The sequence below is a fragment of the Domibacillus enclensis genome, from assembly GCF_900156125.1.
In the GTDB taxonomy this organism is placed as follows: Bacteria; Bacillota; Bacilli; order Bacillales; family Domibacillaceae; genus Domibacillus; species Domibacillus enclensis.
The window spans coordinates 1-115343 of record NZ_FTLX01000007.1 but is presented as its reverse complement, the minus strand read 5'-3'; the positions used below and the strand labels follow the sequence as shown (position 1 = coordinate 115343).

Here is a 115343-nt window from a genome sequence, read left to right as displayed (position 1 = left end):
TGTCAAGCTCACGTCCAAGTGAGATTACCCATAGTCTGGTGGATGCAGATCCGGACAAACAGCTTGCTAATGAATTAGTGGAAGAAAACACAGAGTTCGCTGTGATCGACCCAACAGTGCCGCTGGATTCAGCTACAGCCAACGAACGCGGCACAGAGCTTGAGAAAATCATGGTCGATGCGACGATCAAATACATTATGGGTGAAATGGACGATGCCGGCTTTAAAGAGTCCATCGAAAAATGGCGTTCATCAGGCGGCGACCAGATTGTGAAAGAATATGCTGAGGCCTACAAAGCGTCCAAGTAAATTTGGCGCAATAACCTCTAGTTTGGCGCAATAATTCCAGATACGGCGCAATTAAATCAAATACGGCGCAATAATCTCTTTATTGCGCCGTAATCGCTGGAATTGCGCCAACATTAAAGCTTCGGAAGGATGGGGAAAGTGGAGATCCAAACAGCAGCCATGATTCAAAATCCTATATTAAAAGGATTCAATCCCGATCCTTGTATCGTTCGGGCAAAGGATGATTATTACATTGTGACCTCAACATTCGAGTGGTATCCGGGCATTCCGGTGTACCATTCGCGTGATTTAGTGCACTGGCGCTACGTGACAAGCATTTTAACAGACCATGTGCAGTTTCAAGGAAATCCGGATTCGGCCGGCGTATGGGCACCGGCGTTAAGCTTCCATAATGGCTTGTTTTATCTCGTTTATACGGATGTGAAACGAAGCAAATACCCATTTAAAGATGCCCATAACTATGTAAGAACAGCAGAGGCGATTACAGGTCCGTGGTCAGAGCCGGTCTTTTTAAACAGCGGTAATTTTGACCCGTCGCTGTTTCATGATGAGGACGGGCGAAAGTGGTTTTTAAATGTTCATTGGGATTACCGGATAAACGGCCGAAACAAGTCGGCGGGCATTGTCATGCAGGAATACAGCGGGCAGGAGCAGAAACTGACTGGCCCGATTCATCACATTTTTGACGGCACCGATTTACGGAAAACAGAAGCGCCGCATCTTTATAAGCACGAAGGCTATTATTATTTGGTCACAGCAGAAGGCGGCACGGGGAAAACGCATGCGGTTACAGTTGCCAGAGCCAAAAACATCACCGGTCCGTATGAAGTGGACCCGCAAAATCCGATGATGACCTCGGCGCATGATGAATCATTGCCGCTGCAAAAAGCCGGTCATGGAAGCGTTGTGGAGACACAGAATGGCGAGTTGTATATGGCGCATTTGTGCAGCCGTCCCGTTGGAGGAAAATATTCGATCCTGGGACGGGAAACGGCTATGCAGAAGGTGCACTGGACAGACGATGGCTGGCTCCGGCTCACGTCTGGCGGCTATGAAGCACAGCTGGAAGTGGAAGCACCGGATTTGCCGCTGCATCCGTTTGAGTCGGATGATCTTGAACGGGACGAGTTCGATGGACCCTCCTTGCATTGGACGTGGAATACACTCCGGGCGGCACCGGATGAGTCGTGGTGCTCGCTTTCAAAGCGACCGGGTTTCCTGAGAATTCACGGCGGTGAATCGCTTCATTCTCTTCATTCGCAGCACTTAATCGCCCGGCGCCAGCAGCATATTCACTGTGAAGCCGAAACGGCAGTCGAATTTAATCCGGAATCGTTTTTGCAGATGGCCGGTCTTGTGCTTTATTACAATACAGACAATTACGTGTATTTCTTTCTTTCTCATGACGAAGAAGCGGGCAAATCGCTGCATGTGATCAAAAGTGTATGGGGCGAATTTGAAAAGGTGGACGTCTGCATGCCAGTTGAAGAAAAAAGCGTCCGCTTAAAAGCAGTGATCCAGGGTGACCTGGTCACGTTTTTATATGCAGAAGGGGATGGGGACTGGAAAGAGGCATTGACGCCAGTCAGCATCGCCCATTTATCGGATGAAGGAAATGGATTTACCGGCAATTTTATCGGGCTGTGTGTGCAGGATATGCGGGGAACAAGCCAGTTTGCCGATTTTGATTATTTTTCATATAAGGAGATGACCTGAGACATGACGACAGCGATTCAAACAGCGAATTGGGCGCAAAAAATGACGGATTCAACGATGGCGCGCCGTCCGCTTTTATCAGATGGTGTGCAAAATGACAAGTGGTCCTACGATTACGGAGTTGTGCTGAAGGGGATCGAGCTTGTCTGGAGAAAAACGGGCGATCCGAAGTATCTCGCGTATATGAAGGAAAACATGGACGCGTTTGTCGATGAAGAAGGCGGCATTCGCCATTATGAAAAAGAAAGCTTTAACATCGATCACATTAACAACGGCAAGGTGCTCCTGACGCTTTACAAAGAATCAAAGGAGCAAAAGTACAAAAAAGCCGCTGACCGTTTGCGCCAGCAGCTGGCTGAGCATCCCCGCACTTCGGAACAAGTATTTTGGCATAAAAAGGTATACCCGTACCAGATCTGGCTCGACGGCTTGTATATGGGCTCGCCTTTTTACGCGGAATATGTAAAAGAATTCGGCGATCAATCCGAATTTGACGATATTACAAAGCAGTTCATTCTTTGTGTGAAAAACACAAAAGATCCAGAAACCGGCTTGCTGTATCACGCATTTGATGAGAAAAAAGTACAGCCGTGGTGTGATCCGGAAACCGGTCTGTCGAAAAACTTCTGGGGGCGTTCCATGGGCTGGTTTGTGATGGGGCTTGTCGATGTGCTGGGTATTTTGCCGGAAGACCACCCGGACCGTCCACAGCTGGTCACGATTTTAACGGAAACGCTGGAGGTGCTGAAGAACGTGCAGGATCAAAACAGCGGTGTCTGGTATCAGGTGCTCGATCAGCCGGACCGAAAAGGAAACTATTTAGAAGCTTCGGCCTCGTGCATGATTGTCTATGCAATGGCTAAAGGCGTCCGGCTCGGTATGTTGAAGGAAGAATGGATGGAAACAGCCCAAAAAGCATATGAAGGCATCATTGCTGAGTTTATTACCGTGACGGCAGAAGGACACGTGAATTTAAACAAAAACTGCCAGGTAGCGGGTCTGGGTGGTCCTGACGGCCGGGACGGCACATTTGAGTATTACATTAGCGAGCCGATTATCACGAATGATTTAAAAGGAGTAGGTGCGTTTATTTTAGCAGCGGCAGAAATGGAGGAGCAGCAATCGTGAATACAGCACAAGCGTCATCTGCTGTGTCGATTACTCATTTCGGTGCAGTAGGAAATGGTAAAACGATGAACACTGAAGCGATTGCCGGAGCGATTCAGGCATGTGTGGAAAGGGGCGGCGGCACTGTTTCTGTGCCAGCCGGCCGTTTCTTAACCGGAGCAGTCATCTTAAAAAGCGATATTAACCTTCATCTGGAAGCCGGCGCGGTTTTGCTGTTCAGCACCGATCCGGCTGATTATCCTGTTGTTCATTCGCGCTGGGAAGGAGTCAACCGGGATGTATACGCCTCGTGTATTTATGCGGAAGGAGCGGAAAATATCTCGATCACCGGCCAGGGCACACTGGACGGCCAGGGACAGCCATGGTGGGAGCTGTTCAGACGAAAAGAAAATGACTATCCGCGCCCGAAGCTTGTCAGCTTTGACCGGTGCAGCCGCGTGCTGATTTCCGGCGTAAAGATGATTGATTCACCAAGCTGGACTGTGAATCCGATCCGCTGCGAGAATGTGACCATTCATGCCATTTCCATCGTCAACCCGAGCGATTCTCCGAATACAGACGGAATTGATCCTGAATCGTGCCGCAATGTACGGATCTCCGACTGCCATATTGATGTCGGAGATGATTGTATTGCCATTAAATCCGGTACAGAAGATTCTCCGGAGCGCATTCCGTGTGAGAACATTACTATTACAAACTGCACCATGATCCACGGGCACGGCGGTGTCGTGCTCGGCAGTGAGATGAGCGGGGATATCCGCAACGTCACCGTGAGCAATTGCGTGTTCGAAGGAACAGACCGGGGCATCCGGCTGAAGTCAAGACGCGGACGCGGCGGGGTTGTAGAAGACATCCGGGTCAGCAATATTGTGATGAAAAAAGTCATTTGTCCGTTTATTGTGAATGCCTACTATTTCTGCGGTCCGCGCGGCAAGGAAAAGTACGTGTGGGATAAAGCGTCCTATCCTGTAACGGAAGAAACACCTGCCTTCCGCCGCATCCATTTTTCCAATATTACTGCCCGCGAGGTGAGCGCAGCGGCCGGTTTTCTTTACGGGCTGCCGGAAATGTATGTGGAAGAGGTGACGTTTAGCGACGTGTCGATAGCGATGGCAGAGGACGCCGAGCCGGGTATGCCGGCGATGATGTCGCAGCTTGAACCGATGAAGCAGCACGGCTTTTACTGCGGCAATGTAAAAGACATTCAGTTTAACCGTGTGTCAGTCAGCGGTCACGACGGTCCTGCCTTTTACGTAGAAAATGGCCAGGACGTTGAATTCCATCAGTGCAAAGTCAAAAATGCACAGTCGAATGACCCGATGGTCGTGGAAACGCATGGCGAATGAGCAAAAACGCCAGCAGCTCTATCAGCTGCTCGGTGATTTGCCGGAGCGCCATCATCTGTCCGTCACAAGGCTGAAGGAAGAGGAAAAGGAGTCTTATATTCTCGAAACGCTTTTGATGGAAATCAACGGCTCCGAAAAAGTACCGGCTTATTTTGTCCGCCCTAAAAAAACAGATCAAAAACGGCCGGCTGTTTTATTTAATCACTCGCACGGCGGACAATACGACAGAGGCAAAAAGGAATTAATTGAAAGCAGCGCCTACCTTCAGCAGCCCTCCTTTGCCGAGGAGCTGACCCGTCTTGGCTACAGCGTTCTGTGCATGGATATGTGGGCATTTGGTGAACGGCAGGGCAAAAAGGAAAGTGAGCTTTTTAAAGAAATGCTTTGGAACGGCCAGGTCATGTGGGGCATGATGCTCTACGACAGCATGCGCGGCCTTGATTATTTAGCTTCCAGAGAGGATGTAGACGAATCACGAATCGCTACGGTCGGCATGAGCATGGGCGGGCTGATGTCATGGTGGCTGTCCGCGCTGGATGAACGCGTGAAGGTATGCATTGATATCGCGGGGCAGGTGGAGGCACAAGCGCTAATCCGTCAGCGGGGTCTGGATCATCACGGATTTTATTCCTACGTACCGGGCTTGCTGAAGCAGTTTCAAACAGCGGATATTCAGTCGCTTATTGCGCCGCGCCCTCATTTAAGCCTGGTCGGTGATCAAGACCGGATGACGCCGTTTGAAGGCCTTGCCACCATCGATCAGTCGCTCACGAACGTTTACACACAAGCAGGAAAGCCGGATCACTGGAAAATGAGCCGCTTTTCCTGTGGCCACATTGAAACAGCCGGCATGAGAAGCGAGCTGTGTACATTTTTGCAAACCCATTTGTAGGAGGCGGATTACGTGATTGTCGCAAAAGATGGAAGTGGTACCTTTACAACCATTCAGGAAGCTTTGGACAGCATTCCCGAAGCAAATACCGAACCCGTCACCATTCATATTAAAGACGGCACATATAAAGAAAAATTGGTCATTGATAAGCCTTTTGTTTCACTCGTCGGTACGTCGGCAGAACGAGTGACGATCACATACGATGATTATGCACGAAAGCGGCTCCCGAACGGGGAAGAAATGCGGACGTTTGCTTCCTACAGCGTATTTATTGGAGCGGACCGGTTCACTGCGGAAAACATTACGTTTGAAAACAATGCCGGCTGCGGAAAAGTGGTCGGCCAGGCAGTCGCTGTTTATGCGGAGGGAACCGGAGTCGAATTTCATCAGTGCCGGTTTTTAGGCAGACAGGATACGCTGTTCACCGGACCGCTCCCGCCAAAGCCGATTGAAGGCAGCACCTTTGGCGGTCCGGGAGAAGGCAAGGAGCGAAAGGCGTGCACGCTTTATTTCCACAGCTGTTACTTGGAAGGTGACATTGACTTTATTTTCGGCTCAGCGACAGCGGTGTTTCACTCGTGCGAAATCTTCAGCATGGACCGCGACGAAAACCCGAACGGCTTTGTGACAGCCGCGTCCACGCCTGAAGGACAGCCGTTCGGCTATGTGTTTATTGACTGCCGCTTAACGAGCAAGGCGGCACCGGAAACGGTTTATTTAGGAAGACCGTGGCGCGATTATGCCAAAACGGTGTTTATCAATTGCTGGATGGACCGACATATTAAAAAAGAAGGCTGGCATAACTGGGATAAGCCGCATGCAGAAAAGATGGTCTACTACGCCGAGTATAGAAGCAGCGGCCCCGGAGGAAGGATGGATAGCCGGGTAAAGTGGGCCCATATTCTCTCGGAGAAGGAAGCTGAAACGTATACAGTCGAGCGTATCCTTCAAGCGGCCAAACAGGCGGTCACAGATTAATCAAACAGGAGTACGTAAAAAAAGCAGCCGCAAGCGGGCTGCTTTTTTCCATGACGTAATCGTTAAGCTGATCTTTTAATCGTTTCATGATCTTCTTTGCTGAAAAATTGATCAAGAGCCAAAAAAGAACTGCCTGTTAATGCAAGAGAAGCTGACATGGCAAGGAGCGCAAGATCCAGTTCATAACCAGCCGACTGGCCATTTCCGATAAAGCCTGCCGCAAGCTTCACCTTGAAGATGGCTCCGACCATGACAAGAGCTAAAATGGCAGAAAAAACACGAGTGCCAATGCCTAAAATAAGCGCCAACCCTCCTGCTGTTTCAATAAAAGCGACCGCATAAGCAAGCATTCCTGGAAGGCCGATGCTGTCAAACCAGCCTGCCGTGTTGGCGATACCTCCTTGAAATTTCACCACGCCATGAACGAAAAAGGTAATACCTAGCACAAGGCGAAGAATAAAAGCACTCCATTCTGTGTAACGATTCATATTCATTTCCTCCTCTTTTCTCTAATATGAATAAAAGTTTATTATAAGATAACAATTTTCAAGGTAGAACGTCAAGTGTTTTTTTGTTAATATGTAATTAAGTTTTCTAATAGTAAACAAAGGGGAGACGTTTTTATGGACATTGGATCAACTATTCGAGCCATTCGGAACAGAAAAAACATGACGATCGCCCAAATGAGTGAAGGAACCGGTTTATCAAAAGGGTTTATTAGCAACATGGAGAATAATAATACGTCGCCGTCTATTCAATCGCTGCAGGCAGTGGCACAGTTTCTCGCCATTCCTCTGCCGTATTTGCTTTTGGAAAAAGAGCAGCGGATGCGGGTTGTCCGAAAACAGGAGCGGCAATATACATCGTACTCAAAGGAGAAAATTAAGGTGGAGCACCTGACGTCCAAGGGAGGACTGACCATGCAGCGGGTGGAATTTCCACCTGGCGCGGCAACAGGAGACTCTTCCCATGCCCACGAAGGAGAAGAATGTCACCTTGTCCTGCAAGGAACGATTTTAGCGGAACAGGGAGAAGATTCGGTTGTGTTAGAGGAAGGTGATGCCTTCAGCTGGAATGCCTGCGTGCCTCATCTCGTTCGGAATATTGGAGAAGGAACCGCCATTGTACTCATTGCTATTTATACGGGCGGAGAGTCTGCAGATATTCTTTAGGAGCATAAAAAAGCTGTCTCAATGAAAAATGAGACAGCTTTTTTTGATGTGACGTGTTTGGCTATGGTGATATGGGCGTTTGTCATAAAAAGAAAAAAACAGCCGGGGCAGTAATGCCGCCGGCTGTTTTCTCGCGTTATTGGACAGCTTTTTCAGATGTTAAATCAATATGTCCTTCTCCCCAGGCGCACATCGCATCTAAAATCGGACGAAGTGACCATCCATATTCAGTTAATGAATACACGACCTTCGGCGGTACCTGCTCAAACACCGTTCGGTTCACAACACCATCCGATTCAAGCTCACGCAGCTGCTGTGTGAGCATTTTTTGCGTAATACCGGGCATGAGCCTTTTCAGTTCACTTGTGCGTTTTTCACCTTTAATCAAATGGCACATAATAACGACTTTCCATTTTCCTCCGATGACATCAAGTGTCGCTTCAACAGGAATATTGTAAGCCACGCTGTTTTCCTCCTTATAGGCACTGAAAAGTACCTGCATTACTTTAAAGTGCGTACTTCTCTTTTTGTTTAAGTGCTCTCATAATAGCATACACAGGAATGAAACAAAAGATCATAAAGGATGGTAGGTACTAAAAAGTGCCTATGGTTTGAAAAGAAGCGTACGTTTATTTTGGTCACTACTATCCACCATGATCTTACAGAAAACGGCAGGGCCCGCCGCTTTACACTTTAAGGAGGAAATAGATAACATGAACGATATACCTTATGCGGCTTCTCAACAGAAGACCGCTTCGAAAAATCATACACTTGCTTTATGGGCACTGGCAATCAGTGCATTTGGAATCGGGACAACAGAATTTGTTCCAGTTGGTCTGCTTGCCGCTATCGCAGATGACTTAAATATTGGTATTACGTTGGCCGGGCTGTTAATAAGCGGCTATGCGATCGGCGTTGCAGTCGGTGCACCTGTACTGACTGCTTTGACAAACCGGATAAGCCGGAAAGCACTGCTTATGTCATTAATGGTCGTTTTCATTGCAGGGAATATAACCGCTGCTACAGCTTCTTCATTTGAAATTTTGCTGATAGCCCGCTTTATCACGGCATTTTCACATGGTGTCTTTTTCTCCATTGGCGCGACGATTGCCGTCCAGCTCGTACCTCCGCATAAAAAAGCGAGTGCGATTGCGTTAATGTTTACCGGCTTGACCGTTGCAACCGTAACAGGAGTTCCACTCGGCACGTTTATTGGCCAGTCATTCGGCTGGAGAGCAACATTCTGGGGCGTAGCGCTGCTTGGCGTCATCGCGATTGCGGCCAGTGCATGGTTAATTCCTAAAAATTTAAAACAGCCGCCGCCAGCCAAATTTACAGATATGTACCGCCTTATAACAAACAAGCACATTTTGATGGGACTTGCGATTACAGCTCTAGGCTACGGTGGCACATTCGTGGCATTCACCTTCTTAACACCGATATTACAGGACGTAACAGGATTAAAGCCGGGTATGGTCAGTATTGTGCTGCTTGTATATGGAGTGGCTGTGGCAATCGGGAACGAAGCGGGAGGCCGGCTCGCCAACCATAGCCCGGTCCGTGCACTGTTTTGGATGTTTATCGCGCAAGCCGCCATTTTAGTGATGATGTCCTTTATGATTCCTTTTAAAATTGCCGGACTGATCGGTGTAATCTTAATGGGTCTGCTTGCTTTCATGAATGTGCCCGGCCTTCAGTTTTATGTCGTGCAGCTGGCTGAAAAATATGTGCCATCGGCGGTTGATGTGGCGTCCGCATTAAATATTGCTGCTTTTAATATTGGCATCGCCGTGGGGGCAACAATCGGCGGCCTTGTTGTGGATACGATTGGGCTTGTTCATACTCCGTGGATTGGCGGTGTGATGGTGGCACTGGCCGTGTTGTTAACAGGGGTTTCGTTGAAAATGGAAAAAAGATAAAGGGCATCACATCCAAGGTTTTTCACCAGCATAAAAACCCAGCTCCGGCTTTGACCGTGGCTGGGTTTTTGATTATCCGTATGTTTTTTCCAGCTGGTGCAGCTTTTTGTCCAAAATAAAATTTCCAAAAGGAATAAAGGCGACGACAACCGCCAAAATCGGCCAAATCAGATTCCAGCGCGTTTTTAACGTGACATAGGCGATAATGATGCAGTACGTCACAAAAAGAGCACCGTGAATAGACCCGACGAGTGAGACGGCTTCCGGAATATCGAACCAGTATTTCATCGGCATCGCAATAAACAGGAGAACAAGCAAGGAAATGCCTTCAAAATAACCGGCGAAGCGCAGCTTGCCGACAGTTGTTTTTAACATAAGTGCCTCCAATATCGAATGATTGTTTCTTTAAAGATAGCGGATACAGACCTGAATTTCACCTTTTTTACGCTCTGTTCAAGAGATTGTCATTCTTTTGTTAGAAAAAGATTGTTTAAATGAGGAAATTCATGTATTCTTTTAATTAATAATGATAATTATTATCAATTAAAAGGGGGATGACCATGCCTGAGCAGGATATATATGACGTGACGATTATTGGCGGAGGACCAGCAGGCTTGTACGCTGCTTTTTACAGCGGACTGAGAGGGTTAAAAACGAAAGTAATTGAGTATCAGCCGAAGCTGGGTGGTAAAGTGCATGTATATCCGGAAAAGCTGATCTGGGACATTGGTGCATTAACGCCAACGACAGGTGAGCAGCTGATCAAGCAGCTTGTGCAGCAGGCAATGACATTCCACCCAACTGTCGTTTTAAATGAAAAAGTAGATAAAATCAATAAAAATGAAGCAGGCTTGTTTGAACTGGAGACGGCTTCAAATGAGGTGCACCTGTCCAAAACGGTCATCACCGCAGTGGGCAGCGGTATTCTGAACCCGCAAAAGCTGCCGATTGAAGGAGCGGAGCGGTTTGAGGTCACCAATTTACATTATGTCGTGCAGTCCCTGCAGAAGTTCAAGGGGAAAACGGTGGTGATTTCCGGCGGCGGCAATTCTGCTGTGGACTGGGCGAATGAATTGTCGCTCGTGGCAGAAAAGGTATACGTTGTTTGCCGTGGGGACGAGTTTAAAGGCCATGAAGCGCAGGTGCAGCAGCTGATGGACAGCTCAGCCATCTGCTTGAAAAATGAAGCCATTACAAAATTGATCGCTTCACCGGATGGTACGCAGATTAGCCAGGTTGAGCTGACAAACAGCAAAACGCTGGAAAAAACCATTTTAGCGGCAGATGAAGTGATTATTAATCATGGCTTTGACCGTGACTCGGCTCTTTTGCAAAACAGCACAGAATTAAATGTTGAATTAGAAGATGACTTTTATGTTTCCAGCCGGCCATCGGGCGAGTCCTCTGTGCCGGGACTGTTTGCGGCAGGGGACGTCTTAAAGCACGAAGGCAAGCTTCACTTAATAGCAGGAGCCTTTGTGGACGCAGCCAATGCCGTAAACCGGGCAAAGCAGTTTATCGATCCGGATTCCAGAAGCAGCGCCATGGTTTCTTCGCATAACGATGTCTTTAAAGAAAAAAACAAAGACATTATGCAAAAAATGATCCGTTAAATATACTATGAACACCCCAGCGTTCGACGTTGGGGTGTTTTTTTGTTAAATGGCTGGTATTTCGAGAGGAAACCAGATGTCTATATTTCATCAATCAAATGGTTGTTTGAATGTAAGTGTTTGGTGTATGATAAAAACAGAAAAACAATCGCACGTTCAAATGATTATTTGAATATAAATAAGGTAATCAATAAGAAAGGAATGAGGGAAATGGGGCATTCTCATTCGCACGATCATGGTCATCATCACCACGGAAGCAGCAATAAAACGGCGTTGAAATGGGCGTTCTTTTTGATTACGTTCTTTATGGTAGTCGAGGTGATTGGCGGAGTATTAACCAACAGCCTGGCGCTGCTTTCAGATGCGGGGCACATGTTAAGTGATTCTGCTGCGCTCGGTCTCAGCTACGTGGCGATAACGATTGGCCAGAGAGCGGCATCCAGCAAGAAAACCTTTGGCTATAAGCGCTTTGAGATACTGGCTGCTTTTATTAACGGCCTCACGCTGATGGCCATTTCACTTTATATTTTTTTTGAAGCGTATCAGCGGTTAATGGACCCGCCGGAGGTCGTCAGCACAGGAATGCTGGTTATTTCTTCGCTCGGTCTGGTTGTGAATATTGCGGCTGCCTTTATCCTAATGAAGGGCGACAAGGATGAGAATTTAAATGTTCGGAGCGCCTTTTTGCATGTGCTGGGTGATATGCTTGGATCTGTCGGTGCAATTGGAGCGGCCCTGCTGATTTTATTTTTCGGGTGGTATATGGCCGATCCGATTGCCAGTATCATTGTGGCCGTTTTAATTATTATCAGCGGCTTTCGGGTAACGAGGGATTCCTTTCATATTTTAATGGAGGGAGCACCGATTCATCTGGATACGCAGGAGGTCAAAGACAAATTGCTGTCACTGGAAGAGGTGAAGCAAGTCCATGATTTGCACGTCTGGTCGATTACATCCGATTTTCCGGCGGTCAGCTGCCATTTAGTTGTAGACAACGAAGAGAATGATCAGCTCGTTCTTTCCAGGGCAAAAAAGCTGCTGCACGACGAATTTGAGCTGCATCATGTGACGATTCAAATTGATAAAGAAGGAACAACGGGCTGTGAATCATGTAACTAAGAAAGAGTGAGATAAATGCTTTATTCAATGTGGCTGTTTTTGCTGGCGGGACTGGCTGAAATCGGCGGTGGTTATTTAATCTGGCTTTGGCTGAGAGAAGGCAAGCCGTTTACGTGGGGGATTGCAGGCGGTGTGGCGCTTGTCTTGTATGGCATCATCGCGACGTTGCAGACATTCCCATCATTTGGACGTGTATATGCGGCGTATGGCGGCGTTTTTATTGTATTGTCCGTTTTGTGGGGATGGGGCGTTGACAAAAAAACGCCTGATTTGTATGACTGGGCCGGAGCAGCCATTTGCATCATTGGCGTGGCTGTTATGCTTTTTGCGCCTCGTCATTAAAAAAAGCCGGGAACTCCCGGCTTTTTTTGTTGATTACGCAGCCATTTTCCGGCATGCTTCTGCACATGCAAAGCACGCTTCCGCGCATTTTTGACAGTGATCGTGGTTGTGCTGTTTGCATTCGTTGCCGCACGCTTCGCAAATATCCGCACAAAGCGCACAAATCTCGGCCATAAAAGGACTGTTGCGCTGCATCGATTGCACGGCCAATGTGCAAATGTCTGCGCATTCGCGGTCCAGCCGGATGCAGCCTGCCATCATGTTCACATCGTCTTCTTGCAGGCACTGGTCAAAGCATGTGTTGCACGCGTCTAAACAGTCAAGACAAGCTTGAATACAATCGTGAATATTTTGATTCACAAAAACGCCTCCTTCATGGAAATAAATCTTCGTTACTACTTTATCCGTCCAATTTTATTTTAAACACAAAAAACAAATCAATTTATTTACATACAATAGGGGGGTATGGTAAATTAAAAACAGGGAGGCGGATGCAATGGACGAAATGGAACTCCACGCTTGCGGCACACTGTCTGACCGAAAAAGCCATCACTCAGAAGCGACAAAGAAAAATTTAGTGACGCGGCTGAACCGAGTAGAAGGACAAATTCGCGGCATTAAAGGATTAATTGAAAAAGATGTATACTGTGATGATATTATTACCCAGATTTCCGCGACGCAATCCGCGCTGAACAGCGTCGCCAAACTATTGCTTGAAGGCCACCTGAAAAGCTGTGTGGTCGAACGTATTCAAGAAGGCGATGAAGAAATCGTCGATGAGCTGCTGACAACCATTCAGCGCTTAATGAAAAAATAACGAAGGGAAGCGATACAGATGGAACAAACAACATTACACGTACAGGGAATGTCATGCGGGCATTGTGTCAAAGCGGTTGAAGGAAGCGTCGGCAAGCTTGAAGGCGTGCAGACAGTCAAGGTTCATTTGGAGGAAAACCAAGTGGATGTCGCATATGACAAGGAAAAAGTGACATTGGATCAAATTAAAGAAACGATTGATGATCAAGGATACGACGTCGTTTAATGGACCGGATTGTACTTAGATCGACCGGATTCGAGGAGTGGATGACCGGAAAAAGAAGAATCCGGTCATCTTACAGCCCATTCCAGTCGGTCGGCCATTTTTCCGGCCAACCAGGAGCATTCTCATGAATAGCTCCTTCTTTTATCAAAAAAATATACCCTATGTAGGTATGGAGGGTTTAACATGAAGGAAACGAATATGCAGATTAGCGGCATGACGTGTGCGGCCTGTGCAACCCGGATTGAAAAAGGGCTGAACAAGCTGGAGGGTGTGGAACAGGCTTCTGTAAACCTGGCGCTTGAGCGGTCCAACGTCACATTTGATCCAGCCAAAATAAGCGAAGCGGACTTGCGGGAAGAGGTGGAAGCGCTCGGCTACGGTGTCGTGTCGGAAAAAAATGAATTTACGATTACCGGCATGACATGCGCCGCCTGCTCAACCCGGATTGAAAAAGGCCTGAACCGGCTGGAGGGTGTGGAGAATGCCAGTGTGAACCTGGCGCTTGAACGTGCAACCGTTGAATATAATCCATCGGTGCTGACACCGGCAGATATTATGAAAAAAGTGGATTCTCTCGGCTACGGAGCTGAGTTAAAAGAAGAAGCATCAGTTGATTACCGGGAAAAAGAAATGAAAAAGCAAAAAGCGAAGTTTACAATTTCCGCTTTATTGTCGCTTCCGCTTTTATGGGCGATGGTGGGACACTTTGACTTTACATCCGGTTTATACGTGCCGGAGCTGTTTATGAATCCTTGGTTTCAGCTGGCACTCGCAACGCCTGTTCAGTTTATTATCGGAAGCCAGTTTTACAGTGGTGCCTACAAAGCGTTGAAAAACGGCAGTGCTAATATGGATGTCCTCGTCGCACTTGGCACGTCCGCTGCTTATTTTTACAGCTTGTATTTATCTGTTCAATCGCTCGATCATGGCGGTCATGCCACCGAGCTTTATTACGAAACGAGCGCTATTTTAATTACGCTCATTTTGCTCGGAAAGCTGTTTGAAGCAAAAGCAAAGGGCCGTTCATCGGAAGCGATTAAAAAATTAATGGGTCTGCAGGCAAAAACAGCCACGATCGAACGCGATGGCCAGGAGATGGACATTCCATTGGAGCAGGTGGTCGAAGGGGACATTGTTCATGTGCGGCCCGGAGAGAAAATACCCGTTGACGGGGTTGTCCTAGAGGGACAGTCAGCGGTTGATGAATCGATGCTGACAGGGGAAAGCCTGCCGGTTGATAAAAAACCGGATGATGACGTCATCGGTGCGACAATTAATAAAAATGGGTTTTTAAAGCTAAAGGCAACGAAGGTAGGCCGCGATACCGCGCTTGCGCACATTATTAAAACAGTTGAAGAAGCGCAAGGGTCCAAGGCGCCGATCCAGCGGCTCGCTGACCAAATTTCCGGTATTTTTGTGCCGATTGTGGTTGGGATTGCCATTGTCACATTTTTAATCTGGTTTTTCGCTGTAGACCCGGGGAATTTTGCCGGTGCGCTGGAAAAAACGATTGCCGTCCTTGTCATTGCTTGCCCGTGTGCCCTTGGGCTGGCGACACCGACGTCCATTATGGCGGGGTCCGGCCGTGCTGCGGAGTATGGGATTTTGTTTAAAGGCGGAGAACATTTAGAAACAGCCCATAAAATAGATACGATTGTCCTGGATAAAACAGGGACGGTCACCAACGGAACACCGGTGCTTACGGATGTGCTCAGCTACGAGCTCAAAGAAGAAGAATTTTTAGCTTACGCTGGCGCAGCAGAAAAGCAATCTGAACATCCGCTGGCAGAAGCAATCGTGAACGGCATCAATGAAAAAGGAATCACGCTGAAGAAAAGCAGTTCATTTGAAGCAATTCCAGGCTACGGCATCCGTTCAATCGTAGAGGGAAAGGAAGTGCTCGCCGGCACACGCAAGCTGATGCAGCAGCAGAACATTGAGTTGCCGGGAGTGGAAGAGCAGCTGTTGGCCCTTGAAAAGCAAGGGAAAACAGCCATGATGATTGCGATTGACAGCCAGTTTGCAGGCATCATCGCCGTCGCCGATACAGTGAAGGATACATCAAAAGAAGCGGTTGCCCGTTTAAAGGACATGGGTCTTCATGTGATCATGATGACAGGCGATAATGAAGAAACCGCGCAGGCGATTGCTCGCGAGGTCGGAATTGAGCAAGTGATTGCAGAAGTGCTGCCGGAAGGAAAAACGGAAGAAGTGAGGAAGCTTCAGGAGCAGGGCAAGTATGTAGCGATGGTCGGCGACGGCATTAACGACGCCCCGGCACTGGCGACTGCTCATATCGGTATGGCGATCGGCACTGGCACCGATGTAGCCATGGAAGCAGCAGATATTACACTGATTCGCGGCAACTTAACGAGCATTGCCGATGCCATTTATATGAGCAAAATGACGATTCGCAATGTGAAGCAAAACTTATTCTGGGCGTTTGGCTACAACACAATGGGCATCCCAATCGCCGCACTTGGCTTTCTTGCGCCGTGGCTTGCCGGTGCAGCGATGGCTTTCAGCTCCGTATCCGTTGTATTAAACGCATTGCGGCTGCAGCGGGTGAAGCTTTGAAGAAAAGAATAGTGACCGGCAGGATGAATTTACCGGTCACGTTCTTCACTAAATAGAAACTCTTTAACCGTATTTCTTCGGCTAATCACTCAACAATGCTATAATAAAACTATTATGAAAGCGCCACAAAATAAAAAATAACGTCTTTCTAGGAGGTAAAATGTCAACGCTGCGAATGATTACTGGAATTTGGCGAAAGCATGAAGAAACGAAGGAAAACCCGAAAGAGCCAGAGCTGAAAACACGCTATTACCGTAAAAGCAGAGAAGCCCTTATGAATGACATTAAAAAGATTGTGCAGGACGGCAAGCTGGGCGGCTGGGTGTTAAAGAATGAAGATGTGGAACGCGGCGAAATCATGCTGGCTAAAGGATCGGCCAGTATGGTCATCACCATTTACAAGCTGACACCGATGCGCTCTGCGATCGATGTGTACTGTGCTAAAGATGGGCCGATCGGCGATTTAGGCAGCAGCTACCGATCGATTTTGGAATTTTTCAACGCGCTTCGTACAGAAGCAGAGCCGGAGTCTTAAGACTTCGGCTTTTTTCAATGGTTGCGATTAACACAAAGAAAGCGTTACAATATATGAAATCAGTTTCACAAAAAGAGGTGCAGCTTATGGCAACGATTATGGACGTAGCGAAATTATCCGGCTTGTCCAAAACAACCGTCTCGCGTGTGATTAATAACCATGCCTACGTATCCGAGGAAAAACGCATGCTTGTGCTGAAGGCGATGGAGGAGCTGGATTATTACCCGAATCCGGCAGCTAGAAGGCTTCGCGGACAGCTGACCACGACAATAGGTGTCATCATTCCGAAAATTACAAATCCGTTTTTTGCTTATTTAGTTGACGCAATCGAGCAAACCGCTTATGAAAAAGGCTACCAGGTCATGATTTTTCAAAGCAATGAAGACCCGGTGAAGGAGCTGTCTTTTTTAAGCCTGCTGAAAACAAAGCAGGTGGATGGCATCATTATGACGGCGATTGAAAATGAGTGGGAAAAGATCGAGCCTTTTTTAGCGTACGGTCCGATTGTGCTGTGTAATGAATACATGAATGAGCCCGCTGTGCCGGTCATCAAGATGGACCAATTTAAAGGAACGTACATGGGCGTGAAGCACTTGATTGAAAGAGGACACCAAAAAATCGCATATTGCACAGGCGGTCTTTTTGCGGAGGAAGGAAAGGACCGGGACCGCAACCGGGGCTATCAAAAAGCACTGGAGGAAGCGGGAATCACAGTGAATCCAAATTGGGTTTTTGTTGATCGCCATACGATTGAAGATGGAAAGCAAGTGCTGAAAAAGATAATGAAAATGGAAAACAGACCGACAGCGGTTTTCACCGGAAGTGATGAAATTGCGGCCGGTATGATGGCAGAAGCAACAGAGCTGGGAATAAGGATTCCAGAAGAGATCGCGATTATTGGCTTTGATGACCAGCCGCTGGCAGCACTCCTGACACCAAAGCTGACAACAGTCAGGCAGCCAGTTGATCAAATGGGCCAGAAAGCGGCTGAAGTGATCATTGAGCAGCTACAGGATGAGACCGTTGCGATCTGCCAGTATGAACTGCCGATTGAAGTCATCATCAGGCATTCCACCTGAACATTGCGGGATAAACCTCGCAATTTTTTTAAAAAAGTATTGAAACCGTTACCATAAACATTTATACTAGTCGTAACGGAAAAGAAATAAAAGTGACAGGTGAAGAGCCTGCTTTTTTTATACTGGTTTATGGTATCGTTACCACATCTTCACATAGGAGGCGCATAGATGATCAAACAAGCGGTAAAACAATCCATCTCCAGCGATAGGAAGTGGTGGGAGCAGTCTGTTGTGTATCAAGTGTATCCGAAAAGCTTTTATGATTCGGACCACGACGGGGTTGGAGATCTTCAAGGGGTGATTCAAAAGCTGGATTACCTGCAGGAGCTTGGCATCGACGTGATCTGGCTGAGTCCTGTGTATTCGTCGCCCATGGATGACAACGGCTATGACATTTCCGATTATCAGGGAATTGCCGAAGAATTTGGCACGATGGCCGATATGGACGAGCTGATCGCTCAAGCAAGCAAGCGCGGCATTAAGCTGATTATGGATTTAGTGGTAAATCATACGTCCGACGAGCATGTGTGGTTTGCCCAGTCGAAAACGGATAAAAATCATCCGCAGCGCGACTGGTATATATGGCAGGACGGCATCGGCACCGGACCGCCGAACAGCTGGCAGTCCGTTTTTGGCGGCTCCTGCTGGGAATACGAGCCGGTGACAGGGCAGTATTACATGCACACCTTTTCGAAAAAACAGCCCGACTTAAACTGGGAAAATCCGCAGCTTCGGCAAGCCGTTTACCAGATGATTGACTGGTGGATTGCAAAAGGCATTGCCGGATTCCGGGTGGATGCCATCACGTTTATTAAAAAATCGTTTGATGCAGCCGGTCAGGAAACAGGAATTGTGAAAGCAAATCAATGTGGTATCGATACCATGCTGAAGGAGCTAAGCGAGCAGTCGTTCCGGAAGCACGATTTACTGACGGTTGCCGAGGCACCAGGAGTATCACTTGATCAGTTATCGTCTTACGTAGGAACAGACGGGTACTTCAGCATGCTGTTTGAATTTGACCACATTGACCTTGACCTTGCAGAGGATGGGCGCTGGTACAAGCCGAAGAAGTGGAGCCTGCACGATTTTAAAGAAGCCATTTCCGGCAGCCAGACGCTTTTTAACGAGCAGGGGTGGGGTGCGCTTTACTTGGAAAACCATGATCAGCCGCGTTCATTGAACAAGTTTATTGAACCGGCAGGCATCGGTCCAATGTCTGCGAAAATGCTCGCGGCAGTTTACTTTTTGCTGAAGGGAACGCCCTTTATTTATCAGGGACAGGAGCTTGGCATGACGAATACATCATTTCAGTCAGTCGATGAGTTCAACGATCTGGCGTCGATCGATCAGTACGAAGCGGCTTTAAAAGAAGGATTTGACGAAAAAGAAGCGTTGAGAGCCGTCGGAAACCGCAGCCGTGATAATGCACGGACGCCGATGCAATGGAGCCGGGCCGAAAACGGCGGTTTTTCAACTGGACAGCCGTGGCTTCCCTCTAACAGCAATTATCAAATCGTCAATGCTGAAAATAGACAGGACCCGGATTCTGTTTTCTCCTTTTACAAGCAATTGATCAACTTGCGGAAAAACAGTGAATACACCGAGCTGCTAACGTACGGCCAATATGAAGAAGTGCTCGGCAGCCACCCGGATGTGATGGCGTATATTCGCCGCAATGAGGACAAAGCGGTCGCTGTACTGGCGAACTTCAAAAACAAAGAAGTTGAAATCGATTTTCCTTACCAGGTGAAAAAAGTTATTTTAACAAACAGCTCTGAGACAGCTGTAGAGCATACACTTCAGCCATACGAATGCTTTGTGCTTGAATTAACGAATTAAAAAGGGGAAATGAACATGTGGAATAAAAAATCATGGGTACTTTCATCTGCACTGCTTTTAGGCCTTGCCGGCTGTTCAACGAGTCCATCTGATGAAAGCGGTTCGTCAAACGATGAAGCAAGCGGGGACCAGGTAGCGGTCAACATTTATCAAGGGAAAGTGGAATTTAAAGAGCAGTTTGAAGAACTGGCAGCCGCTTATGAAGCAGAAAACCCGGATGTAAATATTAGTGTCGAAACGGTCGGCGGAGGCAGTGACTATGCGGGAACGCTGAAAGCAAAATTTGCATCAGGGGATGAGCCGACCATCTACACAATTGCCGGACAGGTGGATATCGACCAATACAGTGAACGCCTTGCGGATTTAAGCGACACTGAAGCAGCGGGTCTTGCACTTGAAGGAACGCTGGACGGTGTAACAAAGGATGAAAAAGTATTAGGGATGCCCGTGAATCTAGAAGGGTACGGATTGATTTACAACAAAAAGGTGTTTGAAGAAGCAGGCGTTGATGCAGGAGCAATTCAAACGATGGCTGATTTAAGAGCAGCGGCGGAAGCGATTGATTCGAAAAAGGACGATCTTGGCCTTGATGCGGTTTTTGCGCTGGCCGCCAAAGAAAAATGGGTGCCGGGCAATCATGGCTCTAACGTATTTTTAGCGCCGGAGTTTAACAATGATCCTTTCGTGACGTATGAAGCAAAGGAAGTGGCATTTGAGTACGGAGCTGAGTTTAAGGAATACTTGGATTTGCAAAATGAATATTCTGTTCAGCCGGTCAACAACCTGGATTACTCACAGCAGGTAGAGGAGCTGTTTTCAACAGGCCGCGTTGCCATCATCCAGCAGGGCAACTGGATTTATCCAACGGTTGAAGGGATGGACCCTGAGTTAGCTGAATCAGGCATTGGCATTATGCCGATTCCGGTAAACGGAGAAGTGAACATGCCAGTTGGTGTGCCGAGTTACTATGCGGTCAATCAAAAAGCGGACGAAGAACAGCAGCAGGCCGCAAAAGATTTCATTGATTGGATGTATACATCAGATACGGGAAAAGAAGCGGTTCTGTCCGAATTTAAATTTATTCCGGCATATGAAGGCTACGACGCGGAAGGCATCGCGGACCCGCTTTCAAAAGAAATTTATCAATTTTCACAGGACGGCAATACATCTGCATGGGTATTCCCGAACTACCCTGTCGGCTGGAGCGACCAGCTTGGGGCTGAACTTCAGAAATATTTTGCAGGTGAAGCGACATGGGAAGAAGCCATCAGCAGCATGCAGGCTGAGTGGGCGAAGGCTCGTCAGTAACATTTTTGCATAGCAACAAAGGCTAGAGCCGGTAAAATAATATTAAAGCCGGTATCCACCAGTCTATCGCCAGTATTGCCGTGATATCAGCGTTAGACTGCTTTATATCAGCGATAAGTAAAATGTACCGGCGATCATCATCTTTTATCAGCGATAGGAAGGGTTATAAGCATCGGGTTGTATTTAAAAGCAGTCTATGGTCTCATTAAGACATAGGCTGCTTTTTGCCATGATCAAATGTGAGGTGAGTGGATGGATTGCAAAGCAATTGTCCTTGATTTAGACGGGACAACATTAACAGAATTTAACACAGTTAACGAGACATTAACGGAATACGTAAAGGAGCTTCGCCAGCGCGGGCTGTTGGTATTTATCGCAACGGGCCGCACGCTTAAGGAAGCGAGAGATGTGCTGCCGTCTGATTTTCTTGTTGACGGGACGGTGACCGCAAATGGCATGTCTGCTTTTGTGGGGGAGGAGCAGATTTCCGGCCATGAACTGCCAGGCGATTTAGTGGAAGAGCTCGTGTCCAAGTCAAGAGAATGGGGCATTTATTATGAAGTGCATCCAAATGATGGCGGACGGATTGCATTGAAAAAAGATCGTGCGTTTATGACCGAAATCGCGACAGAGCCGAAGCCGGAAGCGGTGCATGATAATGAGTGGCTTTCCCGTCAGGAAGCGGTTCAGTCCAAAATCAAATGGACAGAAAAGCTGCAAACCGAAAACGCGGCGAAAATTTACTTTTTCAGCCGGGATGAGCAGGCAATGGAGCAGTGGAAGGCAGAGCTTGAGCAGATGAAGGAGCGCATCGCCTTCACAACCGCGTCTTCTACACATCATAACGTTGAGGTAACAGTGGATGGCGTATCAAAAGCAACGGGTATCGCTCAAGTTCTGGACCGGTTCGGCTTGAAGCGCGAGGAAATTATGGCTATTGGCGATGGAGAAAATGATTTGCCGCTGTTTCAGTTTGCCGGCCGCTGTGTGGCGATGCAAAACGCGACTGATTATGTAAAGGAAAAAGCGGATGATGTGACTGCGCATTCTTACAAAGAGGATGGATTGTATCATTTTTTAAAGAAAACTTTCGGTTAAATGCTTTCTCTATCATCTTAAAAAGCAGGTGACATCTTTGAAAACCATTCTCTATTCATTTATCGAATGTCCGCTGGGCGCTCTATTGATTGCGCGAACGGAAAAGGGGCTTTGCTGGGTCGGTTCGCCTGGTGAATCGGCTGAAGAGCTGCAGCGGAAATATCCGGCTGCGCAGCTGAGCCAGGACGACGTGGCACTGACGCCTTACAGGAAAGAGCTGGAGTCTTATTTTACAGGGGAAAGCCGTTCATTTCAGCTGCCTGTGGATGCAAAAGGCACTGTTTTTCAGGAAAAGGTTTGGGCCGCACTGGCAGAAATTCCGTACGGAGAAACGTGGTCTTATTCAGATATCGCAACGGCGATTCAGAACCCGTCAGCTGTCCGGGCTGTTGGTGCTGCGATCGGTGCCAATCCGGCCATGATCGTTATTCCATGCCACCGCGTCATCGGCAAAAATGGCAAGTTGACTGGCTTCCGGGGCGGGCTGCCGTTAAAACGTTTTTTGCTTGATTTGGAATTAATTGATCAAAAAGGGGCGGATGATCATGTATGAGCTGAAAACAAAAGAAACGGATCGAAGTGTGATTGAGTTTATCGAACAGGTAGAGAGCCCGAAAAAGCGGGAAGATGCGTATCAGCTATTGGATATTTTTACAGAAATGACTGGATATGAAGCGAAAATGTGGGGCCCCAGCATCATCGGATTTGGTTCTTATCATTACAAATATCCGACCGGTCACGAAGGCGATGCGCCGCTCGTCGGCTTTTCGCCCCGCAAAGCAAAAATCAGCTTGTACTTTGCCACAGGTGATGATAAGCGCAAGGAGCTGCTGGACACATTCGGGAAGCACACGTCTGGAAAAGCCTGTGTGTACATTAACAAAGTAGCGGATATTGATGTGGATGTACTGAAAAAGCTGATTGTTCAATCCGTTGAGTTTTTGCAAAATATGTATCCGGACCGCGCGTAAGCAGCTGGACCCGGTCAACAAAAAATCCTGAAGGGCAGGAGCACCCTTCAGGATTTCTTTCTTGATTAAGACTGTTTACGGAAACGAAGCGCGGCGACTGTTGTTAATGCCGCAAGCATTAAGCCGGCAAGCAGCCACAGGTAAGGCATGTTGGACTCGGAGCCGCCTAGACCGGTTTGTGGCATTTCTTCAGGCATGGCTTCACCAGCAAATTTGTCCGGGAACTGATCCACAATGGCAGCGGACAGTCCGGCTGCCGGCATTGTCATATGTGCGTATGCTTCGCGGATGGAGCCGTACGCTGTTTCATAATCACCGGCTACGTATGAATCAAAGGCTGTTAAAAGCTGATCCACGTGAGCGGTTAATCCTTCTTCAAGATCAGCGGCTGGGACGCGCCCTTGTGTCGCTGTATCAAGAAAAGCGGCTTGCTCCTTAATGTATTCATCGAGCTCTGCTTTTGCTGCTTCCTGTGCTTCGGCATCTTCAGCGCCTGTTGCTTTTACATAATCTACAAAGTAGCCGATGTGGGAATTCCAGATTTCAGAAAACTGTGCCCCTGCTTCTTCCCCGTATACAGAAGCGACCGCTGCTGAAAGGTCATCTGCGTTGGCTGTTAAAGCAGCAGCTGCCTGTTCAAAGCTTTCCGCTCCGTCAGCCCCGTCCTGCATGGCCATCGCCGCTAATCCTGCGTGCTCAGTGAACACATAGTTCAGCTGTGCGCGGAGATCAACCGCTGGTGTATCGGGATTCGAGTTTTCGAATTTATCCGGGAATTGATCGGCAATGGCAATGGATAATGTCTCTGAGAACATACTCATATGGTGAATGGCTTCACGCTCATGTGTATAAGCTGTTTCGAAGTCACCTGCCACGTATGCGTCAAATGCGCCAAGAAGCTGGTCAACGTGCATCGTTAATCCTTCAACAAGAGCGGCTTCAGGAAGACGGTCTTCAGTAGCTGTGGCGAAAAAGGCAGCCTGCTCTTTTTTGTACTCTTCAAGCTCTGCCAGTGCCGCATTTTTAGCTTCTTCATCGCCGGCGCCAGTTGCTTTCACATAATCAACGAAGTAGCCGATATGAGAGTTCCAGATCTCTAAAAATTGTGCGCCTGCTTCTTCGCCGTATACAGAAGAAACAGCAGCGGCAATGTCATCTGAGTTAGCTGTCAGCGCAGCGGCGGTTTGATCAAAATCTTCCGCTCCGTCAGCTCCTTTTCGCATCGCTTCAATCGCTAGAAAAGCATGTTCCGTTAGGGCGGTATCCAGTGTGATGCGAAGCTCTGCTGCTGGAGTTGCAGTGCTGGTGCTTGCTTCGGCTGATGCTTTGTTTTCGTGATTCATATGCTCTCCACTGTCTGCGAAGGCAGCAGTTGGAACGACCAGTGAGAATGCGAGTGGGGCAATTAGTAATTTTTTATTCAAGTTTCTTTTTTTCAACGTGAACCTCTCCTTTTTCCAAGTAAGATTTGTTGTTCTTATCACAGCTAACGGAGGAGATTCATGTTTGGATCACTTTTTTTATAAAAAAATGAGCAGGTCCAAATGAATTACGTCGAAATAAAGCACATTGACGCGTTTCTGGAAGCGCTCCACCGGGTACTATTGGGGGAGGGGGTGGGACTTATGACGGAAGCCCGGCATCACAGGCTTGAACAGTTATATGACCAATATGCGCTGCTGCTATGGAAAACAGCTTATGGAGTACTACAGGATAAACAGCTATCGGAGCAAGCGGTACAGCTCGTTTTTCAGGAGATTTGGACGAATCCGCATTTGATTTTAATCGAAAAAAGAAGATCCATTGTTCTCGTCAACATGTGCCTTGAAAAAGTGAACCATCTGCAAACAGATTATCAAAAACAAGCCTGAATGACGTTCCTCTATATAAAAAGGAATGCATTCAGGCTTGTTTTGTTAGGAGAGCAGAACGGCACCATATAGAAGAGAGGACAGGACAACAAGGCCGGGATGGACTTTTTTCTTTTCCATCAGCCAGTAGCTGCCGGCAGCGAGAATAACGATATGAAGAATGCTCATTTGCACGTATGAATCAAAAAACGCCTGGAATGCCATGACGCCGAGCAAAACGGCGATGGTTGGCTTTACATAAGCGGTCATTCGCTTTACGCGCGGATTTGTCCGATTTTTATACAAGATGCCCATCAGCGTAATCATTAAAAGAAGAGAAGGTGTGACAGTCGCTAGAACCGCTAATACCGCTCCGAGCCAGCCGCCTTCTTGAAACCCGATATAACCGCCCATTTTCGTTGCAATGGGACCCGGCAGCGCATTTCCCATCGCAAACGCCTCATTAAATTCTTGAACGGTCATCCAGCCGTACCGGTCCACTACCTCTTTTTGAATGAGGGGAATGGTGGCAGGACCTCCGCCATAGCCAAGCAGATTCGTCATAAGAAAAACCCAGAAAATGTGTAAATAAATCATGCCAGCCGCCCTTTCTTATCCTTTGTTTCTTTTTTTGGAACCGGCTTGAAAAAAGCAAAGATCAGCAACGCGGCAATGATAATAGCAGGATGGACGTGAAGAAATTCAATGAAAAGAAGAGCAAGAACAACATGCAGCACGACCGTTGCCCATTTCAGCCCCTTCACTGAGCTTTGCAGGAAATCCTTCGTCAAAACGGCCAGCATCACCCCGACAACCGGCAGCACGCCCCGAGTCATTCCCTGCACCCAGGCCAGGTCTTTAAAGGCGGTCAGCGTTGTTAAAAGAATAATCATTAAGAGAATGGTCGGCAAAATCGTGGCTAAAATGGCATTAATCGTTCCGGGGATGCCGCCGATCCGGTAGCCGATATAACCGGCCATTTTTGTATTAATAGGACCGGGCAATGTATTGCCAATGGCCAGAATATCGCCAAACTCTTCATTGTCCATCCATTTAAATCGCTCCACCACTTCCTTTTGTACAAGCGGTATCGTCGTCGGACCGCCGCCGTAGCCGAGCATGCTGCTTCGGAAAAAAGCGATAAAAATATCCCGTTGCTTCATCTAATCATCCTTTCTGTTTGAAAAACGTTCCATTATGAAATGAGAACGCCTCCATATCATTTGTACTATTTGTTTTGATAATTATATATTAACATTCGAATGGTAATAAAAAAAGATGAAATGATTACGTTTCGAAAAAAATTGTGTCAGATTATCTATCTGAAAAGAGTTTTTTTAGGGATTTGTTTTTTATGATGGTTCTATCAAATTGAAAAGGGGCTCATCAATATGAAGAAAACACATCCTGCTTTTGTTATTTTCCTCTTTTTCCTCGGCTGGGTTTTTATGTACGCCGACCGGAATATTCTATCGCCTGTTATGGGGAGCATTGGAGAAGAATGGAGTCTTGATAAATCTCAGCTTGGGTTAATGTCTACGGTCTTTTTTGCCGCATATGCCGCGATGCAGATTCCAACAGGCTTTCTGGCTGACAGATTCGGCCGGGTAAAAGTGCTGGTCATTGGTTATTTAGTGTTTGGCGTTGCGACGTATTTAAGCGGCACGGCGACAACCTTTCTGATCTTTTTAATGATGCGTGCGATCACTGGGCTGGGAGAAGGAACATACTATGGCTCTCAATATGGGATTTCGTCTACGATTACACCGCAAAAATATCGCGGACTTGTTTCTGCTCTTATCAACAGCGGCATGGCATTCGGGATCTCACTCGGATTTATGGCGTCGAGTTATTTTACATATACATTAAACAAAGGGTGGCAGTATCCGTTTTATGTGTTTGCGGTTCCGACGATTATTGTGGCGATTTTGATTGCTGTTTTTGTCCGGGATGACACGCACAAAAAGAAAGCAGCAGCAAAGGCTGCGGGGCAATCGGAAAAATTAGATATGAAAAAGCTGTTCACAAAAAACCATATTCTCGTGTACGTTTTGATTTTCTGCTCTTTATACGGATTTTTTGGCATGCTGACCTGGCTGCCGTATTACCTGCAAACTGTAAGAGGTGTAGAGGCTTCGCAAACGGGCATCATTGCATCACTTGTTCCATGGGCGTCGATTCCAGGAGCTATTCTGTTTGGCTTTTTGTCTGATAGAATTAAAAATAGAAAACCGTTAATTATCTCGCTTGCACTTGCAGGAGCCGCTTGCCAGTTTGCCATTCCGTACACGGAGAATTATTCCCTTCTGCTTGTCGGTCTTGCCTTATATGGGCTTTTAGGGAAATTGGCGCTTGATCCGGTTTTGATTTCGTACATGGCCGATATTACACCGCCTTCGATGTATTCACGAGTGTACGGCTTTTTTAACTTTAGCGGAATGCTATCGTCGATCTTTGCACCGTACATTACTGGATTTTTCGCAGATGCAACAGGGCAGCTGGAATTTGGTTTTTATTTATCGGGTGCTTTACTGATTTTCGGAGCCATTTTATTCATGTTCACGGATAACAAAGGGTACGTCGAGGAAACAGATATTGATTATACAAAGGGGGAGGAAGCGGTATGAACAAAGCGGTTGTCGGCACAAAAACGATGGTGGTCAGTCCGCATTATTTAGCGTCAAAGGCGGGGAATGCGATTCTCGAAAAAGGAGGAAATGCCTTTGATGCAGCTATTGCGGTCAGTGCCTGCCTGGCGGTGGTGTATCCGCATATGACAGGCCTTGGCGGTGACTCCTTCTGGCTCGCCTATAGTGCGAAAGACAACGACGTGAGCGCGTATAATGGCAGCGGCCGTACAGGTGCCGGTGTTACAAGAGAGCAGTATGCTGACTGCGCGTCTATCCCATTTCGCGGAATTAAAAGTGTCATTACCGTTCCCGGCATGGTGAACAGCTGGGATGCGGTCCTGAAGAAATATGGAACGATGCCGCTGGCGGACGTTCTGGCACCTGCAATTGAATATGCGTCGAACGGCTTTCCGCTCTCCGAAGACCATCACGTGAATACGGTGAAAAATGTGGATGTTTTAAAAAAGGACCAGGACATGGCGGCTGTTTTTCTCCCGGAAAACCGTGTGCCGGACATAAATGAGCGGTTTATCCAGGCGGACCTTGCACATACACTCAAGCAGCTGGCCGAAAGGGGACGAAAGGATTTTTACGAAGGAGAGCTGGCGGAAAGAATCATTTCTTCTTTGCAGGCAAAGGGCGGGCTGCTGACTGTGGAGGATTTTGCGGCGCACCGTGGCAGCTGGGAGGAGCCGCTTTCGTCCACGTATCGCGGCTACACGATGCACCAGGTGCCGCCGAACTCACAGGGATTTGTTGGGTTGATGGCACTGAATATTTTAGAGAATTATGATCTTAGCGCTATTCCACACGGCTCGTATGACTACTATCATTTGCTCGTAGAAGCGCTGAAAAGAAGCTTCCAGGACCGCAATGCGTTTTTAACCGATCCGGATTTCAGTCCTATTCCACTGGATAAACTGCTGAGCAAGTCGTATGCAAAAGAAATGACTGGAGACATTCGCATGGATCAAGCCAGTGATCCCTTCACTCAGCCGATTGGAAGCGATACAGCGCATGCGGCCGTTGTTGATGCAGAAGGCAACGCTGTTTCCTTTATTCAAAGTCTTTATTTTGAATTCGGTTCAGGCATTGTCGCTGGAGACACAGGCATTACGATGCAAAATAGAGGATCATTTTTCTCTTTGGAGCCGGATCACGTGAATACACTGGAGCCGAATAAAAGATCTTTTCATACACTGATGCCTGCACTGGCGATGAAAAACGGCAGGCCGGCTATTTTATACGGAACGCAGGGCGGGGAAGGACAGCCGCAGACACAAACGGCGATTATTACGCGAATAATTGATTACGGTATGAACCCGCAGCAGGCAATCAGTGAGCCGCGCTTTGTATGGGGGAGAACGTGGGGAGAGGATACACAGGAGCTAAAGATTGAAAGCAGAGTGGCAGATGAAGTCGCCGGAAAACTAGCAGCAGCAGGCCATATAGTGAACCGTGTTGAAGCAGTTGATAAAATTATGGGGCACGCCAACGCAATTGTGCGTGATGAACAGGGGTTTCTGCACGGCGGCGTCGATCCGAGGGGAGACGGGGCAGCGATTGGGCGATAGTGAAAGAGCTAGGGACAAAGGTTCTGGATAAAAGAAAAAGCCGGATGATTCAAATTCGGCTTTCTTTTGAGCTCTTCATGATGGTAAATTGTTTAGTGAATGCGCTTGCGCGAACACAGAAAGGGCGGCTTCTGCAGGACTTCGCGTTCGGAGGGGCGGGCGGTGAGCTAACTTTTATCGCTACGCTCCAAAAGTGGATCTCACCTTCCCCCCTGATCCCTCTCGAGTCTTCGTCCTGCGCCAGCCGCCCTTCGTGGGGAGGACAAGCAACTGATAAAACCTAAAGAGAAGCGTTCTGAATGCGTAACAAAAAACCTCACTCTGTTATTCGTGTAAAAAAGAGAAAGCGGTTCCCATACATCCATTCGTTAGTCATTGAAAACAAGCCCTTTTCAAACATTTTTATCTTCACTGCTTCAATAGAACCACAATGGGCGCAGGGAGGCCGGCGGAGACTTCCATGTGACGAGCGGACAGGCTGAAACAGCCGCGCACTTTGGGCTGGTTCAGCGTTCGCCACATAGAAAAGCGGAGCCGGCAGCCCGGAGCCCCTGTATGTGCTTTTTCAAGAAAAAAGAAGCATCAAGGCTTTCAGTTACTAGATCGTTCGGATTCACGAGCCAATCTCATTGTTATGTCTCAGCTTCTTTCTACTTGGACAGAATTGGATTCAGCCGTCATTCGATCAACTCATTACAGCTTCATACCCATCCGGCTTTTATACCGTTTAATCAAAATCTGGCAATCCACGCTGACAACACCCTGCAGCGGGTACAGCTTTTCTGCTAAAAAACGCTCCATTTCCTGATTGTCGGTGAAGATCCCGTGCATGTGCAGCTTGCTGGGGCCGGTCATGTGGTAAAGGCTTGTAACAGCGGGCTCTGTTTCAAGGTGAGTGGCCACCTGCTCTAAAAATTGAGGTTCCACTTCCACGTTGAAAAAAGCAGATACGTGAATGCCGATTTTAGCCGGGTTGATGACCGTCGTGAACTTTTCGATCACGCCCTGCTCCGTTAAACTATTGATCCGAGCCTGGACAGCGACACGTGAAAGGTCCACCTGCTTGGCGATGTCTGTGTACGAAATTCGGCTGTTTTCATGCAAAAGAGATAAAATCTGTTTATCGATCTCGTCAATGCCTAGGTCAGGGATGCTATATTTTGATGCCATACCGATTCAGCTCCGTTATGAAAAAATGATGTGGGTCTAGTGTATCACGATCTGCCGAGACGAATAAATAATTCTGTCGCAATCGCCACTGGACTAGCCCTATCATAATGGATTGCCATAAAGGAAGAAACCGGCTTGGGAGGTTTTCTGACTAAAAAAAGAACCTGCTTTTGCGGCAGGTTCTTGCTCTTATAAAAAACGCTGGCGTACTTCCGGTGATGGCAGCATGCAATGATCGTCTTTTTTGCCGAACCATTTATACCGGTTGGCCGCGATATAGTCATAAACAAAGTTACGAAGCGGCGCAGGCAGTACAATCAGCGCATAAAGCAACTTCCAGGCACCGTCGAGATGACGGGTAATCCGCAGAGCCGCAGCCGATTTAATATACGCCTCGCCATCCTCAACAAGCATGAAGCTGTCGAGATCCTCTGGCATATTGTGTTCCTTTAAAAGCTTTTGGCCAACATCGCTTTGCAGAGATGCATAGTTGAAATAGCCTTTCGAGTCACGCTGTATAATAAATTGAACACTTGCATCACAAAAGTTGCAGTCGCCATCAAACAAAACAATTGCTGTCATAATCGTATTCCTCCTTGCGAAGAGTTAAGTTCTATTTAGTTTAACCGCTTTTGTTTTTCTTTAAACAAGTCAACAGGCAGCAAACTGTAGAATGAAGGTAAACTAGTCATAAATACTTATTTATTTTTTAAGGAAGAGTTTAGACGTTTCATAGAAAGGGGACTAAGGGTATAGATGACGTTTTTTGCAGTCAATTCAACAAAAGGGGTATGAGCACATGGCGGAGAGCTGTATAGAATGCCGGATTCCGGTTCGTTTTTATGAACCGGGGCGGTTATTTATTTCAAATGAAGAAAACTGGTCTTTTTTCGATTTTCAAACGATCAAGGAAGCGGAAGAAAAACTTGAGCTTATGCAAGCAAAGGGGTTAATGGGAGGGATCGGAAGACCAGAGGATCAGGCACCGGTCAGAACAGCTCCGCTCCGCGATGTAGTGGAATGGTTTTCGCATCAAGAAGTCATCCGTGTTATTGAAAAAGGGCAGTTTGTCAGCTTTTTGCAGCCGATTGTTGAAACGGCGTCTGGAAGCGTATACGGCTATGAATCCCTTTTGAGAACAAATGAAGAAGCCGCTATTCCACCGGGCCGGCTGTTTGATACCGCTCAAAAATTGGGCATGCATTCTTACCTGGACAAGCAGGCGAGGGAAAGTGCGATTGTGGCGCGCAAGGAACACATTCAGGATGGTCAGAAAAGCTTTATTAACTTTTTGCCTTCGACGATCTACAATCCGGAATTTTGTTTGCGGCACACCTTCAATATTATTGAGAAATATAATGTGAACCCGGATGATCTTGTGTTTGAAGTGGTGGAAACAGAAAAAATAGAAGATGTGGATCATTTGAAAAAAGTGCTGAATGTTTATAAAAGAGAAGGCATTAAAGTAGCGCTTGATGATGTGGGGGCGGGCTTTTCCACGATTGAAATGCTGGAGCAGCTAAAGCCGGACTACATCAAAATTGACCGCTCATATGTCTCCTATTGTGATCAGGATGAAGAAAAGCAGGCGTTTATTAACAGAGCTCTGCATACAGCGTCGAATTTGGGCATTAAAACACTGGCAGAGGGCATTGAGCGAAAAGAAGAATACGATTATTGCCGTGAAGCGGGAATTCCGCTTGCGCAGGGCTACTTTTTTGGAAAGCCTTCCGCCAAGCCGGCAGCCGCGATTCAAGTTATTTAACCAGAACAAAAAAGCACCCGATCTTAACGAACGGATGCTTTTTTTGCGTGAAGAAGGATGACGAGCAGACCTGCCCCGCAAAGAAGCAGTCCTGTGAGCAGCAGTCCTTGAGACGGTTCGAGAGCGAGTCCTCCCGTAACGGTAGATCCTGCCACAACACCAAGTGAAAAAAAGGCATAAAAATAGCCGTACGCCCGGCCCCGGACATCCGGTGAAACCGTGTTGATGAGCAAGGAATTAATCGAAGGAAATAAAAAGGCGAAGCCGACGCCGTACAATCCCATTACGCTATAAAGAAAGATGTCTGCTTCTGCCTGACTGATCAGCAACAGGCTGACCCCCATTGTCGAAATGCCAAATGAAAACGTTACGTCAGGTGACAGCCTGTCAAACAAGCGGTTTAATGGCGATAGAAACACGAGTATGGCGACGACACCAAAGGTGCTTAAAAGAAGACCGCTTGTTTGCGCATCGAACCCGAGCCGTGTCACTTTTAAAGGGAGCATATAAGCGAGCACACCCTGTGAAAACATGAGCAGAAAAGCGCCGGTAAAGGCCTTGAGCACACCCGTGTTTCGGAAAAGCTCACGTAAAGGCGGGGGCAGTGATCGATTGTGAGCAGCGGGAGCTGGCTGCTTTTTTAATAAAAGAAAAGCGAGTGTGCCGAGTAAAAGCATCGCTGCTGCGGTTACTCCGAGAACAGCTGCCTCGCTCGTCCGGCTTGACATAATGCCGCTAAAGGCCGGTCCGACAATCGCTGCCATGCCGACAAACGCCCCTGAAATCGCAGCGCCTTTTCCTTTTTGCTCGTTCGCTGTATGGTTGGCTAAATACGTAAAGGCAGCAGGCGTAATGAGGCCGGCGAGCAAGCCGTGAACAAACCGGACGAGCAGCAAGGACCATGCATCTGAGACGGCTTGATAAAGAAGAAGAGCCGCGCCGGTAGTGAAAAGACCTGTCAGCAGAACAAGAAAGGGGCCTTTTCGGTCTGTCCAAAATCCGGACAGAACATTGCCGATGGTGTTTGAAAAAGAATACATTCCAACAACAAGGCCGGTTAAGAAAGGTGTTGCCCCGAGCGATTCCGCAAAGGGACTCATAATCGGCAGCTGCGTGAATAAATCAAAAAAAGAAAAAAAGACGATAAGATAAACAAACGCCCGCATAATGGCCGCCTCCGTTCAATGAATACAATTACTATAGCATGCGGCAAGCGGGAAAAGAAAAACTTACATCTCGAAGCGGATCATTCTTGCCTGAGGGGTCTTTTCAATGAGACAATAGAGAGAAAGTTAGCGGTTTAAGGACGTGTCATAATTGAAGCCAAAAATAAAAGATGTAGCAAAATTAGCAGGGGTGTCGCCCACAACGGTATCCCGTGTATTAAATAATCGGGGATACTTAAGCGTGGATGTGCGTGAAAAAGTAGCGAAAGCGATGAAGGAGCTGAATTACATCCCGAATGATTTAGCCAGATCGCTCTACACACAGCGGACCAACTTGATCGGGTTTATTTTTCCAACAACAGCTAATCCTTTTTACGGAGAGCTGATATTCCATATGGAAAATGCCAGCTTTGAGCGTGGGTACAGAGTGCTGCTGTGCAACAGCTCCAGCCAGCCGGAAAAGGAAGAGCAGTATGTGGAAATGCTGCTGCGCAACCAGGTTGACGGCATTATCAGCGGTGCACATAACCTCGGGATCAAAGCCTATCAGCATTCTCTTCCTATCGTGGCGATTGATCGGTATTTGTCGGAGACGATTCCGGTTGTCTCAAGTGATAATTATCAGGGCGGCCGGCTGGCCAGTGAGTTGCTTATTGAGAAAAAATGTAAGCGAATTCTTCATATTAACGGTACGCGCGAGATGGCCAGCCCTGCCAATAAGCGCCGGGATGCTTATGAAGACGTGATGAAAGAACATAAAATGGAAGCGTTGACGTATGAAATCCCTGTGATGGGCAACGCTGAAGAAATTATCAGCCGTTTGCTTGATGAACAGCCGGACGTTGACGGTATTTTTGCCAGTGATGATAAAATAGCTGCCCGGGTGATAGCGGAAGCAAGAAAAAGAGGCATAAAGGTTCCGGAGAATTTAAAAGTGGTTGGCTATGATGGCACCAGCTTTGTAAGAGATATTTTCCCTGACTTAACGACCATTCAACAGCCCATTTCGGATATTGCCGAAAAAGCGGTCGAGCTGCTGGTAGAAGAAATTGAAGGAATATTTGATCCAGGCAGCCAGAAAGAATTTGTGTTTCCTGTTCAATTGCTTGAAGGGACTAGTACGTAATAAACAGTAAAATGAACATACCGCTGATATTCGTCTGCTATCGCTGATATCTTCAACATATTGGCGATCCACTGTTTATATCAGCGGTAAATAATAGATACCGGCGATACTTTCGTGCGATTCACCTTAAATTTACTTGGTGACAGTTTTAAAAATTTTTTTATGTCACCCGGTTGACATATGAAACCGGATGACATAAAATAAAGTCAATAAATGAAAGCGTTTTATTCAAAAGGGAAAGGAATTGGACAATGACAAATATAAGCGTGAAAGAACCTTTTTACACAGAAACATTTAGACCGCAGTTTCATTACTCGCCGGAAACGAACTGGCTGAACGATCCGAATGGCATGGTGTATTACAACGGCGAGTACCATTTGTTTTACCAGCATCATCCGGATGGAACCACGTGGGGACCTATGCACTGGGGGCATGCGGTGTCAGTTGATTTGATTCACTGGGAGCACTTGCCGGTTGCACTAAAGCCGGATGAAATCGGCACCATCTTTTCGGGCAGTGCAGTCGTGGACTGGAATGATACAACCGGCTTTTTTGGTGGGCAAAGCGGACTGGTCGCCATCTTCACACATGACGGAACGAAGCCGGACTCCGGTGAAAAATTTCAGGCCCAGAGCCTGGCATACAGCACAGACAACGGCAGAACATGGAATAGGTACGAGGGAAATCCGGTTCTGCTGGACGAAAATCAAGCTGATTTCAGAGATCCGAAGGTGTTTTGGCACGAGGAATCAAATCGCTGGGTGATGGTTTTGGCGACGGGCCAAACGATTAGCTTTTATACATCTCCTGACTTGAAAAGCTGGGTGCTTGCCAGTGTATTTGGTGAAAATCAAGGCTTTCATGACGGCGTATGGGAATGTCCGGACTTATTTCAGCTTCCGGTGAACGGAAACGAGGCGTTGAAAAAGTGGGTGCTGCTCGTTAGTGTTGGAGATAATCCCGACTTCCTGGAAGGGTCAAGAACACAATATTTTATCGGTGATTTTGATGGCCAAACATTTAAAAATGACTATTCACATGACACGACGCTCTGGCTTGATCACGGACGGGACAATTACGCGGGTGTCAGCTGGTCTGATCTTCCTGAGTCCGACAGCAGACGAATTTATATCGGCTGGATGAGCAACTGGAAATACGCTAATTTGACGCCGTCCAAATCGTGGCGCGGAGCCATGACGCTACCAAGAGAGCTGTCGCTTGCGATGACGGAACAGGGCATTCGTTTACGTCAGCTTCCTGTAAAGGAATCAGCTGCTCTCCGTACAGAAACGATTGAGTTAAAAAGAAATGAGTTCATGGCTGGGAATCAGATTGTGTACACGCCTGAAACAAATGCGTATGAGCTTGAAGCTGAATTTGACATAAAGGAGCCAGGCGTATTCGGTTTTGCGCTTTGCAGCGGTTCTCTTGAAAAAACGGTCGTCGGCTATGATGCAAACGCACAGAAGCTGTTTATAGACCGGTCCCAGTCAGGAAAAAGCGACTTTCACCGCGATTTTGCTGTAAAGCATGAAGCGGAATTGAAGCCGAAGGACGGCAAGGTCAAGCTGAAGGTATATGTAGACTGGTCATCCGTTGAAGTGTTCGCTAACGATGGAGAATTGACGATGACCGATTTGATTTTTCCAGACAGCAGCAGCCGCGGGGTTGAATGGTTTGCCGAAGAAGGATCAGTGCAGCTGCTTTCATTAAATGTTCACCTGTTAAAAAATATTTGGGCGTAAAGGTATGAGTGATATGAAACCGGTTGACAGAAAAAATAGTGTTAAGGAGGGATGGTAGTGGAAGGGACATCCGTTATTGAAAAAACAACAAAAAAAGAGCGAAATAAAGTGCTGCAATACGTCATGCAAAACTATCTGCTTTACTTGTTTTTGCTTCCAGCGGTCCTGTTGACGTTTGTGTTCAAATATGTGCCGATGTATGGAGCTGTCATTGCCTTTAAGGATTACAGCCCGATGAAAGGGATCTGGGGAAGTGACTGGGTGGGACTTCAACACTTTCAAAGCTTCCTTACTTCGCCAAATTTTCTTGATATTTTCATGAATACATTGAAGCTGAGCTTTTATGGGCTTGTACTTGGTTTTCCGATTCCGATTTTGCTGGCGCTTATGCTTAACCAGGTACGCCGCCAGCGCGTAAAGAAAAATCTTCAGCTCATTTTATATGCGCCGAACTTCATTTCAGTCGTTGTTATTACAGGGATGCTGTTTATCTTTTTGTCACCGAACGGCATGGTGAATACGATGATTACGCTTATTATGGATAAGCCGGTTGCTTTTATGACAGAGCCTGAATATTTCCGGTCTGTGTACATTTTGTCCGGCATCTGGCAGGCAGCAGGCTGGTCTTCCATCATTTACGTGGCCGCTTTGGCCAATGTGGACCCGCAGCTTCATGACGCGGCAACGATTGACGGAGCATCCCTGCTGCAGCGAATCTGGCACATTGATCTTCCGACGTTAAAGCCGGTGATGGCCGTTTTGTTTATTCTGGCAGCAGGCGGCATTATGGCGATCGGCTTCGAGAAAGCGTATTTGATGCAGACAGACATGAATATTCCGTCTTCTGAGATTCTTCCGACTTACGTGTACAAGGTTGGTCTTCAAGCGGGCGACTATGCTTATTCAACGGCCATTGGCTTGTTTAACTCCGTTATTAACTTGTTTTTGCTTATCTTTGTAAACTTTGTTGTGAAAAGGCTGAATGAAGGCGAAGGTCTTTATTAAAGGAGGGTTCCAGATGCAATTTCAACATACCAGGTCTGACCGGGCGCTGCTCGTGGCGAACAAGCTCATGCTTGTGCTGTTTACACTTATTATTTTAATCCCGCTTTTCTATATTCTGCTTGCTTCCTTTTTAGACCCGAACGTGCTGCTCAGGAAAGGGCTCAACTTAAGCACTTCGGATTGGACGCTGGAAGGGTATAGACGGATCTTTCAAAATGATGCGATTGTCCGGGGCTTTTTCAACGCATTTCTTTACTCAGGGGTGTTTGCGCTAGTAACGGTTGTGACGTCCATTTTGGCCGCTTATCCGCTGGCGATTGACGGATTTAAAGGGAAGAAATTTTTCATGGTGTTTTTCCTCATTACAATGTTTTTCAATGGCGGATTAATTCCAACTTACCTCGTCATCCGTGATCTTGGCATGCTGAATACCATTTGGGCGATTGTTCTTCCGGGCGCTGTCAGTGTGTTCAACATCATTTTGGCGAGAACGTACTTTAAAGCCATCCCAAAGGAATTGTTTGAAGCCGCCCGGATTGACGGCGCATCAGACCTGCATATTTTCTTTAAAATCGTTGTGCCGCTGGCGAAGCCGATCATTCTCGTTCTTGCATTGTATGCCTTTGTCGCTCAGTGGAATTCATACTTTGACGCGATGATTTATTTGGAAGATCCGGCGATGCATCCGCTTCAGCTCGTTCTGCGGTCCATCTTGATTCAAAACGAAGTACAGCCAGGCATGATTAGCGACCAGCTGGCCATGGCCGAGCTGAAAAAAGTATCAGAGATGATTAAATATTCGTCCATTATTATTTCGAGTTTGCCGCTTCTCATTATGTATCCGTTTTTCCAGAAGTATTTCGAAAAAGGGGCCATGGTGGGATCGATTAAATAAAAAAAGTGAGGGATTGGGATGAAAAAAGTATACAAAGTAATGTCAACGTTATCGATTGCAGCGGTTTTACTGTCGGCTTGCGGCAGCGGGGGAAGCAGCAGTTCAACAGAAGCGCTGGAGCTTGAAAATATTGAATTTCCGCTGAAGGAAACGGTGACCTTAAAGTTCATGACCCAAAGCTCGCCTCTCGCGCCGGAGGATCCAAACGAAAAGCTGATCTACCAGCGTCTTGAAGAGCAGTCCGGTGTTCATATTGACTGGAAAAACTATACGAACGATTCCTTTATTGAAAAGCGGAATTTAGCGATGGCAAGCGGCGATTTGCCGGATGCGGTGCTGGATGCGGCATACAGCGATTATGAGCTGCTGCAGCTGGCGGAGGATGAAGCCATTATTCCGCTTGAAGATGTCATTGAGGAACATATGCCGAATTTCAAAAAAGTGCTGGAGCAGGCGCCGGAGTACAAGTCAATGATTACGGCACCTGACGGTCATATTTATTCGTTCCCTTGGATTGAAGAGCTCGGATCAGGCAAGGAAAGTATTCATTCTGTTGATACCTTTCCGTGGATTAACCAGGAGTGGCTGAATAACCTTGGCCTTGATATGCCGAAAACAACCGAGGAATTAAAAGAAGTGCTGATCGCGTTTAAAACGCAGGACCCGAATGGAAACGGAGAAGCAGATGAAATTCCAATGTCATTCATTATTAATAAAGGCGGAGAAGATTTAGCTTTTTTATTCGGATCATTCGGGCTCGGGGATAACTGGGATCATACAGTCGTCACGAACGAGGGAGACGTGACTTTTACAGCGAATCAGGACGGGTATAAAGAAGCGATGACATTCTTTCATGACCTGTACAAGGAAGGCCTGATTGATGAAGAAGCGTTTGAGCAGGACTTCAACACGTATTTAGCTAAAGGAAAAGAAGACCGCTTCGGGCTTTACTTTACATGGGACAAAGCCAATATTACCGGTATGAATGAAAAGTATCAGTTAATGAATCCACTTGCAGGACCGAGTGGCGAAACGAATGTCGCCCGTACAAACGGGATGGGGCTTGACCGTGGCCGGATGGTCATTACGAGTGCCAACCAAAATGTTGAATTAACAGCCAAATGGATCGATCAATTGTACGATCCGGTTCAGTCCGTTCAAAACAACTGGGGCACGTACGGAGACGACACACAGCAAAACATTTTTGAATACGATGAAGAAGCGAATATGCTGAAGCACCTGCCGCTTGAAGGAGCAGCACCGGTTGAGTTAAGACAAAAAACAAATATCGGCGGTCCGCTTGCGATTCTGGACGAATACTACGGCACATACACAACGAAGCCGGATGACGCGGCATGGAGACTTGAGCTGATGAAGGACGTAATGGTGCCGCATATGAAGGCCGACCAGATTTATCCGAAAGTGTTCTTTTCACTAGAAGAGCTTGAAAAGCTGTCTAAGATTGAAACAGACTTGTTTGCCTATGTTCACCGCAAGCGTGCCGAATGGATTAAAACAGGCGCAGTGGAAGCTGAATGGTCCGAGTATTTAGCAGAGCTGGATCGCCTTGGCTTGCAGACGTGGCTTCAAATTAAACAGGATGGGTACGACCGAAACGCGGAAAGCGCTGAATAAAAAGAATAACAACGGGCGGCGCGATGGGGAAAGAAATCGCGCCGTTTTTACATGTCGCGCCACGCTCATATAAAGAAAAGAAGGGAGTGGGCTGTAGTGAAGCCAAAATTAAAAGACGTGGCAAAACGGGCGGGTGTTTCGCCGGCAACCGTATCACGTGTGCTGAACAACAGGGGATATTTAAGTGAAAAAACGCGCTTAAAGGTGGACCAGGCGATGGCTGATCTGAATTATATTCCAAATGACCTCGCCCGGTCTCTTTTTAAACAAAGAACAAAGCTAATCGGCTTCGTTTTTCCGTCTACAGCGAATCCGTTTTACGGCGAATTAATTGCCCATATGGAAAACATTTGCTTCGATTTGGGCTATAAAGTTCTTCTTTGCAACAGCTCCAATCAGCCGGAAAAAGAAGAATTATACGTGTCGATGCTGCTTCGCAATCAAGTCGACGGCATCATTAACGGAGCGCATAATCAAGGAATAAAGGAGTACCAGCAGGCACAATTGCCGGTTGTCGGCATAGACCGGTACTTGTCTGACAGCATTCCAGTTGTATCAAGCGACAATTACCAGGGAGGGCGGCTTGCGACGGAGCTGCTCGTTCAGAAAGGGTGCCGCTCGATCATTCATATTAATGGACCAAAGGAATTGGAGACGCCGGCCAATAAACGGCGTGAAGCCTATGAAGATGTGATGAAACGAGAAGGACGCGCATATAAAACGTATGAAATTCCGGTGATGGCGCCAAAGCAGAAGGTAGCTTCTTTAATTAAGCTGCTTTTTGATGAAAACCCTGAAATAGACGGCGTTTTTGCGAGTGACGACCATTTAGCGGCTTTAGTCTTGTCAGAAGCAAAGCGGCGGCAAATAGACGTTCCCGGCCAAATAAAGATCATCGGCTACGACGGTACGGAGACAATGCGTACGATACTGCCAGAGTTAACAACGATTCAGCAGCCCATCGCTGAAATTGCTGAAAAAGCGGTTCATACGCTTATTCAGGAAATCGAAGACCGTTACGACTTAATTGATCAAAGAGAATTTGTTTTTTCCGTAAAAGTAATTGAAGGAGAGACAACGTAATAGTTGAGGTAAAGAACACGGGCAGCATCACTTCAATAAATAGTTTGAAAATAAAGAGATTAAAAATTTCATGGGATCAAGCATATCTTTTCGGAAAGTGGGTAATTATTACTATATACCTAGAAAAGAGAATAAAGGAAGTGATCATCATGGGATTGACAGCAGAGAGATGTATTTTCAAACAAGAACTACAGTTGTTATACAAGGATTACATGCGCTGTAATGATGGCGCTATAAAAAAACAAATTGCAAAAGACATCAAGCTGCTCAAAAAAGCAATTGCGCTGATTTTATAGATAACCGCATTGAATCCGGCAGATATACGCTGGATTCTTTTTATTCATATTAATTGAAAGAATATTGTGAAAACATCACAATCGTGATACAGTAAAATTCATACATATGATTGGGGGAAGCACTATGCCATTACTTCGTTTTGATGTGATTGAAGGAAGAACAGAGGACGAGCTGAAAAAGCTGCTGGACGCCGCTCATCGGGGAATGCTGAGAGCGTTCGAAGTACCAGAGCGCGACCGTTACCAGATCGTTCACCAGCACCCTGCCCATGAAATGATTATTGAAGATACCGGACTCGGCTTCGAACGGTCAAAGGACGTTGTACTGATCAGCATTACAAGCAAGCAGCGAACGGAGAAACAAAAGCAGAATCTTTATCAATATGTTGTGGAAGAGCTTCAGGAGCATTGCGGAATTGATCCGAAAGATGTGATGATTTCCTTTGTGATTAATGGAGATGCGGACTGGAGCTTCGGCTTTGGCAAGGCGCAGTTTTTAACAGATGATTTATAAAAGAAAAGATGCTTCGGCTTCGGCTGAAGTGTCTTTTCTTTTATTTTTAAAAATTTTCAAAAAGTGGTTGACGAAGCGGTGAACACCATTTATTATAATTCATATAGAATTAATCGGATATAAATCCGGTAAAAATAATCGACAGCGTGCTGATCGGACGGCCGAAAGCACACGCTTCTCTTTTAAAAAGAGGCGTGTGCTTTTTTTGTTGGGTATGAAAGGAATGATTCGCATGAAAAGCGACTGTGACATGGCAAGGTGGACAATTTTATAATAGCTGATCGGATCACCGAAGGCTTCCTGTTCTTTACTGACAGGGAGCCATTTTCTTTTAAGGAGGGCTAGAAGGATGACAGTTTCACTTCATGTAGATGAAAAAGCCTTTGGGCGAAACGTCGTGCTCGATAATATTCAACTGAATATTCAAAATGGAGAGTTTTTGACCATCATCGGTCCAAGCGGATGCGGAAAAAGCACCTTGCTGAAAATTGCAGCGGGACTTGATACGGAATATGAGGGAAAGGTGCAAATCAATAAACGTCCAGTGACGAAGCCTGGCATTAGCCAGGGGTTTATCTTTCAGGAACACCGGCTGTTCCCCTGGCTGACTGTGGAACAAAACATTGCAGCCGATTTGAATCTGCGAGACCCGGATGTGAAACGAAAGGTGCAGGAGCTGATTGATATTGTCCGGCTGACGAGCAACGAGAAGGCGTATCCATCAGAGCTTTCAGGGGGCATGTCCCAGCGGGTAGCGATTGCGCGGGCTCTGCTTCGTGATCCTGAAGTGCTTTTGCTCGATGAACCATTTGGCGCACTTGATGCTTTTACCAGAAAGCATTTGCAAGACGTACTGGTCGACATCTGGCAAAAAAAGAAGATCACGATGATTTTGGTCACGCACGATATAGATGAATCGATTTATTTAGGAACCCAGCTGGCGATCTTGCGTGCAAATCCGGGCCGCCTGCAAAAGTGGCTGCCGATTGAGCTGTCGTTTCCAAGAAGCCGAACAGATACGTCGTTTCAATATTTGCGTCAGAAGGTATTAGAGGAATTTGAAAAAACCGAGCACTCTGTTTACGCGGAAGGCGCAGGAATTTAGGAGGAAGACAAATGAAAAAATGGCTATTTACATTCGCAGCAGTATTGCTTTTAGCGGCATGCTCCGGGCAAACGTCTGGGAAAGAAAAGGAATTGAAGGAAATCAATATTGGCATTCAGCAAAGCTTAAGCCCGCTTTGGATTGCCAAGGAAAAGGGCTGGTTTGAAGAAGCGTTTCAGGAGCAGGGAGTTGAAGTGAAGTGGACTGAGTTTCAAAGCGGCCCGCCTCAATTTGAAGGGCTGGCAGCAGGCAAGCTGGATTTCTCGCAGGTCGGCAATTCACCCGTGATCGGTGGCCAGGCGGCAGATGTGCCCTTTAAAGAAATTGCCCTTTCTCAGGACGGCTTAAAAGCCAATGCCATCCTAGTGAAAGAAAACAGTGACATTCAATCGGCTCAAGATTTAAAAGGCAAAAAGGTAGCGGTGGCGAAGGGCAGCAGCGGCTTTGACTTTCTTCATAAAGCATTAAAGGAAGCAGGTGTGCCACCAGAGGAAGTGGAAATTATTCAGCTTCAGCCGGATGAAGCAATGCCGGCGTTTGAAAACGGATCGGTGGATGCCTGGTCGATTTGGGAGCCGTTTATTTCCCTTCAAACAATCGGAAATGACGCCCGCATTTTAGCGAACGGCGAAACAATTGAATCCTATTCTCCTGGATTTACGTTAGCACGAAGCGGTTTTGCAGATGAGCATCCGGAAGAGGTGGAGCTTTTCTTAGAGGTGTACAACAAAACCGTTGAATGGCAAAAAGCCAACAAGGAAGAAGCAATCTCTATTTATGCCAACATTAAAGAGCTGGACAAAACCGTAGTGGAAAGCGTCTTGAACAATACTGAAGCATTGAATGAACCGATTACAGAAGAAATCATCCAAGCGCAGCAGGAAACCGCTGACTTCCAGTACGAGCTTGGGGTTATCGATAAGGAAATTGACGTATCGGAGGTTGTTGACAATCAATTTATTGAACGTGTGAAGGAGGGAGCGGAATGAAGACAGCAGCTTACGCGGAGTTAAACAGACGTGAAAAAGCAACGAAAGCCAAAAAAGACGGGACCAGTCCAGTCTGGCTGAAAGGATTCGCCGTGCCTGTTATTCTCTTAGCCATATGGCAGTATGCCGGAGGTTCAGGGCTGATCTCTCCGACGGTTCTTCCAACACCGCTTTCGATTGGGGCTGCTTTTTACGAGCTGGCCGGATCAGGGGAGCTTGCTGCCAATATGCAAATCAGCATTGCGCGTGCCGCAGGAGGCTTTTTGCTTGGCGGCGGCCTTGGGCTGCTTTTTGGTATTTTGGTTGGGTTTTCTAAAAAAACGGAGGCCTATTTGGACCCATCACTGCAAATGCTTCGGACCGTTCCGCATTTGGCCGTGACCCCGCTGTTTATTCTCTGGTTCGGGTTTGATGAATTATCCAAGGTTTTATTGATTGCTTTAGGCGCGTTCTTTCCTATTTATATCAATACATTCCTCGGTATCCGTGGTGTGGATGCGAAGCTGTTTGATGTAGCGCGTGTTCTGGAATTCAACTGGCGCCATCAAATTACCCGGCTTATTTTGCCGGCCGCATTGCCGAATATTTTATTGGGCGTCCGCTTGTCACTTGGGATCGCCTGGCTCGGGCTGGTGGTGGCGGAGCTGATGGGATCAAGTGCCGGTGTCGGGTACATGATTATGGACGCCCGGCAGTTTTCACAGACAGAGAAGGTATTTGTCGGAATCATTATTTTTGCGGTCGTCGGGAAACTCACCGACTCATTTGTAAGGCTGCTTGAACGCAGACTCCTGAAGTGGCGGAGCAGTTTTCAAGGAACAAATTAACTCACAGAGGAGCGAGATAAATGGAGATTTTATGGTTTATTCCTACACATGGTGACGGCCGTTATTTAGGAACGGATATTGGCGGAAGAGAAGCAGATCATACGTATTTCAAACAGGTGGCACAGGCAGCTGACCGGCTTGGCTATACAGGCGTCCTGCTTCCGACAGGCAAATCGTGCGAAGATCCATGGCTGACAGCAGCAGCTTTGGCGGCAGAGACAACGCGACTCAAGTTCTTAGTGGCGCTGCGGCCCGGTTTAATGCAGCCATCTGTGGCGGCACGCATGACATCTACTCTTGACCGGATTTCAAACGGACGTGTCTTCATTAATGTTGTGGCTGGAGGGGACCCGGTTGAACTGGCGGGAGACGGTCTTTTCCTGAAGCATGACGAACGTTATGAAGCAACGGATGAATTTTTAACGGTATGGCGCGGTCTTCTATCAGGAGAAACGGTCGATTACGAAGGAAAGCATGTGAAGTCACAGGGAGGAGAATTGTTATTTCCACCTGTTCAGCAGCCGACACCGCCTGTTTATTTCGGCGGCTCCTCGCCAGCAGGTCAGCAGGTGGCAGCCAAGCATTCGGATGTGTACCTGACATGGGGCGAGCCGCCGGCACAAGTAAAAGATAAGATTGAAAGCGTCCGCCGCCAGGCTGAACTGGAAGGCCGCATCGTCCAGTTCGGCATTCGTCTGCACGTCATCGTCCGGGAAACGAATGCTGAAGCATGGGCAGCTGCGGAACGGCTCATTTCTCATTTAGACGATGATGTCATTGAAAAAGCCCAGCAGACCCTCAGCCGCTACGACTCATCCGGCCAGAACCGGATGGCGGCTCTTCACAGACAGGGCAAGGATGCGGATTTGGAAATCAGCCCGAACCTGTGGGCCGGAATTGGTCTTGTGCGCGGCGGTGCCGGAACAGCGCTTGTTGGTGATCCCGAAACAGTCGCAGCACGCATTCGGGAATATCAGGACATCGGCATCGAAAGCTTTATTTTTTCTGGCTATCCACATTTAGAAGAATCCTACCGGTTTGCGGAGCTTGTCTTCCCACTTCTTTCTTTCGGTCAAGGTGAAGACCTGGGCCGATCAAGAGGAAATGTCGGCGAAACGATTGGCAACAGCATTTTAGCCGGGAAAATAAAAAATCAACCAGTTTGAAGAAAGGATGATTCGTCATGACAAAAGCCGTCGTCATTTATGGAGGAAACAGCAAGCAATCCCGTTTAAAAGGCATTTTTGACCGGGCAGAAGCGTATTTTCAACAGGAAGGCATTCATACTGAGGCTATTTTTGTTCATGATTTGCCTGCAGACGATTTGATTTTGGCCCGTTTCAACAGCGAACCGGTTTTAAAAGCAAACGAAAAGGTAGAAGCTGCAGATATTGTCGTTGTGTTAACACCGGTATATAAAGCGGCGTACACCGGTATTTTGAAAACGTACCTGGACCTGCTGCCGCAAAAAGGGCTTGTTGGCAAAACAGTGCTGCCGCTTGTTCTGGGTGGTTCATTTGGGCATCTGCTTGCGATTGATTATGCGCTGAAGCCTGTTTTATCGGCGCTGGGAGCGACTAATATTTTAAGTGGGGCCTACGTTCTTGACACACAGGTTGAAAAAAAGGAAGACGGGCACTATGAGCTGACCCCTGAGATTAGCCAGCGCCTGGATCAAGTGCTGGCGTTAACACAGGAAGAGGCGGGGAGATATTTAGCCTTAAGGTAGTATGCCCTTTTGATAATGAAGAACATGTGCTAATGGAAGAGTCACTGCAACCGAACTGATGCGATGTTTTGCATTTGTTCGGTTTTTTCATCTGGCCGCCCCTTGTTATCAATCGTCTGATTGGGCAGCTTTCATCCGGGCATGACTGTTTAAAGGAAATAATTATATTTTTTTGAAAAATGGGTAGACACTCATTCGTTCATACGCTATAATCCAATTATTCAAATAAAACAAACCGAAATACTATGAATTAAAATTACATACAAAAAGACGCCGATCAGACAACTGAAGGCTCCTTGTAATCTGACCCGATTTAGCTGGTATGTAGATGAAAAGGAGCCTTTTTTGTTCAATAGTCGACTGAATTAGTCAAGATCAAGTAAAGAAAGTGGAGGGATAAAGCATGTCGGAAAAGAAAATTGATGAGCAGTGGATCGAACGAATCGTCCAGTCACTACAGGGAATTGAGTATGGTTCAGTGGAAATCGTCATACATGATTCTCAAATTACTCAGATTGACCGACTGGAAAAGCAACGGTTTCCATTAAAAAAAAACCAGGTATTTCAAGCAGCGAAGCAAGCGAAAGCACAATAAAAGCCGATCAGACAAACTGAAGGCAGACTCTTTTAACGAAACATGGTTAAAAGCAGTCTGTCTTTTTATTTGGATTTAATTAAATGAGAGAGAGGGTTTAAAGATGAAAAACAAACTTAAAGTGTTAGCGGGTATTACGGCAGCAGCGTTGTTAGCGGGCTGCGGAGACAGCGGGGAACAAGGAAGCGGCAGCGGGGCAGCCACCTCTTCATCAGAGCCGGTAGAACTGCTGAATGTCTCGTACGATCCAACCCGTGAATTATACGAGGAATTTAATGCGGAATTTGCGGCTCATTGGAAAGAGGAAACGGGTCAGGACGTTACGATCCAGCAGTCGCATGGCGGTTCGGGCAAGCAGGGACGTGCGATTATTGACGGGCTGGAAGCGGATGTAGCCACACTTGCGCTCGCAGGTGATATTGACGAAATCGCAAAAGCAGGATTAACGGCGGAAGACTGGCAGACGCGTCTGGAGGATAACTCAACGCCTTATACGTCGACCATTGTCTTTTTAGTTCGGAAAGGCAATCCGAAGCAGATCAAGGACTGGGACGATTTAGCGAAGAAGGATGTATCTGTTATTACGCCGAATCCAAAAACATCCGGTGGCGCACGCTGGAACTACTTGGCGGCATGGGCGTTTGCGGATCAGCAATTTGGCGGAGATGAGGAAAAGGTCAAACAGTTTGTCGGCGATATTTATAAGAATGTCGAAGTACTTGATTCAGGGGCTCGCGGTTCGACGACGACGTTTGTTGAACGTGGAATCGGCGACGTACTCATTGCCTGGGAAAATGAAGCGTTTCTTTCACTCAATGAACTGGGAGAAGACGAATTTGAAATTGTTGTGCCATCGATCAGTATTTTAGCAGAGCCGCCAGTTGCCGTGGTCGATAAAGTGGCGGAGAAAAAAGGAACAGAAGAAGTCGCACAAGCCTATTTAGAGTATTTGTATACGGATAAAGGCCAGGAGATCGCGGCCGAAAATTATTACCGCCCGCGTAATGAAGAAGTGCTGGCGAAGTATGCTGATCAGTTCCCGGATATTAATCTTGTCACGATCGATGAGGATTTCGGCGGCTGGAAGGAAGCACAGGCCAAGCACTTTAACGATGGCGGAACATTCGACGAGATATATCAGCCCCAATAAAAAGAAGCGGCGTGTATCAGCGCCGCTTTCATTAAACATGTAGAAATGCAGGTGACAAATTGGCCAAGAAAAAATGGAAGAAACACAGTATTTTGCCGGGCTTTGGTTTATCACTCGGCTTCACAACGTTATATGTCAGTTTGTTAGTTCTATTGCCGCTGGCGATGATCTTCGTGAATACGGCGTCCATGAGCTGGGCTGATTTCTGGGCAACGGTGACCGAACCGCGAGTTGTCGCTTCTTACAAATTAAGCTTTGGTGCAGCGTTTGCGGCAGCCTGTATCAACGTGGTATTCGGCGTGCTGATCGCCTGGGTTCTCGTTCGTTATTCGTTCCCAGGCAAGCGCGTAATTGACGGATTGGTGGACCTGCCATTTGCCCTGCCAACCGCCGTTGCGGGTATCGCATTAACAACGCTATATGCAGAGACAGGCTGGGTCGGCCAGTTTTTATCCTTTAAAGTGGCGTTCACACCGATTGGCATTACGATTGCGCTCACGTTTATTGGACTGCCATTTGTCGTACGGATGGTGCAGCCCGTTTTGCAAAATTTCGATCAGGAAACAAAAGAAGCATCTGCGATTTTAGGAGCAAGCCGGCTCCAGACATTTGTGAAGGTCATTGTTCCCGAGATTCTGCCCGCAGCACTGACCGGCTTTGCACTGGCATTCGCCCGTGCACTTGGTGAGTATGGCTCGGTTGTCTTCATCGCCGGCAATATGCCAATGAAAACAGAAATTACACCGCTTCTGATTATGACGAAGCTGGAACAGTATGATTATGAGGGAGCAACGGCAATTGCGGCCGTCATGCTCGTTATTTCATTTGTTTTATTATTATTTATTAACGGGCTGCAGTGGTGGACCAACCGCAAGTTTGCTCACTCTTAAGGAGTTGAAAGTATGGCTGGACATATTCCATTGAGTTACGTCGGCAAGAGCAGTGGGAAAAAATCGGCAGAGGAGCCGCTGGCAATACGCGTTCTGCTTATTTCAGTGGCACTTTCCTTTTTATTCCTTTTTTTGCTTCTTCCGCTGCTGGCGATTTTTATTAAAGCGTTTGAGCAGGGAATGGGGCTTTACATCGCCTCGATTACAGATCCGGATGCACTGTCGGCTATTAAGCTGACGCTGCTGGTCGTTGTCCTGACGGTTCCGCTGAATGCACTGTTTGGCATAGCGGCGGCATGGGCCATTACAAAGTTTGATTTTAAAGGAAAAAGCATATTAATTACGATCATTGATCTGCCATTTGCGATTTCACCGGTAATTGCAGGTCTCGTGTTTGTTCTGCTATTCAGCTCACACGGCTTATTCGGCGACTTTTTATTCGAGCATGATATTAAAATATTGTTTGCCGTTCCTGGCATTGTCCTTGCGACACTATTTGTCACGTTTCCTTTCGTGGCCCGTGAATTAATTCCGCTTATGCAGTCTCAAGGGTCAGCGGAAGAAGAGGCCTCCTTGACGCTTGGGGCAAATGGCTGGAAAACGTTTTGGCTGGTGACGCTCCCGAATATTAAATGGGGATTATTATATGGCGTTATTTTGTGTAACGCGCGTGCCGTTGGTGAATTTGGCGCGGTATCTGTTGTATCGGGCCATATACGCGGCCTGACGAACACCATGCCGCTTCACATTGAAATCTTATACAATGAATATCAATTTTCTGCTGCATTTGCAGTAGCATCATTGATGTCTATTTTAGCGATCGTCACGCTGATTTTGAAAAATATTGTGGAATGGAAAGCTGGGGAGCACGGCTAAAGGGAGGATCGAGCATGAGTATTCAAATTAAAGACGTGTCGAAAGCATTTGGCTCGTTTCAGGCACTTCAGGATATTAATCTGGACATCGAGACAGGAGAGCTCGTTGCCCTCCTTGGTCCGTCCGGTTCCGGGAAAACATCGCTGCTGCGTATTATTGCGGGCCTTGAGGCGTCAGATAACGGAGTCATTTTGTTCGGAGATGAAGAGATGACCCATATCCGGACAACAGAACGGAAAGTCGGATTTGTGTTTCAGCATTATGCGTTATTTAAACATATGACCGTTGCGGACAATGTTGCTTACGGGTTGAAGGTCCGTTCTAAAAAAGAGCGCCCGTCGAAAAAAGAGATCAAAGAAAAAGTAAAAGAGCTTTTATCACTTGTAAAGCTCGATGCATTTGCCGACCGCTACCCGTCCCAACTGTCGGGTGGCCAGCGCCAGCGCGTTGCTCTAGCGAGAGCGCTCGCCGTAGAACCGAAAGTGCTGCTTCTGGATGAGCCGTTTGGCGCGCTGGATGCAAAGGTGCGGAAAGAGCTGCGCCGATGGCTGAGACGGCTGCACGATGACTTTCACATTACGAGCATTTTTGTCACGCATGATCAGGAGGAAGCACTGGACGTTGCGGACCGGATTGTGGTGATGAACGAAGGAAAGATTGAACAGATCGGCAGTCCGGAAGAAGTATACGAGCACCCGAACAGTCCATTTGTTTATGATTTCCTGGGGAATGTAAATGTATTTCATGGGCGGCTGGAAGATGGAACATGGCGAAACGGGGCAGATTCCCTCCATCAGCAGGCACTGGCTTATGTGCGTCCGCATGATGTAGCCATTGAACGGCAGAAATCAGCTGAGGATGCTGTACAAGCAGAAATCGTTCATATCCATGTCGTTGGCCGTACAGTGCATGTGGAGTTGAAACAAGGTGACACAGACCGGTTTCTTGAGGCGGAATTGACAAAGGACCGCTACAGAGAGCTCGATCTAAAACCCGGGGAAACGGTTTTTGTGCGTCCGAATCAGTTAAAGGTATTCATTCCGGAAGATTATTCGATTTAAAAGCTGAACAAGCAACTGAAAGCTGCTTCTCTTTTTTCTGGGAGAGCAGCTTTTTTTTGCTTAAAAATAGTTTGCAACCCGAAACTTTTCGCGTACAATATGAAAAAATAGTGAGACAGTTCACAATCAGCGCAAGCATAAAAAAGATAAGGGGGAACGGACATGACAGAAGCAAGGAAGACATTGATTCACGCGGCGCAGCATCCGGAAGAAGCGGATGTGGTGATACAAAACGGGATGATCGTGGATGTCTTTTCTCTTGAAACATACGTGGCGGATGTCGCGGTGAAGGACGGCATGATCATTGGCGTCGGCGCGTATCCGGAAGGGAAAACCGTCGTGGACGCCACAGGGAAATATGTGCTGCCGGGCTTTATCGACGGCCACATTCACATTGAGTCGACGATGGTCACGCCATCCGAGTTTTCGCGGGCGCTCATTAAGCACGGCGTCACAACGGTCGTGACCGATCCGCATGAAATTGCCAATGTGGCCGGCAAAACGGGAATGGACTATATGCTCGAAGACGCGGAAGGGACCGATATTGATATTCTCATGAAGCTGCCCTCCTGTGTGCCGGCGACGCCGTTTGAACAAAACGGGGCCACGCTGACGGCGGCGGATCTCCGCCCCTATTTGCGGCATGACAAGGTGATCGGGCTGGCGGAAGTGATGGATTTCCCGTCTGTTTTAAACGCCGACGACGGCATGCTCGCGAAGATTCAAATGACCACGGAGGCGGGACTGACGGTGGACGGGCACGCGGCCGGCCTTCCGGATACCGCGTTGAATGTGTACAGCCTGGCCGGCATCCGCAATGACCACGAAGCGGTCACGGCGCAGGAAGCGGAAGCGCGCGTGCGCCGGGGCATTCATGTGTTGGTGAGAGAAGGCTCCGCCGCCAAGGATTTGCTGGCGATTTTACCGGCGATTCATGAGCGGAACAGCACCCGGTTTTCCTTTTGCACGGATGACAAGCATTTGGATGAGCTGGCGGCGGAAGGAACGGTCAATTACGCCGCCAGCCTGGCGATTGAAAACGGGCTTGATCCGCTGATCGCGATTCAAATGGCGACCCTCAACAACGCCGTCTGCCACGGGCTTCAGTCCAAGGGGGCTGTCGCGCCGGGGTATGAAGCGGATTTGCTTCTTGTGGACAATCTGCGGCTGCTTCAGCCTGAGATGATTATGAAAAGCGGACGTATCATCGATGTGAGCCACACCGGACGGGAGAGGGCGATTGTGCCGGAGTCCGTAAAATCGTCCATCAATATGGCGCAGGTGACGAAGGAATCCCTGCAAATTCCGTTGAAAGAAGGACAAAAAGCGATGATGATCGGCGTCGTGCCCGGCCGGATTATCACCAATAAAATAGCGGCGGACGTGACGGTCGAAAACGGCTTTTTTGTACCGGATGTGGAACGGGACCAGCTGAAAATGGTAGTGTGCGAGCGGCATCACGCGACGGGCAGCATCGGCGTCGGCATCGTCAACGGGCTCGGCTTAAAGCGGGGGGCGATCGCGTCGACCGTGGCCCACGATTCGCATAATTTAGTCGTGGCCGGCACGAACGACGAGGATATGTTGACCGCGATCGAAGCGGCGCAAGCGATGCAAGGCGGGCTCGTCATTGTGGCGGATGGGCGGATTCTGGCGTCCGTACCGCTCCGCGTGGGCGGCATTATGTCGGAAAAGCCGTATGAAGACGTGATTGACGAGCTGCATCATCTCCATGAACAGCTGGCTTTCGTCGCGGAAGAATCACACAATATTTTTATGATCCTCTCCTTCCTGTGCTTGCCGGTTATTCCAAGCTTGAAGCTGACGGATAAAGGACTGTTTGACGTCGATTCGTTCCGTCATATCGAGGTGGGCGTTCCGGAGTGACGCCGTTTACAGAAGACGTGCTCCGCGTGTTAAAGGACATTCCACCTGGCGTTGTCGTCACATACGGCCAGGTGGCGCGGCTTGCCGGCAGTCCGCGCGCCGCCCGGCAAGTCGTGCGTATTCTGCACTCGATGAGCGCGAAATACGATCTTCCGTGGCACCGTGTGGTGAATGCGAAAGGGGAGCTGAACGTCCCGGACGAAGCATCACGCCTCGAGCAGAGACGCCTTTTAGAAGAAGAAGGCGTTTTGTTTACGGAGGATGGGCGGGTAAAACTTCCTCAATAAAAACGAGCTTGGGACAAAAGGTTCTGAATAGAAGAAAAAGCCGAACGATCATATTCGTTTGGCTTTTTTTGAGCTCTTCATGATGATAAATTGTTTAGTGACTGTGCTTGCGCCAGCATAGATAGGGCGGCTTCTGCAGGACTTCGCGTTCGGAGGGGCGGGCGGTGAGCTAACTTTTGTCGCTACGCTCCAAAAGTGGATCTCACCTGACCCGCTGATCCGGCAGCCCGGAGCCCCTGATTGTGCTTTTTCAAGAAAAGGATGAATCAAGGTTTTCAGCTACTAGATCGTTTGGATTCAAGCGCCAATCTCATTGTTATGTCCTAGCCTCGTTTCATTTGTTTTACATTCGACAAATTTGAACGTTATCGGTAAAATTCATGTTAAAAATATACATTTTTATACGTAAGGAGTGACTTATGAAAGCAGTCCTGTTTTTTTGTTTGTATCTCGTCCTATTCTCGTCTTCTTTCTATTTATATAAAAGCAATTATTCCGATCCAACCGTTGAAGATGCCGGCCGGCTGCTGCCTGCACAAGTGAAGGCAATCAAGCAGGCAGACGGCGAAGAAGTGCTGCGGGATATTGTTCAACAAAACCGCCACGTGACAATTGCCGGGATGCAGCATAGTCAGGGCGGTCACACGTATTACCCTGGAGCGGTTATGATCGATATGAAGCCGTTCAATAACATTGTGGACTTTCAGCCGGAGAAAAAAGTGATTACGGTTCAAGCTGGTGCGACATGGGACGATATTCAGCAGCACATCAACCCGTACGGCCTTGCGGTAAAAGTGATGCAGTCGCAAAACATTTTTACCGTTGGCGGGTCGTTAAGCGTTAATGTACATGGGCGCGATATCCGGCATGAGTCACTGATCGATACCGTTCAATCATTTCGACTGTTAAAGCCGGACGGCAGCATTGTGCGCGTGAGCCGGACAGAGAATAAGGATCTTTTTCCATATGTGATCGGCGGGTACGGCTTATTCGGGGTTATTTTGGACGTGACGATTTCGCTAACAGACGATGAACTATACCAAAAGTACACGAAAGAGCTCGACTACAAGGAGTACAGCCGTTATTTTCAATCAGAAGTAAAAGAAAATCCCGCGGTTAAAATGCATCTGGCACGTATTTCTGTGGCACCTTCTTCTTTTTTACGCGATATGTACGTAACGGATTATGTAAGCGCAGCGGATCAGGAGAAGCTGGAGGAGTATAGAATGCTAAAAGGAGAAGGAGTCGTTGCGCTGCCGAAGCTGTTTCTCGGCTTATCACGCTACAGCAACTGGGGCAAGGATGCCTTTTGGGCTATTCAAAAGGAGTATATGCTGGAAGAGGACGGAGCGTATGAATCTAGAAACAATGTGATGCGGTCAGAAACTGATTTTATGGCATATGAAAGCGGCTCGCGAACAGAAGTGCTTCAAGAATATTTCGTTCCGGTGGATGAATTCACAGCGTTTATCGATGATCTTCGTGAGGTTCTTCAGAAGGAAGACGATTTTAACCTGCTGAACATCACCATCCGCTACGTGGGAAAAAGTGACCAGGCGGTGCTTTCTTACGCAAAGGAAGATATGTTTGCGCTTGTTTTGCTGCTCAATCAAGGCCGGTCGGAAGAAGATGTGGAGAAATCAAGAGACGTCATACGGGAAATGATTGATGTCGCTCTGAAGCACAGAGGCAGCTATTATCTACCGTACTATTCATTTCCTTCACAGGAGCAATTTCAAGAGGCGTATCCCCATGCGGATACATTTTTCCGGAAAAAACAGCAGGTTGATCCGGATGAACGGTTTATAAACTATTTTTACGAGGAGTACGGGAAATGACCTATCGTCAGTTTGTGATCTCGCAAAGCATCATTTTCATGGCAGGAAGCATGATCTTTCCTTTTTACGTGCTGCTCCTGCGGAATGTCGGGGACAGCTACTCGCAGTTTGGCTGGGCGTATGGTCTATTTGCCTTAACGTCTGCTCTTGCTTACCCGCTGATCGGCAAATGGGCGGACCGGTCGGGAGACAGAACGCTGCTGCTCGTTTATTCGCTTGCGATGGCCATCCTTCTCTTGCTGTTTCCGCTTGTGACGAGTGTATGGCAGGTTTATGTCCTTCAAGTGATGATGGGCGTTTTGGGCGCCGTACAAAAAAACACAGAAAAAGCAGCACTCGCCCGCCGAGCTGAAAAGAAACAGGCAGGGACAGAGATGGGACGTTACCATTTTTGGACATCGATCGCGGCAGCAGCAGCTATTATCGCCACAGGCTATCTCGTCGACTTTTTAACCATTGCCACTATTTTTTATGCCGCATCCCTTTTGTATGCAGTGAGTGGGCTAATTATATGGAAAAACCGAATTGAAAAGTGATCCATCTCTCCTGTTGATTCGTTAGCTAATCAAGAATCAAAAAGGTCAGGAGATGAACAGGATGAATAAAACAATGAAGAAAATAATCGCCCCTGTTATGGGTGCTGCTCTTTTAATACCGGGAATTGCTTCAGCAAGCACGGAGGCAGCACCGACCGTGAATACTCCGGCGGCTGAGCTTAGATCCACACTGGACCATCTGTTGTCCGAGCACTTCGTTTTAGCTGTCACCTCCATGACAAAAGCGTATGACGGCGCAGCAGATGCGGACGCAGCGGCCAAGGCACTTGATCAAAATGCGGCGGATATGACGCCGGCAATTGCCTCTGTGTACGGCGAGGAGGGAGCGGAGGAATTTGAACGGATTTTCAAAGAGCATAACAACTATACAGCCGACTTCGTGCAGGCAGCCAAAGAAAACGATTCAAACGCACGGGCTGAAGCTGAAAAAGAAGTAGAAGCCTTTGTTAACGAATTTTCAGCCTTCCTCAGCACAGCAACGGGAGGAACTCTTCCAGCAACAACAGCGGAGGAAGCAATCCGGTTACATGAGGAGCAAGTATTGAGCGTTTTTGACAGCTATACAGCCGGCGACTATGAAGCGGCGATGGTAGAGTTCCGTGAAGGCTACCAGCACATGTTTGCGATCAGCAAAGCGCTATCCAGTGCGATTGTCACTCAGCTGCCGGACAAATTCGAACACACAAAAGCAGATGCACCGGCGGCTGAATGGCGGTCAACGCTAAACAGCCTGGCAGCAGAGCATTTTGCCCTTGCCGCAATGGGCATGCAAAAAGGAGTTGACCAGGCCGCAGATTACGACTTTGTGAGCTGGGCGGAGGATGAAAATACAGCTGATTTTAAGGCGGCGATGGCCTCTGTGTACGGTGAAGAAGGTGCCGCGCAGTTTGAAAAAGTATGGCAGACGGATCATCTTAACGCACAAGCCGAAATTGTGGCAGCGACACTTGAAGAAAACGAGGAAGCAGTCAGTGCGGCCAAAAAGAAGCTGGATTCCTTTGCGACTGACTTTGGTGCATTTTTAGGAACAGCAACTGCTGGGAACCTTCCAGCAGAAGAAGCGACAGCTGCCGTAAAGGGGCATGAAGAGCTTATTTTGCAGACATTTGATCAATATGCAGCTGGTGACGACGAAGCAGCATATGAGTCCTTCCGGGAAGGATATGCCTACATGTTTGGAGTAGGTCAGGCACTGGGTGAAGCGATTGTCACACAAATGCCGGATAACTTTACTGACACAGCAATGCCGGATGAAATGCCGAAAACAGGTTTTGGCGGTGCTGAAGAAAGCATGCTGCCGATGATATGGGCGGCAATGGGTTCTATGCTTGCAGTTATGACAGCCTTGCTTGTACGCCGCAGAGCATTGCAAAAATGATAAAAGAAAGAGAGGGAACGAGTCCTCTCTTTTTTTCAAATGAGTGGGAGTGACCTTCAATGAAGTCGATATTGCTTTTAGCAGCCGCCAGTGTTTTATGCTTTGTTTTATACGGCTATACGGGTGGTTATTTTCCGCAGCCAGACTCTCAAGGAAAAAGCAGCGAAGTAAAAGATGTATCGGTTGAAAAAGAGCCGCCGGAATTTACGCTGCTGGACGAAGAGGTCAAGAAGTTAATGGAAGAATCACAAAAAACGGCCGCTGACAGCATCGTTCCATCCAGCATCGAAATTCCAGCGATCGATGTAAAAGCAGCAATTGAGCCTGTAGGCATTTTGGAAAACGGCCAAATGGGCGTACCGCAGGAAGTAAACAATGTCGGCTGGTTTGAGCCGGGAATCAAGCCGGGCAGCAACGGCAATGCGGTGCTCGCCGGACATGTCGACAGCAAAACGGGTCCAGCCATCTTTTTCGATCTGGAAAAGCTTGAAGCGGGCGATGAAGTGATCGTGAAGGATGCCGAGGGCAAGCAGCTGACGTTTGTTGTTCAATCCAAAAAAAGCTACGAACGCAGCTCGGCTCCGATTGAAGAAGTATTTGGATCATCAGATGCTAAAAAGCTCAATTTAATCACCTGCACAGGGGACTTTAACCGGGCAGAAGGTACGCATGAAGAGCGGCTGGTCGTTTACACTGAATTAAAAGAGCCGGAAGTGAAAAAACCGGACACGCTGCCATCCGCACCGACCCATGCAGAAGTGAACGGGACCTTTGTTTCGTGGCATGCGGTCCGTGATGAAAACATTGCCGGCTACCGTGTGTACCGTGAAGAGAACGGAGACTTTGTACAAGTGGCGAGCATCTCAGCATTTGAGCGGAAAAGCTACACAGACCCTGAAGCAGGAGATCACCGCTATTATGTAACGGCTGTGGATGCCTATAATCAGGAATCGAAGCCATCGAATATAACAAAATGATGAAAGAAGCTTCCTCTTGCTTGAGAGGAGGCTTTTTTACATGTACAAAGCGGCAGCCAAAGCGAGAAGGTGAAAGATTTGGTCAACCATAATCCCGAGCCATTTCGCTTCCGGTCCGCGTGCTGTCATAATGGTGCGAACCCACCACGAAACGAACGTGCGGCGATCAAGAATGACATGGGTAAAAAAGACAAAGGCAACACCAGTAGGTGAGAGGCCCCCGAAGGTCATATATGCGAATAAAGCAACAGCCGCTGTATAAACGAAACAGTGCGTCATCAAAGGAAACCATCTGGTCGCTTTGTATTGAGCCATCCAGCTTGTTTGAAACAAATAATCACCTATTAAGTGCGCTAACAATAAAAAGCTAAACGGCTCCATGAATTCACTTCCTCTGGTAAATAGATCACTATATACGGATGCCAATTATGATATATTTAAAATATCATACTATTGTTTTAGGTCATAGGGACTTTTTTGTTAGAAGAGGTGAATGAGATGGGGGATAATGGACCCAATCAGGGCAAGCTTTCAGCTGAAGAGATGCTTGAAATCATTTTAGACTATGCGGCGAGAATATCAGGAGAAAACAATCTGGATACGCTGCTTATTTTAATGGCTGAAATGGGACGAAAGCTTGTGAGGGCTGATCGGTGTACCCTATGGCTTGTTGACCGCGAAAAGAAGTTGATTTGGACAAAAGTGGCGCACGGTATAGACCGGATTGAAATGCCGACTAACAGCGGTCTGGCTGGACATACTGTTCAAACGGGTGAAACGGTCCTCGTCAAGGATGCTTATCAAGACAAACGATTTAATCCGGCTATTGATCAAAAAACAAATTATCGGACGCGGTCTGTTCTATGCATGCCGATCCGCGGTCTGGACAATGAAATTATTGGTGTATATCAGGCGATTAACCGGGGACTTGGCGCAGATTGGTTTTCAGAAGAAGATGAGAAAAACTTATCATTGGCTGCATCGTACATGGGGAAATCCATTCAGGCAGCGATTTTGCATATGGAGCTGGTAGAAACACAGCGGGAAATTATTTTTAAGCTCGGTGAAGTAAGTGAGAGCCGTTCAAGGGAAACCGGCCAGCATGTTAAGCGAGTGGCCAAATATTCAGCCGCTCTGGCAAACCTGCATGGACTAACGGGTGCTGAAGTGCAGCTGCTTGAGCTGGCTTCCCCTATGCATGACATCGGCAAGGTAGCTGTTCCGGATCATATTTTAAAAAAGCCGGGCAAGCTGACGCCAGAAGAATATGCAGTTATGCAGGCACATACAGAAGAAGGCTACAATATTTTCAAAAATTCAAACCGCCGGATTTTCAAAGTGGCCGCAATCATTGCATACCAGCACCATGAAAAGTGGGATGGAACCGGTTACCCACACGGATTAAAAGAGAAGGAAATTCATTTATACGCGCGGATTACAGCGATTGCCGATGTATTCGATGCATTGGGCAGTGACCGTGTGTATAAAAAAGCCTGGCCGCTTGATCAGATTGTCCGGTTTATTGAAGAACAAAAAGGACGTCATTTTGACCCTTATCTGGCCAATTTGTTTTTGAATAACTTGACGATCTTCACGGAGATCCGCAGTCAGTACGAGGATGCTCAATAATTTAAACGAAAAGACGTGGAAACGATGCCGAAAGAAAAAACGTACCGATTTCAAAAAACATATCCGCTTCCAAGAGCAGAGGTGTGGGCGCTTTTAGCGGAGACGGACCATTTAAACCGGGTGGCGGGCTTGTTTCCGGTTCAATTTTCAGAAGCACAGTTTGCGGATCAAGCGATGTTCAAATATGCTGAAGCAAAAGCCCTCGGCCTGGTCCCGACCAAATGGCGTGAATATCCGTTTGAATGGGTGAAGGAAGAAAGGTATTCCGTCGAGCGTGTGTATGAAGAGGGGCCTCTTGAGCGAGTGCTGTGGACCATTGAATGCAAGGATGTGTTTGCAGAAGGCGGACCATGTACGGAAGTTACGGGCACTGCTCATTTTACAAAGCGGAATGTGCTCGGACAAGCGGCTATTTCACTTGTGGCACTGCCCTCCTTAAAGAAAATTGTTCTAAGCTACCTTGATCAATATATAAGTGATAATAAAAATCGTATAATAAAGGAGCGGCCGCAGGAGAAAGCTTCGTATCCAGTGGATGCCCAGCGGCTGGACAGGCTGCTTGAACAGCTTCGAATCATCTATCCGGATAAAGAGCTCATCAAAAAGCTGGAATATCATTTGGTGCATACAGGAGATGACGAGGTTCTTCGTATGAAGCCGTATCATCTCGCAGCCAAATGGAGCGTTGCCCGAAAAGAAGTACGCGATCTTTTCCTGCATGCAACCAAAATCGGGCTGCTTACACAAAGCTGGGAATTAATGTGCCCAAATTGCCGCGTGCCGAAAAAAACGGCTTCTTCCTTGTCGGAAGTGAAGGGACAGGTACACTGTGATTTGTGCGGAGTCGGATACGATCTGACCTTTGACCGGTATGTGGAGATGCGCTTTTCCATCCACCCCTCAATACGGTCGGCAATGGACTACACGTATTGTCTATCGGGGCCAATGATGTCGCCGCACGTATTTGCTCAATACCGTTTAAAACCGCATTCTTCGCGGCAAGTATACTATCCGGCTCTTCCACCTGAAGCCCGCCTTCGCACGCTGAAAACGAATCACACGCTAGACCTTGTGCCCGGTCAGGACACTTCGCTCGCCTGCTCTTCACTAGGGTGGGAGAGGCCTGCTGCAGGTCTGTCATCGCAAGGGGGTCTGCTGGAGCTGAAAAACGAAAGTGATGAGGAACAGGTGGTTGTTTTTGAAACAACCAGGTGGGATGAGAACGCACTGACAGCTGCAGATTCGACGAGCAGCCAGCTGTTCCGTGATCTTTTTTCAAAGGAAGTCATTGCTCCGGATCAGCAAATCGGTGTGGAGTCATTGACCATGTTATTCAGTGATCTGCGGGGATCAACAGCTATGTATGAGCAGATGGGGGATGCCAGGGCGTACCGTCAAGTGCATACCCATTTCGATTTCCTCCGCCGCCAGATTGCTGAACATAACGGTGGCATTGTGAAGACCATTGGCGACTCTGTCATGGCCGCTTTTTACAATCCGAATGATGCCCTCCGTGCTGGATTAGCCATTCAGTCAGAGAGCAGTGCGTTTAATCAAGAACACGGCACGGATATGGTGATTAAATTGGGGTTATGTACAGGACCGACGATTGCCGTCAATGCAAATGATCTGCTGGACTACTTCGGTCATACCGTTAATATGGCCGCGCGCATTCAGCAGCAAAGCAAGGGCGGCGATATTATGATAAGCGCGCAGGAATGGGAGCGGGAATCTTTTGCAGAAGGAGCTGCGGGCTATCATTTCGACATCAGCAAAACGCACTATAAGCTTTCCGGGATTCAGCGGGAGGTAGAACTGGTGCGCATTCATCATATTTCGATGTCAGGCAGCCTGGCTGTCTGATGTTTTAAAAGGAGAAGCTTCGTGAATATAGCGTTAAAAGAATACATCAGCATTTTTATTCACCAAACCGATTTGAACATCACAAGCTGTGTAAAAGAACGGCTAGCCTGCTTTAACCTGGCACCAGAGCAAAACTTAATCATGATGCTTTTATGGGAGCGTGACGGGCGGACTCAGCAGGAGCTGTCTGAACAGCTGGAAAAAGATAAAACCAATATTACCCGCATGCTGTCGAGCCTTGAGCAAAAAGGGTTTGTTAAAAAAAGAATGGAAAGCTGCGACCGCCGTTCCATCCGTGTTTTTTTAACAGAGAAAGGAAAAGAGCTTGAATGCCAGGTCATTCCGGTCACAGAAGAGTTTCACCGTCTGGCAACAGCGGGCATCACCGAGGAAGAACTGGCGATCGTTCGTCGAGTTTTGTCGAAAATGAGCCAAAATGTAAAAGGACAAAAAAATTAATCATTTATAGTTGCTATAGCAACTAAATATATGGTACACTTTTATCAGTGATAAAAAGTAACTAACTAACTGGAGGAAACAAAAAATGTCAAAAGTATTATTCATTAAAGCCAATTCACGTCCAGCTGATCAAGCGGTCAGCGTGCAGTTATACAACGCTTTCCTGGAATCGTACCGTGCGGAAAACCCACAGGATGCTATTACAGAGCTTGACCTGTTTGAAGAAAACCTTCCATACTACGACACAGATAAAATCAACGGTATGTTTAAATTAGCACGCGGCATGGAATTAACAGCGGAAGAAAAAACAGCAACAGACCTTGTGACAAAATATTTAAACCAATTTTTAGAAGCAGATAAAGTCGTATTTGCTTTCCCGCTTTGGAACTTCACCATTCCAGCTGCGCTTCACACGTACCTTGATTACCTTGGGCAGGCTGGCCACACATTCAAGTACACACCGGAAGGCCCGGTTGGCTTGTTGAAGGACAAAAAAGTAACATTGCTTAATGCGCGCGGCGGCGTTTATTCTGAAGGCCCGATGGCAGCTCTTGAAATGTCTGCGAAATACGTTCAAGCGCTTATGGCGTTCTGGGGCGTGGAAGACGTGCAAACGATCGTCATTGAAGGGCACAATCAGTTCCCTGACCGTTCAGCTGAAATCGTACAAGAAGGTATTGAGACAGCGAAAGAAGCAGCACTTGCATTTTAATTAACCAGAAGCTGTTCCGGACGAGGAACAGCTTTTTTTGTCCCTTAAAAAGGAAATGAAAACATTTTCTTTTTGGCAAACGCTTGATTAATTTCAGTGAAGCTGTTATGATAAGGAAGAATTATTTTTGTTCGAGAAGTACAAGTGCTGTAAAAGCTTATTGTCTTGATATTGCTTTGAGCAGGAATAGTATTATATTGTGCACATCGCACAACGGGAGGCAACATAACATGGAACAAGGTAAAGTAAAATGGTTTAACGCAGAAAAAGGTTTTGGTTTCATCGAGCGCGAAGCTGGAGACGACGTATTCGTTCATTTCTCAGCTATTCAAGGCGACGGCTACAAAACTCTTGACGAAGGTCAAGAAGTAACTTTCGAAGTTGAACAAGGCCAACGTGGTCCTCAAGCAACTAACGTACAAAAAGCGTAATCCTATATACGTACAAAGACAGTCTCTTCATGAGGCTGTCTTTTTTTGTATAAAAAAGCCTGCCGATTTCAACGGGCGAGGCTTAATTGTTAAAGAAGTTCTCTGTGAAGTACGGCTGTGATTCTTGATTAAAGGCAACGCCGACCCCTAAATAACCAAAATTGGAGCTGACAATGTTTTTCCGGTGCCCGGCAGAGTTCATTAATCCTTCGTGGGCGAAGATGCTGCTAAATTGGCCGTATGCAAGGTTTTCCCCAGCCGCCGTGAAGCGTGTACCGTCTTCCTCCATACGGTCAAACGGGGTTTGTCCTTGTAAATTGTTATGGTCGAAATAGCTGTTTTGGGCCATATCTGCACTATGGTCGCGCGCGGTCCCGCTTACACGGTCGTCCCAGGACAGGACCGGCAGATTGTGAACGACACGAGTCGCGTTGGTCACGTCAAACAGCTGATATTCAAACCCTTCGCGAAGCGCACTGCTGTTGGCCGCATACATTCCTTTTTTGTCGGATTCCAAATCTTCGCTTAAAATTTGAATAGCGGTGACCGTGTTTTGTTCATGCACATCGTAAAAAATGGTCACGATGCTGTCGTCGACTTGATAATAATCATGCTCATCGGTTTCATTTAAAATATAATACGTTAAGCCTTTGCGCATTCGGTCCATCGGCTCGCCAAGCTGTGCGCGGACCGTTTCCTTCGGTGTATTCAAAGCAATGCCCTGCGTGGAAGAAATTAAGTCGTGGCTCGTGTACAAGCCGTTCACACGGTTTTCTTCATCATAAGACACCATTAAGAAGTTTTGGAAGTTCTCGTGGTAGGCGACCCAATCCGTGCCGTATTCATTGCGGGACTCCCGTTTCGGTGTGCCCACTTCTTGTTCGACCGTTGACCGGTCGTCACCTATTTGAATGTTGTAAACGGAAAACGTCTGACTGTCCGGCGAAGCGAGGGTGGGCTTTTCAGCCTGTTCAACCTCAGGGGGCATACCGATCAAACTTTTCACTTCTCCTGTTACTTTGTCAACCGTATCAACAACAACAGGGCTTTCACGGATCTCTTCTGCCTGTTCACTGATGATATCCATAAAGGCCAGGTTTACGTATGGCTCGGCGTACTCTTCCCAGAGCGGCCTTGTATAAAAAGCGGCAATGAGCAGCACAATTAAATAAAAGAGTTTTTTCACTCAGTCACGCTCCATTCTTCTCTTTATTTTACCGGAAACGGGCGGATTTTTCATGTGAAACGGCCATTTAGTTCATGTGAATCAATTCACAAAAATTTTTTAGTTTTTTAATCTGAAAAATGTTCTTGAAAGCGCTATGATAGAGAGAGACAAAAAAATGGAGGTACATACTCTTATGGCTTACAACAAACTTATTCGTACATTAATGATTGAAATTCCATCGGTTCCAGGCAGCCTTGGCAAAGTAGCAACGGCTATCGGGCTGAATGGCGGCGATATTGGAGAAGTTGAAACAATTAAAGTAGGAACAGACCATACGCAGCGAAACATTACCGTTCAAGTGGAAAATGAAGATCGTCTTCAAGATCTGATTGAGGCGATTAACGAGCTGGAAGGATTCCGTGTTCAAACGGTATCCGATGAAGTGCTTCGCGCGCATGAAGGCGGCAAGGTACAAATGAAAAGCAAGATGCCAATTCAATCACTCGCAGACTTGAGCCGTGTTTATACACCGGGTGTAGCGGATGTGTGCAAAGTGATCGAGGCAGAGCCGGAAAAAGCAAAAATCTATACGAATATCGGCAATAGCGTCGCCATCGTCACAGATGGAACGGCGATTTTGGGGCTTGGTGATATCGGTCCGGTTGCCGGTATGCCGGTAATGGAAGGGAAATCGGCTCTGTTTGACCAGCTTGTTGGCATTAACGGCATTCCGATCTTGCTGGATACGAAAAACCCGGATGAAATCGTGGCAACAGTGAAGCATATCGCACCGGGCTTCGGCGGCATTTTGCTCGAAGATATCGGTTCTCCGCACTGCTTTGAAATTGAAGAACGTTTAAAGGCAGAGCTCGATATTCCGGTAATGCACGATGATCAGCACGGGACAGCTGTTGTAACGCTGGCTGCTGTTATTTCTGCCTGCAAAAGCACCGGTGTTGATTTAAAAGAAGCAACGGTCGGCCAAATCGGACTCGGTGCAGCAGGTCTGGCCATTTGCCGCATGCTGATGGCGTATGGAGCCAAGTCGGTATTAGGCGCAGACCGTTCTCAAGAAGCGAAGGACCGCCTTCAAAATTACGGCGGTACACCGGTCGATGACTTGGAAGAGCTGATGAGCCAGTGTGATATTGTCATTGCGACAACAGGTGTACAGGGCTTGATTAAAAAGGAATGGGTGCGAAAAGGGCAAATTATTTTGGCGCTTTCAAATCCGAAGCCGGAAATCGAAGCAGAGACTGCGATTGAAGCGGGGGCCGCATTTGCAGCGGATGGGCGCTCAGTGAATAACGTACTTGGTTTCCCGGGTATTTTCAGAGGCGTGCTGAACGCGCAGTCTGATAAAGTGACTCATCCGATGCTCGTCGCAGCAGCAGAAGCGATCGCGTCTTGCACAAAAGCAGGCGATTTAGTTCCGCAGCCGCTTGACCGGTCGGTTCATGAGCGGGTAGCTGAAGCTGTTGAAAAAGTGGCCGCAGATGCAAAGCAGCCGCTTCATTGACAAAATCATTAAAAATTGGTAAAGTATAATAACAAGTAAATCGTAAACTCCTAAAGGGGAGTAGCTTTTACGGACTGGTCGTCACTTCAGAGTTTCCACTCTCGGCCTTTCCGGCAGCCCAATGCTGTTAGCGAGACCTTTACCATCTGGTAAAGGTCTCGTTTTATGAGGAAAACCTCCGCCAGAAATGGCGGAGGTTTTTTTTCTGGTTTATTTGTCCATACTATAGTCAATTCAAAAGGTGGAGGAAGATGAAAATGATACTTAGAAAATACATGTCGCTGCTTGGAATCGGTTCAGCGAAGATCGACTTAATTTTACCAAAGGAAACATATAGACCGGGGGAACAGATAGAAGCGTATTTTTTAATTCAGGGCGGCACCGTCGACCAGCGAATTACACGGATTGAGTGTGATCTGCTGCTCGAAAATCATGCAGAGGAAACGAGCCGGACGATTGAGGCGCGAACCATTTTGTCAACGCGGACCATTGCGGCAGAGGAATTGAACAAGGTCCCGTTCACCTTCCGCTTGCCTGAAGTCGTGCCGGTGCCAGGCCGAGATGAATCGTACCGTTTTAAAACAAAGCTGACATTTGATCAGGGCACAGAAAGCGTCGACCAGGACTGGATCAAAATTGTGGTGTGACGAAAAAATGAATAAGGCGCATTTCTTCATGCGAACGCACATGTAAAAAAGAATTGCGCCATAATCCTGGTCATTTCAAGCTTTCTAGATATTCAAGCAACCAATTTGTGAGACGGAACGCTTATTTTAAAATGACTCTTTTCATTTGCTGCTGACTTTCCTGCCATGGCAGGGAATCTTTGAAAAAAAGAAGGCTTTCAATGATAAGCAGCGTCACGAGAACAGGGACACCAGACTGTATAATTGCTGCTTGAAGCTGATTGAAAATGGCTGGCGCTCCGGTAAAGTCCATATTCAAGGTGAACACAAAAAAAGTGCCGAAGGTAAAATTTCGTGCCCATTGCGAGACATGATAGCGGCCGATTGCCTGTTGAAGCGGGTACAGGCGCAGCCGAACAGCAAGCCGCCATAGCTCAATTCCTTCAATCAATAGAAACAAAAGCCCCGCCCATATCCACATGCCGAGCAGAACCTCACCTGGGAAAGCCCGGGAAACAATGGCCGCCATGCCGCTGATTGACATCGCCCCATGCACAATGCAATTTGTATTTTTCCACCCGTCCGCAAGATCTGTCCGCCGCAGCTGCCGGCACCGGATTGTAAATAAACAAAGGTTTATTCCGTAAAGCGCCAGTCCGAGAATAATAACGAAGCGGCTCATCCCTTGTAAAAATGGACTGTGAAAAAGCGTGTTAAACACAATAATGAGGGACTGGGTGCTGACCGTTGATAAAAAGACGATGCCATGAACGCGTTCAAAGTACTTTGATGAGAAAATAACACGATAGCTTTTTAAGCATAAAAACAAGTAAAAAGCCCACAATCCTGTATTGAGTAAAGCCACAATGAAAATGAATGATTTTAAGTACGGAAACTGATGGTACAAAACAAGACATAAAATCGATGTTGCCGCCACCCACGTTCCGACGGCAAAGCTTTGAACAGGGTGAGTTAAATAACGTTTGCGAAAAACGCCTTGAAGTGCTGCTTTCATGAAAGAGCCAATTAAATAAAGCCAGATGAAAAAAAGCGATAAATCGACAAAGTATGAAGGCAGAATGAGTGGCATCTCAAATTGAGGGAAAACGCCGATGAAAAAAATACCGATGGCCATAATCATGGCACCGTAAGAAGCATCAATTCGGCTGCCGCGAATCATGGGGGATTTAATAATGAGAAAAAGAAAAAATAAAAGCAAGCCAAATAAAAACCTGTACATAAATGTTTCCCCTTTGTGGATCTGTTTACTTGGTTTTATAGTTAAACAAGTATCAGAAATACTTGTTTAACTATATCAACGGCCAAAAAGGGTGTCAATAGAGGATTCGAAACGAATGAAACGATTCTACTGAAGCGGACTCTTCGTTTACCTGGTGAACCTTCGCGAAATGATTGCCTTTTTTAAGAGAGCGAACGAAAGCGTCCACCTGCTCTTCCTTCCCTTCTGCGTGAATGGCTACAGCTCCATTTTCCAGATTTTTCACCCAGCCGTTGACATTATGCTCGGCTGCGGTCATTTGAGCAAAATAACGAAATCCGACACCTTGCACTTTTCCAGAAACGAGCAAATATCGAGCTTGGACCATCTTTCACCACTTCTTTCGTATTCGTCGTTTACCGATCTTAATTGAGGGAACAATTAACAAAATGATGTTTAGGTGGTGCAGGTGATGGAACGATTTTTAGAAGGAGTAAGTACGTTTTCGGGATGGCTGTGGGGCATCCCTCTTATTTCGCTGCTCGTAGTGACGGGGGTGTATCTTACTATTCAGTTAGGCTTTTTCCAATTTAGATACCCGCTTTATATGCTGAAGCAAACATTTGGCAGTGTGTTTAAAGCACCAAAGGGCAAAGGGAACATTACGCCGTTTCAAGCGTTAACATCGGCGCTGTCTTCCACAGTCGGTGCTGCAAACATCATCGGAGTGCCAGCTGCGATCATGTTTGGAGGACCGGGCGCGATTTTTTGGATGTGGGTTATTGCGGTCATTGGCATGTCGATTAAGTTCGCGGAAAGTGTGCTTGCTGTGCACTACCGCGAGAAAAACGAAGCGGGAGAGTACGTCGGAGGCCCGGTTTATTATATGACCAAAGGGCTGAATATGAAGTGGCTGGGGGTTTGGTTCGCTTTTGCTCTGATGATTGAATTGATTCCGAGCATTATGGTGCAGGGAAATGCCGTATCGGCTGCTGTGAAGGAATCGTTTAATGGCAATGAACTGATCACAGGCATCCTGACAGCGTTAGTCGTCGGTCTTGTTGTGTTCGGCGGTTTAAAACGAATTGCGAAAGTAACGGAAATCATCGTGCCGATTATGGCGCTTATTTATGTGGGAGCAGGCTTGATCATCGTACTGATGAATATTACCGAGCTTCCGTCTATTCTTGGCCTTATTTTATCCTATGCATTTCAGCCGATGGCAGCCGTTGGTGGCTTTGCCGGCGCAGCGGTAGCTGAAACGATTCGATGGGGATTTGCCCGCGGACTGTATTCAAATGAAGCAGGGCTTGGAACGGCACCGATTGCCCATGCGGCCGCTACAACGGATCACCCGGTCAGACAGGGGTTCTGGGCGGTGATGGGCATTGTCATTGATACGCTCATTATTTGCAGTACAACGGCGTTTGTTGTGCTTTCATCCGGTGTTTGGACCGGGGAGGGCGCGCTTGATGATCCAGCAGCACTGACAACACTGGCGTTTGAACAATATTTCGGCTTTGCAGGCAGTGTGCTTGTGACGGTATCCCTGATCTTTTTTGTTCTATCGACGATTATCGTCATTATTTTTTACGGCTCGCGCCAGGCTGAATTTTTGTTTGGCCTTCGTGCGGGGTACGTCATGAAATTTGTGTATCTTGCTTCTATTGTGATTGGGTCGGTCGGAGGCGCACAGGTGATCTGGAACTTCCTTGATCTTGCGTTAGCGACCATTTTGATTCCGAATGTGATCGCCGTTTTGCTTCTGAGTGGTGAAGTGAAAAAGCTGAAAACAGAATTTTTCACATCGGAGCAGTATTATAAAAAAGACATCAAGAAAAAATCGGTTTCTTAACAAGGAGGACTGCTCATGCAAAAAATAGACCCCGCTCAGCTGAGTGAGCGCGAAAATTACAAGTTTTTAACGGGCAGCATTATTCCGCGCCCGGTCGCGTTTGTCACGACGATATCAGAAACAGGCATCTTAAATGCAGCGCCGTTCAGCTACTTTAACATTGTTTCATCCAACCCGCCGATGATCTCTCTTTCCGTCCAGCGGCAGGATGGAAAGATGAAGGATACAGCACGCAATGCAGAAGAGAAATCGGCATTTGTTGTACACATATCCGATGAATCGTATGTAGAAGAAATAAACAAAACAGCGAAGCCGCTGGCACCGGAGGAAAGTGAAATCAGCTTAACCCGCTTAACGCCCATTCCGAGCGAAAAAATAGACGTTCCTGCTATTCAGGAAGCAAAAATCCGATTGGAATGTGTGCTCGAGCAAAAGATAACCTTGGGCCAAACGGAAAAGGGGCCATCCTGTGATTTGCTGATTGGTCGCATTGTTCAGTACCATATTCGTGAAGAACTATATGAACATGGACGCATTGACGCAAAAGGACTCGCGCCCGTCAGCCGGCTGGCCGGGAACTCGTACGCTACGCTCGGGAAGCTATTTGAACTCGAAAGACCGACTTGATCGGTCTTTTTTTTGTGCGTTCCTTTAGAAAACCGTTTTCCTTCGATAATATAGGGGAAAACCTTTATAATAGAATAAATGTATTCGAAAAAGGGGTTATAACATGAACGGACAAAATAGAAGCGACATCCGGCCGGGTCTGGATGTGCAGGTGATTTTAAAAAAGGATCAGCGGACCGGTGTAAAGACACGCGGAACCGTGAAGGACATTTTGACGAAATCCAGCTTTCACCCGCATGGAATCAAGGTTAGGCTGGAAGACGGTCAAGTTGGCCGTGTATGTGATATTTTATGAGCTACGTGGTGCACTCCATTGTCCAAGTCCCGATTGAAAAAGTAGAGGAAACGATCGCCATTTATCAAAATCGATCGAAGCTTGTCGACGAATATGACGGCTTTTTATCGTTTCAGCTTCTTCAAAATGAAAAAAAACCGTCCGAGTTAACGGTTCAGCTCACCTGGGAGACGAAAGAAGCCTATATGAACTGGGCGACAAGTGAAGCTTTTCAAAAGGTACATGATCTCGAGAAAAACTACCCGGATCAGGAGCTGGCGGCAATCGTGCCGAAAGTGAAAAAATACCGCGTGGTGGCGACATGAAAAAAGAACTAATTGATCGTTATATCGATGGTATAATAGAAGAGATGTACCGGGATGATCCGGAGCTTGAGAAACGCTTTGGAGAGCGCGGCAAAGAAAAATGCCGTGAGGATAATTATCATCATTTTAATCATTTAAAAACGGCTTATACGCTTCAGAACGACCAATTTTTTATTGATTACGGGCACTGGCTGACTCGGTTGCTCGTGTCAAGAGGAATGAAGGCGGCACACGTCACTGGTAACTTTAAACGCATAAAGCAGGCGCTTCAGCAGGATTCTTCTCAAGAAGCGACTGTTTATAAGCGGATGCTCACTGACGCCATTTCCTCGATTGAAAGAGGGGAAAGATCATGAATGCTGAAGCTGTAACGCTTTCACAGCTGCTTCTTGAAGGAGACGCAGACGGCAGCTTTTCTTTTTTAATGGATCTGCGTGATCAAGGGTGGACGTCGGTAGACATTTACCAGGTGGTCGTAAGCGGAGCCATGCAGCAGGTCGGTATACTGTGGGAGCAGGACGACATTTCAGTGGCGGACGAGCATTTGGCTACAGCAACCTGTGATTTTATGATCTCCCGGTTTCATGGACAGGTAAAAAAAGAGGCGGCCGGTCAACGAGCGATGTTTTTATGTGTAGAAGAAGAACGGCACACACTGGGCATGAGAATGGCTTCTTTTTTGTTTGAAGAAAACGGCTGGAAGTCACGCATGATGGGAGCCAGCCTGCCGCTTGAACATGCGCTGAGTGCTGCTGAAAAGTGGAAGCCGGATGTCATTTGTCTATCCGTCACCATTATGTACCACGTGCCGCTGCTGGAATCCTATGTAAAAGCGTTTGAAGCACTGCCGTTTCAGCCGCAGGTTATGGTCGGAAGCCGTCTGCTGGCTTCCTATGATTTATCATCCTATTGCTCGAAAAAAACCATATTTATAACGGATTACCGTACACTGGTAGACTGGATAAACGATCAAAGTGAGGGGAACGAGATTGGGGCTTCTTAATAGTATGCCGCTGCCGACTTTTCGAGTAGACCGCCAGTTAAACGTACTTGACCACTCCGAATCAGCGGTCCGCCGTTTTGGAAGTCAAGTCCGCTTAGAAGCGATTGTAGATGAAGGAAGCCGCCGGAAATTAGTGAAACTGCAAAAACAATCAGCCGCTGTTGAAATGGCGATGGTCACAGTGGCGTCAAAGCTTGAACCGTTCACTGTTTCCGTTCAATGGGACGGCGATGAAGGATATGTACAGTGCGTAGAGGTCAGTTCGCAGATTGCCCGTCTGGAGCAGATGGTGTATCAGCAGCAAATGAGACTGGCGGATGCGGATTTTCAATTAGTTGAAAAAAAGGAAGAAGCCGAACAGGCCTTGATCAAGATGAAAGAGCGTTCTGCACCGATCATTTCCTTAAACAGCCGAACAGCGCTCATTCCGATGTTCGGCGATCTGGATGACGCGCTCATGGACCAAACGAAGGACAGCCTGGCTGCACAGTTTCATCTCGGAGGATATGAGCTGCTTTACATGGACTTCACAGCAGTCGACCGGATTACCTTATCAGGGATTGAGCAATTTAAGCGGCTTGTTGATACACTGCTGCTGCTTGATGCCCGTATTCACATCGTAGGTATAAAGCCTGAACACGCACCCTTTTTGAAGGATCATGACCACCGTGGCGTCACCTATTCGAGCGCCATTCAAATAAAAAACGAAAGCCTCTATTCGTAAGAACATAGTGGCCTTCGCTTTTTTTTTATGAGCTTACTTCCAGAAAGGCTCCTGGACTTTTTTCAGCGTGTTGACACTGTGATCAAATAATTCCTTTTCACGATCGCTGAGCGGGATTTCAACGACGTCCCGAATGCCCTGGCGGTTAATGACGACAGGGACTCCGATGTACACGTCATCGTGGCCGAATTCGCCTTCAAGCAGGGCGGAAACTGTTAAGACGACATCCTGATTTTGCAAAATAGCCCGGGAAATACGTGTCAGCCCCATGGCGATCCCGTAATACGTAGAACCTTTTGCTTCAATGATCTCATACGCAGCATCCCGCACCTGCACAGCGATTTCTTTCATTTTTTCTTCCTGGTCTTCGCCATCCTCTTTTGCGAGGTAATCTTTCAATGGAATACCCGCGATGTTCGCGCTGCTCCAAACGGCTACTTCTGTGTCACCGTGTTCACCGATAATAGAAGCGTGGACGCTGTGAGGCGCAACACCGAAGTTCTCACCGAGCAGGTAGCGGAAGCGGGCTGTGTCTAAAATCGTTCCTGATCCGATCACGCGCTCCTTCGGCAGGCCGGAAAATTTCCATGTTGCATACGTTAAAATGTCGACAGGGTTGGTAGCGATCAAAAAGATGCCGTCAAAGCCGGAATCCATTACCTGTCCAACAATGTTTTTGAAAATGGCCATGTTTTTTTCAACGAGCTCAAGTCGTGTTTCGCCTGGTTTTTGATTCGCGCCTGCACAAATGACAACGAGAGAGGCATCGACACAATCCGTATATTTACCAAAGCTTACTTTTGTAGAAGTTGGAGCGTATAGAACGCCGTGATTCAAGTCCATCACATCGCCCATTGATTTTTGTTCATTTAAATCAATTAATACGAGTTCATCGCAGACGCCTTGATTCAACATTGAAAAGGCGTAGCTTGAGCCTACAGCACCTGTCCCGATAAGAACGACTTTATTGCCTCTAATTTCGATCATTCTAAAACACTCCTCTATTTAGTAAGTAAGGTTGTTCAGTTAATAATGTGAAATACTTCACAAATTCATTATAAAACCTTCACAAAAAGATTACAACTATGTTTTCTGAGAATTTGTGACAGTAGGCGTTTACATTTAGACACAATTATTTACAGTATTTCACCTGTTTAAATAGGGAAATCCTCCTTTTTCAAGAATGGCTTCTCTCATTGTATTTAATTAACCATGCTGTCCCAAATCTCCTTTAATAAAAAGCAAAACCCGGGTTAGCTGAACTTTTTGCAGCCATCCCGGGTTTTTCGTTTGCTTTGAATCAGTCTCCGTCTCCGCCGATAAAATCAAACATGCTAGCAAATCCGCCTTCTCCTTTGGAGCCGCCGTTTTGCGGCATAGCTGCAAAGACACGGCTTGCGAGACGGCTGAATGGAAGCGACTGCACCCATACCGTTCCCGGACCGCGAAGTGTGGCAAGGAACAAGCCTTCTCCGCCAAACAGAGCCGTTTTTACGCCGCCAACGGCTTCAATGCTGTATTCAACATCCCCTGTCATGGCGACCAGACAGCCGGTATCGAGCCGGATTAATTCACCGGGGGCGAGCTTCTTCTTATAAATCGTTCCGCCTGCGTGAACAAATGCCATTCCGTCACCTTCAAGCTTTTGCATAATAAAGCCTTCTCCGCCGAAAAAGCCGGTTCCCAGCTTGCGCTGCAGCTCAATGCCGATGGAAACGCCTTTTGCCGCAGCTAAAAATGCGTCTTTCTGGCAAATGATCTTTCCTTGATGCTCACTTAAGTCCATTGGAATGATTTTTCCAGGGTATGGTGAAGCGAAAGACACGTGCTTTTTGCCGCTGCCTTCATTTGTAAACGTCGTCATAAATAAGCTTTCGCCTGTGAGGACACGCTTGCCGGCGCCGAGCAGCTTGCCCATCAATCCGCCGCCGCGGCCCGATGAACCATCGCCAAAAACGGTCTCCATTTTAATGCCGTCATCCATCATCATTAAGCTGCCGGCTTCCGCAATAACGGTTTCCTTCGGGTCGAGTTCAACCTGTACAAACTGCATGTCGTCCCCGTGTAACGTGTAGTCAATTTCGTGATTATTCATGTTTTATCCTCCTTTATTGTCATGTAGACATACGTGAGACTGGTCAAAAAGTTTCGCTCTCCTGCAAAAATAAAACGTCATTTTTGGGATGGGGTAACGTAATCACTTGCTGTACCGCTGATGACCAGATCGGCTGATTGAGCGGGGTTTTGCTCTTGAATGTAAGCCTGCTCATCAGGCATCCAAACATCCTCCCACATCGACCGCATTCCCTCACCGTCTCGCTCAATCCCGCGCTGCAGCCTTATTTTCTGCGGGCTGTCCACCCAAATTGAAAACTGGTAATAGGGCAGAAGGTGCTTCATCATCGTATAACAGCCTTCCACGATGACGAAACCGCCTGATGGAACGGTATGGGATTCAGCAAGCTGGTCCGTTTCCCAGTCATACCGCTCATAGCGGGCTTTTTTGTTTTGGCTGAGCGGTTTTAACAGCTGTTCCTCCAGACGGTTTAAATCCCAGTTGCCGCCAATGGAATTATTTCGTTTTTCAGCAACCTGATAAAAGTCATCGGCATGAACGACAGTGGTATTCCCGCCAATCTTTTCTTTTAAAGCGCGGGCCAATGTGCTTTTGCCGGCACCGCCGCCCCCGTCAATCGCAATAATGAATACTTGATGTTCCTGCTTTTTAAACCGGCTGATCAGTTGATCGATTTTCATGAAATGATCCCTCCCAAACGAATTATACCGTATTAGTTGACATTTTATTGTCCACCCCCTAAACTAAAATAAAGTTTAGGGGGTGGACAATATGGAAAAGCAGCTTCAAGAAGCCGTTGAACTATTTGAAGAAGTAATGATTTATGGAACTGAACGGGTGCTGAAGTCAATTGACGATCCGATTCTTCATGACTATTCACCCGAGCAAATTCAAATGATGAAAATTATCGGGAAAAACGGTCCGATCACAGCGGGGCGCCTTGCGGTGATGCAGGGTGTGCATAAAAGCGCCATTTCCAACCGGCTGAAAAAGCTTGAAGAAAAAGGAATGGTTCGAGCAGTAAAGTCAAGCCAGGACCAGCGTTCCAAGCTGGTGGAGCTTACGGATGAAGGCGAGGAATTTGTTCAGAAGGCGAAAAAGGTTCTATCAGGCTTTATTTCCGAGCTTCTGTCCGGTCATATTGAAGAGGAAGAAGCTGACCAGTTTATTAAAACCTTCCGCAAGTTAAAAGAAATTTTGAAATTAGGTGAAGAAGACAAATGAGAAAAGTGATTCAATGGCGCTGGCCGATTTTAATTGGCATGATCGTGCTGACAGCAGCACTGTTTATGATGGCGCCAAACTTAACAGAGCAGGCGGAGGAAGCAGGATCATTCCAGCTGCCGACCGACGCTGATTCGCAGCGGGCAGCGGACATTCTGGCAGATGCCGGGGCTTCGGAGGAAACGATATCGCTCGTTTATTCATTGGACGAGCCGCTAACTGAAGCTGCACGCACGGAGATAGCGGAGAGTGTCGCATCTCTTCAAGACATTGGTAAGCCGGTAACAGGTGTGCTGAGTCCATTTGAAAGTGAAGAAATGGAGGATCAGCTTGTTTCAGAGGACCGGAAAACCATTCTGGTACCGGTGACAGTAGACGGCTCGGAGGAAGACATTAATGCGCTGGCCGATGAGATTCGGGCAACGATACTGCCGGAGGATCTGACGGCGTATGTAACCGGGGAAGCGATAATCAATAACGACGTGAATACGAGCTCGCAGGAAGGGCTGAAACGGACTGAGCTGATTACCGTCGCGCTTATTTTCGTGTTGCTGCTGGCGGTTTTCCGTTCAGTTGTCACGCCGCTTATCCCGCTTGCAGCAGTTGGATTTACGTATTTGCTCAGCCAGTCGCTCGTCGCCTTTTTTATTGACTGGTTCGGATTTCCGGTCTCTAATTATACGCAAATATTTCTCGTAGCGGTTCTGTTTGGAATTGGGACAGACTACTGCATTCTGCTGCTGAGCCGCTATAAAGAAGAGCTGCAGGCCGGCCATTCGGTAGAGGATTCGATTGTGAACACGTATAAAACAGCAGGGCGCACCCTGTTTATCAGTGGAATTGCTGTATTTATCGGGTTTTCAGCCATTGGTTTTGCGGACTTTCCGATCTTTAAATCAGCGGTCGGGGTTGCGGTCGGCATAGCCGTCTTGTTAATTGTGCTGTTTACCGTCGTGCCATTTTTTATGGCGACGCTGAAGGAAAAGCTTTTTTGGCCGTCGAAGAAATCAGCTTCTCACAATGACAGCAAGCTCTGGATATGGTTCAGTAAGTTATCTGTAAAACGGCCGTTGCTTTCCATGTTTGTGGTGGCGCTGATCACGGTCCCGCTCCTGTTCACATACGACGGAGAATTGTCTTTTAACACAGTAGACGAAATCGGCAGTGACTATGAATCGGTCAAAGGACTCGATGCGATTGCGGAAGGGTTTGGCAAGGGAGATTCACTGCCTGTGACCATTATCGTCAATAGTGAGGAAGACCTTGTAACAGAAGCGTCGGTTCCGTATATCGAATCTATCAGCAAGGAAGTGTTAAAGATTGATGGAGTCGAAGCGGTCCGAACAATTACACGTCCAACAGGGGAAGAGCTGGATGATTTATATATCGACACACAGCTCGGGCTATTAACGGACGGTCTCGTAGAAGCACGTGACGGTGTCATAGACGTTCAAGGCGGCTTAAATGAGATTCAAAATGGCTTAACAGAAGTAGAAAATCAGCTTCCGGCAGGCAGTGAGGCTTCATCCGGAGCCGCAAGCCTTCAGCAGGCAGCAGACGGACTTGGTCAGATTAATGAGCAGCTTACGCTTATTACGGGTGGAATGCAGCAGTCCGGAAATGTGGAGCAGACTGCTGCGCAGCTCGGTACAATTAGCGGACAGCTCGCTCAAATCGAGCAGGGAGTCGGCGCTGCGGCCGGTCAGCTCCAAGGAACAGCGGGACAGGTTAGAGAGCTGGGCGGCGGACTTGAACAGCTCGCCTCCGGCATTGGTGAAGCGAACGAAGGCTTGGACCAAATCGCCGCCGGGTTAACGACCGCAGCGCAAACCACGCGGGCGATGAGCCAATCAGAAAGTGTGCGGGAAACGGGAATGTATATTCCGGACGGCACGCTGGAAAAGGAAGAATTCGCTCAGGTGCTGGACCGCTATACGATTAACGACCAAAAAGCAATTAAAATGGAAGTTATTCTGGCGGAAGATCCGTATTCTCCCCAGGCGATTGACGTTGTTGAGCAAGTAAAGAGCACGGTTGAAAAAGCGGCGATCGACACGCCGTTTGAACAGTCCGAATTTGCTTATAGCGGCATTTCAAGTATGAATAGTGATTTAAAAGCCATTTCATCTGATGATTTCACCCGTACCGTGATCATTATGCTGGTCAGCTTGTTTGTTGTGCTGACGGTGTTGTTCCGTTCCGTGGTGATGCCGGTCTATATGATCGGATCGCTGCTGCTAACGTATTATACATCGGTCGCCGTAGCAGAATTGATTTTTGTGAATGGTCTTGGGTATGATGGCGTGAGCTGGGCGGTTCCATTTTTCGGATTTGTGATGCTTGTGGCGCTTGGCATTGACTATTCCATCTTTCTGCTTGACCGGTTCCGGGAAGAAGCGGTGGATGGGATAAGCATTGGACAGGCGATGGCCGTTTCCATGGCGAAAATGGGCAGTGTCATTATAACAGCGGCGATCATTTTAGCCGGCACATTCGGCGCGATGATGCCTTCCGGTGTTCTCAGCCTTGTCCAGATCGCCACCATCGTGATAACAGGCCTCCTGTTATATGGATTAATTGTACTGCCATTGCTTATTCCAGCAGTAACCGTTTCGTTTAATCAAGGCGTTTTTTGGCCGTTTAAGCGAAAATAATCACAATGAATAGTCGAAAAGCCGAATGACCTGGTCGTTCGGCTTTTTTCAGTCAAGAATGACGTGCTGAAACCGGTTCGCTTTTTTGTCTTTTCTAAAGCTGTCGGCGGACATGCCGATTGTTTTTTTAAATACTTTGCTGAAATAGTTCGCGTTGTCGTAGCCGGTGTCCATCGCGATTTCATGAAGGGTTTTATTGGTCGTGACCAGCAGCTCCATCGCTTTTTGAATCCGCAGCTTCGTTAAATATTGAATCGGTGTTGTGTTCATCTGTTTTTGGAATTTGTTCGTAAAATAATACTTCGATAAGCCGGCGTGGTGAGCGATCTCATCGAGTGTGAGCGGCTCCCCATAATGAACGGTCATAAAGTGTATGGCTGAACGGATGTCGTCCGGCAGCTCGGTTTTTACCTGATCCATTCCTTTTGAGAATCGGTAAAGCCCCATAATGAATTCATACGCGAATGCAGAGGAAGTAAAGGAATCCTCAATGCCTTCCTTCACCGCGAATTGATAGATCTTCTGCAACAGAAAAAGCAGCGGAGCCGCATCCTCCAGAACCAAATGGAGACCGAATTGATTGATTAAATAATCCCAGCATTCATTCGCCTTAGAGCCTACCAGCGTGATAAAAAGAAATTCCCATTCATCGCTTTCCTCGGGAAGATAATAGCAGTGGTCACCCGGTACCTTGACGATAAATGCTTCACCAGGACCGATTCGAACCTTTTTTTCTCCCGCTTGAATTTCCCCGTACCCATTGAGGGTGTATTGAAAAATACACGTATGCCCGTCATGTCCTCTCATGCGTCCATCCCAGTAATAATCTGTCGTGGTCCTTTTTTCAAAACCGAGTGAAACGATCCGGGCAGCCTCAGTTAACGGTTCCTTTGAATGATAATAAACGAAGCTATGGTGAGTATCCGACGGAAGTGAAAACAATATATTACCCCATTTCCGATTTTATTTACCGTTGTCTGAAAAATGAAAGCGTTATATTATCGTGTATAAGAAATACATTAATTAAATTTTACTAAAAATTCAACCTTAACTTTACAGGAGGCGGGCAAATGAAAAAGATTACATTTATTGGAGCAGGCAGTACGATCTTTACGAAAAATGTGTTGGGTGACTGTATGATGTCACCGGCGCTGCAGGATTTTGAGTTTGCATTATACGACATTGATGAAAACCGGCTGGCGGAATCGGAAGTGCTGCTGAATGCACTGAAAAACACATTAAATGCAGGCGTCACTATTCAAACGTATACAGACCGGAAAGCGGCGCTTAAAGACGCAAAATATGTGATTAACGCGATTCAGGTCGGAGGCTATAAGCCGAGCACTGTCATCGATTTTGAGATTCCGAAAAAATACGGACTGCGCCAGACGATTGCAGACACAATCGGCATCGGCGGCTTGTTCCGGGCCCTGCGCACAATTCCCGTCATGCTTGAGATTGCGAAAGACATGGAAGAGGTTTGTCCGGATGCCTGGCTGTTAAATTACACAAACCCGATGGCAACGCTGACAGGTGCTGTTTCGCGCTATACAAATGTGAAAATGATCGGTTTATGCCACAGCGTTCAAGTGTGCACGAGTGATCTGCTGAAGGATCTTGACATCCCTTATGAAAACATTGAAGAGCGGATTGCCGGCATTAATCACATGGCGTGGCTGCTTGAGATCAAGTCAAACGGCAAGGATTTGTATCCGGAAATTAAAAAGCGTGCAAAAGAAAAACAACAAGAACAGCATCATGACATGGTTCGCTATGAGCTAATGGATAAGTTCGGCTTTTATGTGACAGAATCCTCCGAGCATAATGCCGAGTATCATCCGTTCTTTATTAAAGAAAAGTATCCGGAGCTCATTGAGCGCTTTAATATCCCGCTTGATGAATACCCGCGCCGCTGCGAGGAGCAGATCAGCAACTGGCTGAAAACGAAGGAAGACCTGATGAAGGATCAAAACCTGACACATGAGCGCTCGCACGAATATGGCTCGCGTATTATTGAAGCGATGGAAACGAATCAGCCATTTGTATTTGGCGGAAATGTACTGAATACGGGCGGCCTTATTTCGAATCTGCCGGAAAAAGCAGTGGTCGAGGTACCGTGTATTGCGAATCGAAATGGCATTACACCAGCTTACATGGGAGAGCTTCCAGAGCAGCTGGCAGCCTTAAACCGGTCAAATATTAATACACAGCTGTTGACGATTGAAGCAGCGATTACGCAATCAAAAGAAAAGATTTATCAGGCCGCCATGCTTGATCCGCATACAGCTGCTGAATTGTCGATGGATGACATTATCAGCATGTGCGATGAACTAATTGAGGCGCATGGGGACATGCTTCCAGCTTACACATCTGAAAAAGAAGCAGTCAGACTTTAAACGTCTGGTTGTTTCTTGAAGATAAATTGTAAGCGCTTATCATCCGTGGTATGATTATTTTAGAAAGTAAAATTTACTAAAATAATCATTGGGGGATTTCTCATGGTCACAATAAAAGATATTGCTAAGCGGACGAATGTGTCGGCTTCCACCGTTTCAAGAGTGCTGAATTTTGACGAAACGCTGTCCGCTTCACCGGAAACAAAGCAAAAAATTTTCGATGCAGCGCAAGAAATGAATTACCGGACGGTCAAAAGCAGACGGATGCAAAGCCGGAATCAAAAAAGTGAGCCGGCTAAACGAGAAGCGCTCAAGCTGGGCATGGTGCTTCTTCAGTCAAAGGAAGAAGAAGCGAGCGATCCTTACTGGATGTCCATTCGGGAAGGAATTGAAAAGGAATGTGCACTTCAGGGCATCCATTCGTTAAAGCTGATTCGGCTTCAGCGCATGGAAAAGGTGCGGGAGGAGCTTTCACAGCTTGATGGCGTCCTTATTGTCGGAAGAATTGATTATTCGATTCTTCAGTCGTTGCGGGAATGCAATCGCAACATCGTGCTGATCAACCAGGACTCGAATAATGACGAGCACGATGCGGTTATTTTTGATTATGAAAAAGCCGCGTCTCTCGCGATGGACCATTTGATTGAACACGGCTTTAAACTAATCGGCTACATCGGAGGGACTGAAAAAATCTCGATTGAAGAAGGGCCTTCGCTGAAAAAAATCTATACGCCGGATGCGAGAAAAAGCGTATATGAACGCAAGATGAAGGAGCACAGCCTAGCTGACCCGGCGCTCCTGTTTATTAGAGAGTTTTCGATCCAGGCAGGCTATGACTTAATGAAAAAAGCCATTGACCAGGGCCGTTTGCCTCAAGCTTTTTTCATTGCCAGTGATTCAATGGCGATCGGAGCGCTTCGTGCACTTCACGAAAAAGGCCTGCACGTGCCGAAAGACGTGGCGATCGTCAGCTTTAATGATATTGAAATGGCGAAATTCACCTCGCCGCCGCTTTCAACAGTGAAAATCCCGACAGAGGAAATGGGGCGGCTTGGAGTACGGATCATGATAGACCGGCTGAATGGCCGGGACATGCCCATCAAAATAATGGTGCCAACAACGTTAATGATTCGTGAAAGTTGTGGAGCAAAACACGGGATAGTTGATTCATAAAAATATACGGAAAATCGGAGGGAATTGTATGAAAAAACGGTTGACAGTTTCAGTGCTTTCTTTATCTGCCATGATGACTTTAGCGGCATGCGGCGGGGATAATGCGGACAGTGGCAGCGGGGATGGCGGGCAAGTAAAGCTGACGATGATGTCGACGGCAACTAACCAGGCAGACCAGGATATTTTCAAAGAAGTGGTCGCGGATTTTGAAGCGGAAAATCCGGACATCGATATTGAGGATTCGTACCCGGCTGATGGCTACGAGGATATGGCGCGGGTGAAAATGGCTGCCGATGATATGCCGGATCTGTTCGATACGCACGGCTGGGCAAAAAGCCGCTACGCAGAATATACGGAAGACTTGAGCGATATGGCATGGGTTGAAAACCTGGATGAAGCAATGAAGCCGATTTTAACCGATGAGGAAGGCAAGCTCCATGCGTATCCGATTAACCAGGCACTCGACGGTGTCACTTATAACAAAAACATTTTAGACGAATATGGCATTGAGGCGCCGAAAACGTTTGATGAGTTCATGACGGCGCTTGAAACTGTAAAAGAAAAAAGCAATGGAGAGGTTATTCCTTTCTGGCTGGGTGGATCAGATAAAAGCCAGTTCGGCCAATACTTCGACCAATTTGCGACACCGCTTCTCATTACATCACCATCGAACAGCCACGGGGATGCGCTGCTCGACGGATCGTTTGACTGGTCCAATTACACGTTCCTGCCTGAAAAGCTAAAGGAAATGAATGACAAGGAGCTTCTAAACGAAGATGTGCTGACAGCTCAAACAGCACAGGCACCGGAATTATTCGCCCAAGGGAAAATCGCTTTTTCCATGATGAGCGGCTCTATTGGACGGGAGTCAACCGAATTAAATCCAGAGGTGAAAATTGGCACAATGCCGGTTCCGGCTATCCATGAAGATGATCAGCCGAGCTGGATCGGCGGCGAACGTTTTACACTAGCCGTATCAAAAAATTCAGAGCATAAAGAGGAAGCCAAGCAGTTTATCGAATACATTTCCCAGCCGGAAGTAGCGAAGAAGCTTGCGGAAGGCACATCGCTGCCGGATGCGCTGACGAATGTTGATGCAGACAACTATTTTGCTGAATTTTACAAGGAATATGAAGGCACACGTATTGAGCCTTACTTTGACCGCGTTTACTTGCCAAGCGGCATGTGGGATCCGATGGGGGCAACAGGCCAGGAGCTTGTAGCAGGCACAATGTCACCAGAACAAGTATCCGAAAAAATGAGTCAAGAATACACACGCTTGCTTAAGCAGTAAAAAAAGCATCAGGGCGGCTGTATGAGCGCGCCCTGTGCTTTTCTTAAAAGGAGATGACGAAGAATGGCTGATACGCTGTCCACATCGACTGAACAAACGAAAAAAGCGGTGAAGAAAATGAAAAAACGCCAAAGAGAATCCTCCTTATGGTGGATGTACCTGCCGAGCGTCCTGCTCGTTGTCACATTTATTATTTATCCATTTTTAGATGGCATCCGCATTTCTTTTACGAACTGGAATGGCTTTTCTCAAACGTACGATTACGTCGGGCTTGATCAATATACGCGTATGTTTGCTGACCCGGACACGTGGCTCGTTGTGAAAAACACGCTGCTTTATGGAATTGGCAGTACGATTTTACAAAATATCGTCGGGCTCGGCTACGCTTTATTGCTCAATCGCAACTTAAAAGTACGGACATTGACACGCACGATCATTTACTTGCCGGTTATTATCAGCCCGCTCGTCATGGGTTACATCTGGTACTTTTTCTTCGCATTTAACGGAGGCGCATTAAACGATATTTATCTGTGGCTCGGGATGGACCCGGTGAACGCGCTCGGAAGCCCTTCCTTGAACCCGTACATTATCGTGTTCGTCAATACGTTCCAATTCGTCGGGGTGGCGATGATTATTTACCTGGCCGGTCTGCAAAGTATTTCAAGAGACTATTATGAAGCAGCGAACATCGACGGTGCATCGACGTGGCAGAAGTTCAAAACGATCACACTGCCGCTGTTAATGCCATCGATCACCATCAATATGGTTCTGAACATTATCGGTGGATTGAAGTTGTTTGACGTCATTGTGGCGCTGACAAACGGAGGACCGGGAAATGCATCCCAGTCCATGTCTACCTTTATGTATAACTTGTATTTCTCGCGCCAGGATGCAGGATATGCCGCCACTCAAGGTGTTCTGATGGCCCTGATTATTTTAGTGATCAGCATGGCAGCGCTCTTTTACTTTAAACGAAAAGAGGTTGAAGCATAATGGACCATATCTCTACACGGGCTAAATGGCTTTTAACAGGTCTTGCGCTCATCATTACGATGTTTCATTTAATTCCGTTTTACATTTTGCTCACAACTGCCTTTAAACGGCCGGGCGACTTTTCGTCCAAATGGCTGTTTCCAGAATACTTTAGCCTGGAGAATTTCTCTCTTGCATGGGAGCAGGCAAATCTGGCGCGTGCGTTTGTGAACACGTTTGTCATTACGGCTTCAGCAGCAGCGATCTTGATTGTGTTTGGTTCACTGGCCGCCTATGCGCTGGCCAGACGCCAGACAAAGCTGAATAAATATGTGTATATGCTGTTTGTCGCCGTAATGGTCATTCCGCCGCTGACAGCGCTTGTCCCGCTTTATCAGCTTGTTGTTGATGCCGGGTTGATGAATACCCGTTTTGTCGCTGTGTTAAATAATGCGGCCGCCTTTATGCCGCTGACGATCTTTTTGTACGCCGGCTTTATCCGGTCAACGATTCCGAAAGAGCTGGAGGAAGCGGCGAAGATGGACGGAGCAAGTACCATCGGTGTGTTTTTCCGGATTGTCTTTCCGCTGTTAAAGCCTATTACCGCGACGGTGCTGATTCTGTCTTCCGTTTACATTTGGAATGACTACCAGTTCGCCATTTTCTTCCTGCAGGATTCCAGTGTGCAGACGCTGACGGTAGCCCTTTCCAGCTTCTTCGGACAGAATACAAGCCAGCTCGGTCTCGTAGGTGCAGCTTCCTTGCTTGCCTCGCTGCCTATGATCATCTTGTTTTTATTCCTGCAGCGCTTCTTTATCGAAGGTCTTGCAGCAGGAAGTGTTAAAGGATAACCAAAAGCAGGTCCGGCACACCCGGATCTGCTTTTTATAATGTTGAAAAACAAACGTACCATAGGAATATATGATAATATATACGTATAAGTTGAAAGAGAGCCGGGGTGATCGATTGGAAACGAAACACAGCATGGTGAAGCAGGCAATCCAGTCGCGTATATTGGACGGCACGTTTTTGCCGCATCAAAAAATAAGTTCAGAAAGTGAGTTAATGAAGGAATTCGGTGTCAGCCGTCATACGGTGCGTCTGGCACTTGGAGATCTTGTTAACAAAGGCTGGCTGTACCGGGAGCAGGGAGCGGGGACGTTTTGTGCCGACCGCCAGCTGAATGAAGCCGCACAGGGCCGCAATGAAAAAAACATTGCGCTCATTACAACCTACATTTCAGACTATATCTTCCCGTCGATCATTCGCGGAGCGGAGTCTGTCTTAAGCGAGCAGGGGTATCATGTCACGCTGTTCAGCACGAACAACAATCATGACACAGAGCGGGAAGTGTTGGAGCGGATTTTATCGGGCTCATTTGACGGAGTGATCGTCGAGCCGACCAAAAGCGCCCTCAGCAACCCGAATCTTAATTACTATTTAAGCCTGGAGCGTCAAAACATTCCGTACGTCATGATTAATGCGTATTACGATGAGCTTGAGCCGCTTTATGTGGCGGTGGATGATGAGAAGGGCGGGTTTTTGCAGACGGAATATTTAATCAAGCAAGGGTACCGGAACATTGCCGGCTTTTTTAAAAACGATGACTTGCAGGGGGTAAAGCGAATGAAGGGCTTCCTAAAGGCTCACCGCCAATACCGCATACCGATTGAGCCCCGTAATATCATCACGTACTATACAGAAGAAAAGCAGGAAAAGCCGGTTCGGGAATTAGAAGCCTTGCTTGCCTTGAATGGAAAAGAAAGACCGGACGCGCTTGTATGCTATAACGATCAGCTTGCGCTAAGCCTGATGGATGTCCTGCGGAGCAAGGGTCTTCACGTGCCGGATGATCTTGCACTGGTGGGCTATGACAATTCCTTTTTGGCTGACATTTCGGAAGTAAAGCTGACAACTGTTGAGCATCCGAAAAGTGACTTGGGCAAGGAAGCTGCCCGCTTTATTCTAGAGCTTGTCCAGGAAAAAAGAGGCAGTGCTTCGCAAAAAGAATCGAAGCTTGAGTGCCTCGTGTTTGAACCTGAATTGTATATTCGCTCCTCTGTTAAAACAGAAGCGCCAGAAGCCCTTAAGCAATGATCTTGCTTAAGGGTTTTATTTTAATATCCTTTTTTAAAAGCACCAGGCCAGCAAAAGGTGAATGTGTTTGCTGGTTTTTTTGTGTTCAGAATTTTTTTAACTTATATATTGATTATACGTACAAGTTGTATTAAAATTTGAGTTGTAAATAAATATACGTACAAGTTAGAAGTGAGGAGGGCTCTTTTATGCTGGAGCAGTTAAAGCAGGAGGTGCTTGAAGCAAACCTTGCTCTCCCGGAACACGGCCTCGTTACCTTTACGTGGGGTAATGTAAGCGGTTTCGATAAGGGGAGTGAGCTTGTGGTTATTAAGCCAAGTGGTGTAGCGTACGACGAGCTGAAGGCAGACGATATGGTCGTTGTGGATTTGGAAGGCAATGTCGTGGAAGGACAGCTGAAGCCGTCCTCTGATACAGCCACTCATTTAATTTTATACAAGCATTTTTCAGGTATTGGGGGTGTCGTTCATACCCATTCACCGTGGGCAACAAGCTGGGCTCAGGCAGGGCGGGCGATTCCGGCGCTCGGCACAACACATGCCGATTATTATTATGGTGAAGTGCCTTGCACACGTCCATTGACAGAGGATGAAATTGAACGCGCGTATGAAGTGGAAACAGGCAACGTTATTATTGAAACCTTCAAGGAATTAGATCCGCGTGCGTTGCCGGGTGTGCTCGTGTACGGACATGCGCCGTTTAACTGGGGGAAAAACCCGAAGGAAGCGGTTCATAATGCAGTCGTGCTCGAGGAAGTGGCGAAAATGGGCTTGAATACGTTTCAGCTGAATGCAGCGGTTCAGCCGATTGACCAGTTTTTGCTGGATAAGCACTATTTGCGCAAGCACGGAGCGAATGCGTATTACGGTCAAAAAGGATGAAAAGGAAGTGGTCATGTGAAGCAGCAGTTGAATGAAATAAAAGCAGATATTGAAAACAGCCGGACGGCGCTCGGAATTGAATTTGGCTCAACACGCATCAAGGCCGTTTTAATTGATTCATCTCATTCTCCGATCGCTTCGGGAAGCTTTGAATGGGAGAACCGTCTGGACAATGGCGTCTGGACGTATTCACTTGAAGATGTCTGGCACGGCCTTCAAGCAAGCTACCAAACGATGGCGGCGGATGTAAAAAGCAATTATGGCATAATGCTTCAAAAGGTCGGATCGATCGGCTTTAGCGCGATGATGCACGGCTACCTGGCGTTTGACGGGCAGGGCGAGCTGCTGACACCGTTCCGTACGTGGCGGAATTCAATGACAGCACAGGCGGAGGAAGAGTTAACGGCGCTGTTTCACTTTAATATTCCGCAAAGATGGAGTATTGCCCATTTGTATCAAGCCATTTTAAATGAAGAAAAACATGTAGAAGATCTGGCCTTTTTAACGACTCTGTCTGGTTATATTCACTGGAAGCTGACCGGTGAAAAGGTGCTGGGAGTCGGCGACGCATCCGGCATGTTCCCGATTAATGAGGAAGGAAAAGCCTTTGACGAAAAGCTGCTTCAGACGTTTGATCAGCTTGTTTCTCCAAAGCAGTATCGCTGGAAGGTACAGGACATTTTGCCGCGCGTATTGCCGGCGGGCATTCCGGCGGGTCTGTTGTCAGCCAAAGGAGCGGCACTTTTAGATGCGAGCGGTCAGCTGCAGCCGGGCATTCCGCTTTGCCCGCCAGAAGGAGATGCCGGAACCGGCATGGTCGCAACAAACAGTGTGGCCAAGCGGTCGGGGAATGTTTCGGCAGGAACGTCTGTGTTCGCGATGATCGTGCTGGAAAAAGAATTGAAAAAGGTTCATCCGGAAATCGATCTCGTCACGACTCCATCGGGCAGCCTGGTCGGGATGGTTCATGCAAATAACTGTTCTTCGGATATTAACGCATGGGTGAAGCTGTTTCAGGAGCTTGTGTCGCTTGCAGGAGCAGACGTAAACAAGGACAAGCTGTTTGAGCTTTTATTTAACCAAGCACTTCAGGGAGATGCGGATGGCGGCGGGCTGCTGTCTTACGGCTACTTCTCCGGCGAAAACATTACCGGCATGAAGGAAGGGCGCCCGTTATTTGTCCGGTCGCCGGAAAGCCAGTTTAACCTGGCGAATTTTATGCGTGTGCACTTGTTTTCCTCGATTGCAACGCTGAAAATCGGCATGGATATTTTGTTTGAGGAAGAGGATGTTCAAATTGACAAAATAACCGGGCATGGCGGTTTGTTTAAAACAAAAGAGGTGGGCCAGAAGATGATGGCCGCCGCAATGAATGCCCCTGTGTCGGTGATGGAAACAGCAGGTGAAGGCGGTGCCTGGGGAATGGCGCTGCTTGCTTCTTATACAGCTAATAAAGAAACAAATGAATCATTGGAAGAATATTTGGATCAAAAGGTTTTTGCGGGAAACAGCGGTTTGAGCGTGAAGCCAGAGGCGAGGGACGTGGAAGGCTTCGAGGTCTTTATGAAGCGATACAAGCAGGGGATGGCTATTGAACAGGCGGCTGTTGATCATTTCACTCATTAAAAAATGATAATAAGGGAGCGAAAAGTATGCTGAAAATAAGTGAAAAAGAATTTTGGTTTGTAACGGGAAGCCAGCATTTATACGGGGAAGAGGCGTTGACGGAAGTCCGGAAAAATTCTGAAGAAGTCGTTCGCGGCTTAAATGAAGGCGGTTCGCTTTCGTACCCAATCCAATTTAAAGAGCTGCTCACAACATCGAGTGAGATTTACCAGCTGATGCAAAAAGCAAACAATGATGACAGCTGTGCCGGCGTGATTACGTGGATGCATACCTTTTCACCGGCGAAAATGTGGATTGCCGGATTGAAAGCCCTTCAAAAGCCACTTCTGCACCTGCATACGCAGTTTAACCGTGACATTCCGTGGAGCGGCATTGATATGGACTTCATGAACTTGAACCAGGCGGCGCATGGAGACAGAGAATATGGATTTATCGGAACGCGTATGGAAATTGGCCGCAAAGTGATCGTCGGCCACTGGCAAAACGAAGGCGTGAAAAAAGACATTAGCGACTGGATGAACATTGCAGCGGCGGTAACAGAAGGACCGAATATTCGCGTTGCCCGCTTTGGCGATAACATGCGCAATGTGGCGGTAACGGACGGCGACAAGGTAGAAGCTCAGATTAAGTTCGGCTGGGTAGTAGACTATTATGGCATCGGCGATCTCGTGGAAGAAATGAACACGATTACAGAGGAACAAGTCGAATCCGTTTACGCTGAATACAAGCAGCTTTATGATTTTGAAGAAAGCGATGACACTTGTGCGGCTATTAAAGAACAGGCGCGCATTGAAATCGGCTTGCGCTCGTTTCTCGAAGGAGGCGGCTACACGGCGTTTACAACGAACTTCGAGGATTTGCATGGCATGAAGCAGCTGCCGGGTCTCGCGGTGCAGCGTCTGATGGCGGACGGTTATGGCTTTGCAGGCGAAGGCGACTGGCGTACAGCCGCGCTGCTTCGCATGATGAAAATCGCTTCCGGCAACAAGGATACCTCCTTCATGGAGGATTATACGTACCATTTAGAAGAAGGAAACGAAATGATTCTCGGCTCGCATATGCTAGAAGTATGTCCGACGGTTGCCGCAACAAAGCCGCGAATCGTTGTAAATCCTCTTTCAATCGGTGGAAAAGCGGATCCGGCACGTCTCGTATTCGATGGAAAAAGCGGACAGGCTGTTAACGCCTCACTCGTTGAAATGGGCGGCCGCTACCGGTTGATTGTCAATGTTGTGGATGCAGTGGAGTCACCGAATGAAACACCGAACCTGCCAGTAGCCAAGGTGCTATGGAAGCCGCAGCCATCCTTGAAAACGGCTACCGAATCGTGGATTTACGCTGGCGGAGCCCACCATACCGTTCTTTCATTCGCGGTAAATGCGGAACAGCTGCGTGATTTTGCTGAAATGGCCAATATTGAATGCATCGTCATTGACCAGGAAACAAACACAGCACAGCTTCGCAAGGAATTAAAATGGGGAGCTGCAATTTGGAAATAAGCCGGCCGCCACATCCGGCGCAAATCCGCTAGGCCACGGCGCAATTTTCAAGATTATGGCGCAATTCCCACCGCTACGGCGCAATAAAGCAGGAATTGCGCCGTAAACCGAATAATTGCGCCATGTGAAAGGGGCAGCAGTAATGAATGACTCTCAAGTAAAAGAATTCAAGCTAAAAAACAAAAATGGCATGGAAGTGTCTTTTCTTAACTATGGCTGTATTATTACGAAAATCCTTGTGCCAGACCGGGACGGGAATGTTGAGAATGTTGTGCTCGGATACACCAGCAGCGAACAGTACGCAGACAACCCATGGTATTTAGGAGCGGTCATTGGCCGCTTTGCCGGGCGAATTGGTGCTGGGTCCTTTGAGCTGGACGGGAAAACTTACACTCTCGAGCAAAATGACGGAACCAATCATTTACATGGCGGGAAAACCGGATTTGACCGGGTAATCTGGCAATCCGAGTATGTGGAAGGCGGTGTGCGGTTTACGCATGAAAGTCCGGAAGGCGAGGGTGGATATCCTGGAACGCTCAAACTGGCTGTCACGTACACACTGAACGATAAAAATGAATTTGCCATTCAGTACGAAGCGGTGTCTGATGCACCGACGCTGTTAAACATGACGAACCATACGTACTTTAATTTAAGTGGCGGAATGAAGAGGGATATTACCGGTCACCACCTGCAGATGGACAGTGATCAGTATGCAGAATTGAACGACCAGCTTCTTCCGACTGGCGTTCTCAAGCCGGTCGACGGAACCACGTTTGATTTTCGAGACGGACAAACTATTCAAGCAGGAACCACCTCTCAAGATCCGCAAAACAAGCTGGCCGGTGGAGGCTACGATCATCCGTTTATGTTAAACGGGCGCCGTAGCATCGTTTTGTCAGAGGAACAAAGCGGCCGTGTGCTCACGATTAAAACAAATCAGGATTGTGTCGTTTTGTATACCGGCACACAGATTACAGAAGGAGTGGAGCTTGAAGGCGGCAAGTCCTTTAAATATGCCGGGCTTTGCCTAGAGACACAAGCGTTGCCGGATTCCATCCATCATCCTCACTTTCCGCAAAGCAAGCTTGAAGCAAACGAGCGCTACGAAGCGGAAACGATTTATACCTTCTCGACAAAATAAGATAAAGCATGGATGGCGACAGCATCCGTGCTTTTTTTTATCAAATAAGCAAAAGTTGACCGTTCAAGTAAAGTATAATAAAGTATGATCATTCTTGACATCACGCTTAGCTTAAGGGAGGCTTCACGATGCGCACCACCATTAAAGATATTGCCGCGGCCTGCCACGTATCCGCGGGCACCGTAGACCGGGCGCTTAATAACCGTCCGGGCATCAGTGAAAAAACAAGAAAGAAAGTACTGGACGCAGCCGCCGAAATGAATTATCAGCCGGACTTTACCGCCAGAAGCCTTGTAATGGGCAGAACGCTGACACTTGGCGTGGTCTTGTTTGATTTATACAACCGGTCGTTCGCTCAGCTCATGAATGCGATTGAAAAAAGAGCGAGAGAGCTTGGTTATTTCGTTTACATTACCCTGACGGATAAAAACGCCCAAAATGAGCGGACGTGCATTGACTATTTAATCAACCGGAAAGTGGACGGCATTATTTTGTTCAGCGTCAATAAGGGCAAGGAGTTTGAGACATATTTAAACAAGCTGCATACACCTGTCGTCACCATTTTCAATTATATCTCGAGTGATCTTGAGTACATTGGCATTCAAGAGCGCCAGGCGATGAAAGACGCTGTTGACTATGTGGCATCGAAGCGCTACAGCCGCTTTATTTATGTAAGTCCACCGCTTGCTTACAGCGGGAAATCCAACATTTACACACAGGAAGAGCGGTTTCAAGGATTTTTAGAAGGCATCCAGGGGCATAAAGCAGCCGATCCGCTCGTGCTCAAGGGAGCGGATTACTTGGAAAAGCTGATGGCTTACCCATTTAACAAAGCTGAAAAAACAGCCGTTGTTTGTTCAACGGATTTGTACGCTCTTGAAGTCATGAATACATTAAAGGGCATAGGCATTGCGATTCCTGGGGAGGCAGGGGTGATGGGTTTTGACGATATAGATATGTTAAAATACATCTCGCCGCGGCTGACGACCGTCAAATACCCGATTGTGCAAATTGGAGAAAAGGCAGTGGAAAGCCTCGTTCATAAAATAGAGCAGGGTGCTTTTAAGTCTGTACCGCTTTTGGGGCATGAGATTATTAAAGGAGAATCTATTTGATTCTTTAAATTATTCAAAAAATAGTTGACCGTACAAGTTGATGGTGATAAAATTTACTTTATCAACAGTACAGGTCATTAAAATGTAAGCGTTATCTTTAATTCTTTCGAAATAAATCGTGTGCGTACACAAACTGAAGGGCGGTACAGTGTACTTTCCGTGTACGTACACGGAAAACGGTTCTGTGTATTGTTGATATGTTTCTGCATTTGATATTCCAAGAAAAGGGGAGAGAAGAATGAAAAAAAGAAGCTTGTTTATCCTGCTTTTTAGTATGTTGTTTGTCATCCTTGCAGCATGTGGAAAAGGCGGAGGCGGAGGTTCCTCAGAGGATTCTGCTGAAGGTGCAGATGCAACTGAAGTGATTGGAAGTGAATCTGAAGATGCAACTGAATTGAATTTTTGGACATTCAACGAACTCCACATTAATATCTTTGAAGATGCAGTAAAGCGTTGGAATGAAGAGTTCCCGGATCGCCCTATTTCATTGAAAGCAGAAGCATATCCTTATGACAATATGCACAACAACTTACTGTTAGCCTTGCAATCAGGCACTGGTGCTCCTGACATTGTAGATATTGAATTAGGTCGTTTTCCGAACTATTTACAAGGTGAGCCGCAGCTATTGCCGATGAATGAATACGTAGAACCTGTGAAGGAAAACTTTATTGAATCACGGTTTGACATTTATGCGAAAGATGGAAATTATTACGGGCTCCCAACTCATGTAGGAGCAACGGTTGCTTTTTATAACAAAGAAATCATGGATGCTGCCGGCGTAGACATCGATTCCATTGAAACATGGGATGACTACGTAGAGGCAGGCAAAAAAGTGGTGGAGAACACGGATGCCACAATGACCACATTAGAAACAGGTGATTATTGGTCTTACTGGCCTTTAATCAAGCAGCAAGGTTCAGACTTTTTTGATGAAAACGGTGAGCTGACTTTGGCAAATGAAACAAATATTGAAACACTTGATTTTATGCACCGTTTGATTTATGAAGAAAAAATTGCTGAAATTACACCAGGCGGCGGTCATCATGAAGAAGAATATTATGGATTTATGAACGATGGCGGCGCAGCATCCGTCATCATGCCAATGTGGTATATGGGCCGGTTCACGGATTACATGGAAGACTTAAAAGGGAAGATGGTTATTCGTCCAATGCCAAAATGGACAGAAGACGGAAATCGCTCAGCTGGAGCAGGTGGCACAGGGACAGTCGTAACCAATCAAACTGAACATCCGGAATTGGCGAAAGAATTTTTAGCCTACACGAAATTATCCGAAGAAGGAAACCTGGCTCTATGGGAGATCATGGGCTTTGATCCGCCAATGTGGACGGTGTGGGAGAAACCAGAAATACGTGAGGATAACAAGTACTATCAATATTTCGGCACAGATATATTTGATACGCTTCTTAGTGTGAGAGAAGAAATTGATTCCATTAATATTACCGACAAGAATCCACTTGTGCAGGAACAGCTATCAACAAATGTATTTAATAACGTACTGCGATCTGAAAACCAATCGGCAGAAGAGGCCTTGAAAGAAGCAGAAGCGGCGATTGAAAATAATTGATAACAGTGTGAAGGCAGGATAATTTATCCTGCCTTCTATACGAAAAGCGTAAAGAAAGGGGATTGTTATGATTGAACGCGCTGTATCAACAACCAATAGCAGTCGGCCGAAACGGTCCATAAAAGGCTTCTTTTTGTCGAGGAAGGTAGTTCCATACGTTTTTGTATCGCCTTTCATTCTTTCGTTTTTACTGCTCTTTTTGTATCCGCTCATAAGCGGTGTTGTCATGAGCTTTCAAACCATCTTGCCTGGACAAACAACGTTTATTGGAACAAGCAACTACGAACGTATTTTGAACCCTACCTTTTTTAAAGCATTGTCCAACACGACCGTTTATGTTATTTTGACGACCGTTATCTTAACGATAGTGCCTATGGTGTTGGCGACAATGCTGAATTCTAAATTCGTTCGCTTTTCCAATGTCTTTCGGGCTTCCTTATTTATTCCGGCATTAACTTCAACGATTGTTGCGGGTGTAGTGTTTCGTCTCATGTTTGGCGAATCAGAAGCTTCTCTAGCCAATACCGTTGTTGGGTTTTTCGGTGTCGAACCGCTGGAATGGAAGTTCGGGGCCGCAACAGGAATGTTTTTAATGGTGTTGCTTGCTACATGGAAGTGGCTGGGGGTGAATATCCTTTACTTTATGGCCGGCCTTGCCAATGTGCCAAGAGAATTGTACGAGGCAGCCGAAATTGATGGTGCGGGTATTTTTAACAAGTTTCGACACATTACACTTCCCATGTTAAAACCGATTACTGTATACGTTGTGACAATTACGATTATAGCCGGATTCAGGATGTATGAAGAATCCTATGTTTTCTGGCCGGAAGGATCGCCAGGTAATATTGGCTTAACGATTGTCGGATACATCTATCAACAAGGTTTCCGGATGAATGACCTTGGTTTTGGAGCAGCCATTGGTGTTGTGTTAATGTTGATCATCTTCGTTATTAGCATCCTTCAGCTTACGCTGTCTGGCACGTTAAAGAAAGGAGGGTAAACCATGGTAACACGAGACAGGCTTTTTACTATTATTATCACGGTTGTCATCGCATTTGTTGCGATATTAGCCCTCTTCCCGCTGTTTTCTCTTATGATCTCTTCTTTGCGGCCGTCATCAGAATTAATGAGAAATGGGATCACACTGTCAATACCGTTTAAAGAGCTAAATTTCAATAACTACACGTATATTTTTACAGAGTCAGGTAATTACTGGAGCTGGTACATGAATAGTATTTTGATTTCTGCAGCCAGTATTATTCTATGTTTGTTTTTTTCATCAATGGTCGGTTACGCGCTGGCAGTTTATGAGTTTAAAGGCAACCGTTTTATTTTTATTCTAGTGTTGCTGATCCTGATGGTGCCTTTTGAAATTCTCATGCTGCCGCTCTACCAGCTTATGATTGAACTGCAAATGATAGATACGTATTTAGCAGTTATTTTACCAATGATGGTAGCGCCTATTGCAGTCTTTTTCTTTCGGCAGTATGCTTCAGGGCTTCCAAAAGATTTAATGGAGTCAGCACGGATGGACGGGTGCACTGAATATGGCATTTTCTTTCGAATTATGGCGCCACTTATGCTTCCCTCGTTTGCAGCAATGGCTATTTTGCAAGGGCTTTCGAGCTGGAATAACTTTCTCTGGCCGCTCGTTGTCTTGCGCTCGAATACAATGTTTACGCTACCCGTTGGCTTGGCGACTCTTTTAACACCGTATGGAAATAATTATGACATATTAATTGCAGGATCTGTTATGACGATTCTCCCTGTTGTTATTCTCTTCTTATTCTTCCAGCGTTACTTTATCGAAGGATTGACAGTAGGCGGCGTGAAAGGATAAATAAATTTCATATTAAAGGAATGATAAAGTGAAACATTCAGCTGTGCTAAATATGGATATTGAACAAGGCATCATCAATAAAAACATATACGGTCATTTCGCCGAGCATTTGGGGCGTTGTATTTATGAGGGGATTTGGGTAGGAGAGGATTCGCCGATTCCAAATGAAAAAGGGATTCGCACAGACGTTCTTGAAGCATTGAAAAAAATTCAAATCCCGGTGCTGCGCTGGCCAGGCGGCTGCTTTGCGGATGAGTACCATTGGAAAGACGGAATCGGCCCTCGTGAAAACCGCAAGCGGATGGTAAATACACATTGGGGCGGAGTCGTGGAAAACAATCACTTTGGCACACACGAGTTTATGATGCTGTGTGAAATGCTGGAGTGCGAGCCGTATATATGTGGAAATGTCGGCAGCGGCACGGTTCAGGAAATGTCTGAGTGGGTGGAGTACATGACATTTAAAGGTGAATCTCCGATGGCAGATTGGCGCCGTGAAAATGGAAGAGATGAGCCGTGGAAACTAACATATTTCGGTGTTGGAAATGAAAACTGGGGCTGCGGAGGCAATATGCGCCCTGAATATTATTCCGACTTGTACCGGCGCTATCAAACGTATGTCCGTAATTATGACGGCAATCAGATCTACAAAATTGCCGGTGGGGCGAACGTAGCTGACTATAACTGGACAGAAGTGCTTATGCGCGAGTCCGCCCGTTTTATGGATGGATTAAGCTTGCACTACTACACTATTCCGGGTGAATTCTGGACGGGAAAAGGGGCGGCCACTGGCTTCCCGGAGCATGAATGGGTCGCCACGATGAAGAAGGCGCTTCACATGGATGAACTGCTCACGAAGCACAGCACTGTTATTGATAAATATGACCCGGAGAAAAAAGTCGCCATTATCGTCGATGAGTGGGGCACGTGGTTTGACGTGGAGCCAGGCACAAATCCAGGGTTTCTTTACCAGCAAAATACGATTCGGGATGCACTGGTCGCGTCGATTCATTTTCACATTTTCCATGAGCATCATGAGCGGGTGCAAATGACTAACATTGCCCAAACAGTAAATGTGCTGCAGGCGATGATTTTGACAGAAGGGAGCGAAATGATTTTAACGCCAACGTATCATGTGTTTGATATGTTCAAGGTGCATCACGACGCGGTGAAGCTGTCACTCGACGTTCAAGCGGAAGAATACGAATCGATGCCACAGGTGAGCATGTCAGCCTCTAAAAACAAAAAAGGCCACATTCACATTAGCTTGTGCAACATTGACCATCAAAACGAAACGGATGTCACTGTGGATTTACGAGGTCTTGCGGTAGAGAATCTTCACGTGGCCGGAACGATCTTATCCGCTCAGCAAATGGATGCGCATAATACGTTTGAACAGCCAGAAGCAGTGAAGCCGAAAACGTTTGGAGCGTATTCATTGGATGGCACATCGTTACAGGTGAATATGCCGGCTATGTCCATTGTCGTTCTTGAGCTGAAGACTAATGGCTGATGTTCCTTTTTGTAAAGGATGTACAGGAAGTGTTTCGTTAGAAAAAAAGCCAGTCGTTTTTCTGACAGATGAGATGCTGCTCGATCATGAAGAATTGCCGAGGAGAAAGCGGCGTCTTGAACAATGTGCATTTTGTGAGTTTCTAATGTATGGAACAACATGTGGTCAATCAGGTATGCTTGTTTCATATCGCGTCGATTTACCAGATGCAAAATGTCCACACCCGGAAGAATCAAAATGGTGAGACTTGGGAGGGATCAGCATGAAACCAAATTCATTTATGGAAAAGCTGACAGATGTTTTTTCCTGGATGACCAAACTAGCTTATGCCCACTTTCTTTGGATGATTTTTAGCGCGGCAGGCCTTATTGTGTTTGGTGTTTTTCCAGCAACAGCTGCTTTAATGATTGTTTGCAAAAAGTGGCTTGATGGAGAAAGTAGTGTGCCAGTCTTCCATTTGTTCTGGCGTTCATATCGGTTATCCTTTTTTTCTTCAAATAAAATGGGTCTTCCCTATTTGGCAGCAGCGCTCGTTTTATATGCGAACTTTTTAGTAATTCAGGAGAATGGGGCAAGTCTCATCATGATTGCGGCATTTTATCTGGCTGTCTTCTTTTTGATTATCACAGGTACGCACCTTTTGCCATTGTACGCATTAAGGAAAGGGTCAATTCTTCAAATATGGAAATCAGCTTTTATGATGAGTATGGTAAATTTGCCTATTTCGATCGCTGTGCTCATCAGTCAATCAGCTATTTATTATTTACTGTTTTCGTACCCTTCAGCCGCTTTGTTTTTTCTCAGCAGTACGCTGGTCATTATTCAGCTCTGGCTTATCCAGCATTCATTTAACCGAATAGAAAGAAAAGCAGCCGCATTACGGGCGAAACAAGCCGCTCCAGCTATACAGAAAACGTATCCCGCGTGAATCCGGAAATCACGGATTCTTTTATTAAAAAAACGTGTACGTACACGACAAAGGAGAAATTAATCATGACACAAAAAGCAAACATGACGATTGATAAAGAGTTTGTAATTGGAAAAATTGATGAGCGCATTTATGGTTCATTTATCGAACATTTAGGACGTGCTGTTTATGAAGGCATTTACGAGCCCGATCATCCATCCGCGGACGAGCAAGGGTTTCGTACCGATGTGATTGATCTTGTAAAAGAGCTGAAGGTGCCACTCGTTCGTTATCCAGGAGGCAATTTTGTTTCAGGCTATAACTGGGAGGATGGAGTAGGGCCTGTTTCAGATCGGCCTCGACGTCTTGACCTTGCCTGGCGGACGACGGAAACGAATGAAATTGGCACGAATGAATTTATGGACTGGGCTAAAAAAATTAACGCTGAAGTAAACATGGCAGTGAACTTGGGGACGCGCGGTATTGATGCAGCCCGCAATCTGGTAGAATACTGCAATCATACCTCGGGTTCTTACTGGAGCGATCTGCGTGTTTCTCACGGATATAAAGAGCCTCATCACATTAAAACGTGGTGTCTGGGAAATGAAATGGACGGCCCGTGGCAAATTGGCCACAAAACCGCTCATGAATACGGACGCCTTGCTGCCGAGACAGCAAAAGCGATGCGCTGGGTAGATCCATCAATTGAACTGGTTGCCTGCGGAAGCTCAAACCGCCACATGCCGACATTTGCGGAGTGGGAAGCGACAGTGCTGGATCACACGTACGAGCACGTGGACTACATTTCCCTTCATACGTATTACGGCAACCGTGACGGGGATCTGGCCAATTATTTAGCGCAGTCTATGGATATGGATCAGTTTATTTATTCGGTTATCTCGATTGCGGATTATATGAAAGCGAAAAAACGCAGCAAGAAAACAATCAATCTATCCTTTGACGAGTGGAATGTCTGGTTTCATTCCAATGAAGCGGACAAACAAATTGAACCGTGGTCGGTTGCGCCGCCGCAGCTTGAGGACATTTATACATTCGAGGACGCCCTGCTCGTCGGAAGCATGCTCATTTCCATGCTGCGCCGCGCAGACCGGGTGAAGATTGCCTGCCTTGCCCAGCTCGTTAATGTCATCGCACCAATTATGACGGAAAAAGGCGGAGAAGCATGGAAGCAGCCGATTTTCTATCCATATATGCATGCATCTGTTTTTGGCAGAGGTGTGGCTCTCCATGCGAACGTGTCATCACCGAAATATGACTGCAAGGATTTTACCGACGTTCCTTATCTGGATACGGTTTCTGTGTATAACGAAGAAGAAGAAACAGTCACAATTTTTGCGGTGAACCGTCACCAGGAGGATTCGTTAAGTCTCGATGCAGACGTTAGAAGCTTTGAAGGGTACGCCGTAAAAGAGCACATTGTCCTTCAAAATGATGATGTCAAAGCGACAAACCAGCTCAACCGCTCGAATGTGGTTCCGCATAACAATGGAGATGCAAAAGTGGATGGCGGGCAGTTGTCTGCACAATTACCGAAGCTGTCCTGGAATGTGATCCGGCTTGGGAAAGCATAAGATGGTGAGGTACCGAAACCCGCTATTGCTTAAACAGGCGGACCCATTCATTCATAAGCACACAGACGGCTATTATTATTTTATCGCCTCTGCGCCGGAATTTGACCGGATTAATTTACGGCGGGCCAAAACAATTGACGGTCTTCGGGAGGCACGGGTGACAACCGTCTGGAGAAAGCATGAGCATGGTGCTTTAAGCAGCTTGATCTGGGCGCCGGAGCTTCATTATATACGAGGAAAATGGTACATCTATTTCGCGGCTGCTCCGACGGAAGAAAGCCATCCGGAGCATAAAACCTTTCAGCACCGCATGTTTGTCATTGAAAGCAGCAGTGAAAACCCGCTTGATGGAACATGGGAGGAAAAAGGACAGATTCAAACAGGTTGGGAATCCTTTTCGCTGGATGCGACGGTGTTTGAGCATCAAAACACGTTGTACTATGTATGGGCTCAAAAAGATCCGGGCATCTTAGGCAACTCTAATCTGTATATTGCTCAAATGGACAATCCATGGACGTTAAAAACAAAGCAGGTGATGCTGACGAAGCCGGATCTTGAATGGGAAATGAGAAAAATTCCGGTCAATGAAGGGCCTGCTGTTTTAAAACGAAACGGAAAAATATTCATCACCTACTCTGCCAGTGCCACGGACGAAAACTACGCAATGGGCCTTTTAAAGGCGGATGAAAACAGTCCTCTTCTTGAAGCGTCTTCGTGGGAAAAAAAGAAGGAGCCGGTTTTTCAGACAAGCGACCAAAATGAAAAGTTTGGACCCGGGCATAACAGCTTTACAGTGGCCGAGGACGGCTGTACGGACCTGCTTGTTTATCATGTTCGTCATCAAAAGACGGGTGGTGGAGAAGCGCTTAATGATGGAGGGCGTCACGCCTGCATCCAGCCGTTTTCATGGAATGAACAGGGCGATCCCGTGTTTGGAGAGCCGGTCCGGAATGAAGCATCCACATCTACGGTATAACAAGAAGAACGTGCGATCAGCGCACGTTCTTTTTTTGTTGTGGTTACATATTGTGTAAAAAGCGGAATGATGCTATCTTGAAACTACGTTATACGTACAAGTTGATCGACCTTTTTGAAAGGGGATTCATATTTTGAAAAAGCTTTTAGTCATTTATACGTTTTTGCTTTTGGCGTTTGGCGCTTATTTTTATCATTATCAAATAAATGAACGGGAACGGCAGCAAAGTGAAACGGCTTCTTTCTCCACGTCGCTGGACGAAAAATATGTCATGGTCACATTTCAAGCAGGCATTGACTACTGGAAGCCGGCCATTAAAGGATTTGAGGACGCGGCTGAGGAGCTTGGCGTTTCGGTAGAGTACAGGGGCGCACCGCAAGTGGATGTGTACGAACAAATTACCGTTCTTGAGCAGGTAATTGCGAGAAAACCTGCCGGCATCGCCGTATCCGCTGTAGATGCACAGAAGCTGGACTCGACCATTCAGCAGGCGATAGACGCCGGGATACCTGTCGTGCTGTTCGATGCAGATGCACCAGAAAGCGGTGCAGCTTCTTTTCTGGGAACAAACAATAAAGAAGCTGGCGCATCCGCTGCCCGGCAGCTTGCTTCGCTTTTAAACGAAACAGGGAAAACGGCTGTGATCACAGCGCCGGGCCAGCTCAACCTGCAGGAGCGCACAAATGGATTTGTGGAGACGATAGAAAGCTATTCGGATATGGAGGTTGTGGCAGTAGAAAACGGCGAACGGGATGAAAGAGCCGCAAAACAAGCTGTGCTTCAGCTGTTAAAGGAGCATCCGGATATGAAAGGATTTTTCTCCACAGAAGCAAATGGCGGAGCGGGTATTGCGGAGGCAGTCCGCTCTGTGCAAAGCGATGCACGCGTAATCGGCTTTGATACATACAAGCAAACGCTCGATTTAATCAAAAAAGGAGAAATGGATGCAACGATTGCGCAGGGAACGTGGGAAATGGGCTATCAGTCGCTGCAGTTTTTGACGAAGCTGAAGCAAAATCCGTCTGCGCGCATTCCGAAGCATGTGAACACAGGAGTAACGGTCGTAACGAAAGAAAATGTGGAAGCGTACTATGCCTGGTAGGCGCATCGAAAATGAGTGAGGCAAATGAACATGAATAAATGGAAATTGAATGATATTCCGATCAAGCATAAGCTGGTCACCCTTCTGCTCATTGTTACGATCGTGCCGGCTATTTTCTTGAGCATCTTAATCGCAGTGACAGTGGAGCGGGTGATTGAAGAGCAGGTAACAGAAAACACGCTTCAGCTGATCGGTCAGGTGAACAAGTCGCTGGAGTATTACGCGGGAAATATGCAAAATGTCAGCTATTTGCTGTCGCTTGACCCGGAGGTAGAAGCATTTTTAAAGGGGGAAGGAACGGAGGAGGAGCATTATGCCATCCGCCAGTTTATGCAAAGGCTGACGACGCTCTATCCGGAGGCTGCAGGCATCTTAGTTGTGAACAATAAAGGAGAAGCGGTCAGCAACGAATTATATGCGCCAGCCGATCAAAATGTAACCGAAGAAGACTGGTACCGGCAGGCGGTTGAAGGGGCGGGGATATTTAAAATGATCGGCCAGCCGAAGGACCGGTTGATCACAAGCCACGTTCATTATGGAGAGGATGAAATTGTTTCAGTGGTCCGCGCCATCGTCGATCCGGAAACAAAGCAGGTGAAAGGCGTTATTTTAATTGATTTAAAGCTTCGGGTCATAGCGGAAGCCGTCCGCAATCTTAATCCCGGGAAAGCCGGCTCTTTTATGGTGCTGGATGAAAACGGAAAAGCAGTTTATATGCCGGACGCCTCTTTGCTGAGCGGTGTGCCAGTCAGCCGGTTTAAAGAAAAAGAAGCCGGGACGTTTTCCGCTAGTATTGAGGGGACGGAGCACCAGTTTATTTATCAAAACCAGCCGTTTACAAACTGGACGACAGTCGGTGTCTTTTCAACAAAAGAGTCCATTGCAGAAGTGCGCACAATCAATTTCTTTGTCGTTTGCTTTATCTTTTTAATCTTTTTCGTTGCTATCACAGCTGCCTACGTCCTTTCCAATTCGATGTCCCGTCCGATTTTGCGTGTTATTTCATTTATTCGAAAGGTGGAAAAAGGGGATCTGGCTGCCCGTTATCAGGACGACCGGAAAGATGAAATCGGGGTGCTGGGCAGAAGCTTAAATCATATGCTTATGCAAATTCAAAAGCTGGTGGCGGTAAACAAAGTGCAGGAGCAGCAAAAAAGAGAAGCGGAGCTGCGCAGTCTGCAGGCTCACATAAAGCCGCATTTTTTATACAACACATTGGATACAATCAACTGGATGGCTCGCAAGCGAGGGGCGGAGGATGTAGCCGATGTAGTGGATTCTTTGTCCACCCTGTTCCGGATCGGTTTGAGTAAAGGCCACGACATCATATCTCTGAAGGATGAAGCGGCACACATTGAAAGCTATTTGCGCATTCAAAAGGCAAGATACAAGGACAAGCTGAACTACAGTCTGGATGTCGACTCGGAAGCAGAAGGAGCAGCTGTTCTGAAGCTTGTGCTGCAGCCGGTTGTGGAAAATGCTATTTATCATGGCATTAAAGAGCGGCGCGGGCCGGGACATATTCGCATTAACGCATTTAAGCAAGCCGATACGCTCGTTTTAACAGTTGAAGACGACGGGGCTGGAATGAATGAGGAGCGTCTGGAGCAAATCCGGACCAAGTTAGCTTCTGTTCAAGCGGACGCGCCTATGCAGAAAACGGACTTTGGCTACGGCATGATGAATGTACAGGCCCGAATTCAGCTTGTTTTCGGTCCGGTGTATGGAATTCAAATTGAAAGCTGTCAAAACGCGGGCACGAAAGCGACGATTCATCTGCCTTTTACCCGTCCGTTAAACGCAGAATAAGGAGGAAGGAACATGACAGCCTGGAAAGTGTTGATTGCCGATGATGAGCCAATGATTCGGGAGGGCCTGAGAGACTCTGTTGACTGGCCGATGCTCGGAATGGAGGTGGCGGCAGAAGCAGAAGACGGGGAAGAAGCACTCGAGCTGGCTATTGAACACGGCGTTCACGTTGTGCTGGCGGATTTGAATATGCCGATCATGAATGGGATCGATATGATCCGTGCGTTGAAAGAGCAAAATCCACATTGCCACGTCATTATTATTACGGGGCATGATGAATTCACGTATGCACAGGAAGCGCTCCGCATGAACGTGACCGATTACATTTTAAAGCCGGTCAATCCGGAGCAGCTCCGGGCCGTCATCAATGGTGTAGCCAAAAAGCTTGAGGAATCCGAGGCGGAAGCTGTTCGCATGCAAAGAATAACCAGGCAAATTTCTAAAAATGAGCTGGCGCTGAAGGAATCGTTTGGGGAAGATTGGGTGATGGGGCGAGTGAGCAAGGAAGACGCAGAGAATCAGCTGGCATTCTTTAACCTGCCAGTCAGCGCTCCGACAGAAATCGGGATTATTCGGACACAGGCCTTCCGGTCGGGTGCGCCGATGCTGACGGAATCAGACCGAAGAATGATGCTGTTCGCTGTGAAAAATATTGCCGAGGAATGGCTCCATGAAACAGAGCATTTGCTATTTTCAAACGATGAGCATGTAGTCCTCGTCACGTGGGTGCCTCTTTGTGAAAAATGGGTACAGGCAATCGAAGAAACGCTGAAGAACTATATGAAAATACATAGCCAGTTTTACCGCGAAAAGGTAATGGATGCTGTTTCCTGTGCGTATAAACGGTGTCTGGAAAAAGCACAGCAGGATGCCGCTGCATCACCAATTGTCCGGAGAGCGCGTGATTATATTCATGAACGCTACGAAAATCCCGGCCTTTCTCTTGAAGCAACAGCAGAAGCGCTGCAAGTCTCACCCGTCTATTTAAGCCGGATCATCAAGCAGGAGCTTGGTGTTTCCTTCGTCCAGCTTGTCACTGGCAAGCGGATGGACAAAGCGATTTACCTGCTGGAAACGACTGATCTAACGATTTTAAGCATTGCAGAGGCCGTCGGGTTCGATTCCCAGCACTACTTTAGCACCGCTTTTAAAAAAGCCGTCGGCATGCCGCCCAACCAGTACAGGAAAAGAAACAGCTAGGATAGAACATGATAAAAGGTTTGAGCAGAAGAATAAGAGACGTCTTGACGGCTGGATGATCGATAATCCAGCCGTCATTCGTGTGCATCCAGCTATTCCGATTGAACGGACGAATGACCGGCCCAAATCGTTCGGTTTTAGCGGAAGTTTCCGTTGAAGGTGACCCCCTCTTTGTATTTTTTTGAAAGCGGTTTTATGAAAGTTGATTTTTTATAAAAAGGGATAATTTATTGAAAAGACGCCCTCAACCCTCGGTGATATAGTCAAATTAAGACAAAAAGAAACAAAAAGGGGGAGCGTTGAATGAAGAAGTGGCTTTCAGTTCCGATGCTTTTGCTGCTCGTTTTTGCTTTATCTGCTTGCGGAGCGATCGACACGAGCGGCAGTGAAAAAGGCTATATTGGGATCTCTATGCCGACGAAATCATCCGAGCGGTGGGTGAACGACGGTGAAAATATGAAAAAGCAGTTTGAAAAGCTTGGCTATAAAACAGATCTTCAATATGCAGAGGATGTTGTGGAAAACCAGACGGCCCAAATTGAAAATATGATTACAAAAGGGGTCGATGTATTAGTGGTGGCGCCGATTGACGGACAAGCAGCGCTCACAACCGTTCTGGAGCGGGCTCATAAAGAAAACATCAAAATCATTTCCTATGACCGTCTCATTCAATACAGCGAATACATTGACTACTATGCGACATTCGATAACTTCCAGGTGGGTGTCCTTCAAGGGCAGTACATTGAAGAAAAGCTTGGCTTGAATAGTGGAAAAGGACCCTTCAACATTGAGCTGTTTGCCGGTTCACCGGATGACAACAATGCGTATTTCTTTTTTGACGGAGCGATGTCGATTATTCAGCCATACATCGACAGCGGCCAGCTTGTGGTGAAAAGCGGACAGACAAACTTTAACCAGGGGGCAACACTGCGCTGGGATGGCGCGTTGGCGCAGGCTCGTATGGACAATTTGTTAAGCGCTTACTATACGAAGGATCGATTGGATGCGGTGCTGTCACCTTATGATGGCATTAGCATTGGCGCGATTTCTTCATTAAAGGGAATTGGCTACGGCTCTGCAGAAAAGCCAATGCCGGTCATTACCGGACAGGATGCGGAGCTTGCTTCGATCAAGTCGATTATAAGCGGGCAGCAAACGCAAACGGTGTTTAAAGATACACGTGAGCTGGCGCAAAAAGCCGTTGATATGGCCGTTGCCGTTTTAAATGGCGAGCAGGCTGAGGTAACAGATACGGAAACGTATGACAACGGAGCAAAGGTTGTCCCGGCTTTCTTGCTGAAACCCGTATCGGTCGATCAAAACAATTTTGAAACCGTTTTAATTGACAGTGGTTACTATACAGCTGAGCAGCTTGGCCAAAAGGAAGAGGTGGCACAATGACGAACGTAATTTTGGAAATGCGCAGCATTACAAAGGAGTTCCCTGGCGTTAAGGCGCTGTCTAACGTGAATCTTCAAGTGAAGCAAGGCGAAATACACGCATTGTGTGGTGAAAACGGCGCCGGAAAATCAACGCTTATGAAGGTGCTGAGCGGGGTGTATCCGCACGGCTCCTACACAGGGGATATTTTATTCGACAACGAAGTGTGCGAATTTAAAAACATTCGCCAGAGTGAAGAGCGCGGCATCGTGATCATTCATCAGGAGCTGGCGCTCATTCCGTACCTTTCGATCGCTGAAAACATTTTTCTGGGCAACGAAATAAGCCGAAATGGGGTCATCGACTGGAATGAAACGATGATGCGGACAAAGGAGCTTTTGCAAAAAGTAGGGCTGAAGGAGTCGCCGCAAACAAAGGTGGAGGACATCGGCGTGGGCAAGCAGCAGCTCGTGGAAATTGCGAAAGCACTCGCTAAAGACGTGAAGCTGCTAATACTAGATGAACCAACCGCATCGCTGAATGAAAACGACAGCGAAAACCTGCTTAACCTGCTGCTGGAATTCAAAGGGTACGGCATGTCGGCGATTATGATTTCTCATAAATTAAATGAAATTGAACGGGTGGCGGATTCAATGACGATCATCCGCGATGGCCAGTCGATTGAAACACTTGATATGAAAAAAGACAACGTGAACCAGGACCGGATTATTAAAGGAATGGTCGGGCGCGATTTAACGAACCGCTATCCGGAACGCACACCAAAGATCGGTGAAACGATTTTTGAAGTGGAGAACTGGACGGTTTATCATCCGGCTCACGCGGAGCGAAAAGCAATTGATAATGTGAGCTTGAACATTCGGCGCGGTGAAATTGTCGGGGTAGCCGGATTAATGGGGGCCGGGCGCACAGAGCTTGCGATGAGTATTTTTGGAAAGGCGTACGGGAAAAAAATCAGCGGACGCATCGTGAAAAATGGAAAGGAAGTCCAGTTTCCGAACGTAACGAGTGCAATCAAGCAGGGAATGGCGTATGTGTCGGAGGACCGGAAAGGAAACGGTCTTATTTTGATGGAGGACATTAAGCAAAATATTACGCTGGCAAGCCTCGACAAGATTTCAAAAGGACCGGTTATTGATGCCAACAAAGAGCGGATCGAAGCAGAAAACTACCGGAAAAAGCTGCGAATTAAAACGCCGTCTGTTCTTCAAAAAGCCGGCAATTTAAGCGGAGGAAACCAGCAGAAAATGGTCCTGAGCAAGTGGATCTTTTCGGAGCCGGATATTTTGATTTTAGACGAGCCGACGCGCGGCATTGACGTCGGTGCCAAGTATGAGATTTATTCGATCATTAACGAGCTTGCTGCGGAAGGAAAAGGAATCTTACTTATTTCTTCGGAGCTGCCGGAGCTGTTAGGAATGTGTGACCGTGTGTACGTGATGAATGAAGGCTCGATCACTGGTGAAGTCACAAAAGAAGAAGCGAGCCAGGAAACATTAATGATGTATATGACAAAACAAAAGGTGAGGGGATAAAAGATGCAGTCACATGCCCAAAAGGAAAGAAATTATTCGTCGCTTCAGCCGGAATCGCCCATTAAGCAATTGTTTAAAAACAATATGCGCCAGTACAGCATGATTTTTGCGCTTATTGTCATTATGCTCTTATTCCAGGTGCTAACGAGCGGGCTGCTTCTTCAGCCGCTTAATATCACCAATTTGATTTTGCAAAACAGCTATATTTTAATTTTGGCGATTGGCATGATGCTGGTCATTATTACCGGCCATATTGATTTATCCGTCGGCTCAATTGCCGCCTTTGTCGGCGCGATTTCAGCTATTTTAATGGTGAATTATGAGATGTCGACGTTCGGCGCTGTTGCGATCTCACTTCTTGTCGGGGCTGCAATTGGCGCATGGCAGGGCTTCTGGGTCGCTTATGTGAAAATTCCAGCGTTTATCGTCACACTTGCCGGGATGCTCCTGTTCCGCGGACTGACGATGATCGTGCTCGAAGGAAAGTCAATTGCACCGTTTCCGGAAACCTTCCAAAAGATGAGCTCGGGCTTTATTCCGGATGGAAGTGCAGCGAATGTGGTTACGCTGCTGATTGGCGCGGCTTTGTCTGTTGCGCTTGTTATCACGCAGCTGAAAGCTCGACGCACGCAAAAAAAATTCGATTTCGATGTTCAGTCCAAAGGGTTATTTATGTTAAAGCTTGTCGGTATGGTTGTGCTGCTGAACGTGTTCACGTACGTTCTTGCTTCATATGAAGGCATTCCGAACGTGCTGATTCTGCTCGGCATCCTCATTATTGTTTACACGTACGTAATGAAAAAAACAAAAGCCGGGCGCCACATTTATGCGATTGGCGGCAATGAAAAAGCGGCTCAATTATCAGGAATTAAAACAAAGCAAATGACGTTCTGGGTATTTGTGAACATGGGCGTTCTCTCTGCCCTCTCCGGCTTGATTTTTGCAGCACGATTAAATGCGGCAACGCCAAAGGCTGGAAACCTGTTTGAGCTGGATGCGATCGCAGCCTGCTTTATCGGAGGTGCTTCGGCTTACGGCGGGATTGGAACTGTGCCTGGTGCCATTATTGGCGGCCTGGTTATGGGGATTATGAACAACGGCATGTCGCTGTTAGGCCTCGGAATCGACTGGCAGCAAGGAATTAAAGGGCTTGTCCTTCTCGCTGCCGTGGCGTTTGATATTTATAACAAAAATAAAGCAGCATAAGCGTGAAAAACGGACCTTCCTGGTTAATCAGGAAGGTCCGTTTTCGTTCCAATGACACGAATCCGCCAGTAGTCAGCGATCCAATGATCTTCATGAAAATGCGTTTCTTTTAATTCCTCGACTGCCCCCGCTGTAATCCGTTCTCTCTCAGCGGCCGTCTGCTCACCCGTAATGACACTGCCAAACATCTGAATCCAGTTTTGCATACCGTCCGGACCTTCTAGGCGGGTCGGGCGGTGGAAGTGCTCCGCAAATGAAACGTGGAATCCTGCCGCTTCCATCAACGACGTATATTCGCCGACTGACGGGAAAAACCATGGATACGTGCTCGGATCATAGTCTTCTATTTGCTTCACAATTGCCCGGGAAATAGCGGCTACATTGCCTTTGCCGCCAAACTCCGCGACAAAGCGGCCACCAGGCTTTAAGCATTTCCAAATGCTCGACAGCACGTGCTCGGGCTGTTTCATCCAATGAATGGCCGCATTGGAGAAAACGGCATCAAACTCTTCCGTATATGGCAAATCGTGCGCATCCCGGACGAAAAACGGAATATCGGGATACTTTTGCGCTGCCTGTCTCACCATGTCGGCTGAATGATCAACACCAACAGCTTTCACGCCTTTTTTCACCAATGAAGAAGCGAGGTCGCCTGTACCGCAGCCTACATCTAAAATAGCTTCACCTTCCTGTGGGGAAAGTAATGAGACGACATCCTGTCCAAATTCAGAGACAAATTGATGTTTGCCATCATACAACTGTGCATTCCAATTCATTTCCATCACTCCTTTTGGTTATTGTACCGCTCATCTTATATAATGAAAATTAACTAATTAAGGATTAATTGATAACGAAATGGAATAAGGAGGCAGGGGTATGAATATAAAGTGGCTGGAAACGTTTGTGAAAGCGGCAAAAACAGAAAACTTCCGCCAGGCTTCAGAAGAGTTGTTCCTGACGCAGCCGGCGGTGACGAAACAAATTAAACGGCTTGAGCAGGAGCTCGATATTCAATTGTTCAAGCGAAGCGGCAAGGCAGTGAAGCTCACACCTGAAGGAACGGCTTTTTTAAAGCGCGCCGAAAAAATGACAAGCTGCTTTCAGGAAAATATGGCCGATTTTAATGAATGGAGGCAAGGATATACGAGAACACTTTCGATCGCCTGTGCACCGCAAATTGCGTCATCCTTTTTGCCAGAGCTGCTGAACCGGTTTGTCAGCCAGTTTCCGTATATTGACGTGTACATTGATGTGGCGAAGTCATATGAAATTGGTGAAAAGGTGAGTGCCGGCACAGCGGATCTCGGCCTGGCCAGGATGCCTTCCGCTTATATGAATACAACGAGTCTGAAAGTAAATGAAGAACCGGTTGTTCTGTTAGGGCCGCTGCTGGAAGGTGCGGACGAGTCCTTTTTCTGGCGCATTACCGGATCTTAACCCACAATCATCCGGATTACTGGGAGGAGCTTCTTAAGGCATTAAAGCACAAAAACCCGCATTTGAACTACCCCCACTTATTCGCTAACGCTCCTTGAAGTGGGGGATTCCTACGATCACAAGCGCAACCGCCTGTTGTTTAGTAGGCTAGCCCCGCCGTCCCGGCGGTTGAAGAAGCGAGAATACGTTCTGCTTCTTGTTTCAGATTCCGTCCTGCGTTCAGATCCCGGTCATGATGGATGCCGCACTGTGGGCAGGTCCATTCACGCAGCGCGAGATTCTTTACGTCTTTATGTTTGTGGCCACAGCTGGAACAAAGCTGGCTTGAAGCGAAGGTTTTGGACACAACTACCACTTGCTTTCCGTACCAGGATGCTTTGTACTCCAGCATCGTTCGAAACTGCGCCCAGCTCACTTCGCTGATGGCTTTCGCGAGGTTACGGTTTTTGAGCATGTTCACTACCTGCAAATCTTCTATACCAATCACATCGTGGTTTTGGACGAGATCGGTAGAGATTTTATGCAAGTAATCCGCGCGTGCGTTGGCGATTTTTTCATGAATACGTGCCACTTTCCGCTTTTGTTTCTGGTAGTTCTTCGCTTCAAGCAGTGGCTGCTTTCGCTGGATCGCTCCTTGTTTGCGGCGTGAGAGGATGCGTTGCTCTTTCGCTAGTTTTTGTTCAAGGGAACGGAAAAATTTTGGGTTTTTAAACACGGTGCCGTCGGACAAAATGGCAAAATCTTTGAGGCCGACATCTACTCCGACCGAAGAACCGGTTTTTGGCAGCGGCTTGACGTCTGTTTCCACCATGATGGAGACAAAGTATTTTCCCGTTGGATTACGCCGGACGGTGGCAGACAAAATACGCCCTTCCACTTCCCGGCTTTTGGCGAATCGGACAAAACCGAGCTTTGGCAGTTTGAGACGGTTTCCTTCAACGGCAATGTTGTTGTTTGTGCATTTGGTTGTATACGACTGAACCCGATTTTTCTTGGATTTGAATCGTGGAGCCTGATTTTGTTTCTTGAAAAAGCGTGAAAAGGCATCCGCCAGGTGTTTTAAGGATGATTGAATCGCAATGCTGTCCACTTCTTTGAGCCATTCATATTCTTGCTTTAACGCAGGAAGCTGAGAAGAAGAAGTGCCATACGTCAATCCTTTCCCTGTTTTCTCGAAGGCGTCATTCCATTGCGCTAAAAAGCGGTTAAATACAAAACGGGAACAGCCGATGGTTTTGGCGATGAGGATTTCTTGTTCTTTGTTTGGATAGAGACGGAATTTATAGACTCGATGAATAATCAAATGACTCACCACCTTCTTATCGTTCGATTGAAAGAGATCGGCTGGTGACGGCAAGGGATCCACGTTTGGGGATACGAACAGGTTGTAGCTGCCTCATTCATTTTCATTCTGCGTTCGCTTCCTGTTGCACTCATTATAGCAAAAAGAACGTGTGTTTGTAAAGTCAGAAAGCAGCGATTCATCTTCCCTTAAGAAAACCACTTTGAGGAGAGAGTTTTCTCGCCAAAGATGATAAAAACGATGACAGTGAGCCAAGTAGAAGTTACAAAGCGGTTTATTGAAGCGGGCCTCGGCGTTTCGTATTTGCCGCTGTCAATGGTGGCGGAAGAAGCCGCTGCGAAAAAGCTGCGTATTTACTCATCTGAGATTGCTGACAGTGTGACATCGACTACATACTTGATTGAAAAAGGTTCAGCAGATGAAGCGCGGGCGTTCAAGCAATTTCTTTTTGATCAATTGTGAACAAATTGCAGAAACTGGATTACGTTCTATCTATTTAAGGGAAGAAAGAAACACAAGGGGTATAACCGAAAAAAGGAGCTGAAAAATTGGAAACATACCGAAAAAGTGCAGATGATATTCTGGCAGAACTGCAAACGTCTGAAAATGGGCTAAGCAGAACAGAAGCGCAAGAACGGCTGGACAAGCATGGCTACAACGAACTCGAAGGGAAAGAAAGAGATTCTGTATGGAAGCTTTTTTTCATGACATTCAAGGACGCAATGGTCATCGTGCTGCTTGTTGCAGCTGGAATCCAGCTCGTGCTCGGAGAAGTTGTTGAATCTGTCATTATTTTTCTTGTCCTTTTGTTAAATGGCATTATTAGTGTCGTTCAAACAAGGAAAGCCGAAAGCTCACTGGATGCCCTGCGCGAAATGTCAGCGCCGTCCGCTAAAGTGGTGCGGGACGGAGCGAGTCAATCGGTTCCGGCTCGGGAGCTGACAAAAGGGGATATCGTCCAGATGGATGCAGGGGATTACGTACCGGCTGACGGGCGCCTTATAGCCAGTGAATCATTGAAAATTAATGAAGGCATGCTGACGGGGGAATCGGAAGCCGCAGAAAAAAACACAGAGACTATCACAGACGAAGCGCCGATCGGAGACAGGTTCAATATGGTACATAGTGGTTCTCTCGTCGTGAATGGACGCGGCACGTTTGTGGTGACGGGAACAGCGAATGAAACAGAAATCGGGAAAATTGCCAATTTGATCGCGACGGCAGAAGCAAAGCAAACACCGCTTCAGCGAAAGCTGGATGAATTCAGCAAAAAGCTCGGTATCGGCATTTTACTTTTATGTGTGTTGATTTTTGCTGCGCAGGCTCTGCGAATTTGGTTTGGCAATGAACCGGTGGACACGACAGAAGGCATGCTGAACGCCTTTATGTTCGCGGTCGCCGTTGCCGTTGCAGCGATTCCTGAAGCCCTTTCTTCTATTGTAACGATCGTCATGGCGGTAGGGACAACCAAAATGGCCAAACAGCAAGCAATTATCCGCAAGCTGCCCGCTGTGGAAACGCTCGGATCAACGAGTGTCATCTGCACGGATAAAACGGGCACGCTGACACAAAATAAAATGACAGTCACAGACACCTTCATACCGGGAGCGTCAACGGGCATCCCGGAAACGCGCGAAGAACGAAGCGAATCCGAGCAATTGCTACTCCGCATTGCCGTTCTTTGCAACGACTCGCATGTCAATGACGAAGGGCAGGAGATTGGCGACCCGACCGAAACAGCTCTTCTGCATTTTGGAAAGAAGATGAACGAACCGCATGCAGAGCTTCGAGGTGCATTTAAACGTGAGCTGGAATTGCCATTTGACTCCGACCGCAAGTTGATGTCAACGGTCCACACAATTGATGGAAACAGACTGATGCTGACAAAAGGCGGGCCTGATGTCATGTTCAACCGCTGCAGTGCCATTTTAATAAACGGCCAGGAGCAGCCGATGACAGATGAACAGCTTAATGAAGTAAAGGAAGCCAATGAAGCTTTTTCAAGTGATGCGCTGCGTGTCCTGGCATATGGATACAAAAAACTGCCCGACAATCAGTCAGCCATCAGGGAAGAAGAAGAACATGATCTTGTGCTCGTTGGGCTAACAGCAATGATTGATCCACCGCGCGAAGCTGTTTATGGTTCCATTGAAGAAGCGAAAAGTGCAGGCATCCGGACCATCATGATCACGGGAGACCACAAAACAACAGCTAAAGCAATCGGTAAGGACATCGGATTAATGGACGAAAATGATATTGCACTGACCGGCCAGGAGCTGGATCGTCTTTCTGATGAAGAGCTTGATCAGAAGCTTGAAGACATATCGGTTTACGCACGGGTTTCCCCGGAAAATAAAATCCGAATCGTCAAAGCGTGGCAGAAAAAAGGCCATATAACGGCTATGACAGGAGACGGCGTAAATGACGCACCCGCTTTAAAGCAAGCGGATATCGGCATTGCGATGGGGAGCGGGACGGACGTAGCAAAGGATTCAGCGGCTATGGTGCTTGCGGATGATAACTTTGTTTCCATTGTAAGTGCAGTAGGGGTTGGCCGCACAGTTTTCGATAACATAAAAAAAGCGATCGGTTATTTGTTCGCCGGCAACCTGGGGGCAATTATTGCTATTTTATTTGCCGTTTTCTTTAATTTGCCCAATCCATTTACTGCGCTGCAGCTCCTGTTCATCAACTTAATTAACGATTCGCTTCCGGCGCTGGCATTGGGGATGGAGAAGGAAGAACCAGGTGTCATGAAAAGAAAGCCGCGGGACATAAACGAAGGGATTTTTTCGGGAGGCACTTTAAAAGCAGTTGTCACTCGAGGCGCTCTTATCGGGATCGCCGTCATAATCTCCCACTATCTCGGCTTGCAAGTGTCGGAAGAGATGGGGATTGCCATGGCTTTCACAACACTCATTTTAGCTCGGACTCTTCAAACCTTTGCGGCTCGCTCTAATACACAAACCGCTTTTGGTGCTGGCTTTTTCAGCAACAAGTATGTGCTGGGTGCGATAGCGCTCTGCTTCTTGTTATATGGCGTAACGGTGTTGCCGGGCGTAAGGAAGATCTTTTCGATTCCATCGGCGTTTGGCATGAATGAATGGTTCATGGCCACAGGGCTTTCTATTGCTGCGGTGGTGTTAATGGAAATCATCAAGGTGATTCAAAATAGAAAATAAAAAACAGCGCGGCTCATTTATGGGCTCGCGCTGTTTTTTATAGGCTGGAAAGCTGCATTAGGCGATTTCGCCGGTGAAACATTTTTTTGTAAAAAGTATTGACGAACTATAGAGAGATTTGTTATATTATTTCATGTCGCCAAGATAACAAGTTGAAATCATGGTGATGTGTTAAAGAGAGTATATCAATGAAAGTAGCTTTAAAAAAGCATTGACTGCTTGGTTTAAGCGTGATATATTCAATTCCTGTCATTAAAGAATTCGATCGTTTTAAAGATAGAGTTTGTACGGTTTGATTGAATAAATAACTTTGAAAAAAGTTGTTGACAACAAAACATACTTAATGATATGATGTTATAGCTGTCGAAGAAGATAGCGTAACGAATTGAACATTGAAAACTGAACAAAATCAATAAAAACGTCAACGTTTTAAGTTTTATCTTCTTATTGAAGTGCACCCCGCATTTTCAATAAGAAACAAATGAGCAAGTCAAACACTTTTTGGAGAGTTTGATCCTGGCTCAGGACGAACGCTGGCGGCGTGCCTAATACATGCAAGTCGAGCGGATTTGATCAGAGCTTGCTCTGGTCA

Annotated in this window: 112 protein-coding genes, 1 rRNA gene and 1 pseudogene (1 of these 114 running past the window's edge); 94 read left to right on the top strand and 20 right to left on the bottom strand. The window is 47.1% G+C overall.

Translation table 11 applies throughout. The annotated features are described in order from the left end of the window. From BW952_RS14530 to BW952_RS14505, 6 genes are all read left to right on the top strand, one after another. On the top strand, window positions 1–308 hold the 3' end of the coding sequence (locus tag BW952_RS14530; RefSeq protein ID WP_045851242.1) for an extracellular solute-binding protein. 1204 nt of this gene lie to the left of the window's left edge; 308 of the gene's 1512 nt are visible here — the last part of the coding sequence; its start codon lies off the left edge, out of view; its stop codon occupies window positions 306–308. 159 nt (window positions 309–467) lie between these two features. Next, a complete protein-coding gene (locus BW952_RS14525) occupies window positions 468–2024 on the top strand; it encodes a glycoside hydrolase family 43 protein (RefSeq protein WP_045851271.1) in 1557 nt (518 codons plus the stop codon). Window positions 2025–2027: 3 nt separating this feature from the next. Then, window positions 2028–3152 (top strand): glycoside hydrolase family 88/105 protein, encoded by a 1125-nt coding sequence (locus tag BW952_RS14520; protein WP_045851243.1) that lies wholly within the window; start codon window positions 2028–2030, stop codon window positions 3150–3152. A 65-nt stretch (window positions 3153–3217) separates the two neighbouring features. Next, window positions 3218–4498 carry a glycoside hydrolase family 28 protein gene (locus BW952_RS14515; protein WP_045851272.1) on the top strand — a complete coding sequence of 427 codons (1281 nt, stop codon included), beginning with the start codon at window positions 3218–3220 and terminating at the stop codon, window positions 4496–4498. Next, window positions 4464–5390 (top strand): dienelactone hydrolase family protein, encoded by a 927-nt coding sequence (locus BW952_RS14510; RefSeq protein ID WP_231581418.1) that lies wholly within the window; start codon window positions 4464–4466, stop codon window positions 5388–5390. Before BW952_RS14515 ends, BW952_RS14510 begins: the two co-directional genes overlap by 35 nt. A gap of 12 nt (window positions 5391–5402) precedes the next feature. Then, window positions 5403–6368, top strand: coding sequence for a pectinesterase family protein (locus tag BW952_RS14505; protein WP_045851245.1), 966 nt, complete (start codon window positions 5403–5405; stop codon window positions 6366–6368). A 62-nt stretch (window positions 6369–6430) separates the two neighbouring features. On the opposite strand, the gene BW952_RS14500 is transcribed toward BW952_RS14505, so the two are convergent. Beyond that, window positions 6431–6856: a DoxX family protein gene (locus BW952_RS14500; RefSeq protein ID WP_045851246.1), complete on the bottom strand. Its 426-nt coding sequence runs from the start codon at window positions 6854–6856 to the stop codon at window positions 6431–6433. A gap of 135 nt (window positions 6857–6991) precedes the next feature. Between BW952_RS14500 and BW952_RS14495 the strand changes: the two genes are divergently transcribed. After that, entirely contained in the window at window positions 6992–7540 is a 549-nt protein-coding gene (locus BW952_RS14495; RefSeq protein ID WP_045851247.1) for a helix-turn-helix domain-containing protein, read from the top strand. A gap of 136 nt (window positions 7541–7676) precedes the next feature. Here the strand turns inward: BW952_RS14495 and BW952_RS14490 are convergent, their stop codons facing one another. Continuing rightward, entirely contained in the window at window positions 7677–8042 is a 366-nt protein-coding gene (locus tag BW952_RS14490) for a winged helix-turn-helix transcriptional regulator (protein ID WP_175607590.1), read from the bottom strand. Window positions 8043–8253: 211 nt separating this feature from the next. Between BW952_RS14490 and BW952_RS14485 the strand changes: the two genes are divergently transcribed. Beyond that, complete coding sequence (locus tag BW952_RS14485) at window positions 8254–9459, top strand: MFS transporter (RefSeq protein WP_045851249.1); 1206 nt, start codon at window positions 8254–8256, stop codon at window positions 9457–9459. A 72-nt stretch (window positions 9460–9531) separates the two neighbouring features. Here BW952_RS14485 and BW952_RS14480 read toward each other — a convergent pair whose 3' ends face one another. After that, entirely contained in the window at window positions 9532–9834 is a 303-nt protein-coding gene (locus tag BW952_RS14480) for a DUF3817 domain-containing protein (RefSeq protein WP_045851250.1), read from the bottom strand. A gap of 185 nt (window positions 9835–10019) precedes the next feature. Between BW952_RS14480 and BW952_RS14475 the strand changes: the two genes are divergently transcribed. From BW952_RS14475 to BW952_RS14465, 3 genes are all read left to right on the top strand, one after another. Continuing rightward, on the top strand, window positions 10020–11072 hold the full coding sequence (locus tag BW952_RS14475) for an NAD(P)/FAD-dependent oxidoreductase (protein WP_045851251.1): 1053 nt from the start codon (window positions 10020–10022) through the stop codon (window positions 11070–11072). A 210-nt stretch (window positions 11073–11282) separates the two neighbouring features. Beyond that, window positions 11283–12191, top strand: coding sequence for a cation diffusion facilitator family transporter (locus tag BW952_RS14470; protein WP_045851252.1), 909 nt, complete (start codon window positions 11283–11285; stop codon window positions 12189–12191). A gap of 15 nt (window positions 12192–12206) precedes the next feature. Next, window positions 12207–12533, top strand: a complete 327-nt coding sequence (locus tag BW952_RS14465; RefSeq protein ID WP_045851253.1) for a YnfA family protein — start codon at window positions 12207–12209, stop codon at window positions 12531–12533. A 33-nt stretch (window positions 12534–12566) separates the two neighbouring features. Here the strand turns inward: BW952_RS14465 and BW952_RS14460 are convergent, their stop codons facing one another. Next, window positions 12567–12893, bottom strand: coding sequence for a four-helix bundle copper-binding protein (locus BW952_RS14460; RefSeq protein WP_045851254.1), 327 nt, complete (start codon window positions 12891–12893; stop codon window positions 12567–12569). Window positions 12894–13029: 136 nt separating this feature from the next. Between BW952_RS14460 and BW952_RS14455 the strand changes: the two genes are divergently transcribed. The 10 genes from BW952_RS14455 (at window position 13030) to BW952_RS14410 (ending at window position 22982) form a co-directional block, all read left to right on the top strand. Beyond that, the gene (locus tag BW952_RS14455) at window positions 13030–13350 is read left to right on the top strand and encodes a metal-sensitive transcriptional regulator (RefSeq protein WP_045851255.1); all 321 of its coding nucleotides are present in this window, start codon (window positions 13030–13032) and stop codon (window positions 13348–13350) included. Between the two features lie 18 nt (window positions 13351–13368). Then, the gene (copZ, locus tag BW952_RS14450) at window positions 13369–13575 is read left to right on the top strand and encodes a copper chaperone CopZ (protein ID WP_045851256.1); all 207 of its coding nucleotides are present in this window, start codon (window positions 13369–13371) and stop codon (window positions 13573–13575) included. A 183-nt stretch (window positions 13576–13758) separates the two neighbouring features. After that, window positions 13759–16152 carry a heavy metal translocating P-type ATPase gene (locus BW952_RS14445; RefSeq protein WP_045851257.1) on the top strand — a complete coding sequence of 798 codons (2394 nt, stop codon included), beginning with the start codon at window positions 13759–13761 and terminating at the stop codon, window positions 16150–16152. A gap of 160 nt (window positions 16153–16312) precedes the next feature. Then, window positions 16313–16687, top strand: a complete 375-nt coding sequence (locus tag BW952_RS14440) for a hypothetical protein (RefSeq protein ID WP_045851258.1) — start codon at window positions 16313–16315, stop codon at window positions 16685–16687. A gap of 86 nt (window positions 16688–16773) precedes the next feature. Then, window positions 16774–17766 carry a LacI family DNA-binding transcriptional regulator gene (locus BW952_RS14435; protein ID WP_045851273.1) on the top strand — a complete coding sequence of 331 codons (993 nt, stop codon included), beginning with the start codon at window positions 16774–16776 and terminating at the stop codon, window positions 17764–17766. A 168-nt stretch (window positions 17767–17934) separates the two neighbouring features. Next, complete coding sequence (locus BW952_RS14430) at window positions 17935–19605, top strand: glycoside hydrolase family 13 protein (protein ID WP_045851259.1); 1671 nt, start codon at window positions 17935–17937, stop codon at window positions 19603–19605. A 15-nt stretch (window positions 19606–19620) separates the two neighbouring features. Then, window positions 19621–20913 carry an ABC transporter substrate-binding protein gene (locus BW952_RS14425; RefSeq protein WP_045851260.1) on the top strand — a complete coding sequence of 431 codons (1293 nt, stop codon included), beginning with the start codon at window positions 19621–19623 and terminating at the stop codon, window positions 20911–20913. A 252-nt stretch (window positions 20914–21165) separates the two neighbouring features. Next, window positions 21166–22011 carry a Cof-type HAD-IIB family hydrolase gene (locus tag BW952_RS14420; protein ID WP_045851261.1) on the top strand — a complete coding sequence of 282 codons (846 nt, stop codon included), beginning with the start codon at window positions 21166–21168 and terminating at the stop codon, window positions 22009–22011. A gap of 37 nt (window positions 22012–22048) precedes the next feature. After that, window positions 22049–22564 (top strand): methylated-DNA--[protein]-cysteine S-methyltransferase, encoded by a 516-nt coding sequence (locus BW952_RS14415; protein ID WP_045851262.1) that lies wholly within the window; start codon window positions 22049–22051, stop codon window positions 22562–22564. Beyond that, window positions 22557–22982: a DUF1801 domain-containing protein gene (locus BW952_RS14410; protein WP_045851263.1), complete on the top strand. Its 426-nt coding sequence runs from the start codon at window positions 22557–22559 to the stop codon at window positions 22980–22982. The genes BW952_RS14415 and BW952_RS14410 overlap by 8 nt, the downstream gene beginning before the upstream one ends. Before the next feature lie 65 nt (window positions 22983–23047). Here the strand turns inward: BW952_RS14410 and BW952_RS14405 are convergent, their stop codons facing one another. Next, window positions 23048–24421 carry a copper amine oxidase gene (locus BW952_RS14405; protein WP_076496337.1) on the bottom strand — a complete coding sequence of 458 codons (1374 nt, stop codon included), beginning with the start codon at window positions 24419–24421 and terminating at the stop codon, window positions 23048–23050. A 105-nt stretch (window positions 24422–24526) separates the two neighbouring features. Here BW952_RS14405 and BW952_RS14400 point away from each other — a divergent pair, with 105 nt between their 5' ends. Beyond that, window positions 24527–24853, top strand: coding sequence for an RNA polymerase sigma factor (locus BW952_RS14400; RefSeq protein WP_139325448.1), 327 nt, complete (start codon window positions 24527–24529; stop codon window positions 24851–24853). Window positions 24854–24898: 45 nt separating this feature from the next. Here the strand turns inward: BW952_RS14400 and BW952_RS14395 are convergent, their stop codons facing one another. Together BW952_RS14395 and BW952_RS14390 are read right to left on the bottom strand one after the other, a co-directional pair. Beyond that, complete coding sequence (locus tag BW952_RS14395) at window positions 24899–25429, bottom strand: chromate transporter (protein ID WP_045851265.1); 531 nt, start codon at window positions 25427–25429, stop codon at window positions 24899–24901. Beyond that, the gene (locus BW952_RS14390; protein WP_045851266.1) at window positions 25426–25995 is read right to left on the bottom strand and encodes a chromate transporter; all 570 of its coding nucleotides are present in this window, start codon (window positions 25993–25995) and stop codon (window positions 25426–25428) included. Before BW952_RS14390 ends, BW952_RS14395 begins: the two co-directional genes overlap by 4 nt. Window positions 25996–26223: 228 nt before the next feature. Between BW952_RS14390 and BW952_RS14385 the strand changes: the two genes are divergently transcribed. Both BW952_RS14385 and ggt read left to right on the top strand, forming a co-directional pair. Further along, window positions 26224–27459 carry an MFS transporter gene (locus BW952_RS14385; RefSeq protein ID WP_045851267.1) on the top strand — a complete coding sequence of 412 codons (1236 nt, stop codon included), beginning with the start codon at window positions 26224–26226 and terminating at the stop codon, window positions 27457–27459. Next, window positions 27456–29036, top strand: a complete 1581-nt coding sequence (ggt, locus tag BW952_RS14380; protein ID WP_045851268.1) for a gamma-glutamyltransferase — start codon at window positions 27456–27458, stop codon at window positions 29034–29036. The genes BW952_RS14385 and ggt overlap by 4 nt, the downstream gene beginning before the upstream one ends. Before the next feature lie 693 nt (window positions 29037–29729). Here ggt and chrS read toward each other — a convergent pair. Continuing rightward, window positions 29730–30206 (bottom strand): chromate efflux transcriptional regulator ChrS, encoded by a 477-nt coding sequence (gene chrS / locus BW952_RS14370; protein WP_045850209.1) that lies wholly within the window; start codon window positions 30204–30206, stop codon window positions 29730–29732. Between the two features lie 189 nt (window positions 30207–30395). Continuing rightward, entirely contained in the window at window positions 30396–30788 is a 393-nt protein-coding gene (locus BW952_RS14365) for a thiol-disulfide oxidoreductase DCC family protein (RefSeq protein ID WP_045850210.1), read from the bottom strand. Window positions 30789–31005: 217 nt separating this feature from the next. Between BW952_RS14365 and BW952_RS14360 the strand changes: the two genes are divergently transcribed. Continuing rightward, window positions 31006–31971, top strand: a complete 966-nt coding sequence (locus BW952_RS14360; RefSeq protein ID WP_045850211.1) for an EAL domain-containing protein — start codon at window positions 31006–31008, stop codon at window positions 31969–31971. A gap of 23 nt (window positions 31972–31994) precedes the next feature. Here the strand turns inward: BW952_RS14360 and BW952_RS14355 are convergent, their stop codons facing one another. Continuing rightward, entirely contained in the window at window positions 31995–33137 is a 1143-nt protein-coding gene (locus BW952_RS14355; RefSeq protein WP_045850212.1) for an MFS transporter, read from the bottom strand. Window positions 33138–33288: 151 nt separating this feature from the next. Here BW952_RS14355 and BW952_RS14350 point away from each other — a divergent pair, with 151 nt between their 5' ends. From BW952_RS14350 to BW952_RS14240, 24 genes are all read left to right on the top strand, one after another. Next, window positions 33289–34263, top strand: coding sequence for a LacI family DNA-binding transcriptional regulator (locus tag BW952_RS14350; RefSeq protein WP_045850213.1), 975 nt, complete (start codon window positions 33289–33291; stop codon window positions 34261–34263). Between the two features lie 251 nt (window positions 34264–34514). Beyond that, window positions 34515–36008, top strand: coding sequence for a glycoside hydrolase family 32 protein (locus BW952_RS14345; protein WP_045850214.1), 1494 nt, complete (start codon window positions 34515–34517; stop codon window positions 36006–36008). A gap of 51 nt (window positions 36009–36059) precedes the next feature. Next, window positions 36060–37013, top strand: coding sequence for an ABC transporter permease (locus tag BW952_RS14340; protein ID WP_082084571.1), 954 nt, complete (start codon window positions 36060–36062; stop codon window positions 37011–37013). Between the two features lie 13 nt (window positions 37014–37026). Continuing rightward, window positions 37027–37908, top strand: a complete 882-nt coding sequence (locus BW952_RS14335) for a carbohydrate ABC transporter permease (RefSeq protein ID WP_045850216.1) — start codon at window positions 37027–37029, stop codon at window positions 37906–37908. A gap of 18 nt (window positions 37909–37926) precedes the next feature. Then, complete coding sequence (locus BW952_RS14330; RefSeq protein WP_045850217.1) at window positions 37927–39543, top strand: ABC transporter substrate-binding protein; 1617 nt, start codon at window positions 37927–37929, stop codon at window positions 39541–39543. A 96-nt stretch (window positions 39544–39639) separates the two neighbouring features. Further along, complete coding sequence (locus tag BW952_RS14325) at window positions 39640–40626, top strand: LacI family DNA-binding transcriptional regulator (RefSeq protein ID WP_045850218.1); 987 nt, start codon at window positions 39640–39642, stop codon at window positions 40624–40626. 149 nt (window positions 40627–40775) lie between these two features. Further along, the gene (locus tag BW952_RS19505; protein WP_169714109.1) at window positions 40776–40922 is read left to right on the top strand and encodes a hypothetical protein; all 147 of its coding nucleotides are present in this window, start codon (window positions 40776–40778) and stop codon (window positions 40920–40922) included. A gap of 124 nt (window positions 40923–41046) precedes the next feature. Beyond that, the gene (locus tag BW952_RS14320; protein WP_045850219.1) at window positions 41047–41436 is read left to right on the top strand and encodes a tautomerase family protein; all 390 of its coding nucleotides are present in this window, start codon (window positions 41047–41049) and stop codon (window positions 41434–41436) included. Between the two features lie 349 nt (window positions 41437–41785). Then, window positions 41786–42541 carry an ABC transporter ATP-binding protein gene (locus BW952_RS14315; RefSeq protein ID WP_045850220.1) on the top strand — a complete coding sequence of 252 codons (756 nt, stop codon included), beginning with the start codon at window positions 41786–41788 and terminating at the stop codon, window positions 42539–42541. An 11-nt stretch (window positions 42542–42552) separates the two neighbouring features. Beyond that, window positions 42553–43530 carry an aliphatic sulfonate ABC transporter substrate-binding protein gene (locus tag BW952_RS14310; protein ID WP_045850221.1) on the top strand — a complete coding sequence of 326 codons (978 nt, stop codon included), beginning with the start codon at window positions 42553–42555 and terminating at the stop codon, window positions 43528–43530. After that, window positions 43527–44357: an ABC transporter permease gene (locus BW952_RS14305; protein WP_045850222.1), complete on the top strand. Its 831-nt coding sequence runs from the start codon at window positions 43527–43529 to the stop codon at window positions 44355–44357. Before BW952_RS14310 ends, BW952_RS14305 begins: the two co-directional genes overlap by 4 nt. Window positions 44358–44377: 20 nt before the next feature. Further along, window positions 44378–45523: an FMNH2-dependent alkanesulfonate monooxygenase gene (gene ssuD, locus BW952_RS14300; protein ID WP_045850223.1), complete on the top strand. Its 1146-nt coding sequence runs from the start codon at window positions 44378–44380 to the stop codon at window positions 45521–45523. A 17-nt stretch (window positions 45524–45540) separates the two neighbouring features. After that, window positions 45541–46086 (top strand): NADPH-dependent FMN reductase, encoded by a 546-nt coding sequence (gene ssuE, locus BW952_RS14295; RefSeq protein ID WP_045850224.1) that lies wholly within the window; start codon window positions 45541–45543, stop codon window positions 46084–46086. A gap of 403 nt (window positions 46087–46489) precedes the next feature. Beyond that, window positions 46490–46681 (top strand): YezD family protein, encoded by a 192-nt coding sequence (locus BW952_RS14290; protein ID WP_045850225.1) that lies wholly within the window; start codon window positions 46490–46492, stop codon window positions 46679–46681. Between the two features lie 103 nt (window positions 46682–46784). Then, complete coding sequence (locus BW952_RS14285; RefSeq protein ID WP_045850226.1) at window positions 46785–47831, top strand: sulfate ABC transporter substrate-binding protein; 1047 nt, start codon at window positions 46785–46787, stop codon at window positions 47829–47831. A gap of 59 nt (window positions 47832–47890) precedes the next feature. Next, complete coding sequence (cysT, locus tag BW952_RS14280; RefSeq protein ID WP_045850227.1) at window positions 47891–48721, top strand: sulfate ABC transporter permease subunit CysT; 831 nt, start codon at window positions 47891–47893, stop codon at window positions 48719–48721. Window positions 48722–48733: 12 nt separating this feature from the next. Continuing rightward, window positions 48734–49597: a sulfate ABC transporter permease subunit CysW gene (cysW, locus tag BW952_RS14275; RefSeq protein ID WP_045850228.1), complete on the top strand. Its 864-nt coding sequence runs from the start codon at window positions 48734–48736 to the stop codon at window positions 49595–49597. Between the two features lie 14 nt (window positions 49598–49611). After that, a complete protein-coding gene (locus tag BW952_RS14270) occupies window positions 49612–50658 on the top strand; it encodes a sulfate/molybdate ABC transporter ATP-binding protein (protein WP_045850229.1) in 1047 nt (348 codons plus the stop codon). Window positions 50659–50820: 162 nt separating this feature from the next. Continuing rightward, a complete protein-coding gene (gene ade, locus BW952_RS14265) occupies window positions 50821–52545 on the top strand; it encodes an adenine deaminase (protein WP_045850230.1) in 1725 nt (574 codons plus the stop codon). Further along, window positions 52542–52832, top strand: coding sequence for an MGMT family protein (locus tag BW952_RS14260; RefSeq protein WP_045850231.1), 291 nt, complete (start codon window positions 52542–52544; stop codon window positions 52830–52832). Before ade ends, BW952_RS14260 begins: the two co-directional genes overlap by 4 nt. Window positions 52833–53251: 419 nt before the next feature. Beyond that, window positions 53252–54670: an FAD-binding oxidoreductase gene (locus tag BW952_RS14255; protein ID WP_045850232.1), complete on the top strand. Its 1419-nt coding sequence runs from the start codon at window positions 53252–53254 to the stop codon at window positions 54668–54670. After that, window positions 54667–55206, top strand: coding sequence for an MFS transporter (locus BW952_RS14250; protein WP_045850233.1), 540 nt, complete (start codon window positions 54667–54669; stop codon window positions 55204–55206). Before BW952_RS14255 ends, BW952_RS14250 begins: the two co-directional genes overlap by 4 nt. Window positions 55207–55267: 61 nt before the next feature. Further along, window positions 55268–56605, top strand: a complete 1338-nt coding sequence (locus BW952_RS14245; RefSeq protein WP_045850234.1) for a copper amine oxidase — start codon at window positions 55268–55270, stop codon at window positions 56603–56605. Between the two features lie 59 nt (window positions 56606–56664). Continuing rightward, a complete protein-coding gene (locus tag BW952_RS14240) occupies window positions 56665–57582 on the top strand; it encodes a class F sortase (protein ID WP_045850235.1) in 918 nt (305 codons plus the stop codon). Between the two features lie 36 nt (window positions 57583–57618). On the opposite strand, the gene BW952_RS14235 is transcribed toward BW952_RS14240, so the two are convergent. After that, entirely contained in the window at window positions 57619–57963 is a 345-nt protein-coding gene (locus BW952_RS14235; RefSeq protein ID WP_045850236.1) for a DUF3307 domain-containing protein, read from the bottom strand. A gap of 117 nt (window positions 57964–58080) precedes the next feature. Here BW952_RS14235 and BW952_RS14230 point away from each other — a divergent pair, with 117 nt between their 5' ends. The 5 genes from BW952_RS14230 to BW952_RS14210 all read left to right on the top strand — a co-directional run bounded on the left by BW952_RS14230 (window position 58081) and on the right by BW952_RS14210 (window position 62676). Beyond that, window positions 58081–59211, top strand: coding sequence for an HD domain-containing phosphohydrolase (locus BW952_RS14230; RefSeq protein WP_045850237.1), 1131 nt, complete (start codon window positions 58081–58083; stop codon window positions 59209–59211). Window positions 59212–59235: 24 nt separating this feature from the next. Then, on the top strand, window positions 59236–61074 hold the full coding sequence (locus BW952_RS14225) for an adenylate/guanylate cyclase domain-containing protein (RefSeq protein ID WP_045850238.1): 1839 nt from the start codon (window positions 59236–59238) through the stop codon (window positions 61072–61074). 21 nt (window positions 61075–61095) lie between these two features. Continuing rightward, window positions 61096–61533, top strand: a complete 438-nt coding sequence (locus BW952_RS14220; protein WP_045850239.1) for a MarR family winged helix-turn-helix transcriptional regulator — start codon at window positions 61096–61098, stop codon at window positions 61531–61533. A gap of 85 nt (window positions 61534–61618) precedes the next feature. Continuing rightward, a complete protein-coding gene (locus BW952_RS14215) occupies window positions 61619–62245 on the top strand; it encodes an FMN-dependent NADH-azoreductase (protein WP_045850240.1) in 627 nt (208 codons plus the stop codon). A 230-nt stretch (window positions 62246–62475) separates the two neighbouring features. Next, complete coding sequence (locus BW952_RS14210; protein WP_045850241.1) at window positions 62476–62676, top strand: cold-shock protein; 201 nt, start codon at window positions 62476–62478, stop codon at window positions 62674–62676. An 82-nt stretch (window positions 62677–62758) separates the two neighbouring features. Here the strand turns inward: BW952_RS14210 and BW952_RS14205 are convergent, their stop codons facing one another. After that, on the bottom strand, window positions 62759–63862 hold the full coding sequence (locus BW952_RS14205; protein WP_045850242.1) for a CAP domain-containing protein: 1104 nt from the start codon (window positions 63860–63862) through the stop codon (window positions 62759–62761). 175 nt (window positions 63863–64037) lie between these two features. Between BW952_RS14205 and BW952_RS14200 the strand changes: the two genes are divergently transcribed. Beyond that, complete coding sequence (locus tag BW952_RS14200) at window positions 64038–65363, top strand: NAD-dependent malic enzyme (protein ID WP_045850243.1); 1326 nt, start codon at window positions 64038–64040, stop codon at window positions 65361–65363. Between the two features lie 251 nt (window positions 65364–65614). After that, complete coding sequence (locus tag BW952_RS14195; protein ID WP_231581337.1) at window positions 65615–66010, top strand: sporulation protein; 396 nt, start codon at window positions 65615–65617, stop codon at window positions 66008–66010. Window positions 66011–66131: 121 nt separating this feature from the next. On the opposite strand, the gene BW952_RS14190 is transcribed toward BW952_RS14195, so the two are convergent. Next, entirely contained in the window at window positions 66132–67229 is a 1098-nt protein-coding gene (locus BW952_RS14190) for a TDT family transporter (protein WP_045850244.1), read from the bottom strand. A 94-nt stretch (window positions 67230–67323) separates the two neighbouring features. Continuing rightward, window positions 67324–67596 carry an acylphosphatase gene (locus BW952_RS14185; protein ID WP_045850245.1) on the bottom strand — a complete coding sequence of 91 codons (273 nt, stop codon included), beginning with the start codon at window positions 67594–67596 and terminating at the stop codon, window positions 67324–67326. Window positions 67597–67680: 84 nt separating this feature from the next. On the opposite strand from BW952_RS14185, the gene BW952_RS14180 reads away from it, so the two are divergent. The 7 genes from BW952_RS14180 (at window position 67681) to BW952_RS14150 (ending at window position 72017) form a co-directional block, all read left to right on the top strand. Further along, complete coding sequence (locus BW952_RS14180) at window positions 67681–69063, top strand: alanine/glycine:cation symporter family protein (protein ID WP_045850246.1); 1383 nt, start codon at window positions 67681–67683, stop codon at window positions 69061–69063. 15 nt (window positions 69064–69078) lie between these two features. Then, the gene (locus BW952_RS14175) at window positions 69079–69690 is read left to right on the top strand and encodes a flavin reductase family protein (protein WP_045850247.1); all 612 of its coding nucleotides are present in this window, start codon (window positions 69079–69081) and stop codon (window positions 69688–69690) included. Window positions 69691–69793: 103 nt separating this feature from the next. Beyond that, window positions 69794–69985: a YwbE family protein gene (locus BW952_RS14170; RefSeq protein ID WP_045850248.1), complete on the top strand. Its 192-nt coding sequence runs from the start codon at window positions 69794–69796 to the stop codon at window positions 69983–69985. After that, window positions 69982–70290 (top strand): antibiotic biosynthesis monooxygenase family protein, encoded by a 309-nt coding sequence (locus BW952_RS14165; protein WP_045850249.1) that lies wholly within the window; start codon window positions 69982–69984, stop codon window positions 70288–70290. Before BW952_RS14170 ends, BW952_RS14165 begins: the two co-directional genes overlap by 4 nt. Continuing rightward, window positions 70287–70646, top strand: a complete 360-nt coding sequence (locus BW952_RS14160) for a hypothetical protein (protein ID WP_045850250.1) — start codon at window positions 70287–70289, stop codon at window positions 70644–70646. Before BW952_RS14165 ends, BW952_RS14160 begins: the two co-directional genes overlap by 4 nt. Next, entirely contained in the window at window positions 70643–71293 is a 651-nt protein-coding gene (locus BW952_RS14155; protein ID WP_045850251.1) for a cobalamin B12-binding domain-containing protein, read from the top strand. The genes BW952_RS14160 and BW952_RS14155 overlap by 4 nt, the downstream gene beginning before the upstream one ends. Further along, on the top strand, window positions 71280–72017 hold the full coding sequence (locus BW952_RS14150; protein WP_076496333.1) for an STAS domain-containing protein: 738 nt from the start codon (window positions 71280–71282) through the stop codon (window positions 72015–72017). The genes BW952_RS14155 and BW952_RS14150 overlap by 14 nt, the downstream gene beginning before the upstream one ends. Window positions 72018–72050: 33 nt before the next feature. Here the strand turns inward: BW952_RS14150 and BW952_RS14145 are convergent, their stop codons facing one another. The 3 genes from BW952_RS14145 to BW952_RS14135 all read right to left on the bottom strand — a co-directional run bounded on the left by BW952_RS14145 (window position 72051) and on the right by BW952_RS14135 (window position 74774). Continuing rightward, window positions 72051–73004: an L-lactate dehydrogenase gene (locus tag BW952_RS14145; RefSeq protein WP_045850253.1), complete on the bottom strand. Its 954-nt coding sequence runs from the start codon at window positions 73002–73004 to the stop codon at window positions 72051–72053. Between the two features lie 313 nt (window positions 73005–73317). Continuing rightward, a complete protein-coding gene (locus BW952_RS14140; RefSeq protein WP_045850254.1) occupies window positions 73318–74112 on the bottom strand; it encodes a TIGR00266 family protein in 795 nt (264 codons plus the stop codon). A 77-nt stretch (window positions 74113–74189) separates the two neighbouring features. Next, complete coding sequence (locus BW952_RS14135; RefSeq protein ID WP_045850255.1) at window positions 74190–74774, bottom strand: uridine kinase family protein; 585 nt, start codon at window positions 74772–74774, stop codon at window positions 74190–74192. A 91-nt stretch (window positions 74775–74865) separates the two neighbouring features. On the opposite strand from BW952_RS14135, the gene BW952_RS14130 reads away from it, so the two are divergent. Next, window positions 74866–75318: a MarR family winged helix-turn-helix transcriptional regulator gene (locus BW952_RS14130; protein ID WP_045850256.1), complete on the top strand. Its 453-nt coding sequence runs from the start codon at window positions 74866–74868 to the stop codon at window positions 75316–75318. Beyond that, window positions 75315–77972: an MMPL family transporter gene (locus BW952_RS14125; protein WP_045850257.1), complete on the top strand. Its 2658-nt coding sequence runs from the start codon at window positions 75315–75317 to the stop codon at window positions 77970–77972. Before BW952_RS14130 ends, BW952_RS14125 begins: the two co-directional genes overlap by 4 nt. Window positions 77973–78020: 48 nt before the next feature. On the opposite strand, the gene BW952_RS14120 is transcribed toward BW952_RS14125, so the two are convergent. After that, window positions 78021–78914 (bottom strand): AraC family transcriptional regulator, encoded by an 894-nt coding sequence (locus BW952_RS14120; protein WP_052698395.1) that lies wholly within the window; start codon window positions 78912–78914, stop codon window positions 78021–78023. 128 nt (window positions 78915–79042) lie between these two features. Here BW952_RS14120 and melA point away from each other — a divergent pair, with 128 nt between their 5' ends. From melA to mmsB, 25 genes are all read left to right on the top strand, one after another. Further along, complete coding sequence (gene melA, locus BW952_RS14115) at window positions 79043–80368, top strand: alpha-glucosidase/alpha-galactosidase (protein ID WP_045850259.1); 1326 nt, start codon at window positions 79043–79045, stop codon at window positions 80366–80368. A gap of 102 nt (window positions 80369–80470) precedes the next feature. Next, a complete protein-coding gene (locus BW952_RS14110) occupies window positions 80471–81541 on the top strand; it encodes a LacI family DNA-binding transcriptional regulator (RefSeq protein WP_045850260.1) in 1071 nt (356 codons plus the stop codon). A 28-nt stretch (window positions 81542–81569) separates the two neighbouring features. Further along, a complete protein-coding gene (locus tag BW952_RS14105) occupies window positions 81570–82835 on the top strand; it encodes an ABC transporter substrate-binding protein (protein WP_045850261.1) in 1266 nt (421 codons plus the stop codon). A gap of 117 nt (window positions 82836–82952) precedes the next feature. Further along, complete coding sequence (locus BW952_RS14100; protein ID WP_231581345.1) at window positions 82953–83828, top strand: carbohydrate ABC transporter permease; 876 nt, start codon at window positions 82953–82955, stop codon at window positions 83826–83828. Then, the gene (locus BW952_RS14095) at window positions 83828–84658 is read left to right on the top strand and encodes a carbohydrate ABC transporter permease (protein ID WP_045850263.1); all 831 of its coding nucleotides are present in this window, start codon (window positions 83828–83830) and stop codon (window positions 84656–84658) included. The genes BW952_RS14100 and BW952_RS14095 overlap by 1 nt, the downstream gene beginning before the upstream one ends. A 115-nt stretch (window positions 84659–84773) precedes the next feature. Beyond that, window positions 84774–85904 (top strand): GntR family transcriptional regulator, encoded by a 1131-nt coding sequence (locus tag BW952_RS14090; RefSeq protein WP_045850264.1) that lies wholly within the window; start codon window positions 84774–84776, stop codon window positions 85902–85904. Between the two features lie 188 nt (window positions 85905–86092). Beyond that, window positions 86093–86785, top strand: a complete 693-nt coding sequence (gene araD / locus BW952_RS14085) for an L-ribulose-5-phosphate 4-epimerase (protein WP_045850265.1) — start codon at window positions 86093–86095, stop codon at window positions 86783–86785. Between the two features lie 15 nt (window positions 86786–86800). Further along, entirely contained in the window at window positions 86801–88411 is a 1611-nt protein-coding gene (locus tag BW952_RS14080; RefSeq protein ID WP_094031987.1) for a xylulokinase, read from the top strand. A 26-nt stretch (window positions 88412–88437) separates the two neighbouring features. Further along, window positions 88438–89910 carry an L-arabinose isomerase gene (araA, locus tag BW952_RS14075; protein WP_045850266.1) on the top strand — a complete coding sequence of 491 codons (1473 nt, stop codon included), beginning with the start codon at window positions 88438–88440 and terminating at the stop codon, window positions 89908–89910. Between the two features lie 142 nt (window positions 89911–90052). Next, on the top strand, window positions 90053–91051 hold the full coding sequence (locus BW952_RS14070) for an aldose epimerase family protein (RefSeq protein WP_045850267.1): 999 nt from the start codon (window positions 90053–90055) through the stop codon (window positions 91049–91051). Between the two features lie 128 nt (window positions 91052–91179). Next, window positions 91180–92166 (top strand): LacI family DNA-binding transcriptional regulator, encoded by a 987-nt coding sequence (locus tag BW952_RS14065; RefSeq protein WP_045850268.1) that lies wholly within the window; start codon window positions 91180–91182, stop codon window positions 92164–92166. Between the two features lie 238 nt (window positions 92167–92404). Further along, a complete protein-coding gene (locus BW952_RS14060) occupies window positions 92405–93751 on the top strand; it encodes an ABC transporter substrate-binding protein (protein WP_045850269.1) in 1347 nt (448 codons plus the stop codon). 67 nt (window positions 93752–93818) lie between these two features. Further along, entirely contained in the window at window positions 93819–94751 is a 933-nt protein-coding gene (locus tag BW952_RS14055; RefSeq protein WP_045850270.1) for a carbohydrate ABC transporter permease, read from the top strand. Window positions 94752–94754: 3 nt separating this feature from the next. Continuing rightward, a complete protein-coding gene (locus tag BW952_RS14050; RefSeq protein WP_045850271.1) occupies window positions 94755–95591 on the top strand; it encodes a carbohydrate ABC transporter permease in 837 nt (278 codons plus the stop codon). Between the two features lie 28 nt (window positions 95592–95619). Further along, on the top strand, window positions 95620–97104 hold the full coding sequence (locus tag BW952_RS14045) for an alpha-N-arabinofuranosidase (RefSeq protein WP_045850272.1): 1485 nt from the start codon (window positions 95620–95622) through the stop codon (window positions 97102–97104). Further along, a complete protein-coding gene (locus tag BW952_RS19245) occupies window positions 97097–97348 on the top strand; it encodes a hypothetical protein (RefSeq protein ID WP_076496332.1) in 252 nt (83 codons plus the stop codon). Before BW952_RS14045 ends, BW952_RS19245 begins: the two co-directional genes overlap by 8 nt. 18 nt (window positions 97349–97366) lie before the next feature. Further along, the gene (locus tag BW952_RS14035; RefSeq protein WP_045850273.1) at window positions 97367–98032 is read left to right on the top strand and encodes a YesL family protein; all 666 of its coding nucleotides are present in this window, start codon (window positions 97367–97369) and stop codon (window positions 98030–98032) included. Window positions 98033–98097: 65 nt separating this feature from the next. After that, window positions 98098–99603 (top strand): arabinosylfuranosidase ArfA, encoded by a 1506-nt coding sequence (arfA, locus tag BW952_RS14030; RefSeq protein WP_045850274.1) that lies wholly within the window; start codon window positions 98098–98100, stop codon window positions 99601–99603. A 1-nt stretch (window position 99604) separates the two neighbouring features. Continuing rightward, window positions 99605–100579, top strand: coding sequence for a glycoside hydrolase family 43 protein (locus BW952_RS14025; RefSeq protein WP_045850275.1), 975 nt, complete (start codon window positions 99605–99607; stop codon window positions 100577–100579). Window positions 100580–100712: 133 nt separating this feature from the next. Then, window positions 100713–101681: a substrate-binding domain-containing protein gene (locus tag BW952_RS14020; RefSeq protein ID WP_045850276.1), complete on the top strand. Its 969-nt coding sequence runs from the start codon at window positions 100713–100715 to the stop codon at window positions 101679–101681. 30 nt (window positions 101682–101711) lie between these two features. Next, window positions 101712–103490 carry a cache domain-containing sensor histidine kinase gene (locus BW952_RS14015; protein WP_094031990.1) on the top strand — a complete coding sequence of 593 codons (1779 nt, stop codon included), beginning with the start codon at window positions 101712–101714 and terminating at the stop codon, window positions 103488–103490. A 12-nt stretch (window positions 103491–103502) separates the two neighbouring features. Next, window positions 103503–104690 (top strand): response regulator transcription factor, encoded by a 1188-nt coding sequence (locus BW952_RS14010; protein ID WP_045850278.1) that lies wholly within the window; start codon window positions 103503–103505, stop codon window positions 104688–104690. A 303-nt stretch (window positions 104691–104993) separates the two neighbouring features. After that, entirely contained in the window at window positions 104994–106091 is a 1098-nt protein-coding gene (gene chvE / locus BW952_RS14005) for a multiple monosaccharide ABC transporter substrate-binding protein (RefSeq protein WP_045850279.1), read from the top strand. Beyond that, entirely contained in the window at window positions 106088–107623 is a 1536-nt protein-coding gene (mmsA, locus tag BW952_RS14000; RefSeq protein ID WP_045850280.1) for a multiple monosaccharide ABC transporter ATP-binding protein, read from the top strand. The genes chvE and mmsA overlap by 4 nt, the downstream gene beginning before the upstream one ends. A gap of 84 nt (window positions 107624–107707) precedes the next feature. Beyond that, window positions 107708–108829 (top strand): multiple monosaccharide ABC transporter permease, encoded by a 1122-nt coding sequence (gene mmsB, locus BW952_RS13995; RefSeq protein WP_231581349.1) that lies wholly within the window; start codon window positions 107708–107710, stop codon window positions 108827–108829. A gap of 23 nt (window positions 108830–108852) precedes the next feature. Here the strand turns inward: mmsB and BW952_RS13990 are convergent, their stop codons facing one another. Next, complete coding sequence (locus BW952_RS13990) at window positions 108853–109605, bottom strand: class I SAM-dependent methyltransferase (protein WP_231581340.1); 753 nt, start codon at window positions 109603–109605, stop codon at window positions 108853–108855. Between the two features lie 100 nt (window positions 109606–109705). On the opposite strand from BW952_RS13990, the gene BW952_RS13985 reads away from it, so the two are divergent. After that, a complete protein-coding gene (locus BW952_RS13985) occupies window positions 109706–110266 on the top strand; it encodes a LysR family transcriptional regulator (RefSeq protein ID WP_052698396.1) in 561 nt (186 codons plus the stop codon). A 139-nt stretch (window positions 110267–110405) separates the two neighbouring features. Here BW952_RS13985 and tnpB read toward each other — a convergent pair whose 3' ends face one another. Beyond that, complete coding sequence (gene tnpB, locus BW952_RS13980; RefSeq protein ID WP_414735790.1) at window positions 110406–111566, bottom strand: IS200/IS605 family element RNA-guided endonuclease TnpB; 1161 nt, start codon at window positions 111564–111566, stop codon at window positions 110406–110408. Between the two features lie 216 nt (window positions 111567–111782). Between tnpB and BW952_RS13975 the strand changes: the two are divergent. From BW952_RS13975 to BW952_RS13965, 3 genes and pseudogenes are all read left to right on the top strand, one after another. Beyond that, window positions 111783–112031 (top strand): annotated as a pseudogene (locus BW952_RS13975) (LysR substrate-binding domain-containing protein); the annotation flags it as partial. A gap of 86 nt (window positions 112032–112117) precedes the next feature. Next, the gene (locus BW952_RS13970; protein ID WP_045850285.1) at window positions 112118–114751 is read left to right on the top strand and encodes a cation-translocating P-type ATPase; all 2634 of its coding nucleotides are present in this window, start codon (window positions 112118–112120) and stop codon (window positions 114749–114751) included. A 498-nt stretch (window positions 114752–115249) separates the two neighbouring features. Further along, window positions 115250–115343 (top strand): 16S ribosomal RNA (locus BW952_RS13965); the annotation flags it as partial.

Bases quoted from the DNA above. Each gene is read 5' to 3' on its own strand.
- BW952_RS14525 (WP_045851271.1), top strand. From the start codon at position 468: ATGATTCAAAATCCTATATTAAAAGGATTCAATCCCGATCCTTGTATC.
- BW952_RS14520 (WP_045851243.1), top strand. From the start codon at position 2,028: ATGACGACAGCGATTCAAACAGCGAATTGGGCGCAAAAAATGACGGAT.
- BW952_RS14515 (WP_045851272.1), top strand. From the start codon at position 3,218: ATGAACACTGAAGCGATTGCCGGAGCGATTCAGGCATGTGTGGAAAGG.
- BW952_RS14510 (WP_231581418.1), top strand. From the start codon at position 4,464: ATGACCCGATGGTCGTGGAAACGCATGGCGAATGAGCAAAAACGCCAG.
- BW952_RS14500 (WP_045851246.1), bottom strand. From the start codon at position 6,856: ATGAATCGTTACACAGAATGGAGTGCTTTTATTCTTCGCCTTGTGCTA.
- BW952_RS14495 (WP_045851247.1), top strand. From the start codon at position 6,992: ATGGACATTGGATCAACTATTCGAGCCATTCGGAACAGAAAAAACATG.
- BW952_RS14490 (WP_175607590.1), bottom strand. From the start codon at position 8,042: ATGCAGGTACTTTTCAGTGCCTATAAGGAGGAAAACAGCGTGGCTTAC.
- BW952_RS14485 (WP_045851249.1), top strand. From the start codon at position 8,254: ATGAACGATATACCTTATGCGGCTTCTCAACAGAAGACCGCTTCGAAA.
- BW952_RS14480 (WP_045851250.1), bottom strand. From the start codon at position 9,834: ATGTTAAAAACAACTGTCGGCAAGCTGCGCTTCGCCGGTTATTTTGAA.
- BW952_RS14475 (WP_045851251.1), top strand. From the start codon at position 10,020: ATGCCTGAGCAGGATATATATGACGTGACGATTATTGGCGGAGGACCA.
- BW952_RS14470 (WP_045851252.1), top strand. From the start codon at position 11,283: ATGGGGCATTCTCATTCGCACGATCATGGTCATCATCACCACGGAAGC.
- BW952_RS14465 (WP_045851253.1), top strand. From the start codon at position 12,207: ATGCTTTATTCAATGTGGCTGTTTTTGCTGGCGGGACTGGCTGAAATC.
- BW952_RS14455 (WP_045851255.1), top strand. From the start codon at position 13,030: ATGGACGAAATGGAACTCCACGCTTGCGGCACACTGTCTGACCGAAAA.
- copZ (WP_045851256.1), top strand. From the start codon at position 13,369: ATGGAACAAACAACATTACACGTACAGGGAATGTCATGCGGGCATTGT.
- BW952_RS14445 (WP_045851257.1), top strand. From the start codon at position 13,759: ATGAAGGAAACGAATATGCAGATTAGCGGCATGACGTGTGCGGCCTGT.
- BW952_RS14440 (WP_045851258.1), top strand. From the start codon at position 16,313: ATGTCAACGCTGCGAATGATTACTGGAATTTGGCGAAAGCATGAAGAA.
- BW952_RS14435 (WP_045851273.1), top strand. From the start codon at position 16,774: ATGGCAACGATTATGGACGTAGCGAAATTATCCGGCTTGTCCAAAACA.
- BW952_RS14430 (WP_045851259.1), top strand. From the start codon at position 17,935: ATGATCAAACAAGCGGTAAAACAATCCATCTCCAGCGATAGGAAGTGG.
- BW952_RS14425 (WP_045851260.1), top strand. From the start codon at position 19,621: ATGTGGAATAAAAAATCATGGGTACTTTCATCTGCACTGCTTTTAGGC.
- BW952_RS14420 (WP_045851261.1), top strand. From the start codon at position 21,166: ATGGATTGCAAAGCAATTGTCCTTGATTTAGACGGGACAACATTAACA.
- BW952_RS14410 (WP_045851263.1), top strand. From the start codon at position 22,557: ATGTATGAGCTGAAAACAAAAGAAACGGATCGAAGTGTGATTGAGTTT.
- BW952_RS14400 (WP_139325448.1), top strand. From the start codon at position 24,527: ATGAATTACGTCGAAATAAAGCACATTGACGCGTTTCTGGAAGCGCTC.
- BW952_RS14395 (WP_045851265.1), bottom strand. From the start codon at position 25,429: ATGATTTATTTACACATTTTCTGGGTTTTTCTTATGACGAATCTGCTT.
- BW952_RS14390 (WP_045851266.1), bottom strand. From the start codon at position 25,995: ATGAAGCAACGGGATATTTTTATCGCTTTTTTCCGAAGCAGCATGCTC.
- BW952_RS14385 (WP_045851267.1), top strand. From the start codon at position 26,224: ATGAAGAAAACACATCCTGCTTTTGTTATTTTCCTCTTTTTCCTCGGC.
- ggt (WP_045851268.1), top strand. From the start codon at position 27,456: ATGAACAAAGCGGTTGTCGGCACAAAAACGATGGTGGTCAGTCCGCAT.
- chrS (WP_045850209.1), bottom strand. From the start codon at position 30,206: ATGGCATCAAAATATAGCATCCCTGACCTAGGCATTGACGAGATCGAT.
- BW952_RS14365 (WP_045850210.1), bottom strand. From the start codon at position 30,788: ATGACAGCAATTGTTTTGTTTGATGGCGACTGCAACTTTTGTGATGCA.
- BW952_RS14360 (WP_045850211.1), top strand. From the start codon at position 31,006: ATGGCGGAGAGCTGTATAGAATGCCGGATTCCGGTTCGTTTTTATGAA.
- BW952_RS14355 (WP_045850212.1), bottom strand. From the start codon at position 33,137: ATGCGGGCGTTTGTTTATCTTATCGTCTTTTTTTCTTTTTTTGATTTA.
- BW952_RS14345 (WP_045850214.1), top strand. From the start codon at position 34,515: ATGACAAATATAAGCGTGAAAGAACCTTTTTACACAGAAACATTTAGA.
- BW952_RS14340 (WP_082084571.1), top strand. From the start codon at position 36,060: ATGGTAGTGGAAGGGACATCCGTTATTGAAAAAACAACAAAAAAAGAG.
- BW952_RS14335 (WP_045850216.1), top strand. From the start codon at position 37,027: ATGCAATTTCAACATACCAGGTCTGACCGGGCGCTGCTCGTGGCGAAC.
- BW952_RS14330 (WP_045850217.1), top strand. From the start codon at position 37,927: ATGAAAAAAGTATACAAAGTAATGTCAACGTTATCGATTGCAGCGGTT.
- BW952_RS19505 (WP_169714109.1), top strand. From the start codon at position 40,776: ATGGGATTGACAGCAGAGAGATGTATTTTCAAACAAGAACTACAGTTG.
- BW952_RS14320 (WP_045850219.1), top strand. From the start codon at position 41,047: ATGCCATTACTTCGTTTTGATGTGATTGAAGGAAGAACAGAGGACGAG.
- BW952_RS14315 (WP_045850220.1), top strand. From the start codon at position 41,786: ATGACAGTTTCACTTCATGTAGATGAAAAAGCCTTTGGGCGAAACGTC.
- BW952_RS14310 (WP_045850221.1), top strand. From the start codon at position 42,553: ATGAAAAAATGGCTATTTACATTCGCAGCAGTATTGCTTTTAGCGGCA.
- BW952_RS14305 (WP_045850222.1), top strand. From the start codon at position 43,527: ATGAAGACAGCAGCTTACGCGGAGTTAAACAGACGTGAAAAAGCAACG.
- ssuD (WP_045850223.1), top strand. From the start codon at position 44,378: ATGGAGATTTTATGGTTTATTCCTACACATGGTGACGGCCGTTATTTA.
- ssuE (WP_045850224.1), top strand. From the start codon at position 45,541: ATGACAAAAGCCGTCGTCATTTATGGAGGAAACAGCAAGCAATCCCGT.
- BW952_RS14290 (WP_045850225.1), top strand. From the start codon at position 46,490: ATGTCGGAAAAGAAAATTGATGAGCAGTGGATCGAACGAATCGTCCAG.
- BW952_RS14285 (WP_045850226.1), top strand. From the start codon at position 46,785: ATGAAAAACAAACTTAAAGTGTTAGCGGGTATTACGGCAGCAGCGTTG.
- cysW (WP_045850228.1), top strand. From the start codon at position 48,734: ATGGCTGGACATATTCCATTGAGTTACGTCGGCAAGAGCAGTGGGAAA.
- BW952_RS14270 (WP_045850229.1), top strand. From the start codon at position 49,612: ATGAGTATTCAAATTAAAGACGTGTCGAAAGCATTTGGCTCGTTTCAG.
- ade (WP_045850230.1), top strand. From the start codon at position 50,821: ATGACAGAAGCAAGGAAGACATTGATTCACGCGGCGCAGCATCCGGAA.
- BW952_RS14255 (WP_045850232.1), top strand. From the start codon at position 53,252: ATGAAAGCAGTCCTGTTTTTTTGTTTGTATCTCGTCCTATTCTCGTCT.
- BW952_RS14250 (WP_045850233.1), top strand. From the start codon at position 54,667: ATGACCTATCGTCAGTTTGTGATCTCGCAAAGCATCATTTTCATGGCA.
- BW952_RS14245 (WP_045850234.1), top strand. From the start codon at position 55,268: ATGAATAAAACAATGAAGAAAATAATCGCCCCTGTTATGGGTGCTGCT.
- BW952_RS14240 (WP_045850235.1), top strand. From the start codon at position 56,665: ATGAAGTCGATATTGCTTTTAGCAGCCGCCAGTGTTTTATGCTTTGTT.
- BW952_RS14235 (WP_045850236.1), bottom strand. From the start codon at position 57,963: ATGGAGCCGTTTAGCTTTTTATTGTTAGCGCACTTAATAGGTGATTAT.
- BW952_RS14230 (WP_045850237.1), top strand. From the start codon at position 58,081: ATGGGGGATAATGGACCCAATCAGGGCAAGCTTTCAGCTGAAGAGATG.
- BW952_RS14225 (WP_045850238.1), top strand. From the start codon at position 59,236: ATGCCGAAAGAAAAAACGTACCGATTTCAAAAAACATATCCGCTTCCA.
- BW952_RS14215 (WP_045850240.1), top strand. From the start codon at position 61,619: ATGTCAAAAGTATTATTCATTAAAGCCAATTCACGTCCAGCTGATCAA.
- BW952_RS14210 (WP_045850241.1), top strand. From the start codon at position 62,476: ATGGAACAAGGTAAAGTAAAATGGTTTAACGCAGAAAAAGGTTTTGGT.
- BW952_RS14200 (WP_045850243.1), top strand. From the start codon at position 64,038: ATGGCTTACAACAAACTTATTCGTACATTAATGATTGAAATTCCATCG.
- BW952_RS14195 (WP_231581337.1), top strand. From the start codon at position 65,615: ATGAAAATGATACTTAGAAAATACATGTCGCTGCTTGGAATCGGTTCA.
- BW952_RS14190 (WP_045850244.1), bottom strand. From the start codon at position 67,229: ATGTACAGGTTTTTATTTGGCTTGCTTTTATTTTTTCTTTTTCTCATT.
- BW952_RS14185 (WP_045850245.1), bottom strand. From the start codon at position 67,596: ATGGTCCAAGCTCGATATTTGCTCGTTTCTGGAAAAGTGCAAGGTGTC.
- BW952_RS14180 (WP_045850246.1), top strand. From the start codon at position 67,681: ATGGAACGATTTTTAGAAGGAGTAAGTACGTTTTCGGGATGGCTGTGG.
- BW952_RS14175 (WP_045850247.1), top strand. From the start codon at position 69,079: ATGCAAAAAATAGACCCCGCTCAGCTGAGTGAGCGCGAAAATTACAAG.
- BW952_RS14170 (WP_045850248.1), top strand. From the start codon at position 69,794: ATGAACGGACAAAATAGAAGCGACATCCGGCCGGGTCTGGATGTGCAG.
- BW952_RS14165 (WP_045850249.1), top strand. From the start codon at position 69,982: ATGAGCTACGTGGTGCACTCCATTGTCCAAGTCCCGATTGAAAAAGTA.
- BW952_RS14160 (WP_045850250.1), top strand. From the start codon at position 70,287: ATGAAAAAAGAACTAATTGATCGTTATATCGATGGTATAATAGAAGAG.
- BW952_RS14155 (WP_045850251.1), top strand. From the start codon at position 70,643: ATGAATGCTGAAGCTGTAACGCTTTCACAGCTGCTTCTTGAAGGAGAC.
- BW952_RS14145 (WP_045850253.1), bottom strand. From the start codon at position 73,004: ATGATCGAAATTAGAGGCAATAAAGTCGTTCTTATCGGGACAGGTGCT.
- BW952_RS14140 (WP_045850254.1), bottom strand. From the start codon at position 74,112: ATGAATAATCACGAAATTGACTACACGTTACACGGGGACGACATGCAG.
- BW952_RS14135 (WP_045850255.1), bottom strand. From the start codon at position 74,774: ATGAAAATCGATCAACTGATCAGCCGGTTTAAAAAGCAGGAACATCAA.
- BW952_RS14130 (WP_045850256.1), top strand. From the start codon at position 74,866: ATGGAAAAGCAGCTTCAAGAAGCCGTTGAACTATTTGAAGAAGTAATG.
- BW952_RS14125 (WP_045850257.1), top strand. From the start codon at position 75,315: ATGAGAAAAGTGATTCAATGGCGCTGGCCGATTTTAATTGGCATGATC.
- melA (WP_045850259.1), top strand. From the start codon at position 79,043: ATGAAAAAGATTACATTTATTGGAGCAGGCAGTACGATCTTTACGAAA.
- BW952_RS14110 (WP_045850260.1), top strand. From the start codon at position 80,471: ATGGTCACAATAAAAGATATTGCTAAGCGGACGAATGTGTCGGCTTCC.
- BW952_RS14105 (WP_045850261.1), top strand. From the start codon at position 81,570: ATGAAAAAACGGTTGACAGTTTCAGTGCTTTCTTTATCTGCCATGATG.
- BW952_RS14100 (WP_231581345.1), top strand. From the start codon at position 82,953: ATGAAAAAACGCCAAAGAGAATCCTCCTTATGGTGGATGTACCTGCCG.
- BW952_RS14095 (WP_045850263.1), top strand. From the start codon at position 83,828: ATGGACCATATCTCTACACGGGCTAAATGGCTTTTAACAGGTCTTGCG.
- araD (WP_045850265.1), top strand. From the start codon at position 86,093: ATGCTGGAGCAGTTAAAGCAGGAGGTGCTTGAAGCAAACCTTGCTCTC.
- araA (WP_045850266.1), top strand. From the start codon at position 88,438: ATGCTGAAAATAAGTGAAAAAGAATTTTGGTTTGTAACGGGAAGCCAG.
- BW952_RS14070 (WP_045850267.1), top strand. From the start codon at position 90,053: ATGAATGACTCTCAAGTAAAAGAATTCAAGCTAAAAAACAAAAATGGC.
- BW952_RS14065 (WP_045850268.1), top strand. From the start codon at position 91,180: ATGCGCACCACCATTAAAGATATTGCCGCGGCCTGCCACGTATCCGCG.
- BW952_RS14060 (WP_045850269.1), top strand. From the start codon at position 92,405: ATGAAAAAAAGAAGCTTGTTTATCCTGCTTTTTAGTATGTTGTTTGTC.
- BW952_RS14055 (WP_045850270.1), top strand. From the start codon at position 93,819: ATGATTGAACGCGCTGTATCAACAACCAATAGCAGTCGGCCGAAACGG.
- BW952_RS14050 (WP_045850271.1), top strand. From the start codon at position 94,755: ATGGTAACACGAGACAGGCTTTTTACTATTATTATCACGGTTGTCATC.
- BW952_RS19245 (WP_076496332.1), top strand. From the start codon at position 97,097: ATGGCTGATGTTCCTTTTTGTAAAGGATGTACAGGAAGTGTTTCGTTA.
- BW952_RS14035 (WP_045850273.1), top strand. From the start codon at position 97,367: ATGAAACCAAATTCATTTATGGAAAAGCTGACAGATGTTTTTTCCTGG.
- arfA (WP_045850274.1), top strand. From the start codon at position 98,098: ATGACACAAAAAGCAAACATGACGATTGATAAAGAGTTTGTAATTGGA.
- BW952_RS14025 (WP_045850275.1), top strand. From the start codon at position 99,605: ATGGTGAGGTACCGAAACCCGCTATTGCTTAAACAGGCGGACCCATTC.
- BW952_RS14015 (WP_094031990.1), top strand. From the start codon at position 101,712: ATGAATAAATGGAAATTGAATGATATTCCGATCAAGCATAAGCTGGTC.
- BW952_RS14010 (WP_045850278.1), top strand. From the start codon at position 103,503: ATGACAGCCTGGAAAGTGTTGATTGCCGATGATGAGCCAATGATTCGG.
- chvE (WP_045850279.1), top strand. From the start codon at position 104,994: ATGAAGAAGTGGCTTTCAGTTCCGATGCTTTTGCTGCTCGTTTTTGCT.
- mmsA (WP_045850280.1), top strand. From the start codon at position 106,088: ATGACGAACGTAATTTTGGAAATGCGCAGCATTACAAAGGAGTTCCCT.
- mmsB (WP_231581349.1), top strand. From the start codon at position 107,708: ATGCGCCAGTACAGCATGATTTTTGCGCTTATTGTCATTATGCTCTTA.
- BW952_RS13990 (WP_231581340.1), bottom strand. From the start codon at position 109,605: ATGAATTGGAATGCACAGTTGTATGATGGCAAACATCAATTTGTCTCT.
- BW952_RS13985 (WP_052698396.1), top strand. From the start codon at position 109,706: ATGAATATAAAGTGGCTGGAAACGTTTGTGAAAGCGGCAAAAACAGAA.